The sequence below is a fragment of the Magnetospira thiophila genome (genome assembly GCF_054657015.1).
On record NZ_BAAHXF010000001.1, the window covers coordinates 510,770 to 620,963 of the forward strand.

Sequence of the window (110,194 nt, forward strand, 5' to 3'; positions counted from 1 at the left end):
ATCTGGAGGATCTGTATGCGACGGACGTGAAGTCCCTCTACGGGGCCATTCTCGACTTCATCAGCCGTGCCCAGACAAAGCTGCCGCAGGACAATGCGGCCTCGCTTTACGCCCTGCGCAACGCCTGTCATGCCATCGTCAAGGCGGTCAAGGATGTCAAGCATCTGAGTTCAAACCTGCAAACCTACATCGCCATCGACAACGTCCACATGCGGCGCCAATACGACACCCTGCGTCGGCTGATCGTCCAACTCTTGCGGGACCTGCATGACCTCCGCGAGCAGCCGGTGGAAGACCGGCACGTCCTGGCTCTCGATCACTACAAGCTGGCCATCGAGGAGGGCAGTGCCGTTGCCGACGGCACCCTCGACCGCCTGATTCGGGAACGCCGCATCACGCCCGCCATGGCCACCTCCTTGATGAATGACGTGAGCTATACCCGCAGCCTGATCTGGAACCTGATCGACATGGCCCAGGCGGTGTTCGGCTCCAAGGAAATGGATGTCCGCAAAGCCGAGGCCATGGTGCGGCTGACCGACGTGGAAATCGACGAAATCAAGGCGGCAGAGGGTCGGGCGAAAGAGCACCCATAAAAAACCGCCCGGATTTCTCCGAGCGGCTTGTCTTGAATGATATTCGGCGACAGGGTCAGCGCGAATAGAATTCGATCACCAGATTGGGTTCCATCTGCACCGGATAGGGCACGTCGGCCAGGGCGGGCACACGGACAAAGGTGCCTTTCATGGCCTTGAGGTCCACATCCATGTATTCGGGGATGTCGCGTTCCGTGCTGACCACGGCTTCCATGGCCATCGGGATCTCGCGGGACTTGGCCTTGACCTCGATCACGTCGCCTTCGCGCACTCGATAGGAAGGAATGGTCACCTTCTGGCCGTTGACCATGATATGGCCGTGGCCGACGAACTGCCGGGCCGAGAACACGGTGGGCACGAATTTCATGCGATAGACCACGGCATCCAGGCGCTGTTCAAGCAGGCCGATCAGGTTCTCGGAGGTATCACCCTTGCGGCGGGTGGCCTCCTGGTAATACTTGCGGAACTGCTTCTCGGTGATGTTGCCGTAGTAGCCCTTGAGCTTCTGCTTGGCCATCAACTGGGTGCCGAAGTCGGACGGCTTGCGGCGCCGCTGGCCGTGCTGACCGGGGGCGTATTCGCGCTTGTTGATCGGGCTTTTCGGGCGGCCCCAGAGATTTTCGCCGAGGCGGCGGTTGATCTTGTATTTGGCGGTAATGCGTTTGGTCATTGTTTAGATCTCTCTATCGTTTTTGTGTCCCGGTAGTCCTCGACTTTCGAGGCGGAGACGCACGACCAAGCGCGCACCCCACGTTCCCGGGAATGAGGGGCGGCAGTATAGGCAGAATCCCGGCGATGTCAAACGCCCGCTCCCGCCCCCGCTTCCTCCAGCGTGCGGGCGATCCAGGCGCGGGTGAGTTTCTCGGCGACTCCGTTCTGCATCAGCCGCTGGTGCAGGCATTCGAAGTCCACCCGATCCAGGTCCTGATCCTGATTGAAGCAGGAAAACACCACCGAACGTTGGCCGGTTTCCGGGTCCTGGTGGGCTTGCAGGCACTGGGCGCAGATCTCCTTCATCATGCATTGCATGGGCGAGTTGATGGAGCCGAAGGCCACATGGTCATCCTTGAGGAACGGCTTTAAGACCCCGTGCCGCGCTTGACCCACCGCGTTCATCATGCGGTCCGAGCCGATGGCGATGATGCGATCCACGCTGCTCAAGGGAATCGGAATGTCGCCTAAGGAGCCATCCCCATAAGCGACCATGGCCTGCACGATGTTGCCGACGAAGTTTTTGTCTTGCGGACGTCCGGGCTCGAATCCCGGCGCTTCGTCGCAGGTCCAGACAATCACATCGGCGGCTTTCTCGATGTTTTCGATGTGGTAGCGGTCATGGACCCCCTTGTATCCGGCGAAATAGAGCACCTTCGAACCCGCCGCCCGCATCGCCTGACCGACCGAGAACAGCACCGCATTGCCCAGGCCGCCACCGCACAGCAGCACCGTTTCGCCACCCGGGGTTTCGGTCGGCGATCCGGTCGGTCCCATCAGCACCACCGGTTCGCCGGGCTTGAGATGAATGCACAGATTGGACGAGCCGCCCATTTCCAGCACGATCACCGATACCAGTCCCTGGTCCACATCCACCCAGGCCCCGGTCAGGGCGACGCCCTCCATGGCCAGCCGGGTATCCGGGGTGGCGATGGCATGGGCCTCGTAGTTTTGCAGCCGGAAGAACTGCCCCGGCTTAAAGCGCCGCGCCGCGCCGGGAGCACGCAGAATCACCTCGATGATGTTGGGGGTCAGCCGCTTGACCTCATGCACCCGGGCCAATAGTTCGTCATTGAGCCGGTCAACCAGGGCCTCCCAGGGTTCCCGGGCGGTCGGGGCGCGGCGGGCCAGCACCCGGTCGATCACCGGATAGCCCTGTTTGGCACTGGCCATGGCCTTGACCACATTGCCGGCCCAGGTGGGATGCTGATCGCCGAAAAAGCTCACCGCCCGACCGTCGGCTTCGTTGCGCATCAGGACGGCTGGGTTTTCTGGTTTTGGTGTCCATTCCGGCGACACCGGCGCGCCGTCTTCGTCCAGGGCCTGATAATATTTGCCGTCCATGGTGGCAAAGCCCGGATGCTCGCGGGCCAGGGTGGTGTTGGGCTGGGTCCCGGCGGCGATGAGCACGGCACGGGCGGGCAGTGTGACTTCCTCCGTTGTCGCCTTGGGTCGTCCGTCGATCATTTCCATGCGGCTCAGGCGCAGACCCGAGCAATGGCCGAAATCGTCCACCTCCACCGCCAGCGGGCCGAGCAGTTCGGCGAAGCGAATGCCCTCTTCCAGTGCCTTGTTGATCTCTTCGTGATTGAGACGATAGGCCGGGGAATCGACCATGCGGCGGCGATAGGCGATGGTCGCGCCGCCCCAGGCATCGAGCAGCGGCGCAAAATCGGGAGTCCGGCCCTCGGCCTTGGCCTGCATCCGTTCCTGACGCAGGGCGCGGCCGTGAGTCAGAAATTCCTGGGCGATGTCGGCTTCCTCGCCTTGCCATAGGGCGGCGGTCTCGGCCTCCCCATGTTCGGCCAGCAACACCTCATAGCGATGCAGGAATTTTTCCACCTGCCGCACATAATAGGCCAGGGATTCGGTGGCCGTGTCGATGGCGGTCAGGCCGCCGCCGATGACCACCACCGGCAGCCGAAGTTGCAGGTTGGCCACCGTGTCCATTTTCGCCGCGCCGGTCAGTTGCAGGGCCATCAGGAAGTCGGAGGCCTGGCGCACCCCACGGGCCAGATTATTCGGAATATCGAGCACCGTCGGCTTGCCTGCCCCGGCGCACAGGGCGATATGATCGAACCCCAAAGCGAAAGCGTCGGCGTCGGTGATGGTCGAACCAAAACGCACCCCGCCATACATGGCAAAACGGTCGCGGCGCTCCAGAAGCAGCCGCAAGACCTTGAGGAAGTTCTTGTCCCAACGCACGGTGATACCGTATTCGGCTACCCCGCCAAACCCGGCCATGGCGCGGTTATCCAAGTCTTCCCACAGTTCGTGGTAATCCTCTACCGGATGGAAGGGCACCCGCTGTCCGGCGTCGTCATGGCCCGACAATTCCGGCGGCAGGGGTTCGATTTTCAATCCATCCACGGCGACCACCGAATGACCTTCGTTGATCAGGTGGTGAGCCAGACTGTAGCCCGCCGGACCCAGCCCGACCACCAGCACCTTGTATCCCTTGTCCGGCTTCGGCAGGGGACGGCGAACATTGAGCGGATTCCAGCGGCTGAGCAGGGAATAGATCTCGAACCCATAGGGCAGACTCAAAAGGTTCTTGAGGGCGCGGGTCTCCACCTGCGGGATGTTTACCGGCTCCTGTTTCTGGAAGATACAGGACTTCATGCAGTCATTGCAGATGCGGTGCCCGGTCCCGGCCATCAGCGGATTGTCGACCATCGCCGTGGCGACGGCGGCCAGCGGATGACCGCGATTCATCAACAGATGCATCTCGGAAATTTTCTCGTCCAGCGGACAGCCCCAGAGTTCCACGCCGAGCGGATTTTTCTCGATCTCGCCGGTCTTGCGGTCGCGCAGGCCATGGGAGCAGGCATCGCGGCCCCGCTCGTGGCAGATGACGCAGTAATGGGTCTGGTCGAGCACTTCCAGCAGGCTCGCCCCGGAATCGGTCAGATGAAAGCCGTCCCGATGGCGGCGCACCGAGGGATCGAGACACAGTGCCGGAGCCCCTTCGAGCGATAGTGTCTCCCCTTCGACCAGATGGTCGTGATCCACATGCACCACCTTGTGAAACAGCACATCGTCATGATGATGGGCCTGTCCGGCGGCGGTATGAATGGCCCAGGCGGCGTAACGCTTGGCGGCATCGAGACCCGCCACATGGGTTTCCGGATCGGCCTCCCAGGCATTCACCGCGCGGGCGAAGGAGGCCTGATTGAGCGGCCTGCCCGCATGGGCCACCACCTGCTGCCACAGGGCCGGACCATCGAAGGTTTCCGCCTCTTCCGGCTTGAAGGCCTTGGCGGCCAGCCGTTGGACGAAATTGCGCTTGGATTTGAAAAAGAACTCCAGCCCGGTTTGAACATCGATCAGCTCACCCAGAGCTTCGTCCATGTGGAACAGCACGGCGACGAAGTTTTCCAGATGCGGCGCGAGGTCCAGGATCAACTGGGACTCATCGGCCTTTTCCAACGCTTCAGGGGATTGGCGGGCGTTGACAAGACGACCGTGCAGGTCCTGATCAACCGCCTCCAGGTCCTGCAAAAAATGCGCGTCGATCTTGTTCAGACCGTTTAAGTCGTAAAGATCCTCGAAGCCCAGACCATGGGCCAGCGCCAGATTGGACATGACTTCCCCTTTTTTGTGCAGCGACTCGTGCTCTAGGGGATTGAGTTTAAACCCGATCCAGCGCCTGTTCCAAGTCTGACAAGATATCTTGTACGTCTTCCAGACCGACCGACAGACGCAGCAGGCCGCCGGTGATTCCCACCGCCTGCCGTTCCGCGTCACTGAGCCGCTGGTGGGTGGTGGTCGCCGGATGGGTGGCCAGACTCTTGGCGTCGCCCAGATTGTTGGAAATATCTATCAGGCTCAGATGATTGAGCAGTCGGAAGGCGGCGTCTTTTCCGCCCTTCAATTCAACCGCCAACATGCCGCCGCCGCTGCGCATCTGGGCCATGGCCAGGGCATGCTGCGGGTGACTGGGCAGCCCCGGATAGAGCACCCGCGCCACTTTCGGATGGCCTTCGAGGGCCTGCGCCAGGGCCAAGGCATTGTCGCTGTGGCGGGCCATGCGCAATTCCAAATGCTCCAACCCCTTCAACTGCACCCAGGCATTGAACGGACTGAGCGCCGGGCCGGTATTGCGCAGGAAGGGCAGAAGCTGGGTGGTAAAAAAATCCTCGTCGTTGGTCAGCACGCAGCCGCCCAAGGTCCGCCCCTGACCATCCATATATTTGGTCGAGGAATGAAAGACGATGTCGGCCCCCATCTCGAAGGGCCGTTGCAGGACCGGTGTGGCGAAGGCGTTATCGACCACCAATCGCCCCCCTGCGGCATGGGTCAAATCAGCCACGGCCTGGATATCGACGATCTGCACCCCCGGATTGGACGGCGATTCCACCAGCACCGCCTGAGTCGGTCGGGACAGTGCCTTTTGCCATTGTTCCAGATCGGTGCCATCGACGATCTCGGTCTCGATGCCGTAGCGGGGCAGCAGATCGGTCAACAGATAGAGGCAGGAGCCGAACAGCGCCCGCGCCCCGACCACCCGGTCCCCGGCCTTCACGCAAGGCAAAAGGGAAGCCGTCGCGGCGGCCATGCCGGTGGCGGTCGCTTTACAGATGCGGGCGTCTTCCAGCAGCGCCACCCGGTCCTCGAACATGGTCACTGTGGGGTTGCCGAACCGGGAATAGACCAGATGGGTGTTTTCACCCTTGAACGCCGCCTCGGCCTGTTCCGCCGAATCATAGACATAGCCCGAGGTCAGAAACAGGGATTCCGAGGTCTCGTCCATCTCGCTGCGCCGGGTGCCGCCACGCACCGCGCGGGTTGCCATGCGCCAGTTTCGGGGGTCGGTGTTTTTCATGCGGGCCTCCTGATCGAGCGACCATATGCCACGCGCAAAGGAGTCTGGCAAGATGATCAGGATCGGCTACACTCCCAAACCATCATGAACATCCGCAGCCAACTGATTGAACTGTATCACGGAGCCTCCCCCAAGGGACGCCGGTTCCGCTACGGCCTGCTGGCCTTCGATGTGCTGACGGTCACCTTTTTCATTCTGTCTTCCATGGTCTCTCACGAGCGCTGGGTGATTGTCGCCGACTATGCCATTGGCGCGGTCCTGCTCCTGGATTATGTGGCCCAAATGTGGATCGCCAACCGGCCCTGGAGGCACTTTTTCCGCCCCTTGATCCTCGCCGATCTGCTGGTCATATTCTCGTTGATGGCCCCGGTATTTCTGGAAAACATGGCCTTCCTGAGGGTGGTCCGCATGTTGCGCCTGCTGCGCAGCTATCATGTGCTGCGCGAGTTGCGCGACGCTTTCGGGTTCTTCAAACAGCATGAGGAGACCATCCAGAGCGCCTTGAACCTGTTCGTGTTCATTTTTTTCGTCACCGCCCTGGTCTATGTGTTGCAGGTCCACAGCAACCCGCAAATCAACAATTACATTGATGCCCTGTATTTCACCGTCACCACCCTGACCACCACCGGCTTCGGCGACATCACCCTGGAAGGCAGCAGCGGACGCCTGCTGGCGGTGCTGATCATGGTGGTTGGCGTCGGATTGTTCCTGCGATTGGTGCAGACCATCTTCCGACCGCAACGGGTGACCTATAAATGCCCCGATTGCGGTCTCACCCGCCACGACCCGGACGCGGTTCACTGCAAACATTGCGGTCGGGTGCTGAACATCGAAAACGACGGCAGTTGGGAATAAAGCCATGACCCGAAGACATGGATGGCGGACCTATGCCGTCGGGATTTTGGCCCTGGCGCTGGGGTCGGCGTTCCTGTCGGTGGGGCACCTGCTGGACCGCAATCAGCGCGAGGCCCTGCAAAGCGAACAAAAGGTCTCGACCCTGAAATCCGCCGCCATTCTCAGCGGCCGGATCAAGCAGGTCCTGGAAACCAACATCGCGTTGGTGCATGGAATGGCGGCCATCATCGCCTCCAATCCCGAACTCACCCAAACGGACTTTGCCCGTCTGGGACGTGAATTGATCGACCGTTCCAAAATTATCCGGAATCTGGGGGGAGCGCCGGATCTGGTGCTGCGTCTGATGTATCCGGTCGCGGGCAACGAGGCGGCCATCGGCCTGGACTACACCAAAAATGCCGCGCAAAAAGATGCCGCGCTGCGGGCCAAGGAAGCCAAAAACATGGTTCTGGCCGGTCCCCTGAATCTGCTCCAGGGCGGACGGGCGATCATCGGCCGGATGCCGGTGTTTCTCACCCTGCCCGACGGCAGCAAACATTTTTGGGGGCTGGTCTCGACGGTCATGTCCTACGAGGGGCTGTTGCAGGAAACCGGTCTGTCCCAGCCGCCCCGGGATATCCGGATTGCCCTGCGCGGGGCCGACTCGCTTGGTCCGCAAGGGGCGGTATTTTACGGCGATCCGGCGCTGTTCGAGCATCCCGATATCCTGCTCGACATTCCCCTGCCGGTGGGGTCCTGGCAATTGGCGGTGGCGGCAACCACGCCTGCGGGAGACGCTTTTCCGCTGTCCTGGCAATATCGTCTGATCGGCGGTCTGTTGACGGTTCTGACCGCTGCGTTGCTGTGGCTGTTTTCCCGCTGGCTGGCCGAGCGGGAACGGGCCTTGCAGGAGCAGTTGGAATCCGCCGCCTTGATGCGACAGGCCACTTCGCTCGGCGACATGGGCAGCTGGCGCTATGATATTCGAAAGCAGAATATGGTTTTTTCGCCGGAAACCCATCGCATACTCGGGTTCTCCGAACAGGAGCCCGCTGGTCCGAACCAGTTGCTCGCGCGTATTCTCGATGCCGACCGGGAACGGGCCGAACAGGCCATGGCGGCGGCCGTTCGCGGCGACGCCGAATACGACATTGAATATCGGGTGGTTCGGAAGCCGGGGACGATCCGCTGGCTGCGTTCCCGCGCCACCTTGATCCGTGACACCAACGGAAAGCCCGAAAGCCTGCTCGGTCTGGTTCAGGATATCACCAATTTCAAGACCATCGAAAGCGGCCTGATTTCGGCCCGCGACGAGGCGGAATCGGCCAATCGCAGCAAATCGGAATTCCTGGCCAACATGAGCCACGAATTGCGTACCCCGCTGAATGCCATTATCGGGCTGTCGGAAATGATGCGCATGGGGATCTATGGGGACCTGAAATCCGCCAAATATCGCGAATATGTCCATGATATTCAGGCCAGCGGCCAACATCTGTTGGAACTGATCAATCAGGTGCTCGACCTGTCGCGCATCGAGGCCCGGCGCACGGAACTGCAAGAAGAGGTGCTGGACCTTCGACAACAGGCCGAGGCGGCCCTGCATCTCATCGGACGACGGATGGAGGATCAGCACAAGACCTGGGAGCTTCTCATTGCGGAGGACTTTCCCCTGTTGCGGGCCGATCCCGGCGGCTTGCGCAGCATGTTGCTGAACCTGTTGTCCAACGCCATCAAATTCACCGGCGAGCGGGGCCATATCACCGTCGGTGCCCGGGCATGGGACAACGGAAGCCTGTCCCTGTGGGTGGCCGACAATGGCATTGGGATTCCACCGGAACATGTGGATCAGGTCACCCAACCCTTTCAACAGGTGGAACGGGCCTGGGTGCGCTCCCACGAAGGCACCGGCCTGGGGCTGGCGATTACCAAGTCGATGATCGAATTGCATGGCGGATGGCTCCATATAGACAGTCGCGAGGACGAGGGCACCCAGGTCACGCTGCATTTTCCTCCCGAGCGTCAGGTACTCCGAGGATGACAGCGCGCCTCGATATGCCTATATGACAAGCAGCCCAGGAGGTCCCATGAACGCGCTCGCCACCACCGACGACCTTTTCTTCACTCGCACCGGCATGGATCGGCGGCGGGTCGGCGATCTGGTCGCCCGCAGCCTGCATCAGGCCGATGACGGGGAACTGTTCCTCGAATACCGCCAATCGGAAAGTTTCTCCTATGACGACGGCCAACTGAAAGCGGCCACCTTCGACACCGCGCAGGGGTTCGGTCTGCGCGCCCTGTCCGGGGAGGCCACCGGATATGCCCATGCTTCGGATCTGAGCGAGGCGGCCATTCGTCGGGCCGGGGAAACCGTGGCCGCAGTACGCAACGGTCGGGGCGGGCTTCTCGCCGCGCCGCCCGCCGACACCAATCTCGGTCTCTACACCGATGAGAATCCGTTGGGCATGGTGCCGTTCGAGACCAAGATCAAGCTGTTGGCCGAGATCGACGCCTATGCGCGGGGCCGCGATCCCCGGGTGAAACAGGTTATGGCCTCGCTGGCCGGCAGTTGGCAGGCGGTGCAGATCCTGCGCGGCGACGGCTCCCGGGCCGCCGATATCCGCCCTTTGGTGCGGCTCAATGTGTCGGTGGTGGTGGAACAGGACGGGCGCATGGAAACCGGCTCCCATGGCACCGGCGGGCGCACCGGCTATGCCGCCTATATGACCCCGGAAAGCTGGCAGAGGGCCACCGACGAAGCCCTGCGCCAAGCCCTGGTGAGCCTGCAAAGCATCCCTGCCCCGTCGGGGGAAATGGATGTGGTGCTCGGTCCCGGCTGGCCCGGTATTTTGCTCCATGAGGCCATCGGGCACGGTCTGGAAGGGGATTTCAATCGCAAGAAAACTTCTGCCTTCGCCGGACTGCTCGGCCAGCGCATCGCCGCGCCGGGTGTGACGGTGGTCGATGACGGGACCATTGCAGACCGCCGGGGCTCGGTGACCATCGACGACGAGGGCACGCCGAGCCACAACACCGTGCTGATCGAGGACGGCATCCTCAAGGGCTTCATGCAGGATCGCCTGAATGCCCGCCTGATGGGGGTCGAGGCGACCGGCAACGGACGTCGCCAGTCTTATAGTCATGCCCCGCTGCCGCGTATGACCAATACCTACATGTTGGCCGGAAAGCACGATCCTCAGGAAATAATCCAATCGGTCAAGAATGGAATTTATGCGGTCAATTTTGGGGGCGGACAGGTGGACATCACGTCCGGCAAGTTCGTCTTTTCCTGCACCGAGGCCTACCGCATCGAAGATGGCAAGATCGGCGCGCCGGTCAAGGAGGCGACCCTGATCGGCAACGGGCCGGATGTGCTGACCCGGGTGGCGATGATCGGCAATGACATGTCCCTGGACCCGGGGGTGGGCACCTGCGGCAAGGAAGGCCAGGGGGTGCCGGTGGGGGTTGGCCAGCCGACCCTGCGCATCAACGGCCTGACCGTCGGCGGCACCGGCGGCTGATCTTGACGGCCTGACCGGAGAGTGACGAGATGACCCTTTCCCTCGCCCTCGTCTTGTTGACCTCGGCGGGGATTGGTCTGTGGTTACCATTGCGCGGCCTGGGGTCGAGGGCCTTTCTCGGTTGGGCGATATTCCCTTTTCTGCTGTTCGTGCTGGCGCGGATTGTCGGACTGCCACTGCACATTGCCGCCTGGGTATTATTGGGGCTGGCAATGGGCGGCCTCGTCATGGAAGGCTGGCGGCAACGGCACAAACATTTTTCGCCGGATCTGCTGCTGCATCCGCTGCTGAGTTTCGGCGCTCTGCTGCTGGTCTTTGTCGCCCTGTGGGGACCGCAGGGCTATATCCCTCTGGAATGGGATGAACTCAGCAACTGGCTGAGTCTGACCCGGCAAATGTTCATCGCCGATGAGGTCTGGCGCGCCGATATGGAATTGGCCAATCCCGGCTATACCCAGGGCTGGTATCTGGCGATGGTGTATCCCCAGCTTTTCCATGATGAATTTATCGAAGTGCGGTCCCTGGCCGCCGGGACGGCAGGGGTGCTTTGTTTCCTCGGTTTTGCCTGGGACCTGTTGCGGGGGCAAGGCGACTTCCAGCGGACCGTCATCGCCTGGGGAAGCGTCAGCGGTCTGCTGCTGCTCTGGCCGCTTGGCTGGCTGCCCGATAATCTGCTGATCGAGCCGCCGCAACTGTTGCTGATTTCATCATTGTTTTTGCTTTTGGCGCGGTTTTCCGCGTCCGATGATTCACATCGGGAAATACTTCTTTGCGCCGGGCTCCTGCTGGGAGCCGGTTATTTTCTCAAAATCGCCGGCATCGTCTCACTGTTGCTGCTGCCGTTTTTATGGTGGCGGAGCGGTCGGGCCAGGATTCTGCCTTTGGCCCTTTTGCTGCTGCTGCCCTTCGCCGTCGTCTACGTCACCTGGAAACTGTTCGGCAATCCCGCACCCGCCACCTTTTGCATTGCCGATCCCATTGCGGTGCTCACCGGCGGCCAGTGGGAGACCCTGACAACCGTATCCGACCCGTTCTTTCAGCGACTCATGTCACTCCTCACATTGCGGGCGCAATCGGCCTGGAGTCTTTTGGGGCTGGCCGGACTGGTGCTGGCGGCGCTGATTCGCCCCTATCGCCTGCTGGCTCTTGCTGCCGGAAGTTATCTGGTGGTTTATACAGGCCTCTTGCTCTGGACCTATGCCAGTTGCTTCCAAAGTTATGAACGGGAAACGCTGATCTCCCTCGAACGCTATATGGGGTTGGCGTTCGATGCGCTGTCTTTGGCGGGAGTACTGGTGTTGATCGAGGGGCTGTATACCCGCGTGGCTCCAAAGGTTACTGGGCGCGGTTTCGGGTTGGCGACCGCCCTGCTCGTGCTGGCGGCCTTGGGTGTCACACTCACGCAGGCCGATAAGCAAGCGGTTCGTCTGGCCGACCCCTTTGCGCCGGGTCATCCATACCCCGCCGCCTTTGTGGAAAAGCGACAGCCGGTCCGCCAGAGCATGGCCGATTTACGGCGTTTGGTGCAAGCGACCCACAGTGCCCATGACCTGCCGACGGTGACTCTGATCGCCCAAAACTCGGACGGATTTGAACGAATCTTACTGCGCTATCTGGCCCATGGCAGCCAGCGAGGCGGCCCGCTCAACGATTTCCAGGTGATGCCCAGTCATTCCTGGTCCGGCCAAGGAGCCACTTGGTCCGCCTCGGCGGCGCAGGCCAAACAGGATTTTGACCGATCAGATATTATCTGGCCCCGGCAGGTGGACCAGAAGCTGGGGCAGGTTCTCGGTCAATATGTGGATAGCCAGATCTGCGGCGACAACGTCCGCGCTTTTTTCCTGTGGCGCGCCGACCCGGGCGCACCCCACCGCTGCGTGCTCAACGAGGGGCTCGTCCGCTACTACGAACAACTTCAGCCGTAGAGCGCGATCAGCGCCGTTTGGCCAGGGCCATCTTGATTTCCGCAATGGCCTTGCCGGGGTTCAGTCCCTTGGGGCAGGTGGCGGTGCAGTTCATGATGGTGTGGCAGCGATAGAGCCGGAACGGATCTTCCAGATTGTCGAGCCTTTCGCCGGCGAATTCGTCCCGCGAGTCGGCGATCCAGCGGTAGGCCTGCAACAGCACCGCCGGCCCCAGATAGCGGTCAGAGTTCCACCAGTAGCTGGGGCAGGACGTCTGGCAGGAGAAGCAGAGCACGCATTCCCACAGGCCGTCGAGCATTTCCCGTTCCTCGATGCTCTGGGTCCGTTCGGCGTCGGTCGGCGGTGGCGTGATGACCTGCAACCAGGGCTCGATGGACGCATATTGGGCGTAGGGCACGGTGAGATCGGGCACCAGATCCTTGATCACCGGCATATGGGGCAACGGGTAAATGCTGATATCGCCCTTCAGGTCGGCGATCGGCTTGGTGCAGGCCAGGGTATTGGTGCCGTGCCAGGTATCGCCGATGTTCATGGCACAGGAACCGCAGACCCCTTCGCGGCAGGAGCGCCGGAAGGTCAGGGTCGGATCAATCTCGTTCTTGATTTTGTTCAAGGCGTCAAGAACCATCGGGCCGCAATTGTCCATGTCCACCTCGAAGGTGTCCACGCGCGGGTTCTGACCGCTGTCGGGATCGTAACGATAGATCTTGAACTTGCGGATGTTGGTGACCCCTGCCGGGGCCTTGTGTTCCTTACCCTTGCCGACTCTGGAGTTGGCGGGAAGCAAAAATTCGACCATCTGTCTGTCTCCTCCCGGCCCTAGTAAATCCGTTCCTTGGGCTCGATGTATTTCACGTCCTCGGACAGTGTCCAGGTATGCACCGGCCGGTAGGTGAGCTTGACGCCCCGGTCTTCGTCGACCCAGGCCAGGGTATGCTTCATCCAGTTCTCATCGTCGCGCTTGGGGTAATCCTCGTGGGCATGGGCCCCGCGGCTTTCATGGCGGGCTTCCGCCGACACCACCGTCGCCTGGGCGCAGGTGAGCAGGTTCTCCAGTTCCAGGGTTTCCACCAGATCGGAATTCCAGATCAGCGAATGGTCGGCAACCCGGACATCCTCGAAAGAGCGCGAGATGGTGCTCATTTTGGCCATACCCTCAGTCAGACTGTCGCTGGCCCGGAACACCGCCACATCCCGCTGCATGGTGTGCTGCATGGCGGCCCGGATTTCGGCGGTCGGGGTGCTGCCCGAGGCATGGCGCAGGCGGTCGAAACGGTCCAGGATCTTGTCGGTCGCCCGCTGGGGCATCGGCGCATGGGGCGTATCGGGCGCAATCAGCGTCTTGGCCCGATGGGCGGCGGCCCGGCCGAACACCACGATGTCGAGCAGCGAGTTGGTGCCCAAACGATTGGCCCCGTGCACCGAGGCGCAGGCGCATTCGCCGATGGCCATCAGTCCGGGTTGCACCCGGTCCGGCTCGTCCGCCGTCGGCATCAGGACCTCGCCCAGATGGTTGGTGGGAATGCCGCCCATGTTGTAATGCACGGTCGGCAGCACCGGGATGGGCTCGCGGGTGGCATCGACCCCGGCGAACACTTTCGAGGTTTCGGTGATGCCCGGCAACCGCTCCCACAATAGATCTGCGCCCAGATGTTCCAGGTGCAGCATGATATGATCACCGCCGGAACCAACCCCCCGGCCCTCGCGGATTTCCATGGTCATGGCCCGGCTGACCACATCGCGAGAGGCCAAATCCTTGGCCGACGGGGCGTAGCGTTCCATGAAGCGCTCACCGGCGGAATTGGTCAGGTAGCCGCCTTCGCCGCGCGCCCCTTCGGTGATCAACACCCCGGCCCCGTAAACACCGGTCGGGTGGAACTGCACGAACTCATGATCCTGCAACGGCAGACCGGCCCGCGCCGCCATGCCGTTGCCGTCGCCGGTACAGGTATGGGCCGAGGTGCAGGAGAACCAGGAACGCCCATATCCGCCGGTCGCCAGAACCGTCTGATGGGCATTGAACCGATGGAGGGTGCCATCGTCCAGGTTCCAGGCCAGGATGCCGCGGCAGGTGCCGTCCTCATCCATGATCAGGTCGAGGGCGATATATTCGACGAAGAATTCCGCATCGTGCTTCAGGCATTGCTGATACAGGGTGTGCAGAATGGCATGGCCGGTACGGTCGGCGGCGGCGCAGGCGCGCTGCACCGGCTTCTCGCCGAAGTTGGACATATGGCCGCCGAACGGACGCTGATAGATCTTGCCGTCCGGGGTGCGCGAAAAGGGCACGCCGAAATGCTCCAGTTCGAGCACCGCCGGCACCGCCTCGCGGCACATGAATTCGATGGCGTCCTGGTCACCGAGCCAGTCGGAGCCCTTGACCGTGTCGTACATGTGCCATTGCCAATTGTCTTCGGCCATGTTGCCGAGCGCCGCGCCGATACCCCCCTGCGCCGCCACCGTGTGGCTGCGGGTCGGAAAGACCTTGGTGACGCAGGCGGTGCGCAGACCCGAAGCGGTCATGCCCAGGGTGGCGCGCAGTCCGGCCCCTCCGGCACCCACCACCAGAACATCGTAGGTATGATCAATGATTTCATATGCGGACATGGCTGTCTTTACCCTCCGAAGGCGACGCCGACGACCGCCAGAATACAGGCGACACCCAGCAGATAGGAGCCCAGATAAGTGAGAATGATTCCGGCGTACTTGGCAGCGCCATTATGCACGTAATCCTCCAGGATCACCTGAATCCCGAGGGCCATGTGATACATGGCGGTAACGATGAACAACACCATCAGCAAAGCATTGCCGAAATGACCGAGCCACGCCTTGAATGTTGCATGGTCGGCCCCGTCCAGGGCGACGACGGAAGCCACCATCCACAGGCTCAACGGCACCAGGGCGACGGAGGTCAGGCGCTGGACCCACCAATGCCCCAACCCCTCATGAGCCGATCCCTGGCCGCGGGCGCGGGCAAGGGGAGCGCGAAAATCTCTCATGTCGGTTCTCCCCTCACAAAAACAGAATAATGGCCCAGGTCAGGACCGTGGCCCCGCCGGAGAACAGGACCACCAGCACACCGGTGGCAGTGAGGATCGGCATATCGAAAAACCAGCCGATGTCCCAGCCCAAATGGCGAACCCCGTTGGCCAGGTGGTAATACAGGCAGAAGGTGAAGCCGAACAGCACCAACTGTCCGAACCAGGACCCCATCAGCCATTGGGCGGTTTCGAAGGCCTCCGGCCCGTAGGCGGCGGCGACGATCCAATAGGTAAAAAGCAGTGACCCCACAGCGAGGACGAACCCGGTCCCCCGATGCGCAATGGACAGCATCGAGGTGATCTGCGGCCGATAGATCGTCAAATGTGGAGAAAGCGGGCGATCTCCCGTTTTCATGGGCTGGCTCCCCTTGAGATTCAGTCCGCCGCAACAAGAGGGCGGGACCTGTTCGGGTAGGTAAACTTCCACCCAAAGGTTTAGCCCCGATGCCCACCCTTTGTCAATGTTCGCGACTGCAAAACAACTGTTTTTCCGCGTGATTTATGAAGGGGTTGGAAAACCGCTTCCGCAACAACACCAAAAGCGCACGGGAAAAGCGACAGGCCGATGGGGTGGGTTGTGGAGAATGCCGGTCGGTCTCACGGCAGAATGGCGACCGGGGTGCCATCGGGCACCAGTTGCCAGATCTCCTGCATCTCGCGGGTGGTGACGGCGATGCTGCCGTTGGTCCAATCCTGTGGCACGTCCTCCCGCGCCGCCCAGATCATCGATTCGGGCTGACCATGGATCATGATTTCGCCGCCGGGGTCAACGGCCCGCGCCCGCGCCACGGCCCGATCAGCGGCCGACGGATAGGAGATGATCAGGGCCAATTGGTACTGGTCGTGCTGCATGCGACCGCTGATCGTGTAGTTGCCCTCCGGCGTCCGACCGTCCCCGGCGGCGCGTTTGGTGCCAATTGGATGGGAGCCCAGCGCGATGCGATAGGTACCGAGGGTGTTCTCGCCCCATTTCAGGATCATCATCCGCTGCGCCTTGTGAATCTCCACCAGCGTGGCCTGCATTTTCTGTTGGGCTGAAGCCACCACGGAAAGGGCCATCCACAGGGCCACTCCAAGTGCCAAAATACCGATCCGCCTGGACATGCCATTCCCCATTCTCATGATCCGCCCGCACAGATTATCACCGGGTCGGGCCAAACAACAGGGGGTGCCGAATTTGACGAAAAGACCACTCACGGCAAGCCTATTGACCTGCCCCCGTCCGCAACTACTCTTGTCGCCCGCCCTGCCCCGAGTCGGAGTTTTCGTTGAAAAAGTCCTATACCATCCCCTGCGCCTCCCCCTTTCGACAGGCGGCCCTGAAACTGGCCGAACGACGCGGCGTCAACGTGGCGGATCTGGTGCGGTCGGTGCTGCTGGCCCTGCCCCGGGAACAGGTGGAGGGCTATCCGGACCCCGGCGACCCGGCGGCCACCGACCGGGAGGTGGTGACCCTGAAATCCGGCCCGGCGGCGGGACGCCCCTGGCGACGCAAGCCGCGACTCCAGGTACGCATGACTCCCGGCTATACCGTGCCCATGCTGCGCAAAGCCCTGGCCATTGCCCTGGACCTGGACCGGGGTGCGGTGCAGGTGGAGTTGCGCGAGGCGGGAAAACAGGCCGCCCCCTCGGCGGCGCATGTGGAGGAATTGGAACGCTTGCGGGCCATGGTTGCGGCGCTGGCGTTCGATCCGCTGCCCCAGGGTGTGTCCGGGCGCGCCGAGGCACTGCATGTATTGGGGTTTCCGCCCTCGGCCCGACCGGACAAAACCGAATTACGGGCCCGATTCCGCATCCTGGCGACCATTCACCACCCGGACGGCGACTTCGGCAACCACGACCGCATGGCACAGCTCAACGAGGCCATGAACTATTTGCGGCGCTATGTGGTCTGAGGACTAATTCTCGAACGCCTTGAGGATGTCATCCTGCACGTCGCCGGGGATGCGCGGGTTGCGCTGTTCGCGCAGGAAGGTCGCCATGTCGCGGCGGGTCAGGGTGGTCTCCTTGGCCAGTTTTTTGGCCTGATCGACGCTCAGTCCACCCATGCCGCGCAGGTCGTCGAGGGTCAGCTTCAGCTTGCGTTTGGAGGGCGGCGTCGCGGCCTCGCGATCCTCTGGGGTGACTCTGAGGGTGACGACCTGCCTTTCGACCGCTTTCAGGCAGTTCATGGCCCAATTCAGTTCGACCTTTTCCTGTTCGATGGCCCGTTTGGAGCTGACCGCCATCTGCTCGTATTCGCGCATGTAGTCCTCGACAAACTTTTTCAGCGCCGCGCCTTTGTAGCCTTCCTTCTGCGCCGCCTCCATGGCGATGCCGCGATATTCGTTCTTGCGGGTTCGATTGTCATCCAACAGATTCTTGGAGTTGGCGATATTGGCCTCGCCCGCCTTGATGAAGGCGCGCAGCTCGAATTCGCGGGCCAGCCAGAATTTCTTTGGCGACAGCAGGGCGCTGAGTTTGTCGATGGGGTCCTGCGGTTTGCAGTTGGCATCCAGGTCGGAGCCGAAGGAATCGGTGGGCGGCCGGGGACCACAGGAGGCCATCGGCAAAACCAGCCCCAGGGCAACGATGGCTATGGTCAAGGGTCTTGTCATGGGCCTATTTGTAGCGCTGATCCGCGCGTAAGAAAAGAAAGGAGAGTCACCCTTGTCCGACCATCCCCCCGTCCTGCTGGTCACCCGCACCCTGCCCAAGCCCATCGAGGAGCAATTGCAGATGTGGTTCGAGCCGCGTCTCAACGGCGACGACGCGCCCTATGAGCCTGACGAGATCCCGGATTTTGCCGCCGACGCAGCGGGGATTGTGGTCACCCCCACCGACCGCATCAACGCCGAGGTCATTGCCGCACTCGATGACACGGTGCGCATTATCGCCACCTTCTCGGTCGGCTTCGAACATATTGATCTGGCCGCCGCGCAGGCCCGCGGCATCGTCGTCACCCATACCCCCGGAGTGCTGACCGAGGCTACCGCCGACATGACCCTGCTGCTGTTGCTCGGCGCAGCGCGGCGGGTCCGGGAGGGGGATCTGCTCTTGCGGTCCGGGGAATGGAAGGGCTGGTGCCCGACCCAGTTGCAGGGGTTGGGATTGCAAGGGCGACGCTTGGGCATTCTCGGCATGGGGCGGATCGGACAAGCGGTGGCCCGGCGGGCCCGGGCCTTTGGCATGACCCTCCATTATCACAACCGCCACCGGCTGCCCGCCGACGCGGAACAGGGGGCGACCTATCACGCCACCCCGGAGGACCTGCTGGCGGTAAGCGACGTGCTCTCTCTGCATTGTCCGCTGACTCCGGAAACCCGGGGCTTCCTCGACGCCCGGCGACTGGCCCTGTTGCCGCCCGGTGCCGTGGTGATCAATACGGCGCGTGGTCCGGTGGTCGATGACGACGCGCTGATTGCGGCCCTCGGCAGCGGTCGGCTGGCAGCGGCGGGACTGGACGTCTATGATGGGGAGCCGCACCTTCATCCGGGTTATCTGGACCTGCCCAATGCCTTCTTGATGCCGCACCTGGGCAGTGCCACGGTGGAGACGCGGCTGGCCATGGGACAAAAAGTCATCGACAATCTACGGGCCTTTTTTGCCGGAACTCCCCCGCCGGACCGAATCGCCTGAAGGAGCATGCCATGAAGGAACCTCCCGTCATCGAGATTACCGACGACCATCTGACGGCGGTGCGTCGGTTGCTGGCCGAAGGCACGGCGGGCAGTCTGGCCAGCCTCGACGCCGACGGTGCGCCCTATGTGTCGCTCGCCACCTATGCCCTGGACGACGGGGGCCGTCCGATTTTCCTGTTCTCCGATCTGGCCGACCATACCCGCAACATCGCCCGCGATCCCCGGGTCACGTTGCTGGTGGAACAGGCCAAGCATTTGAAAAATCCGCAGACCGGCCCCCGGGTCAGCGTCTGTGGCACGGTCCAAAAGACCGCCGACGCGGCGGCACGGGAGGCCTTCCTGGCCATCCACCCGACGGCGGCGGTCTATGCCGACTTCGCCGATTTCAATTTTTATGTCCTGTCCCCGACCAAACTGCACTTTGTCGGCGGCTTCGGCAGCGCCGTTTGGATCCCGGCAAAGCGTCTGTTCAGGTCATGAGTCCGGTTGCCCCGAGGCGATACTCGGGGTATCGTGCTGCAACGCGAAACCAAAAGAATTTCCGAATCAGGGCGCAGACCTAACGTCGTGCCCGCGCCGTCTACCGCTTGGGAGCGATACCGGCATTTCCGTCAACCGACAAGCTATTGAGGTCTTTTATGAGCAATTCAGGTACGGACCGGACGAAGAACGCCAAGCTTCTGGCTTGGGTCGATGACATGGCGGCGCTGTGCAAGCCCGATCAGGTCTATTGGGTGGATGGGTCGCAGGAGGAAAATGACCGCCTGTGCCAGGAACTGGTGGATGCCGGCGTCTACATCAGATTGAATCCGAAGAAGCGCCCCAACAGCTATCTGGCCCGCTCCCACCCGTCCGACGTGGCGCGGGTCGAGGACCGCACCTATATCTGTTCCGAAAAACAGGAGGATGCCGGTCCGAACAACAACTGGATGGACCCCAAGGAAATGCGCCCGCTGCTGAAGGGAAAGTTTGACGGCTGCATGAAGGGGCGGACCATGTATGTCATTCCCTTCTCCATGGGGCCGCTGGGCTCGCCCATTGCCCACATCGGCGTACAGATCACCGATTCCGCCTATGTGGTGACCAACCAGCGCATTATGACCCGCATGGGCCAGAAGGTGCTCGACGTGCTGGGCGACGGCGAATTCATCCCCTGCATGCATTCGGTTGGTGCGCCGCTGGAGCCGGGACAGCCGGACAGCGCCTGGCCCTGCGAGGGCGACCCCAAGAACAAGTATATCGTCCATTATCCCGAAACCCGCGAGATCTGGTCCTACGGCTCCGGCTACGGCGGCAATGCCCTGCTCGGCAAGAAATGTCTGGCCCTGCGCATCGCCTCGGCCATGGCCCGCGACGAAGGCTGGCTGGCCGAGCACATGCTGATCCTCGGTCTGGAAAATCCCCAGGGGGAGAAGACCTATGTCGCCGCCGCCTTCCCGTCGGCCTGTGGCAAGACCAATCTGGCCATGCTGATCCCGCCGGAAGGCTTCGAGGGCTGGAAGGCCTGGACCGTCGGCGACGATATCGCCTGGATCAAGCCCGGCCCGGACGGCACCCTGCGCGCCATCAATCCGGAATACGGCTATTTCGGCGTCGCCCCCGGCACGTCCTATCACACCAACCCGACCGCCATGGACAGCATCAAGCAAGGCTGCATCTTCACCAATGTCGCCCTGACCGACGACGGCGATGTGTGGTGGGAAGGCATCGACGGCGAGGTTCCGGCCCATCTGATTGACTGGAAGGGCAACGACTGGACTCCGGCCAGCGAGACCCCGGCGTCGCATCCCAATGCCCGCTTCACCGCGCCGTCGGCCAACTGCCCGTCCATCGACCCGTCCTGGGAAGATCCGGCCGGGGTGCCCATTTCGGCCTTCATCTTCGGCGGTCGCCTGTCCAAGACCTTCCCGCTGGTCTATCAGTCCCTGGACTGGAACCACGGCGTGTTCATGGCCGCGACCATGGGCTCCGAAGCCACCGCCGCCGCCATCGGTCAGGCCGCCATCCGCCGCGATCCCTTCGCCATGCTGCCGTTCTGCGGCTACAACATGGCCAAGTACTGGGGCCACTGGATCAAAATGGGTCAGCGGACCGATCTCAAGCTGCCGCAGATCTTCCGCGTCAACTGGTTCCGCAAGGATGCCAAGGGCAAGTTCATTTGGCCGGGCTTCGGGCAGAACATGCGGGTGCTGCAATGGATCGTTGACCGGGTCAACGGCAAGGCCGACGCAGTGGAAAGCCCGTTCGGCATGATGCCCAAATATCAGGCCATCAACTGGAAGGGTCTGGATTTCGACCAGTCGACCTTCGAGGGTCTGATGACCATCAACAAGGACGAGGGTCTGGCCGAGGTGGAAGAGATCAAGGGACAATTCGCCAAATTCGGCGATGCCCTGCCCGCCGAAATGGAAAAACAGCGTCAGGCCTTCGGTGCCCGACTGGCTGCGGGTCCCGACCAGTGGAACCTGCCGTCCTGAGATAACAGATGTCGGACCATGGCCCAATTCGGAACGGTGTATCGCCGTCCCGGTTGGGCCATGATCTTGTCAGTGGCTCACCACTCGATTGCGGCCTTGCTGCTTGGCCTGATAGAGAGCCGCATCGGCCCGTTCGAACAGGGACTCGGTGCTGTCTTTGGGTCCCATGGAGGCCACTCCGGCGCTGATGGTCAGGTGGGCGACCGGCGCGAAATTATGCCCCTCCACGGCCTTCAGGAGATTCCGGGCCGAACAGACGGCCCCGTCCAAATCCGTGTTCTGGCATAGAATGACGAATTCCTCGCCCCCGTAGCGCATCAACAGGTCGCCCCGGCGCGAGGTTTTGTGAATCAACGTCACCAGGGAGCGCAGCACCGTATCTCCCACCGCATGACCATGGGCATCGTTCACCGCCTTGAAGTGGTCGATATCGACAATGATCAACGATAATTGGAGACCGTTGTCCCGCGCCTCGCTGACCGCCAGATTGCAGACCTGATCGAATTTGCGCCGGTTATAGGCCCCGGTCAGCGCATCCTTTTCCGACAGACTGAGGACTTCCCCCATCTGCCGTTGCGCCTTGGCGGTGGCGAAGGTGCTGATCAGGCTGCTGAACAGCAACGTGAATTTGTAGATTTCCAGAAGGTTGCCAAACAGCGAGAGGGCTTCCGAGTAGCTCTTGCGTCCGAGAAAAAAGAAGACATTTCGCACATGGATCAGCACCCGGTCGTAGACGGCGACCAGGGACTCGCCCCTGCTGTTCCAGAACATCCGTTCCGTCTCCGGCAGACGCTCGGTGATGAAACGGCGGATCTCGTCCACCCCCCCTTCGAGCACCGGAATGCGCCCGTTGTCCTCGGTCCGAATGGCCTCGAACAGCTGCATCAGCCAATCGTAATGCTGCAACAAGAGGGTGCGGTGGTAGCCCGTCTCGGTCAGTTGCGTCGCCGCCGTGATCTGCTCCAGATCATCCATATTGGAGGCCACGAAGGCGTCCAGGTAGCCCTTGGCCAGGGCCTCCGTCGATTTCTCGAAGAACCCGTTGAGTGCCACGAAGACTTCGGTCGCATGGGGTTCAGCCAGCAGGGAGGTCAGAAAGCTCCGATTGAGCATCTTGGCTCCGGCCAGAAAGGCCTCGAACGGAATACTGCGTTCGTAATGCAGTACACCGAGACGGTAATAGCGCTTGAAAAACGCCTCTTCATCCTCTTCCAGGGACTCGAGAAAATTCTTTTTCTGCACTTCCAGCAGCCGGTCGATCTGCTCGCGCCCCGAAAAATGCAGGGCGAAAATCGGATCGGTCAGCAGGGTATCATAGAAGGTCGAGAAAACCCGCCCCACATGCGGCTGAAGGTGGTCCAACAATGATGGCGGCATCTCCCCCCCCCCGCGCGCGTTCAACCCCCGGTGAAATAACCCTTGCCGGGTCATCGTATCGCCCCGGCAAGATTATTTATACCACAAAAGTATTATGCGCAACCACTGCTGGACGGATTGCCGATCATTGCCAGGAATTCTTTGCGGGTACTGGGATTCTCGCGGAAAATGCCGAGCATGGTGCTGGTCACCATGGTCACGCCCGGTTTATGGACGCCGCGCGTGGTCATGCATTGGTGGGCCGCCTCGATGACCACGGCCACGCCCAAGGGCTGCAACACGTCGTTCAGGGTGTTGGCGATCTGGGCGGTCATCTTTTCCTGGATCTGCAAGCGCTTGGCATAGACCTCCAGGACCCGCGCCAGCTTGGAGATACCGACCACGCGTTTGTGCGGCATGTAGGCCACATGGGCGCGGCCGATGATCGGTACCATGTGATGCTCGCAATGGGACTCGAAGCGGATATCCTTGAGCAGGACCATCTCGTCGTAGCCGTCGGTCTCCTCGAAGGTGCGCTCCAGAATTTCCACCGGGTCCTGCTGATAACCGGCGAAGAACTCCTCATAAGCGCGAATCACCCGGCTCGGCGTGTCGAGCAACCCTTCCCGGGTCGGGTCATCGCCGGCCCAGCGCAACAGGGTCCGAACCGCCTGTTCGGCCTCGTCCCGGCTCGGCTTGGCCGCTGCGGAGGTTTCGGCTGGGGCCACGGGGGGTTTTGGGGTTGCTACGTTCACGGCACTCGTCCTTTTCATCTCATGATTCGCCTTTGTTATGTGGCGAGGGTTGACGGACTTTCAACCGGGCCGCTCAGTTAATGGTGACCACCTCGTGCGGACTGTCGAGGGAAAAGGCCGGAACGTTGGCCAGGAACAGCTCGCCGTTCTCGCATTCCATCTCGTAAGTGCCGACCATCAGGCCGGAGGCGGTCGCCAGGGGGGTGCCGCTGGTATATTCGAAGCTGTCGCCCGGTTCCAGCACCGGCTGCTCGCCGACCACGCCGGACCCGCGCACCTCCTGGCTGCGGCCCAGGGCATCGGTGATCTTCCAATGGCGGTTCAGCAACTGGACCGTCTGCGCGCCCTTGTTTTCGATGCGGATATGGTAGGCCCAGACATAGTGGTTCTCATCCGGCGAGGACTGGTCCTCCAGGTAATAGGATTCCACCTCGATCAAAATGTCGCGCGTGGTCTGGCTGTACATGCGCGGCGGCTCCGGCTTGTTGCTGTTGTGCAAGATATTAGAACCATGGGCGGGTTTGTCCAGTCACTCGCCCTAGCCGATGGAACAGGAGCCGCCACCGAGAACGCAGAATTTGGCGCAATGGGGATGGTTCAATGGCACATGGCGCGGCGCGTCGGCCAGCGTGGGGCCCATGTCGAAGCGCCGGTCATAGGGCAGCAGGGTACAGGGCACCACCACCGGGGTCGCCTCGCCCCGGCGCTTGACGACCATCCGCTGCTCGGCACACATCAGGGACTCCGGCTTGAGGCCGAGCACATCCCAGCAGCCGACGGTGATTTCCGGCACGTCTTGTTGTTCGTCCATTTCCGGAAACAGAATCAATTGCGCCGGGTCCTCGGCGTCGAGGACAAGTCCCAGGTGATCGAACAGGGCGGAAAATCCTCGGCGCAGCTCTTGCGGCGAATCTGACCAGCAGGTCCGCCCGGCGACGGTGAGGTGGAATCCCTCGGCAATCAGCCATTCCACTCCTTCGCGCATGCGCCGCCAGGAATGTTCGCCGCGCAGATGGTCGTGCTGCTCCGACTGGTGATGGTCGATGGAGATGCGCAGGGTCAGGGCCGCCCCGTGGCGGGCATGGAGCGCAAGGAGCGGCGCGCGGACCTTGAGCAGCGGCTTCATGGCGTTGGTCAGCACCAGACAGCGCAGGCCGCGCCCCAGGGCCTCTTCGAGCATGGCGCACAGATCGGGGTTCATGAACGGCTCGCCGCCGGTGAATCCGATTTCCTCCACCGGCAGGTTCTCGCGCGCGATTTCGTCCAGATAGGCCCGCACCTCGTCCAGGCTCAGATAGGCCAGCCGGTCATTCTTCGGGCTGGAGTCCACATAGCAGCCCGCACAGGACAGATTGCACAAGGACCCGGTATTGAACCACAAGGTCCGCAGGCGGGTCAGCGCCACCACGGCCCGCGGCTCGCCCTTGGCGGTCACCAGGGGATCGCAAAACTTGATTGGATCGAGATGACCTTTAACGGATGCCATGTGGAGACCTTGTTGCCCGGCTGCACGAGATATTAAAAGGCTTCAATAGCGGGCGTCAAAATCACAATTGCGTGGCTGCCCCGTGTCCGCGTCGCCCCCTTGCGCTCCCCCCGCGCATGGCTTATATCGGGGAGACATCGCGGGTGTAGTTCAATGGTAGAACATCAGCTTCCCAAGCTGAATACGAGGGTTCGATTCCCTTCACCCGCTCCAAATTCCCTATATTTTATCAGCATGTTACGAAAGTTTCTGGAATTTGTTGATTCCAGAAATCGAAATTGTGCCAGGGTTATTCGGGTTTTTTTTGGTTCAAGCCCGGCATGGTGTTGTCGTCGAAGTATTTCTTGAACGCGGCGGGGGTCAGAATCGGCACCTTGAAGTCGTCGGTCAGTTCCAGCAAATCCTTGTCGCCGGTAATCAAGGCGTCGGCCTCGGCGGCGATGGCCAGTGCCAGGAAGGGTCTGTCAGAAGGATCGCGGCAGTCAGGGACTTTCGTATTGGCTGATACGTTGACGGTTTCGCACCAGGGCAGATAGTCGCCGAGCAGCTCTTCCCTGTCCATATCCGTCAACTTGAACTTGGGGTAGGTCAGAACCCGAATCAGTTCCTCGGTGGTGTCTCGGCTAGCCAGGGGACGGACGGTATCCGACTGCCAGGCTTGGCGCAGCCACGCGACCGAGCCCTGATGGAACAACAGGGCCGAGAGCAGGACATTGGTATCGAAAACCAGACGCGGCGGAGTCATCCGAAATTACGAGCCCTTTGCCGTACGTATGGGCTGGCGGGACCAGTTGACGGCATCGGCCACGTCATCCTCGCTGATGCCCAGATCCGCCAGCTTGGAACGCACGGCGTCGGCCTTGTTCAACCGCACCGGGGTCAGCACGATGCGCCCGTTGTCTTCCGACACGTCGAAATATTCCGCCCCCTGACAATGGGTCAGCACAGATTTGGGCAGGGTCAGTTGGTTCTTGGACGTCAGCTTCGCAAGCATGGACGGTTTCCTATAGTAAGGATGTAAGGAAAAGATACTATTTCCGATGCTTCGTTTCAATGAATATCCCCTCCACGCTGACCCGTGCATTCAGTGCACGACCCGTTTGGCGGGTGGGGTCAGCGCGCCGTCGCCGACGGTGAGGGCCAGGTCCCATTCGGCCTTGACGGCGGTTTCCACGATCAGATGACACAGGGCGTGCAGCAGCCGCTCATCCAGATTGAGATTGAGCGACTTGCGGCCCAGGGTTTTCAGAGTCAGGGTCACCAGGCTCGCCCCCGTCGCCCGGACGCCCGCGCCGACCAACAAAGGCAGGCGCTTCGAGGTCTGCTTCGACGGCTGGCGCGGGGTGGTGAAATCGCTTTGCTGAAGGGCGTCATGGTGGCGCATGGACATCATGGCCTGACGGGCATCCTCGTTGACGACCCGCTTCAGGTCGGGAAAGATTTCCAGGCCCTTGAGCAGCACGCTCCACAGGCCCCGGACGAAGCGGCGGCTCATCCAGAACCGCATCTCCGTGCCGTCGGAGACCACGAGAATCAACTGCGCCCGATCCTCCAGCGGCACGTAGGACATGGAGATCTGATGCAACAGGCCTTGGGCCTCGGGGGGCGGTTTTTGTCCCACGCTGTCAGGTCCGGTTCAGCGCCCGCCACCCGATATCCCGGCGGCAGAACCCTTCCGGCCAATCAATCTTGTCCACGCAGGCATAGGCCCGTTGCTGGGCCTCGGCGACGTCCCGACCCAGGGCGGTGACGCCGAGCACCCGTCCGCCGTTGGCCAGCACACGGTCGCCGTCGGCCTTGGTCCCGGCATGGAAGATTTGCACATCATCCACTGCCCCGGCCTCTGCCAGCCCCTTGATTTCGGAGCCTTTCTGATAGGTGCCGGGATAGCCCTCGGTGGCCATCACCACAATCAGTGCCGCTTGGTCATGCCATTCCAACTGCAATTGGTCCAACCGGCCCTCGGCGCAGGCCAGCAGCATCTCCAGGGCATCGGATTTCAGCCGCATCATCATCGGCTGGCATTCAGGGTCGCCAAAACGCACATTGTATTCCAGCAGCTTCGGCACGCCGTCCTGGATCATCAGTCCGGCGAACAGCACCCCCTTGTAGGGCATCCCCTCGGCAGCCAGGCCAGCGACGGTGGGCTGGATGATGTCGCGCATGACCTGTTCCTGCAATTCCGGGGTCAGCACCGGGGCCGGGCTATAGGCTCCCATGCCGCCGGTATTGGGTCCCTCGTCGCCATCGAGAACCGCTTTGTGATCCTGGGCGGACACCAGGGGGAGCGCCGTCTTGCCATCGACCAGGGCGAAGAAGCTCACCTCCTCCCCGGTCAGAAATTCTTCGACCACCACCGAGTCTCCGGCCTTGCCGAACGAGCGTTCGGTCATGATGTGGTCGATCCCGGCAAAGGCCTCGTTGATATTGCGGCACAGAATGACCCCTTTGCCAGCGGCCAGGCCATCGGCCTTGATGACGATGGGCGCGCCATGGGCCCGAATGTATTCCTTGGCCGCGTCGCATTCATCGAAGCTGTCGTAATGGGCCGTGGGGATGTCGTATTTGGAACAGAGGTCTTTCATGAAAGCCTTGGAGCCCTCGATCCGCGCCGCCGCAGCGCTGGGACCGAAGGCCAGGATTCCGGCCTGCTCCAGTTTGTCGGCCAACCCGGCCACCAGGGGGGCCTCGGGGCCGATGACCACGAAGTCGACCTTGTTCTTGCGGGCAAAGCTCAACAGGCCGTTGACGTCCTCCGCGCCCACATCGATGCACTCGGCCACCTGCGCGATTCCGGCGTTGCCGGGGGCGCAGAACAGCCTGCCGCACTTCGGGGATTTGGCGATGGCCCAGCACAGGGCATGTTCGCGCCCGCCCGATCCGACGACCAACACCGTCAAGGCCTGATCCTTCATGGTGGATATTTCTCCTAGTTGTTGCCGTGCCCCATTCCTGCATGTTACGGAATTCCACATGAGGAACAATGAAGAAATAGGGGGCAACCTGCCCGTGCTCTCCGTCGCCGAGCTATCGGCGGCCCTGAAACGCACGGTGGAAGACACTTTTGCCCTGGTTCGGGTGCGTGGAGAAATTTCCGGATTCAAGCGTGCCGCCTCGGGTCATCTCTATATGGCGCTGAAGGATACAGAGGCGCTGATGGATGCGGTCTGCTGGCGTGGCACCGCTTCACGCCTCGCCCTGCGCCCAGAAGACGGCATGGAAGTCATCGCCACCGGTCGTCTGACCACCTATCCCGGACGCTCCAAATATCAGTTGGTCATCGAATCGCTGGAACTGGCTGGCGAGGGGGCGCTGCTCAAACTGCTGGAGGAACGCAAACGCAAACTGGCCGCCGAGGGTCTATTCGATGCCGCCACCAAGCAGCAGCCACCCTTCCTGCCCCGGGTCATCGGCGTGGTGACCTCCCCCACCGGCGCGGTCATCCGCGACATTCTGCACCGGCTGTCCGACCGCTTCCCCTGCCGGGTGGTGCTGTGGCCGGTACTGGTCCAAGGCGACGGGGCGGCGACGCAGATCGCCGAGGCCATCGCCGGGTTCAACAAACTGTCCGACGACGCGGAACCGCCGCGCCCGGACTTGATCATCGTCGCCCGGGGCGGTGGATCATTGGAAGACCTGATGGCATTTAACGAGGAAGCGGTGGTGCGCGCCGCCGCCGCCTCGGACATTCCGCTGATTTCCGCTGTGGGCCACGAGACCGACACGACGCTGATCGACTTCGCCGCCGATCTGCGCGCCCCGACGCCTACCGCCGCCGCCGAACTGGCGGTGCCGGTGCGCGGCGAGCTGTTGGCGCAGCTACTCGATGATGGCGGTCGTCTGGTGGCCGCTCTGACTCGATTTCTGGAGACCCGGGACACCCGTCTGGAGGGTTTGGCCCGGGGGCTGGTCGATCCGCGCCGCCGCATCGAGGAACTGGCCCAGCGGCTGGACGACAAGACCGAACGCCTGGACAACGGCCTGAAATCCTGGCTCGACCGCAAGGAGGCGGCGCTCTATCAATGGTCAGCCCGACTGCCCGACCCCCGGCCCCGGTTGGCCGAGGCCCAGGCCCGATTGGCTGGAGAGACGCGGGCCTTGCACGGTGCCGGTCGGGGCCTGTTGCGCGAGCCGGAAAGCTGGCTGGCCCATCTGGGCAAGCTGCTTGACAGCTACTCCTATCAAAAGGTTTTAGAACGGGGCTTCGCCCTGATCCGCGATGCCGAGGGCAAGGCCGTGACATCGGTCACTCAGGTCCAATCGGGACAGCCGCTGACCCTGACCCTGCGCGACGGCGACCTGGGCGCCGTGGCGACCGGCGGCACGCCGCCGAAGAAACCCAAGCGAGACATCCCTCCGAAGCGACAGCAGGGAGACCTGTTTTAATGCGTTATCTGCCTGCTCTCGTTTTTATCTGTTTGTTCCTGAATAACACAGCACGGGCCGAACCGAGCCTGGAAGGCCCTCTTACCCAAGGCGGCTTGGTGATCGGCCACACGGTGCCGGGGGCCAGGGTTGAGCAGGATGGACGCGCCGTGCGGGTGGCCCGGGACGGGCGGTTCCTCCTCGCCTTCGGACGCGATGCCGGACCGACCAGCCGCCTGGAGATCACCCTTCCCGATGGCCGCCAAACCCAACAAGTGCTTCAGGTATCGGCCCGCGACTGGGACATTCAACGGATTGACGGTCTTCCGCCGAGCAAGGTCACACCGCCGAAAATGGACTGGGACCGCATCAACGCCGAAGCGGGATTGATCAAACAGGTGCGCCAGAACGACCGCGATGAACCGCTATTTGAGTCGGGCTTTCAGTGGCCGGTACAGGGTCCCTTGAGCGGCATCTATGGCAGCCAGCGGATTTTGAACGGGAAGCCCAAAAACCCGCACAATGGAGTCGACATCGCCGCCCCGCGCGGCACCCCGGTGGCGGCCTGCGCCGATGGGGTGGTGGCCCTGGTCCATGACGACATGTTCTATACGGGCAAGACGGTGATGCTCGATCACGGCCACGGTCTGACCAGTGTCTATATCCATATGGACACGATCCAGGTGGTCGACGGCCAGCGTCTGGAAAAAGGGCAGATTCTGGGCACCGTTGGAGCCACCGGCCGGGCCACCGGCCCGCACCTGCATTGGGGGGTCAGCCTGTTCGCAACCCCGATAGACCCCAAATTGCTGGTCGGCGAGATGCCTTAACGCACCACCGAAATCAGAATACCGGCGAAGATGGCCGAGGTGATGACCCCGGAGATGCTGGCCCCCAGAGCATGGGGAAGCACCACCGAATCCGAGTTCACTTCAGCAACGATTTTCTGCGCGACCTTGGCGGTGGTCGGGACGCAGCTCACTCCGGCGATACCGATCACCGGATTGAACTTCTTGCCGGTGGCAAAATAGAGCACGTACCCCCCCAGAATGCCGCCGATCCCCGATACCGTCAGGGCGATGATCCCGAGCACCAGCAGAATCAGCACCTGAGGATTGAGGATGGTACTGGCTTCGCACAACACCCCCAGCAACAGTCCGAGGAAAAAGGTCGAGCCATAGAGAATGGGGCCGGAGAAGGTCTCGGCAAAGCGAGTCAGGCCGCTTTCGCGGACCACCACGCCGATGAACAGCGAAAAGAACAGCGGCGCCGCCACCGGAAACAGCAGGCACAGAATCACGCAGGTGACCACAGCGAAGATCAGCTTTTCCGTCGATTTGATGTCGCGAACCTTTTCCTCCGGCATCTTGAGCCCCCGGATATGGCGCGGCACCATCAATTTGATGAGCATCGGATAGCCGCCATAGGTCAGGCCCAGATACAGGTAGGCGACCACAGTAATGGGCACGAACAGATTGTCCGACAGCATCAGGGCGGTGAACAGAATCATCGGCCCGTCAGCCCCGCCAATCGTCGCCGTCGCCGCCGCATCGCCCAGCGGCAGCCCCCACCAGACGGCCAGCGGGAACACCACAACCGTGCCCAATTCCGCGCACAGCGCGAGGAACATGGAGGTGAACGGACGGGCCATTACAAACCCCACATCCAGCAACACACCGATGCCCATGAACACCAGACAGGCAATCAAACCGTTGGCGAAGGTGAAGGTATAGACCGGCTGCAACCAGTTGATTTGCAGAACGGTCATCAGTTTTTCCGTGTTATTGACCAATGGATCAAGAAACAAAGTGCCCTTCGTCCCATCGGCCAAAAACATCACCGAGGCATTGACCGTCGCCATGCCCAGGCCCATGGGAATCATCAACAGCGCCTCAAGGACCCCTTTGCGCCCCAGATAAATCAACAGCAGACCCAGGGCGATGAGAAAAATCCGCCCGAACAGGATGGCCGGCTCAGAGGCCGATAACGTGGCCAAGCCTTGAAAGACGGAGAGCAGGTCGATGTCCATGAGGGTTTGACCTAGGAAATGGTTACAAGGGGTTGGCCTGCGTCCACGGCATCGCCTGCAGCGACGGAAATTTCAGTAATTTTGCCTGACTTGTGCGCGGTCACTGCCGTTTTCATTTTCATCGCCTCGATGGTGCAGACGCGATCCCCCGCCGCGACCGTCTGACCGAGCGTGACCTCAATCGCCGAGACGACTCCGGCCAGCGGACTCAACTTGGCGTCGGGACCGGCATTGGCGGTCGGAGCGGCGGCCACTGGCGGCGGCGGTGCCGGCGGCGTGTCGAAGTTCGAGGAAATCATACCCGGGGACGGATACAGATTGCCCGGATCACTCAGGTCCTCGACCGTCACGTCATATTCGTGACCATCGACGGCAATTCGAAAATGCTTGACCATGGAATGCCTTACCCCTTCTAACGCCGAGTGGAATTGTTGCTGCTTGCGCGATGAATGTTATGCGATGTCTGATGCATGATCTTGCCCTCGGCGGACCAGGTTCCGCCACGCGGCGCATCACCGATATGCACGATGCGATGACTGCCCAGCATGGAATAGACCGCCGCCGCAATGGCCGCCACATGGGCCGCCGGGACGCCGTCTGCCACCCTCGGGGCCGGGGCCGCGGCCCGCACGACCGGGGCCCTTTTGGCGGTCCGCGACAACAAGACGACGATCCCCTTGACCAACACCGCCACGATCATCGAAATGATGATGGCCAGGCCGTACATCCACAGGGACTTATAGATGAGATCGCTCATGTCGTCTCCACTAGACCGGCATGTTGCCATGCTTCTTGGGCGGGCGCAGTTCCCGCTTGTTGAGAAGCTTGCGCAGGGACAGGGCCAGAACGCCCCGGGTCTCGGCCGGATTGATCACATCGGTGATGTAGCCTCGGGCCGCCGAAAGGTAGGGCGAGGCGAATTTTTCCCGATATTCCGTCGCCAGTTCGACCCGCTTGGCTTTCGGATCTTCGGCGTCTTTCAACTCGGTACGATACAGCACGTTCACCGCGCCCTCGGCCCCCATGACGGCGATTTCCGCCGACGGCCAGGCATAGACGAAATCCGCCCCCATTTCCTGTGAGCACATGGCCAGATACGACCCGCCATAGGCCTTGCGCAGGATGATGGTGATCTTGGGCATGGTCCCCGAGGCGTAGGCAAACAGCATCTTCGCGCCATGGCGGATGATGCCGCCGCGTTCCTGTTCGATGCCGGGCAGGAAACCGGGCACGTCGACCAGGGTCACCAGGGGAATATTGAAAATGTTGCAGGTGCGGATGAAGCGGCTTCCCTTGTCCGAGGCGTCGATGTCGAGCGCCCCGGCCTTTTCCATGGGGTTGTTGGCGACGATCCCGGTGACAATGCCGCTGATACGGGCAAAGCCGATGACCAGATTGCGCGCCCATCCGGCATGAATTTCCAGGAAACTGTCCTGATCCACCAGCCGCGCGATGATGGCGTAGATATCCGTCGGGTCCGAGGATTCCGCCGGGATCAAATCATTGATCAACGGGTCCTCGTCCAACGCCAGATCGCAGTAGGGTTGATGCGGCGGGTCCTCGGTATTGTTGGACGGCAGATAGCTGAGCAGCCGTTTGGCGATCTGCACCGCGTGGGCATCGTTCTCGGCCAGGAAATGCACATTGCCGCTGACCGTGGCGTGAACCATGGCGGCTCCCACGTCGGCCATGCTCACATCGCGCCCGGTCACCGCCTTGATGACCTGCGGCCCGGTGATGAACATATGGGCGTTTTCCCGGGTCATGATGATGAAATCCATCAGGGCCGGAGAATAGGACGCACCCCCGGCGCAGGGTCCGGCGATAATGGCGATCTGCGGCACGATGCCGGACAACAGGACGTTTTGATAGAACACATGCCCATAGCCGGACAGGGAATCCACGCCTTCCTGGATTCGCGCCCCGCCGGAATCCTTGAACGCCACCACGGGGATGCCGTTCTTGCGGGCATATTTCATGATCTCGACGATCTTCATGGCATGCGCCATACCCAGGGTCCCGGCCATGGCCATGAAATCCTGACTGACCCCGCAGACCTGACGCCCTTCCACATATCCGGTCCCGACGATGACGCCATCGGTCGGGATCTCCTTGTCGGCCATGCCGAAATTCACCGCCTGATGGCGGGCGTGCAGCCCCACTTCCTGGAACGTATGTTCGGCAAACAGCGCGGTCAGACGCTCTCGCGCCGTCATCAATCCCTTTTCATGCCGTTGCTGAACCTTTTCCGGTCCGCCGCTGTCGAGGGAAGCCTTCCGGTGGGCGTCCAACGCCTCCAGCAACTTTTTCGAAATCGCCATCTGCCACCTTCCCCTAGCCCAGACTCCAGGGAAGACCCTAATCCGAAAAATGCTGACTGTGAATGCCCATATAATTCTTTTCCAGCATGTAGTAATTAACCGATTAATATTCCATTTACTTTATATATTTCTAATATATAGAATATTCATTACAATATTTCAAAAGCCTAGCTTTTTTCCGCATTTTCCGTTCCCGCCGTTTTCCGGTGCCGAAAACCGCCCCTTCGTGTTCTGACAAACGGTTGCCAAGATCCCGCCGACAGGCTTTAATGGGGATCGTAATAATATTTCAAGAATGCAAGGGGAATGCCCGACCATGATCACCCACCACGACGCCCTGGTTTATTGCATGGTGTTGATGTCCGCCGCCGATAACGACATGACCGACAGCGAACTGCGCATTATCGGCGATATCGTCAACTCGCTTCCGGTGTTCGCCGATTATGACACCGAGCGTCTGACCGTCACCGCCTCCCAATGTGCCGACCTGTTGGTGGACGAGGATGGCCTGGACCGGGCGCTGGACATGGTCTATGCGGCGCTCCCGGAGCGGCTGCGCGAGACCGCCTACGCCCTGGCCCTCGACGTGGCAGCAGCGGACGGTGCCGTGCATCCGGAGGAAATGCGCATGCTCGAACTGATCCGTCACCGGCTGGAGATCGACCGGTTGATCGCCGCCGCCCTGGAGCGCGGCGCACGGGCTCATTTCGCCACCCTCTGAAACAATTCCCCGTTCAACGGAGTGCCTGTCATGGCGACCAGCCCCCGCAATCAGCGGGAAAACATTCGCGCCAAGGCGCTTGATCTGGGGTTCAACGCCTGCGGCTTCACCCGCGCCAGCAGCCGGACCGAGGATCGTGAGTCCCTGCGCGCCTATCTGGACCAGGGGCGGCATGAGGACATGACCTGGATGGCCGAAACCTTCGACCGCCGGGCCGATCCGCATGTGTTGTGGCCGGAAGCCAAAACCGTCATCGCCCTGGGCATGAATTACGGGCCGGGCCAAGACCCCCTGGCGCTGGCCGAACATCCCGACCGGGGCCGAATCAGCGTCTATGCCCAGGGCAAGGACTACCACGATATCATCAAGAAACGGCTCAAGGCCCTGGCCCGTTGGATGACCGTCACCTTTGGCGGCGAGGTCAAGGTATTCGTCGATACCGCCCCGGTGATGGAAAAACCGCTGGCCCGGCAAGCCGGGCTGGGCTGGACCGGCAAACATACCAATCTGGTGTCCCGGGAGTTCGGCTCCTGGCTGTTTCTGGGCGAGATCTTCACCAGCCTTGATCTGCCCATCGACCGTTTCATGCCCGACCATTGCGGCTCCTGCGATGCCTGTCGCAGCGCCTGCCCAACCGACGCCTTGCATACCCCCTACCAGATGGATACCGGACGCTGCCTGTCTTATTTGACCATCGAGACCAAAAACCCCATACCGGCGGAACTTCGGTCGCAAATGGGCAATCGGATCTATGGCTGCGACGATTGCCTGAGTGTCTGTCCGTGGAACAAGTTCGCCGCCCCGACATCGGAAGCGGGGTTCCAGCCCCGGGCCGAAATGAGCGCCCCCCGGCTGGCCGATCTGGCGCGGCTCGACGATGCGGGCTTCCGTGACGTCTTCGCCGGTTCACCGGTCAAGCGGGTGGGCCGTGACCGCTTTGTTCATAACGTCCTGATCGCCCTCGGCAACAGCGCCCAGCCCGAGTTGCGCCCCGTGGCTGAGACGCTGTTGCAAGATGATGCGGATTTGGTCCGTGATGCCGCCGCCTGGGCCTTGCAAAGGCTTTAACGCCGCCCGAACAGCTTTTCGATATCGGCCAATTTCAGTTCCACATAGGTGGGGCGTCCGTGGCTGCATTGGCCGGACAGGGGCGTCGCCTCCATCTGCCGCAACAGGGCATTCATTTCATCGCCATTCAAACGCCGCCCGGCGCGCACACTGCCATGGCACGCCAGGGTGGCGCAGACCGCGCCCAAACGGTCCCGCAGAGCGATGGCTTCGTCCAGTTCCATCAGGTCATCGGCCAGATCGCGCACCAGCCCTTTGACATCCGTATTGCCCAGGGCGGCAGGGATTTCACGCACCACCACCGCGCCGTCGCCGAAAGCCTCCAGCAACAGCCCCAACTCAGCCAGTTCGGCGCTTCGTTCCAGCAGTCGGGCGGCGGCGCTGTCGTCCAGTTCCACCACCTCCGGCAACAGCAATCCCTGGCGGGCCACACCCCCCGCCAGCAGGTCGCGGGTGATCCGCTCATGCATCAACCGTTCGTGCGCCGCGTGCTGATCGACCAGAACGATGCCGTCGGCGGTCTGGGCGACGATGTAGGTTTCATGCAGTTGCGCCCGCGCCACGCCGAGCGGATGATCCACCGGGTCCGACCCATCGGCCACCGGGGCGGGGGCCTGGGGTGGCCGGGACATATGGGGCAACGGCGCATGGAAGGTCTGCGCCTTGTCGTGCAGGCCCTGGGGAAGGCGCGGGGCCGGAGAATGACCGAATCCCATCGGCAATGAAGAACCGCCGCCCTGAGGTCGAGCCGCACCAAGCGCCGCCATGCCGACCGTCGAGGTGGCCCGGTGCCCGGCCCCGGCCAGAGCCATCTTGAGCGCCCCGACGATCAGGCCGCGCACCGTTCCCGCGTCGCGAAACCGCACTTCGGTCTTGGCCGGATGTACATTGACGTCCAACAGATCCGGCGGCATTTCCAGAAACAGCGCCAACAGGGGATGACGATCCCCGGCCAGCACGTCCCGATAGGCCCCGCGCACCGCCCCGAGCAGCAGCCGGTCGCGCACCGGACGTCCGTTGACGAACAGAAACTGCATCTGCGCATTGCCCCGGTTGAGGGTCGGCAAGCCGGTCAGGCCGCTGAGATGAAGGCCGTCCCGTTCGGCTTCCACTGGCACCGCGTTATCGGTGAATTCCCGGCCCATGACGGCGGCCAGCCGCTCGGCCCGGGCATCGAACAGATCCCCTGCTGCTGCGGCATAGCGCAGCACATCCCGCTGGCCGTCATGGAGCGAGAACGCCACCTGGGGATAGGCCATGGCGAGGCGCTTGAGCACGTCCACCGCATGACCACGTTCCGTCTGTGCCGCCTTGAGAAACTTCAGCCGGGCCGGGGTGGCGAAAAACAAATCGCGCACCTCGATCCGCGTCCCCGGCGGATGGGCGGCGGGGCGGGGTTCCCCGACCACCCCAGCGGACAGGGACAGTTCCCAGGCACTGTCGGCTCCGGCAGAGCGTGAAGTCAGAGTCAATCGCGACACCGCGCCGATGGAAGGCAACGCCTCGCCGCGAAAGCCGAGGCTGGCGATATGCACCAGATCATCGTCGGGCAATTTGGAGGTGGCGTGGCGCTGCACCGCCAGGACCAGTTCCTCGGGCGTCATGCCGCAACCATCGTCGGTGACCGACATGTAGGTCCGACCGCCGTCGCGCATCACCACGTCGATGCGCCGGGCACCGGCATCGAGGCTGTTTTCCACCAGTTCCTTGATCGCCGAGGCCGGACGTTCGACCACCTCACCGGCGGCAATCCGGTTGACTAGGGTATCGGGGAGCAGGCGCAGGGTCATGTCTCTTGGTCTTCTCCCCAGGGGGACGGTGGCAGGGGCAACCGGAATCAGGTTTTATCGTTACCGGATTTTTCAGAGCAGCGGAAAGTAAAACTTGAAGGTCGCGCCCTTGTTGGGGGCGCTCTCGACTTTGATCGCCCCGCCATGATGGGTCACGATCCCATGCACCATGGACAACCCCAGTCCGGTGCCCTCGCCAACGGGTTTGGTGGTAAAGAAGGGATCGAAGATTCGTTCCATGGTGGCCTCGTTCATGCCCTTGCCGCTGTCGGTCACGGTCAGCCGGGCATATGCGCCCGGTGCGAGATTGGGCAATCGAGCCAACTCTTTATCCCCTTTCGGAAGCGCCGACAGGCCGATGGACAGGCGTCCGACGCGCCCCTCCATGGCATCGACGGCATTGGACGCCACGTCGATCACGACCGTGCTGATCTGTGTGGAATCGGCCATGATGAACCCGGTGTTGGGGTCCAGCTTCGCCTGGATATCCACCGTCGAGGGGAGCGTGGCCCTCAACAGATTGAGGGATTGGCCGATCAACTCGTACAGGTCCACCCTCTCCACCTTCGGCTCCGTCTCGGAGCGGCGACTGAACGTAAGAATGGTCTTCACCAGGTGGCTGGCCCGTTTGGCGGCGTCCACCACGATTTCCAGCCGTTTGCGCTCGCGACTTCCTTCGGGAAGTTGTTTGCGGGTCAATTCGGACAGCGCCAGGATCGGCAACAGCATGTTGTTGAAGTCGTGGGCGATACCGCCCGCCAGATTGCCCAGGGACTCCATCTTCTGCGCCTGACGCAGATTTTTTTCCGCCTCGACGCGGTCGGTGATATCGGCGAAGACCACCACCGCGCCGATCAGGCGACCGTCACGGCGCATGGGATGGGCATCGTATTCCACCCGAAAGAAAGTCCCGTCGGCGCGCCAGAATAGTTCGTCCGAGCGGTGCACGGCATCATCCATCCGATAGGCCCGGCAGACCGCGCAATCCTTGGCCGGATAGGGTCGGCCATCGGCTTTGGTATGGTGGGTCAGGGCATGCATGTCCTGCCCGACCAGATCACCCGGGCTGTCAAAGCCGAGCAGACGGGCGGCAGCCGGATTGCACAAGGTGCAGATCCCCGCCCTGTCCAGGGTGTAGATTCCTTCCTGGGTGGAATTGAGCAACAAGCTCAGGCGTTCCTCGCTTTCCTGCAAGTGACGGTGGTCCCGGACCCGCTCGGTAATGTCCTGCACCACGCCCTGGAACCGCAGTGGGGTACCGTCCTCCGACATGACCGGTTCGCCACGCACGTCCACGTCGCGCTTGAGCCCATCGGGCGTGACGATGGTATACTCCAGGTGGATCGGCGCTCCCGCCGAGGCGGCATCGGCGAACGACTTGGTGACCCGCTTCTTGTCCTTACGGACAATTTGTTTCAGCAAACGAGTCAGGGCAAAGCTGTCTTCCTGCCCGTCCATTGCAAAAATGCGCAGGCACTCACCCGATCCTTCCACCGTCCGCGCCTTGATGTCCCAACGCCATGTACCCACCCTACCCGCCTGCTGCGAGGCCAACAGGTCGGCCTGGCTGCGCTCCAACTCCGCAGTGCGTAGGGCGATCCGGCTTTCCAGATCCCGGTTCAGATTGCGCAGTTCCACTTCTTGCCGCGCCAAGGTGATATAGGCTTCGGTCAATCGCCGCGTCTTATCCAGATTGATCTGCACCAGATACAGGGCCCACCCCAGGGCTGCGGCAAGAACAAGACCGAACCCAAGTGTCAGATGGTGGACAATGGCACTGGCGAGATCGTCCTCTCCCCGAATGGAGCTCTGGACCATCGCCTGCCACAGGGCAACCGTGATCGCCAGCACCCAGATCGCCAGCACCTGAGGGACCCAGTCTGGAAACCGTTGGCGCCGATCAGACGAGGATTCGGCCCAGGAAAGCCCCAGCATGCCCGCCCCGAGAAACAGGAACCCGATTGCGGTATGGATCGCCATGCGGGTCAGATGCCCCCAGCCATAGGCGGCTTCGACGCCGGTCACATAACCGAACAACGCCACGAATCCCAAAGCCGCCGTAAGCGCCGCCAAAATGGCGGCGGAGGTTTTCCCCCCCTGATCGGCTTTGGTTTCGGCCATCAATCCGAGTGCCAGCCCCATCAAGGTGAAACAAAGGGCGGTGTTGGGGGCCATCCGTCCCGGGTGGGAGGTTTGGACCTGTATGTAATGGTCCATGAATAATTCGTCGAGGCCGATATCGATCCCGGCCACATATTCCACCAGCGTCAACACCCCGAGCAGCCCGACCGTCAAACCGCAGATCATCGCCACACCGCGTCCCCCGAGGAGCAGGGCCGTCAGACCGAGCCCGGACAGCAAAAAGCCCAGCGCCGTGTTGAATTGCATGGGGACAAAGCCCGGTGCCACCTGAATCAGCGCCGGAAGCTGCGCCAACCAGCCGACAAGCACCAACCCGCCAAGCCCCATGGATAGGCCCCCTGTAATCCAAGCCACCCAGCGCGAACGTAGACCTGGCATCATGAGAGGTGTTCCCTTTCAGAATAGATTTTTAAGAATTTTCCAGGCATAAATCACAAATTGCGCGTCCTTGATATTCATGTGATGACCTAAACACTCCATGAAGTTAATATAATTTTTAATTTCGTTTCATCCTAATTTAATTACATGATACAATCATGTGATTAATTTTTTGTCTTGGTTTCGGTTAATTTGTGACTGGCGGGAAGGAACATTTCGCGATGGCACTCATACTGGTCATTGATGATGAGGAAGTTGCCAGATTCACGCTCCGGGAAATTCTCGAAAGTGAAGGGCATGAGATCCTGGAGGCCGCCAACGGAGAGGAAGGGCTAGATGTTTTCAATGCCCATAAGTTGGACTTGGTGATTACGGATATCATCATGCCCCACAAGGAAGGCATCGAGACCATCATGGAACTGCACAAGGCGGCACCGGACCTACCGGTCATCGCGATCTCCGGTGGCGGTCGCACGCGCAATCTGGATTTTCTAGAGTATTCAAAGGAATTTGGCGCTTCGAGCGTGCTGGTCAAACCTTTTACCGACGAACAACTCATGGCGGTCGTCAATCGTCACCTGGGACCGGCTGCTTCTTGAAATACCGCCTGTACGGCTCCCGAATATCATAAACTTCGATGTCACGAGCGGCGTCCGCCACATTGGCGATGGCGTAGCCGTCCACATAGTCGAACCCGGCACAGACCGCAGCCGTGCTCTGGCTGAGCGATGCGATTCCGTGGACATAGGTACGCAAGTCGTTCTCCGCAGCCACTGAAGCGAACGCATTGAATTCTTGTATGATGCCGTCTTCCGAATGGCCTCCGGTGGAGATGTCGATCCCCACCCCATGCAACCCGGCTTGCTTGTGAAATGGCAATTTGACCACGCCACGGCGCATGCGGCCCATGATGGCGCGCCCCAGAGGACGGAGTGCATGGGTCATATCCTGGAGGTGGGAAAATGGAATGCCCTCCGGGAGCCCGACCAACTCGAACACGACGCGGTTCCTTTTCGTTGCCAGATGTTGATGGCAGGTTCGAATGAACGCGACTTTTGATTGTGGGTTGAACAGGGTCTCGTAATGCACCGGCATGGACAGCAGGGGGTCCATGTTGTTTTGTGCCAACCGACGGAACTCAAGACCGAGGCGCCGCGCTGTCGCATTGTCCAGATAGGCGATTTGCTTGGGGTCGCTGGGCTTGGGTAATACATTGTAGCCACAGCGGAAACTGGAATTCTCGTCGCTCAGGGCCGGAACACAGAGGTAGGTGGTGATGACCTTGCGCTTCACATACCACATGGGCCTAAACATAAAGCCGATCTGACCAGAGTCCTCCGACACATGATCCAGGCTGCGAAAAAGCTTTGGAGAAGGGAGACTTCCGCCTTCCCGCGGCATGTCGTCGACGCCTGTGCCTTCTTGCATGTCGATGGCTTCGACCAAAATCTCTTCATTTTCACCAAGAGTCAGTGACTTGACCAGTCCGGCATTGGAGTCCCAGGACAGGCCAAGCACCCGTTGTCCCACCTCATGGGCAACCAGGGACAGTTTCAATTTGGATCTGGCCACGTCGGAACTGGCAAAGGCGACCAGATAATGGGTGGAATCCTGTTTCATGAACACATCGCTCTCGGTCAATCGCAGATCGAGAACACCGCTGACGATGCGGTCGATGTTGGCGGCAATCCTGTTCCATTTTTCGCCCATTTCCTTTTGAATGGACGTCAAATCGAGTTGAAAGATGCGACCTTCCATCACTGCGCGATGGGAGGCCAGGATCCCTTTGAGTTGTTTAAGGAACGCTTCCTCGGATTTTGACTGCGCCATATATCTCCACCACGATCCGTTGCCATTCTGAGGGGATTTGACAAGAGCGGACGGTCCCTCGGATTATACCCACGAAAAGCAAAAGAAATAGATGGTTTCAAGAATCGTATTTCGATGCCGGAACAATGCGCCATCAGACAATTGCAGATTAGGTCCATACCAGCTACATAGAAAGCATGTGTGAGAAAGACGATCATAAAAGCCCGCAGGACCTGTTCGAGGCCAATCGCCAATGGGCAGCGGCGAAACTCGGCCAGGACCCGGATTTCTTTCACCGCCTGCGCGACGTGCAATCGCCCAACTACCTGTGGATCGGCTGTTCGGACTCGCGGGTCCCGGCCAATGAGATCGTCGGGCTGCAACCGGGCGAGATGTTCGTGCATCGCAACATCGCCAATGTGGTTCCCCATTCGGACCTCAACTGCCTGTCGGTGGTGCAATATGCGGTCGAGGTGCTGGAGGTCGAGCACATCATCGTCACCGGCCATTACGGCTGTGGCGGCATCAAGGCGGCGATGGACAAGGAACCGCACGGCCAGTTGGACAACTGGCTGTCCCATATCAAGGACGTCTATCACGCCAATTTCGAGGAATTGCGGCTGATCAAGGACACCGAGCGGCGGCAGAATCGCCTGTGCGAGCTCAATGTCATGCATCAGGTGCGCAACGTGGCCCGACTGTCGGTGGTTCAGAGCGCCTGGAGCACCGGTCGTAAACTTTCCGTGCACGGCTGGATCTACAGCCTGGAAGACGGCATTCTCAAGGACCTGGGTGTCGGCCTGGAAAACCAGGACGATCTGCACAGCGTGTTCCGCCTGAGCGACATCCTGTAATCTGCGGACACACCTCTTTATATTCACGGAGAAGAAACAGGGTAGGCGTTTGGCACGCCCACCCTGCCTGATGGATGTTACCAGCTCAACGTCTTGACGCTTGGATTGGCCAGCAGATCCAGAATGGCCGCCTCATTGCCCATCTCGACGCCGTCGATGAAGCTGTCCGGCGTCAATCCCGCCGCCTTCGTGCAGGCCTGGCAGGCATAAACCGTTCCACCATCCTTGATGAAGGATTGCAGCATCTGATGGATATTTTCTTTCATCAGGCCGTGGGTGTGGGAGGGACGATTTTTGTCCGCCAGATAAATGCCGCGCACATTGAGCCAGATGGCGACCGGCTGGAAGCCGTTTTTAAGTGCTTTTTGATGGGCGAACATGATCGCCTTGGTGGCCGCCCAGGTGTCATCCGTGGTCAGGTTGACGAACAGACCGGCTTTGGCGTCGGCGGCCTGGGCGTTGGGGTTACCGAGGCCGACGAAGACCGCCAGCAGCAGGGAAAGAAGGACGAACGTGGTTTTCAACTGTTTCATGGAATTGACCTTTTTTTCACGTGCACGCACAAACCTCGCGAGGTCCGCCAGGGGCGGGACGTGCGGATTGATTTGGATAGGAATGAAAATCAGGTCACGGAGGGCGGTGCCCGAGGCCATTTCAGGGACTTGATCTGCCCCGGGAGAAGCGCGACCGTCGCTTCGTCATAGGCCATCCGGCAGATCGGCGGGAACTCACGGGTGACCTGGCCAAACATCGGGGCCGAGAGGCGCGCGCTATCCAGACTGATGCAGACCGCGCAAGCGGCCGGGTCGGTGGCGCGGGACCTGGAAGTGTCGGGGGCCTGCGCCGGATTGAGAACGCGCAAGCCGAACTGTGTGCAGATGATCAGCGGTCCGGCGTCATTCGGGGAGGGCAGCGCCTGGGCGAACGGAATCAGCGCCTGGACCAACAGCGTGAAGGCCACCGCCCAATTCGTTATCTGTCGGAAATGCCGCACCAATTCGCCCCGGGAATCCACTCCAAATTCAATGACACCCTATTTCATCGCCAGAGGTTCGACTATCCATTTTTTAAATACCGGATTCTTTCTTTTCCGCCTCTTCCTCGCTGGATTTCTCCCGTATGGAGGCCATCAGATTGAGGTTGAACGTTGTCCATAACGCCAGTCGCCTTTCCCTGAGCTCCAGCCGCTGCTCGAGAAGCTGAGTAAAGGCATCTCGGATGCTTTCGATGACTTCCCCGTCGCTGGTTCGGTCAATTCGATCAACCAACTTGTGGGCCAAAACCTCCTCCAACTGCAAACTGACTTGAATGTTTTCCAACAGTTCGTCCACCCCGTCCACGGTGCCGCCCAGGGCATCGAGCAACAGGGCTTCGAAGATGACGACTTCACTTTTGAAGTGGGATACCGCTCCCTCCGCCGCTCCGATAATCCGCTTGGCATCGGCAAAATGGCGCAGGGCGGCCTGATGATCATGCTGGGATTTCTCGGCCAATCCGAAAAGGAAGCTGACATAGGCCGCGTCGTTGATGACATTCATACCCCAGATCAACTGCTCCAGACCGGCGTCGGCGGCCAAATCATGTATCAGCAGATCATAGGCCGCCCGATTGAACGCTTTCCAGGCCTCTAGGGTGAAAACCCACTGCGCAATCTCGAATACTTTTACCTCGTCCTTCCCCGGTGTCAGGGTGTTGTTTTCGATCCCCTCCATCAATTCGTAGGCCTTGTAATAGGCCCCTCGCGTGGCTTTCCGCGCTTCAAAAAAGCCATCGATGAATGATGTGATGGGATCGGCAGGAACCCGCAGCAGGCGCGCCCTGTACTCCGCCGGCACGGCATAACTGTAAATATAATCAAGGAAGGCTTTGGCGTCCCAGGTATAGGTGACCCATCGCTCATCCAGGGTCTCCCTTGGAATTTTACCGGATAGATAAAAACTGATGCTTCCCAGGATTAAATCGGTTTGTCTCAGATAAAGATCCATCCCCTGAACGAGGCTCAGAAAATTTTCATCCAGGGCCTTTTTCAAATTGTTATTCCAGGCGACCTTGACGAGCGTCTCCAGTGAATCCTTCTGCTCCGCATCCTCTTTCGCCACGGTGCGGAGGGCGGGCGGGCGGAAAGTTTCGAGCCCGATTTTCTCCGGCATTTCGTAGCCTGCTTCGGCCAAACAATCCCGCAACGCATCATAAACCACGTCCATACTGAACAAGGGATAACTTTGCTTGCCCTGTGGAATGGCGACATGGAGCATCTTTGCCGAGGTCACATCCTCGATAAAATGCTCTGGCAACGGAGAGATATAAAGGGTGCCCTCGTTGTACACGGAACCCTCGAAGGCTATGGGGTCTCCATCATTAAAAGTCAGCGTCCCCTTCACCTGCTCCCCGTCGGTCAGGCCCCATTCCTTTTCATTGAACGCCAGTCTGGGTTTGCCCAGGGCGGGATATTCAATCAGCGCCAGCCCTTTCGTGCTCCTGTTGGAGGGCAGGATGTCACAGCTTTTCAGATGCCCGGTCTTGTCGTCCCGGTAGACCCGGCTGGCCCAAAAGTTCGTGTCCACCACATCGACAAAGACTTTTTCTTCCTTTGGCTCTTGCGCCGCCTTTTCCGGCTCGCCAGCCTCCCCCTGCTCCGGATTCAGAATGGCCAGCCATTCATTGTATTCTGCCCGGAACCGTTTGTGAGCGTTGATTCTGAGCGCCCAATAGGCCCCCCAAATATTATAGAAATGGCTCTTTTTGAAATCACCGATGGAACTGGCGTCCAACATGGTTTCGAGAACGTCCAGCAGATCCCGCTCCAAGGCGATCGAGGCATCCAGGCGACGCGCCTTTACCGTCAGATGACGAACCAGCGGATTACCCGCCGTGACCACCTCCCCGAGTTCCAGAAAGCTGAACTTGCGCTGCTCTTGTTCAATTGCGGCAAGGGACTTTCTCGCCGCAGCAAGCAGTGCCGCAGCATCGTCCAGCAGCGTGCCACAACTGTCGCCATCCCCGATATAGTTGCCATAGCATTGGAAAATATTTGAGAGGAGTAAATCCTGGCTGTAGAAGAGTCTCTCGGCGGTGGAGCCGTAGTCTTTCAATTGTTCATGGAAGAACGTCAGGCGAATATCCGTTTCCATCAATACAGTTTCCACCGCGGCCAGAAAGTAAATTTTCTCAAGATCTTGCCTCGGCACGGCTTCGCCGCTTTTGATCTTTTCATGGAACTGACCAAGCTGCTCAAAAAAAGAGTCCATCTTCCGTAAATAACGCCCGACGATCTTTGAAAATTTTGTCCGAGCCTCCGGGAAAGCGTAGTTGTTCACATCCTCGACGAAGGCCTGAATGACTTCGTTGGCGTATGTCCTGTCTTTGCTCCAGTACTTGGGAATCTCAACGAGGTCCCGGTTCCCCTGGGCCTTTTCCTCATCATCGTCAAGTTGAATGCGGATCAGGCTATTGGCATAGAGACGGACCCAATTCTCGATATCGTCCAAAGTGTTTGACGGTGACCGCTCCAGAATCTGGACCAACATCAGAAAATAGGTGGTGTCTTTGGCCGACTTCAGCCCGGGCAAGGCCAGCTTGATGCGGTCAGCTCTTTGTTGAAGGGGGATCAGAGCCGGCTGGAAGGTGACTTCCGGCTCGGCCTTGGTTTCCTGGCTCGGCTTCGATTCGCCGTTGGAGGTTTTTTCCTCCGGTGCGGCATCGGCGGGGCGCACGCTCCCCAGGCAAAGCAGAGCTGCCACAACGGCCAATAAAAAGAACCTCATGCCCCCTCCCATACGACCCGAGTGATCATAGAGGGATATTACATGTCATGCGGATCGCCATCCACAATAAATCTACCCAGGATGGTTATTTCCGCCAGTCTCGAATCTGCCGGATCAGGGCGCTGGTGGAGCCGTCATGGGGGCGCGGGGCCACGTCACCCTTCAGTTCCGGGTGAATGATACGAGCCAACTGCTTGCCCAGTTCGACGCCCCATTGATCGTAGGAGTTGATGCCCCAGATCACCCCCTGGACAAAAATCTTGTGTTCGTACATGGCCACCAGCTTACCCAGCGATGTGGGATCAATCTTGCGCACCAAAATGGCGTTGGTCGGATGATTGCCGGGGAAGACCTTGTGCCGCACCAGTTTCTCGATGTCTTTGGCGTTGCGCCCCTGGGCCGTTAACTCTTCGCGCACCTGGGTTTCAGTCTTACCCATCATTAGCGCTTCTTGCTGGGCCAGGAAATTGGACAACAAAATGGAATGGTGATGCGGCACCGGGTTGTGGGTCTCGGCGCTGGCGATGAAATCACAGGGAATCAGATGGGTGCCCTGATGGATCAATTGATAGAAGGAATGCTGGCCGTTGGTCCCCGGTTCGCCGAACAGGATCGGCCCGGTGGCATAGGGAACCGGATGGCCGTCGCGGGTCACCCGCTTGCCATTGCTTTCCATATCGGCCTGTTGCAGATAGGCCGGCAGACGGTGCAGGTACTGATCATAGGGCAGCACCGCATGGGTGCTCGCTCCCATGAAATTGCCGTACCACACCCCGAGCAATCCCAGAATGACCGGAATATTGTGCGCTAGCGGGGCGGTGCGGAAATGTTCGTCCATTTCATAGGCCCCCTGCAACAGCGCCTCGAAATGATCCATGCCGACGGCGATGGCGATGGGCAGTCCGATGGCCGACCACAGGGAATAACGCCCGCCCACCCAATCCCAGAACTCGAACATGTTGGCGGTGTTGATGCCAAACGCGGCCACCGCCTCGGTGTTGGTGGACAGGGCGGCGAAATGCCGTCCCACTGCTGCCTCGCCCAGACGATCGGTCAGCCATTTGCGTGCCGACTGGGCATTGGTCATGGTTTCCTGGGTAGTAAAGGTTTTAGAGGCGACTAGAAACAGGGTGGTTTCCGGGTCCAGGCCCTTGAGAGTCTCGGCGATATGGGTGCCGTCCACATTGGAGACGAAATGCACCTTCAGGCGCGGATGGTGATAGGGCTTCAGGGCCTCGCAGACCATCACCGGCCCCAGATCCGAACCACCGATGCCGATATTGACCACATCGGTGATGGATTTACCCGTATGGCCGGTCCAATAGCCCTCGCGCACGGAATCGGAAAACCGCCGCATATGATCCAGTTCCCGCCGCACGCCGAGCATCACGTCGCTTCCGTCGACGAAAATGGGACGGTCCGAACGGTTGCGCAGCGCCACATGCAAGACCGCCCGGTTTTCGGTGTTGTTGATCGCGTCACCGGCGAACATGCGGCTGCGCCAGATCTCCAGTTCCGCCGCATCGGCCAGAGCCAGCAGCTTGTCCAGGGTCTCTCCAGTGATCCGATTCTTGGAATAATCGACCAGCATGTCGCCCAATCGCAGAGAAAAGGCATCGAAACGATCAGGGTCCTGTTTGAACAAATCGCGCATATGGCGCGTGGACATGTCCTGGGCATGGACGTCCAGGTCACGCCAGGCGGGCGTCTGGGAAAGATCGGTCATGGATTTAACCCCCGGTTTTGGGTCGACTCGCGCTAGGGGATATAGAGTACCAGAGAACCGAACAGTAGCCAGCCCCAGTATTCCGCCTGAAGCACAGCACCGCAGACCCGCCTGACAGCGGCCAGCCCGGCCCCTCATCGGTCAGGCGTTGAGATCGAGGCTTTCCTGATCAATATGGACCCTCCAACTGGCGTGATCCTGACCGGCAATGGCGAAGGTGTTGGAATCCACCTGTTGGTTGAGCAGTGTTTCATTTGCTCATGGCCCGTCACGGCACAGATCACCCGGCCAGAATGGTCTGATCCGTGATTTGAATATGGGTGAGCAGCCAATCGCTCAGGAAGGCATGTAGCTGGGACAGGTTCACCGAGGCGGGTTCGGATTGGTAGGCCTCGGTCAACGATTTGATTTTCGCGGTGAACCGCTGATGCTGTCCTTTGTGGGACTCGATCATGGAATAGCCGGTTTCCTCCATGATCCGTTCCTCGCGAGCGAAATGCTCGCTCACGTACTTGTTGAGACCGACCAGAACCTCTTCCAGCGCCCCCGAAGACGCGCCTACTTCGATCTGGCTTTCGACCCGGTTCAGCATGTCGACCAGCACGCGGTGGTCATGGTCAATCTGCGGATGGCCAAGGGCCAAATCGGCAGTCCATTGAATGGGCATGGTCGGTCTCTCCCTGTCACCCCCGGTCAGAGGGCCTCTTCCAGCATGGCAATGCGGTCCTGTCCCCAGAACATCTGTCCGTCGACGATGAAGGTCGGCGACCCGAACACTCCGTCGGCAATGGCCTGGGCGGTGGAATCGTCGAACCGTTCGGCCATGCCGTCGGCCTGCGAGGCCGTGACCAGGGCGGCGCCATCCAGCCCGCAATCAGTGGCGATGTCGGCCAAAGTGGCGGCGTCGGTGATGTTGCGTTCCTCGGCCCAAACCGCCTTCAAAATGGCCATCGCCAACGGCCCCGGGTCCGCCCCCGCGTCCACGGCGGCGAGTAGCAGACAGCTCGCCGGTTGCGTCGGCACCGGAAAATGGGCCGGCTTCAGATTCAGCGGCATGCCTAACTTGGCGCTCCAACGCTGCAATTCTGCGGCCCGGTATTTCTGGTGCGACGGATGCCGCTTCACCGGAGGAAGGGCACCCACTTCGTTGAACACCTTCATGATGTCGAAGGGCTTATAGACGATGTTCACATCATCCCGTTTGCTCAACGCCAACACCCGCGGCTGCCCCAGATAGGTGAACGGCGAGATCAGAGTGAAATAGTAGGCAATGGTCTTGCTCATCGGAATGGGTCCTCCCCTCTTGAAACGCAATCAGCCCGGCAATCGCACGGCCAAACCCGACAGATCATCGGTCATCATGATCTGGCAACAAAGACGCGAAGTCTCCTCCAGATTAAACACGGTGTCGAGGATGTCTTCCTCCTCTTCCTTCAAGGCATCGAGCTTATCGAACCAATCCGGATTGACGATCACATGGCAGGTGGCACAGGCCAACGAGCCATTGCATTCGCCAACCACCGGATATCCGGCTTCGCGCAAAATTTCCATGACGGACTGGCCAGTCCCGGTTTCCAATTCCTTGGTGACGCCGTTGGCATCGGTCACGGTGAGGGTGGGCATGGGCGTTTTCCTTGTTGTTGAAGTCGAAGCGGATGGGCCGTCGGAACACGGCCCATCCCACTCGATCAGTACCGCTTATAGGGCAGGAACTTGCCGTTGAGCACGACAACCACACGGTCGCCCGCCGGGTTCGGCTCCTTGGAGATATCCATGGAGAAGTCGATGGCCGACATGATGCCGTCGCCGAACTTTTCCTCGATCAGCGCCTTCATGGCCGGGCCATAGACCTGGATCAGCTCGTAGAAACGGTACAACAGCGCATCGGTGGGTACCGACTGGCCCAGGCCACCCCGGTACGGCGGAACGGTCAGCCATTTGGCTTCCTCGGGGGTGAGATCGAAGATTTTGGCCGCCTTGGCCGCTTCATCCTCGTTCATGGCCATCTGGCCCAAAAGGGCACAGGTGCACCATTCCTTGGCCGGGCCGATTTCCTTGGCAACGCCCTCCCAGGTCAGGCCCTTGGCCAGCTTGGTCGCAACAATCTTTTCAGTAACTTCAACACGGGACATGATACTTTTCTCCTTTGTTTGTCATCAAACGCCTAAATCGGCGATGGCCTTGCGCAGGTGCTTGGTGGCTGGGGTGACGATGGCGACGAAAATGGATTCTCGGAACCGCCGATCCACGGTGGAGCCCTGGATATAGCCCTTGGCCCCCTCGTGCAGCAGCGCCGCATTGGCCGCCCGCATGGTCAGATCGCCCGCATAGAGTCGGGTTTCGAACACCTTCTTCAGATATTCCGGTGAGCTGTCGAGCGGCGTTTTGAGCAACGCGATGACCCCGGGCAGGGCTGCCGCCAGCTCCGCCTCGAACGTCTCGGCCCGGTCCGGCAGGTACTGATTGACGTGATACAGCGACTTGTCGCTTTCCTTCATGATGTTGATGAAAGCGTGGATCTGGCCCAGGGCGATTCCGGCCTGCATCAAAAAGAACGCGGGCTTGATGCGCTTGACGTAGGCGGGCATGTCCTCGGCCAGGATGCGGCTATCGGGGATGAAAGCCTTCTTGACCAGCACCGAATAAGTACCGGAGCCTTCCAGGGCGATGAAATGGGTGTTCTGGCGGATCTGCACGTCGTCGCCGTTGATGTGGAAAACGGCCATCTTCTTGACCTTGGGATCGTCGGCCATTTCAAAGGCCGACCCCATGTAATGGTTGTCGCCCAGGTTGGAGACATAAGGCAGCACCCCGGAGACCACATAGCCGCCGTCAACCCGCTGCCCCTTGAGCTTGAACGACTCGATGCCGTCCATGGACTTGACAGGGTTGGACATGCCCGATGTGCCCATGATCTGTCCGGTGACGGTCTTTTCCAGCAGTTCATCGCGCAGAGCGGTATTTTCCGATTGTAAAAGGTACCAGGCAAAGGCGTTTTGCAGCCACATCAAGAAGCTGGTATTGCCGCATTCGCGACCGGCGACGGTCATCGCCTCGATGGTGTCGAGCAGGTCGGTCTGACCGGGATGATAGCCGAAACCGGTCACATGCTGGGCAAAAGCCCCCGCCTGGGCCAACTTGACCATGTTGGCACCGGGATAGATCCCCTCCACATCGACCGGCACCGCCATGCTGCGGATATCGGTCTCGGCCACGGCCTGGACAGCGGCCAGCATGTCTTCCTTGGTGGCGGGCAGAGCGGGGTAAGGGCCCGGAGTTTGCAGTGCGACAGCCATCGTCGTGGCCTCCTTTTCAGTGTCAGGGCGAAGACGCGGCACCCCCTCTCAGGGGTGCCGAGCCGCTTACATGAGGCCCAATTCCAGATTGACCGGACGGGTGTAGGTATTGGCCACCGGCGACCATTGCTTCACATGAGCGAGCAGCGCCGCCTTGTCTTCCTCGGAGGCGTCACAATCCAGGTCGACCTTGACCCGCACGTCGGTGAAGCCGACCGGCTTTTCGGAGACGTCGCCACAGCCCCAAACGGCGGTGATGTTCAGATCGCCTTCCAGTTCCAGTTCCAGTTTGCGGATGGTGATGCCCCGGTGCACGGCGTTGGCGTGAATGCCGACGGCAATGCAGGAGCCCAGCGCGGCCAGCGCGGCCTCGGAGGGATTGGGGGCCGTGTCGTCGCCCAGCAGCACCGGCGGCTCATCGACGATGTAGGGCTCCAGATCGCGGATCATGTTCAGATGACGGAACTTGCCCTCGGCGATGGTCTTGCACTTCAGGGTCTTGATTGCCTGCGGGTTTTCCTTGCTCTTTTCAATGAGTCCATTGAGGCCGTTTTTGTCGATCGGCAGCAGGCAGGCGGTCATTGCGGTATTGGCAGTCATGGTGAAGTCTCCTTTGTAGATTCGATTGAGAGTGTTTTTTGATAAAGAACAGCGTGGTTTGTCAGGTCTCCCGAACCCAGGAAGTGCGTTTGATCAACCACAGCAAAAAGCCGTCCAGCGCGAACCCGATGAGTCCGATGATCAACACGATGGCCGCCAGTCGGTCATATTCGAGGGTATCGCGGGCGTCGTTGATGGAATAACCCAGACCGGAGGTCACTCCGAGATATTCGGCCGGGACCAACACGATCCAGGCCACGCCGAGCGCCAGGCGAATGCCGGTCAGCACATCCATGGCAATGGCGGGCAATATCACGTAGCGCAACATCTGAAACCCGTTGGCCCCGAGATTGCGGGCCACCTTGAACCAACTGGGATCGACTTTGCGCAACCCGTTGGCGGTGGCGAAGGTCACCGGCCAGACCGCCGCCATGGCAATCAGAAACACGATGGCCCCGTCCCAGCTTTCGTAAACCAGCACGGCAACCGGCATCCAACTGAGCGGCGAGATCATGCGCAGAAATTGGAAGGGCACATGGGTGACGGCCCGCAACATGGGTTTCCGTCCGATCAGGATGCCGGTCGGCACGCCCAGGACAACCGCCCAGAACAGGCCGCCGCCGATACGCTCCAGACTGGGGACCGACATGCTCCAGAACTCGCCCTCGGTGAGGATGCGCCAAAAAGCATCCAATGCCGGAGCCGGTCCGAAATCAGCGAACGAGGCGGTATCCGGATTGGCCGCAATCAGATAGCCGCCAAGCCACCACAGGGCGAACAGGCCACCGATCCCCGCCGCGGGCGGCGTGATTTTCTTGAGCAGGGGGGCGCTGGCGAGGGTCGCCGTCGATAAAGACGACCCCCGGGTCCCCTGTTTAGCTGTGATGGCTTGGCTGGTCATCTCTGATTACACCGCGACGATTTCTTCACGGGCGTAAGGATCGGACGGATTGACCGACGGGTCCTTTTTCCAGTCCGGGAACTTCTCCAACGCCGCCTTGACGAAGTCGTAGTCCACCAGATCGCCGACCGCGAATTCGGGATCGAGCTTGGACAGGAAGGTCGTATCGCCGCCGACCACCGTGTTGTTCATCGCCTCGATGATCATCTTGGTTGCCGAAGGGTAGGGCCAGGGCTGGAAATCCACCCGCCCGTTGCCCCATTCCGGATGCTGAATGGCATCGGGAGAGGCATAGGCCGCATCGTCGTAGAAGGTCATGGCCCGTTCAACCACGTCCGCCGGCATGGGCAGATATTTCTTGCCGTCGCGCGACAGCATGTGGGCCACCTCCTTCTTGTTCTGGGAGGCATAGATCTGCGCCTTGACGATGGCGTTCATGACCTTCTGGGTCCACTCCTTCTTTTCCTTGGTGTCCTCCTCCTGCATGCAGATGACGCAGCAGGGATGGTTCTTCCAGATATCGCCGGTGAAGCGCAGCATCTTGGCCCCGGCCTTCAACTCGCCCATGGCGTTGAACGGCTCGGCGACGATGTAGGCGTCGATTTTCTTGGCGGCGAGAGCGGGCGGCATGTCCGGCGGCGGCATGACCTGAAGATTGCACTCGTCATTGGCCAGGGGTTCGCCTTGGCCCTTGATGACGGCCTTGACCCCGGCGCTGCGCAAGGCGATTTGCAGCACGATGTTATGCATGGAGTACCAATAGGGTACCGCCACCTGCTTGCCGCCGAGTTGCGAAAAGTCGGTGATGCCGGTGTCCTTGCCGACCACCAGACCGGAGCCATTGGTATGCGCCCAGGCCATGATCTTGACCGGGTAGTTGTTGTTGTAGCGCATCCAGACCGGGATCGGCTTGAGGAAGTGCACCAGATTGAACTTCTTGGCCGCAAAGCCCTCGATCAACGGCGACCAGCCACGGATCAGGGTCGGTTGTTCGGCCTCCAGGCCTTCATCCTTGAAGAAATCCATGCCGTGCGCCACCAGCAAGGCGGTGGCATCGGTGATTGGCAGGTAACCGATACGCACCACGCCGTCGTCGGGGACCGCCGCCCGGGCGGCTCCGGGCAGCAGGCTCGATCCCAGGAGGGCCGCCATGCCACCGGCAGCCATCCGCTCCAGGGTCTCGCGGCGGGTCCAATCGTCGGACGTCCAATCTTCGTTCAGGGCCAACAGGTCTTTGTCACTCATGCTCTATCTCCTTTTGCGGTCGAGCGGTGTCTGTGAATACTCAAGCGGCACCGAGTCTGGCCGGGACGGGACCTTCTCCGTCTTCGTCCTCCAAGTCCTCGGCGTTGGATGGATCGGCACCGACGGCCTGACCGACGGTGTCCTCGAAAATGGAAAGCAGGCGGTTCTTCTCGGCCTTGACGGCGGCGCTGTTGCGGTCGCGGACTTCCGGCAGGTCCATGATGACATCGGCCCGCACACGGCCCGGATTGGCGCTCATGATCAGCGCTCGGTCGGCCATGATGGCGGCCTCGTCGATGTCGTGGGTCACAAAGATCAGAGTTAATTTCAGCTTCTTGGCGATGGCCCGGACTTCACGCTGCAAGGTGGCGCGGGTGAAGGCATCAAGAGCGGAAAAGGGCTCATCGAGCAGCAACGCCTCCGGCTCCGTGGCCAGGGAGCGGGCCAGGGCGACCCGCTGCTGCTGGCCGCCGGACAGGTCCTGCACGTTGGTTTCGGCAAAGTCTTCCAGGTGCACCAGTTCGAGCAGTTCCCGCGCCTTGTCGTCGAGTCCCTGCGTGCGGCCGGAAAAGCGTAAGCCGAGGGTGACGTTATCCTTCACCGTCATCCAGGGAAACAGGCTCGGAGCCTGAAACATCATGATCCACTTGGGCGAGGGATCGGTTACATGCAGCCCGTCGATCCAGATCTTGCCCTCGAAGGGTTTCATCAATCCGGCCACCAAATGCAAAAGGGTGGACTTGCCACAACCGGACCGGCCAATGATCGCCAAGGCCTGGCCGGGTTCGATTTCCACATTGATGTCGTCCAGCACCACATCGCCCTTCGCCTTGTAGCGGTGGGTCAGACCCTCGATCAGGATGTGGGCGCCAGTGGACATGTTGCGCTTCCCTTCCGGTTGCGGTTTGCCTGGACCAGCCCTCAATTAGCAAGACCGGTCTATCCACTCCCTCGCACATGCCGTGCCAACCTGAGAGAAAAAAAGAAAAGGGCGGAATTCCGCCCCTCGTGCTCATTCTCAGAAGCAGACAAGGACGTGCCACCCGCTCAAAATGCATAATTTTAAGGCATAATTGATCATCGATTAAACATTGTGCAACTGCTATTTATATCATTTAAAAACAACATATTATGCCCACATTACAATGCCTGACACTGCGGATTCATGCCACCGCCAACATTTCAGCGCAGGAATCTCCTCACAAAAACAAGGTCATAGATAGAACGATCAGTATATGATGAAAGTTTGAGCGCCTGGGCACCGATCTTGTTCCTGGCAAGAGGTGCGTAGCTGTTGCGGAAAAGCGCTTCATTGGGCATATAATGAAGGTCAGGGGCCAAGGGAGGCAAAACCGGCAGACTTTTTGCTTGATGCGGTCAATGCGGTTTTGATGAATGGGGAACAGCAATGCCCGAGACCAAGAAAAGCACCTGTGGCGCGGGAGCCGTGTCGGGGGCCAAGGACCGGATCCTAGACACCGCGATCCGCCTGTTCTGTGAAGAAGGAATCCATGCCACCGGGATCGACCGGATCATTGAGGAATCCGGTGTCGCACGCATGACCCTTTACAACCGGTTCGGGTCCAAGCGGGGCCTGATCCGCGCTGCCCTGGAGCGCGAGGGAGAAACCTGGCGCGCCTGGTACGAAGAGGAACTCCAGCGGACCGGCACCACGCCCAAGGACCGGCTGCTCGGTGTCTTCAATGTGTTGGAGAAATGGTTTGCCCGCGAAGACTTCTTCGGCTGCGCCTTTCTCAACGCGATGGCCGAACACAACAAAACGGACGCCTTGATCCGCGAACTGACCTTGTCACACAAGAAAAAGGTCCTGGCCCCCATCGCAGACCTTGCCCAACAGGCGGGGTATGCGGACCCCCAAGGCGTCGCCCACCAACTGGGAATCTTGATGGATGGCGCCATCATCACCGCCATGGTGACTGAAAACCCGGCCATCGCCCGAGACACCCGCGTCATGGCCGAAGCCCTGCTTGCGGCGCTGCCCCGGGACAAGAAGGCGACCGCGGCCTGACCCCCAACGGCACGCCGTCTATTCTTTCGACTATTTCTTGAGCCGGTTCCAGTTGACCGAATAGAGATCAAACCGGCGATCCTTGAGGTTCTGCACCGTCCCGGAATTGCGCGACGCGGTCAGGTCGTCGATCCGCAGATCGGCGAAGGCCACCATTTCCACGTTCGGGGTGGTGTCGGCGGCAACCCCATCGCGGGCGAACGGAAAGTCGCAGGGGGTGAGAATGCAGCTCTGGGAATACTGGATATCCATGTTCTCCACATTGGGCAGGTTGCCCACATTGCCCGCCATGACCACGTAGCATTGATTTTCCACCGCCCGGGCCTGGGCACAGTAGCGGACCCGCATGTAGCTCTGCCGCTCGTCGGTACAGAAAGGAATGAACAGAATCTGCGCCCCCTGGTCGGTCAGGTGGCGGGCCAGTTCCGGGAATTCCGAGTCGTAGCAGATCATCACCCCGATGGGGCCGCAGTCGGTCATGATCGCCTGCAGGTCGTTCCCGCCCTCAATGTTCCACCAGTAACGCTCGTTGGGTGTCGGATGGATCTTCGCCTGCTGGTGGATGGAGCCGTCGCGCAGGCAGACGTAGCAGATATTGAGCACCGCGCCGTGCTCGTCGTGGGTCGGATGGGAACCGCCGATGATGTTGATGTTGTAGCTGACGGCCAGTTCCGAAAGCAGCTTCTTCAACGGCTCGGTATAATTGGTCAGCGCCTCAATGGCCTCCGAGGCGGACACATGCTTGTTCTCGATGGACAGCAATTGCAGGGTGAACAACTCGGGAAAGACCACGAAATCGGCCTTGTAGTCGGCCACCACATCGACAAAGTATTCCACCTGATGGCCGAACTCCTCGAACGAGCCGACTCGCCGCTGCTGGTACTGGACCAAAGCCACCCGCACCGTATCGGGAATGCGGCCACGCTGACGGGCCCGCCGACCGGATTCCGGGGCCTGATATTTCAGATTGTGCCAGGCCAGATGGGCCGCGCAGCCCATGGATTCCCGGTCGATATCCAGATAGTCGTGCAGGACGCCAACGACCTCAAACCCGTTGCGCATCTGAAAGCCGAGGACATTGTCACGGAGCTTTTTCTCTTTCACCATCTCCACATAGGTCTCGGCCGAGCCGACTTTTTTCCAGCGCTTCGACAGACCTGGCAGCCGTCCTCCGAACACGATACCCTTGAGCCCCAGCCGGACACAGAGACCCTTGCGCTCATTATACAGGCGCTGGCCGATACGATAGCCGCGCATGGACTGATCGACGAAGACCTCCATGCCGTACAGCCACTCCCCTTCCGGATCGTGGCGCGACGCATAGCCGCCGCCGGTGATTTCCATCCAGTTGTGGGGCGCAAAAGCGATGGCCTCGGAAATCCGGAAAGTCGCGCAATAGCCGACCACGTTCCCCTCATAGACGCAGACGAACTGTCCGAGGGAAAAATTCTGAATATGTCCCCGGATCTGTGCCGAAGTGTAGGGCGGGAAATTGGGGTAGACCTTGCTGTACAGCGCGCAGATTTCAGGAATGTCCTTGATCAGGGCATTGCGGACCACCAGCTTGGGCTTGCTTTCATGGCGTGGGGCATTCATCGGAAAACGGAACCTCTCGTGGGAAAATGCTGGAGTTTGAAACCCCGGACGACACGCGGCCCAGGATCAAGACGGCAGCCCGAAGCATCCCTGCCCGAGGGCGTTGGTGAACTGGGCCAAACGGCGTTGCAGGTTGTCGATATAGGCATGGAAATCCGCAGCAAGCACCTCCGGCAGGTCGGTGGCCAGGAAATGCGCCCGAAGATCGTCGAGAATGACCAGCGCCTGACGCCCGCTCTCAACGCCGAAGCGATCTTCCAGACGACGCAATTGGTATCGGGTCGCCTCAGTACAGGCCATGGGAGAGCGCGGGAAATCGCTATCCAGCAATAAGAACTGGATGACCTCTTGGGGCCGCAGGTGAATGCGATGGGTACGGCGGAAGGCCTGATATCCAGAGGCCGAGCGCAGCAGTCCATTCCAGTGGGATTCCAGCTCCTGGGCCGCGATATCCTTGCCCGACAGCAGAGCCTGCCGATAGCCGATGTCAATCAGTCGGGAGGCCTGATCAAGCCGCTCCACCGACTTGCCCATCCAATAGAAGCACCAGCCTTGATCCTGATACAGGGTGCCCTCGGTGATGCCCGTATGGGTCTGACAGGCTTCCTTGATATGGCCGCACACCCCGACCAGCTTCTTGGCCATGATGTCGCGCCGTTGCAGGCCGCCAAGCCATGCCTGGAACATGTTGATCTGCGACCACATTTCGGTGCTGATCAAATGACGCAACGAACGGGCGTTCTCACGGGCGCTGGTCACCGATGACAGGATGGAGGTGGGATTGTCGCGACTGAGAACATAGAAATAGATCACGTTGCGGTCGGTGATGTCGCCATGCAATTTCTTGAAACGATCCAGATCGGCGTTCATTTCAAGAATCGCCTGCCAATTCTGATTGCCCTCCGCATCGCGGGCATGGGTCTCGGTCACGTCGATGATGCGCGCCAGATTCTCGGCCCGCTCCATGTATCGGGCGAGCCAGAAGATATTCTCGGCAAAACGTGCAAGCAGACTATTTTTCAAGGACCCAGGTATCCTTCGAGCCACCCCCTTGCGAGGAATTGACGACCAGCGAGCCCTTGGTCAGGGCGACGCGCGTGAGCCCCCCGGGCAGAACCCAGGTGCCGCGGCCGGTGACGGCGAACGGCCTGAGATCCACATGACGGGGTTCGATGCCGCCCGAGGTCAGGGTCGGACAAACGGACAGTCCGACCACCGGCTGGGCGATGTAATTGGCAGCGTTGTTTTGCAGTTCGACGCGGCGCTTGGCCAGGTCGGCCGCCGAGGCCCGGGGACCAATCAGCACGCCATAGCCGCCCGCCTCCCCGACCGGTTTGACCACAAGTTCGGCCAGATGCTCCATCGTATAGGCCAGCCCTTCCGGCTCGCGGCAGATGTGGGTCGGCACATTATCGAGAATCGGCGCTTCGCTCAGATAATAGTCGATGATGCGCGGCATATAGGCATAGACCGCCTTGTCATCGGCAACCCCGGTGCCGACCGCATTGGCCAGCGTTACATTGCCTTTCACGTAGGCCTTGAACAGGTTCGGCACGCCCAACAGGCTGTCCGGGCGGAAGGCCTTGGGGTCGAGGAAGGCATCGTCGATGCGACGATAGATCACATGCACCCGTTCGAGGCCGGCGGTGGTTTTCATGTAAACCGTGTCATCCTCGACCGCCAGATCGGAGCTCTCGACCAGCGGCACGCCCATTTCACGGGCCAGGAACACATGCTCGAAATAGGCCGAGTTGTAGACCCCTGGCGACAGCAGCACGACGCTGGCGTCGCTTTCGTCCATCCCCTCGGGGGCCACCTGGGCCAGCGCCTGATGCAGCCGCAACCCATAATCGGACACCCGGCGCAGGCCCACCTTGTCGATCAGATCGGGGAAAGTACGCTGCATGAGATGCCGGTTCTCGATGACATAGGAGACGCCGGACGGGGTGCGGGCATTGTCTTCCAACACCTTGAAACGGCCATCCAGGTCGCGCACGATATCGGTGCCACAGATATGCACATAGGTGCCGCCGGGCACGTCGACGCCGACCATCTTTTTGCAATAATTGCTGTTGCCGAGCACAAGGTCCTTGGGCACCACGCCATCCTTGAGGATTTTCCGGTCATGGTAGATGTCGTGCAGGAACAGGTTGATCGCCGCAATGCGCTGGCGAACACCGCTCTCGATGGTGCTCCAGTCCTTGGCCGACAACACCCGGGGAATGACGTCGAACGGCAGGATACGGTCGATGGACTGGGCGTCGGAATAAACGGTGAAAGTGATGCCGAGATTATAAAGCTCCGCCTCCGCCGCACGGGTGCGGTGACGCAGGGTCTTGATGTTGAGCTTGTCCAGCCGCCGCGCGATCTTGGCCAACGAGGCAGGCGGTTGACGACCCTCGGGGTTCGCCACTCCCAGCAATTCACAAAAATAGTCGCCGGGATCGTAATCCTTGAGCAGGCTTTTCCAGACAGGCATTCAGACATTCCCTTGTGAGGCTCGGATTATGACAAGTTCCTCCGAGTCTTGTCATTAGTGATTTTACAATAAGGACGACAGAAGCGTGGCGATGCCCAGAAAACTGAAAAATCCGGCGATATCGGTCACCGTGGTCAGGATGATCGACGAGGCGGTGGCCGGGTCCTGCCCCAGACGGGTCAGCACGATAGGCACCAACGCCCCGGCCAGACCGGCGGAAATCATCGCCAGGACCATTGATGTGGTAATGACCAGCACCAAGCCCAGAGAGCCACTCCAGATAAACACGCCGATGCCGCAGGTCGTGGCAATTCCTAAGCCGTTCAACAGGCCGACCCGCGCCTCCTTGGAGGTGACGCGCCACCAGTGACGCAGGGTGATTTCCCGCAAGGCCAAGCCGCGCATGGTCACCGCCAGGGCCTGCGCCCCGGCATTACCCGACTGCCCGGCGACCACCGGCAACAGCACGGCCAGGGCGGTGTATTTGGCAATGGTGCCCTCGAACAGACCGACCACCGCCGCCGCCAGAAATGCGGTCAACAGGTTGATCTGCAACCAGCCCATGCGCTTGCGCACGGCAAACAAAGGCGAAGACAAGGCCCGTTCGTCACGGCTCACACCGACCATGGCCTGCAAGTCGGAGGTGCTGTCGCTTTTGATCACCGCCGCCATCTTGCGTTGCTCGAAATGACCGACCAGCCGACCGCCGACGTCGATCACCGGCAGGTCTTCGATGTTGAGGGTTTCGAACAGGGTGACCACTTCCTCCAGCGGATCGACCGCATTGACCACCACCTCCGCCGGGACAGCCAGGGCCTCCAAAGCCGTCTCCGACCCGGACAGGGCCACCGCTTCAAGACTGACCCGGCCCAGCAGGTGCATGTCGTCGTCGATGGTATAGATGACCCGGGTATTCTTGTGCTGGCGCAACCGCACCAGGGCATCGCCGACCAGATCGGTGGCGCGCATGGCGAGGATGCGGGAGTCCATCTTGCGTCCGGCGGAATCTTCCGGATAGACCAGCACCGCATCAATTTCCCGCCGCACCCCGGCGCTGACCTGTTCGAGGTAGGGAGTCTTGTCCTCTTCATCCATGTCGGACAACAGGTTGACCAATGCGGTAGGGGTCAACTGGTTGAGCAGGGTATTGGTGATCGGCTTGGGGAGATGGGGCAGGATTTCCCGCGCCACGTTGGGCGACAACCGCTCCCAAACCTCGATCAGCACCTTGTCGGGCAGGCCTTGCAGGATGCTGACCACCTCGTCCGGCGCAAACTCCTCGACCCGACGGGCGAACAGACCCGGCTGGGTCGCCGCGAAATGTTCATTGATGGCCGTCGCCGCCGTCCCCACCTCGCTCATGAGGGTTTCTCCTTGCGCTCCACCGGGCGTCTGACACGTCCGGGATCGGCGCTGGTGAACATGGTGCTGAAGCCCGCCGCGCAGACCAGTGCTCCCTCCATCAAATGGCCGAGCACGCCGCCCATTTCGCCCGCCATTTCCTCCTCGGGCGTTTCGGAAACCAGGGCGTCGTGCAGGCGCTCCCGGTGCAGAATTCCCAGCAGCGCGCCATTGCGACCGACCACCGGCAGAGACAGATAGCGGTGCCAGGCTTCACTTCCATTGATCTCGAAAATCAGCGATTCCGGCATCAGCGCCTTGGTCTTGGTGTCCAGATATCGCTTCACCGGCTGCCGCTCGGCGGCCCCGAGCAGCACGCTGCCGTTGACCAGTCCCGCATAGACCTTGTTGGTGTCAATCAGCACCAGGGTCGCATCGGGACGACGGCGGCGCTTGCGCAGGATGGAGAGGATTTCACCGACCGTCATGTTGACATCGAACACCGTCGTCGCGGTCACCATCCAGGCCCCGACACTGTCCAGCGCATAGGTCAGGTCGCGGCGGATCTGTCGGGCATCGCGGCGCGACAGGCGTTCCAGCAACTGGCGCAGCAGGGAGGTCGGCAGGGCGCGCGCCACCTGGGTCTTGAACGGATATTCCATATCCGCCAGGACCCGCGCCGCCGCTTCCAGCTCCAGCGACCCGAGCAGGGCACGGGCCAGGGTCTCCGGCACATGGCCGACCACTTGCGGCAACACCTCCTCGGGCAGTTCCGCCATGAAGGCGGTTGCCGTGGCACTGGGCAGGGTGGCCAGCAAATCGGCCGCCGCTTCCGGGTCATCCTCGACCAGAATGGCCGCCAGACGCAGGGAATCAGTCATCGGCATCCCCTTCGTCATCCAGGATGAGCACCGGCTCGCGCTGGAACATGGCCCCGGGAATGACGGCGCTGCCGCCTTCGATGGCGATGGTGATGTTGGTCGGCGAAGTATGGATCACGCTGCCTTGCAGTTCGCCGACCCGCACCTGTTGGCCGACGCTCACCGAGGCACGCAGGTGATGGCTGCCCAACAGATTGGCCACCAGATCTCTGGCCCCGAAGCCAAAGGCCAGCGCCATGCCGCCGAACAGACCGGCCATCAAAATGGTCACCATGGAGACCAGCAAGGTGGTGTCGATTCCGGCCTGTCCGAGACCGACCACCAGGGCGGCAACCACGACCATGGTCTGTGACAGGCTGGCCAGCGCCTGGGCCCGCGCTCCCATGACCGGGCGCAGGGCGGCCATCACCACCTCGCGGACGAACTGGCTGATGACGAAACCGACGAACACCACGATGGCGGCACCAAGGACGGCCGGGATATGGGCCAGAATGCGGGCCAGCCAATCGGAGAATACTTCCAGACCGAGAATCCGCGAGGTCCCAATGAGCACCAACAACAACAACGTCCAATAGGCGATGGTGCCGCTGATGCCGATCACCGTTTCCGACAATCGGATATCGGCCCCCAGCCCGGAGCGCCATTTCTGATCCAGCAAGCGGTTGACGGCACCCAGCAGGCGACGGGTCAGACGGCTGATCATGCGCGATCCGAACCAGCCGACGATGAGGAACAGCACCGCCCCGACCATGCGCGGCGCATAGGCCAGGAAAATGCCGGAGTTGGCTTCCAACCAGGTAATCAGTTCCTTGAGCTGGCTTATCAGATCATTCATGTGTTCGGTCCTTTCCGCCTGGCTCGTCGCGGTCTTTCACCGACACATTGGAACAGATTCGAGCCGCCCCAAAGGGAATTCCGCCAGGATATCCCCTTATTTTTACCCAGCCCATCCGGATGAATGCATTTCAGCTTTTCGTCATGTATGGTAGGGGGATAGCGAATACGGAACGGGCCGGATATTCCGCCGCCCGGGCAGCACCTCCGGGGATGGGCTTTCAAACATGGCCATGATCTACGCCATCGACGACGTCATTCCGGTGGTCCATCCGGAGGCCTTCGTGCATCCGATGGCGGTGCTGATCGGCGACGTTCATGTGGGTCCCGGCTGCTATATCGCGCCGGGGGTCTCCCTGCGCGGCGATATCGGGCGCATCGAAGTTCATGCCGGGGCCAACATTCAAGACAACTGCACCCTTCATTGCTTTCCGCAAGCCTCTTGCATCGTCGGCGTCGATGGTCACATCGGCCATGGCACGGTGCTGCACGGAGCGCGGATCGGCCCCCGGGTACTCGTCGGCATGAACAGCGTGATCATGGACGATGCGGACATCGGCGACGCCGCCATCATTGCCGCCATGTCCTTTGTCAAGGCCGGGGCTCAGATTCCGCCGCGTACCTTATGGGCTGGCATTCCGGCCAAGCTGGTGCGTTCTCTGAGCGAGACGGAAATCGCCTGGAAGGCGCGCGGCACGGCGGAATATCAGCGGATTGCCCGCCGCTCGCTGGCCAGTCTGCGGGCCGTTGAGCCGCTGACGGAAGCGGAGACCGACCGCCCCGCCCTGCCGGTCGAGGCGCACCTGCCGTTGCATCGTCTCAAAGAGACCTGAAGTCCGCCCCTCTTCGACGGGAGACGCCGACCTTGCCGACCTATGTCCCTCCCCTGCGCGACATGCTGTTCGTCTATTGGGATCTGTTCGATCCGGACGACCAGCCGGACGCGGATTTGGTGGCGGCCATTCTTGAACAGGCGGGGAAACTCTGCACGCAGGTACTCGCCCCCCTCAACCGGCAGGGCGACGAACAAGGATGCCGCTTCGATAACGGATCGGTAAGCACCCCGGACGGCTTTCGCGCGGCCTACCGGACCTACGTTGACGGCGGATGGAATGGCCTATCCTGTCCCCCGGAACAGGGTGGACAGGGGTTGCCGAAGGCGCTGCATCTGCTGGTCGAAGAGATGCTCTGCGCCGCCAATCTGTCGTTCAGCCTGTATCCCGTGCTCACCCTCGGGGCCTATCGGGCGCTGGCGGCCCATGGCGATGCGCATATCAGGGAAATTTATCTGAAACCGCTGGTTTCCGGCCAATGGACCGGGACCATGTGCCTGACCGAACCGCAGGCCGGGTCCGACCTGGGCCTGTTGCGCAGCAAGGCGGTTCTCCGGCCCGACGGCAGTTACGCGATCTCCGGGAGCAAGATTTTCATCACCTCCGGGGCCCATGATCTGACCGAGAACATCGTTCATCTGGTGCTGGCCCGCCTGCCCGATGCGCCACCGGGCACCAAGGGAATCAGCCTGTTCTGCGTGCCGCAAAGGAGGGTCGACGGGGCGGGCCGACTGGGTCCGACCAACGGCGTCTACTGCGCCGCCATCGAAAAAAAGATGGGTCTGCACGGCTCCGCCACCTGCGAAATGATCTTCGAGGAGGCACGGGGCCATCTGGTCGGCGAACCGCACAAGGGACTCTCTGCCATGTTCACCATGATGAATGTGGAACGCCTGAGCGTCGGCCTGCAAGGCCTGGGCATTATGGAAGCATCATATCAAAATGCGGCGGCCTATGCCAAACAGCGATTGCAAGGTCGGGCCTTCGGCAATGCCCGACATCCAGACAAACCGGCCGATCCGATCATTGTCCATGCGGACGTGCGACGGATGTTATTGACCATGCGTTCCTATACTGAGGGCTGCCGCATGATCGCCGGTTGGGTCGGACGGCAGTTGGATATCGCCACTGGTCACCCGGACCCGGCCCGGCGGGCCATCGCTGATGAAACAGTGGCGTTGCTCACCCCGATGGTCAAGGCGCTGTTCACCGATCTGGGCTCGGAGGTCGCCAGCCTGGGGGTGCAGGTTTACGGCGGGCATGGCTATATCCGCGACCACGGCATGGAGCAGTTCGAGCGCGACGCCCGCATTGCGCGTCTCTACGAAGGCACCAACGGCATCCAGGCTCTCGATCTGGTCCTGCGCAAGCTGCCGCGCGACAACGGCGCGGCGATGGAGCGCTTTATCCACGAGGTGCGCGGGTTCCTCGACCGTCACCAGAGCACACCTCACTTGAGCGACGTGATCCCGCCGTTGTCCGAATCCCTCGGCCTGCTCGCCGACAGCGTGGCCTGGATGGAGGCCCGCCGCACCGCCGCACCGGACGACGTGGCCGCCGGGGCGGTGGCGTTTCTGCGTTTATTCGGTTTGGTGGCGATGGCCTATCAATGGGCGCGGGCGATGGATGTGGCGGCATCGAGAGCCGCGACCTCGGACTTTCACCAGACCAAGCAGACGGTGGGTCGATTCTTTTTCGCGCGCCTGTTGCCGCAGACTCTCGGGCTGGCCCGCGCCATACGGGCCGGTGCCGCTACGATCATGGCGCTGCCCGACGACGACGTCTGACTAACCGGCCACCAATTCCCCGATGGCCTGGAAATACGCGCGCAGCCCCACCGAAATAATGTCGTTATGCCCGGCCCCGGGGATCTCAACGATTCTTTTGGCCTCGGCCCCCGAGCGCCGGTACAACTCTCGGCCATCGTCGATGGGGATGATCCAGTCTTCCTGGCCGTGCAGGATGAGGGTCGGGACCTTCACGGTTTCGATTTTGCCGCCGTTGTTAAAGCCCTCGCTGGCCTCGTTTGCGGATTCCATTGTGACGCCGCCAATCCGTTCGATGAGACCGAAGGTATCGCTGAAACCGCTTTCGATGATCAGGCCCCGAATCCGCTCCCCGGCGTGGGCCGCGAGGTGAATCGCCGAAACGCTGCCCATCGAACGCCCCATGACGAACAGGTTCTCACCCTTGAGCCCCGCTTGCTTGAGAAGTCCCTCGGCCTGTTCGAAGACGGCCACGGCATCGGAGACCAGCGTCGTCGCCGTGGGCGTGCCGTCGCTGCGTCCATAGCCGCGAAAATCGACGACGAACAGGGACAGGCCCAGTCTTTCGTAAAGCGGGGCGATGTCGTCATAGTCCGAAGCGATTTCCCCGTTGCCATGAAAATACAACAGCACCGGCGCATAGGGTCCGGCGGGATAGATCTTGCCGCCGACATGACATTGGGCCTCCACCGGGATCGCCACATGGAGGCCGCTGCCGTCGGCGGGCGTATCCCGGCGGGGATGGAACAGCACGCTGAGGATTTCGGGCTGGTCAAGAAGATCGTAAGTCCGGCTCATGTTAGGGAAACCCTTCTACAACAAGGATTTGACAGGCTTACCCAAAGCGATCTTGCCGTCGACCGTATAGGCTTCGTGATTTTTTTCGATGGCATCGAGGGCATAGAGGTAATTGACCATCATGCAAAAGGACTGTTCCTGGCCCTTGGGCGAGCAGTCGCCCTGCCAGTTGATCCGTTCGAGCCTAGCCCCATTGCCGAGATGGAAGCGGGCCACCGGGTCAACCGGCAGGCCCTTGTTCTTGGCGTGAACCAAATATCGGGCACAAACCGCCATCAACAACGGCCTGATTCCGTCCCCCGCCTCTTCGACCGTGCGGGGCGTCTGGGACTGGAACTGACGATACCCCTCCGCCATGTCCTCGGGCAGTCCGAGGGCGGCAAGGGCGTCGTCCACCGGCGTCCGGCGCATCCAGTTGACCAACTCGGGGATTGGCGACAGGGTCGAAAAGGTGGTGATCTGAGGTAATTCCTCCTTGAGCTCCAGCACCACCTGCTTGATCAGGAAATTGCCGAACGAAATGCCGACCAAACCGGCCTGGCAATTGCTGATCGAATAGAAGGTGGCGGTATCGGCATCGCGGGCATCGGCGCCCGGCTCCGAATGCAGCAGATCCTGCACCGAAGAGGCCAGGTTTCGGGTCAGCGCCACTTCGATGAAAATCAGCGGCTCGCCGGGCAGGGCCGGATGAAAGAAGGCGAAGCAGCGGCGGTCGGCATCCAGACGCCGTCGCAGATCGCTCCAGCCATGGATCTCATGCACCGCCTCGTACTTGATGAGCTGTTCAAGAATGACCGCCGGTGTGGACCAGGAAATGCGTTCGATACTCAAAAAGCCCCGGTTGAACCAGGCCTCGAACAAGTGGCGGAAATCCGCATCGACGACCTTGAGCGCGGGATTGAGCTTGGTGAAACGGAGCAAATCCGAGCGCATGCCCAGCAACGCCGCCGTGCCGCCCGGAGCCATGTTGATGGCCTTGATGAGACTCTGGCGCGGTGCCTTGACGACCTTTTCGAGAACCATGCGGTTTTCCGCTGAAGGGTCGCTTTGAAAAGCCGCGATGGCCTCGGAAAGGCGTTTCGGGTCGGGCTCGAAATCCTGACGCAGGGTCTCGAAAAAATGCAGACGTCCCGCCTCGTCAAGCGCCGTATAGGAGTCGATGACCTCGCGGCCCAAGGCGGTGCCCAGGGCCTCGCCCTTGTGCGAGATCAATTCGCGGCACAGTTTTTCAAGGCTGGGCGAGGCATCGCCGCCGAACAGCGGGGCGATCATCTCCCGACCGGCATCGGCGATGGTCGTCATGGCCTGGATGAATTTGGATTTCACCATGGGCACCCCCTTGCGCTTGTCCACCCATTGTAGCAGAGAACAAGGGGGCGGTCTCTCGCGGTTCCATGGTCGAATGGGTGACATAATCAATTGTGAATGGGCACCGCTTCGAGCTATCAATAACCTCCGTCGATAGGAACCCGCGCAGGACTGCGGTGTTCAACAAGCCAAGAGAGAGAACCACATGGTCGCGGCCCCGCGAATCTATAACCTGTTTCCCCGCATCGCAGGCCCCATGGAGACCTGGAAAGAGCGCCTTCCCCATATCGCGGGCATGGGATTCGATTGGATCTTCATCAATCCCATTCAGGTGCCGGGCGGCTCGGGCAGTCTGTACGCCATAAGGGACTATTACCGATACAATGAAGATTTCGTGTCGGCACAGGCTGACGGCGACGCCCTGCTGCGGGACTTCGCCCAGGCCTGCGCAGCGGCGGGCGTCGGGGTCATGATGGATTTGGTGATCAACCATACGGCCAACGATTCGGTTCTGGTCGGCCAGCATCCGGAATGGTATCTCCGCCACGACAACGGGGCCTTGGTCGCCCCCAGTTGCAAATTGGATGACGGCAGCGTCGTGACCTGGGGAGATCTGGCGGAAATCGCCTATGCTTCCGAGGACAATCGCAACACCCTGGTGGCCTACTGGAAAGATGTGATTTCCCACTACCTGGGCCTGGGGGTGCGCGGATTCCGCTGTGACGCCGCCTATCAGGTTCCGGCCAGCATCTGGCATCCCCTCATCCAGGCAGCCAGAGCGCAACAGGCCGATGTGGTGTTCGCCGGCGAGACCCTCGGCTGCTCGCCAGACGAGGTGAGAGCCCTCGCCCCGGCCGGATTCGATCTGCTGTTCAATTCCTCAAAATGGTGGGATTTCCAGGAGCCCTGGCTGCTCGATCAGTACGAGCAGTATCGGCATATCGCGCCGACCATTGGCTTTCCCGAAAGCCACGATACGGAACGCATGATCACCGAACTCGGCTGGCAGGGCATTTCCGGCTTGCCGGACGTGGAGCGGCACTATAAGCAGCGCTACATGTTCTCCGCCCTCTTCTCCTCCGGCGTGATGATGCCGGTTGGCTATGAGTACGGTTTTCGCAAACGCCTGCATGTGGTGGAGACCCGCCCCGAGGACTGGGAACAGCCGCAGTTCGATCTCTCCGACTTCATTGCCCGGGTGCATCGCATGAAGACCTCCGCCCCGGCCCTCAACGAGGAAGGTCCGCAATATCGGATCGACTTCAATGGCGACCAACGCTTCGCCGGATTGGTCCGCCGGACCAACGACAACCGCCATTGGGCGGTGGCGGTGATCAACCGCGACATGTGGACAAGGCACGAAGCCTGGTTGCCCGACATGGGCATCGACCTGCGCCAGGGCATTGAGATTTCGCCCGACCGCGCCAAAGAGCCGGTTCCGCACGGCCAGCCGACCGTCCTGGAGCCCGCCGAAATCCGCGTCTTCGCCGGGCCAGTGACGTGATCGCCCTGGGGCAAAGCTGTAACCCGACACTTAGGATTGGTAAAACCTGGAACTACCCAGGACTACCCCGGACAAGGCTGGTCTATCCCGGACGGCGTTGATCCACTTAGACTTTTCGGCGTGGGTTGCTTGTTGACCTCAAAACCATCTGTCGTCGGCTTCCGCCGCACAGGACGCGGATTTGCCCGTCGAACTGTCGCCGACGCCCCCATCACGTAAGACCCGCAAACGGCAGAAACCTTAGGCGTTGCGCCGGATTTTCCATCACCTGGAACCTGGAACAAACTCCAACCGCGACAGAGGCAGTTTGAAGTTAGGTCAGAGTTTTCCTAACCGCTTGGGATCACTTACCTTTCGTCCGTCTGTGACACTTTTAAACCCTGACCGAACTTCAAACCGAACATGGAACCGATTTTGTCTATGCGTAGACAAGTCGGCAGTCATATCACTGTATGCTGAAACCTTCCCGATTCCGCTCGTCGTGTGCCTGTAACTGACGGGCGAACATGGACTCCGGGATGCCCGCGAAATCGGCCATCCAGAGGACGGCGCGAACCTCAAGGAACACCTGCTCGGCTTCCAGGGGTGTGACGACGCCGACGAGCTGCTCGGCGAGGAGGTGCTGACCCGCGACGATCCCCGCCACCGCTTCAATCTGGCGGGCGGGCCAAGAGGCGAGGAGGGCCGGAGGCCCGACAGGGACATGCCAAGAGGCGGCGTGACCGTGGTCGTCCAGCCCACCGTCACCAACACCGTGCCCAATACCCAGGCCCGCACCGAGACCCGGCGTGGCCCCGCCGGCGAGGTGATGATCGACGTCTTCGTCGAGCAGATGGAGATGCTGATGAGCCGCAAGATCGGACGCGGCGAAGGCCTGGCGCCCACCCTGGAACGCCGCTACGGGCTCAACCCGGCTGCGGGGGCGTATCGGTGAATGACGAAATTGCCGATCAATCCAACTTAGGCATTTGAGGCAACGAAGGATCGCAAGGGATTTCCTTCTCCACAGCGTCCACGAACGTCTCGATCTTGGCCGTATTTCGGGAGAGCGGAGCGCCGGTGTTCAACACGTTTCCGCCCCATGACTCATAGGTAACCTTGCCGCCATCAATAGCGACAACTCTTCGATGTTGATTGGTTGTCGTTGCGTAGCACTTCCCGACGGCAACGTCGCTTTCAGTGATCGACATCTGCCTCTCCTCTTTGACTGGTTGCATTGAGGGGACTGTATCGCACCTCGCTAAGGCTGTAAAAGCGGAAACATTTATCAAATGCCGATCACATGGCCCACGACCCTACCACTGCCCACAGTGCAGGGCTACGGCATCCGTCCGGGCAAGGCGATCCTGCGCACCGAGATGGAGGCCGGTCCGGCCCGGCAGCGCAAGCGCTTCACCCAGGTGCCGTCGCGCATCTCGGTGCGCTGGCTGATGAGTGCTAAGCAGTTCGCCCTGTTCGAGGCCTGGTACCGCTGGCACGCCAAGGAAGGCGGCGAGTGGTTCGAGATCGACCTGTTGGGTGGCATCGGCCTCACCACCCACGAGGCTCGCTTCCCCCGGCAGTTCGAGGCCAAGCTGGTCGGCGGGGTGCTGTGGGAGATCGCTTCCGAACTGGAGATCCTCGAACGGCCGACCCTGTCCGAGGACGCTCTGGCTATCGCCCTGGAGTCCGACCTAGCGGCCCTATTCGGCACTATCAACCGTCTTCACGGGCTGGTTCAGGCGAGCTTGTCATTGCTACATCCGTAGAAGGGGGTGAATACCCAGCCGCTTCGTCATAGGCTGTGACCCTGATTCTTAATAGAATATAGACCAATGGGTAATTTACGGAAATCAAACAGCATTAAGCGTCTGGAAGGGGCGGCAGCAGTTGTGAGCCGCTGTTTGCGCCCCCAATCTGTCACCATCAAAATGGCACGAATTGATGATAGCAGGCCACTGCGGCTGGATTGAAATCTATAGCACTTGGTGTTATATTAACCGTGTAATGGCTGGAGCGTGGGAGGCTTGATGCGCGTTTATAAAACTAAACCATTTGCGCGCTTTGCTGACCATGAAGGAATTCATGATGATGCATTATGCGAAGCCGTTCAACGGGCGGAAACAGGGCTGGTGGACGCCGATCTTGGCGGCGGTGTGATCAAGCAGAGGATCGCTCGAAAGGGCCAGGGTAAATCCGGTGGGTTTCGGAGCATCGTGTTGTTTCGCCAGGGCGAGCGCTCATTCTTCGTCTACGGATTTGCGAAGAGCGACCGGGATAACATTCGGAAAGATGAGTTGAAGGCTTTCCGTGCGTTGGCGGCAGAGATGCTTCAGTTGAACCAAGCCGCCCTGAAGGCGGCGATGGCGAACGGAACGATTATGGAGGTGAATTGCAATGCCTAAGCAGTACAAGAGCGATGCGCTGGCGGCCGTGCACGAAACAGCCATGGGGCTGACGGATGCCGGGGTCATGGCTAAACAGACATTGAAAGCCTTCGATGAAATGTGCCTGACGCCGGTTGAGGACCTGACCGCAGAGCAAATTCGCGATATCCGCCTGCGTGAGAAAGCCAGCCAGGCGGTCTTTGCACGTTATCTGAATGTCACGACTGGGCTCGTTAGTCAGTGGGAGCGGGGTGAAAAGCATCCACGCGGCGCGTCGCTTAAGCTTCTGACGCTTGTCGCGAAGAAGGGACTTCAAGCAGTAGCCTGACAGACATCCCTGTAACTGGGGCAAAAGTCCGGGCGGTCAGGCGCCGCAGCGGGCAGCGACCAATTCCGGGAGGAGCGGCACCGGCGTAGCGACGGCCGCGCCGAGGCGGGTTTCGAGGAAGTCCCAGAACGAAATACCGAGTTTGCGGCAGGTCTTGGCGAGGCCGAGGAAGGCGTCGCGGCAGTCACGTCCGGGGTCGCTGCGGGTGGTGCCGCTGACCTTGCGGCGGATGACTTGGCAGCGGATGTCGTTTTCCGATCCGTTGGTGTGGAGCGGGATTTCCGGCCGGTCGAGGACGCGCAGCAGTTCGGTCTTGTTGGCGTGAAGGCGAGCGAGCAGGCGGTCCAGCGTGGCGAAGCCGGTGCGCCGTCGGAAGAGGCGGTCGAAACGGGTCTTCAGTTCGGCCTTGCGGCGCGGGGCCGGGGCGGCGCGGTAGGCTTTGAGGTCGGCGTAGAACCACCAGATCAGGCCACGAACCTTCTCCTTGGCGGCGCGGGCCGCCTCGGTGAAGGTGTCGAGCTTGTGGACCAGCCGCTCGGCGTGGACCCAGCATAGGGCGTGCTCGCCGACATTGAACTGGCCGGCATCGTCGGAGACGATCACAGTGCCGTCGAGGAAGCCGTGGGCAGTGACGGCGCCCCACAAGGCACCCTCGGTGGCGATCGTCACCGGGGCGGGATGGACCTTGAGGGCAGCGATGCCCAGCGCACCGAGGTGGGCCTGCCACGCGGCGTGGTCGGCGAAGCGGCGCACCGGGTGCCCCGCCAGGGTGGCGATGACCGAACCGGCAAGGCAACGATGGCGCATGTAGGCGAAAGCCTGGTCGTTGAGGACATAGTCGCCGTGGCCGGCACGCAGCAGGCCGAGGAAGTTGGCCCGGCTCTTCGATCCGGTGGTGGCGAAGAAGGTGAAGGCGTCGTTGCCGATCTGGGTGCAGACGCCGTTCTTGCCCTGGTGACGGGCGCCGGTGTCGTCCACCGAGATCCAGCCGCCGTGCGTGAGCCCCGCCCGCAGTACGTCGCGGGCCTCGGCGACGAAGGCGTCGTTGGCATCGGTCAGGATGCGCACCACCTGCCGCTTGGAGATGTCCACACCGAGCATCCGCAACAACTCGACCAGGCGCGGCACCGTGGTCTGACCCTGGTGGTATTGGGCGAGGATGAAGCGCTTGATCTCGGGGCCGAAGTGGTCGCCGATCCCGGCCGGCAGCGGCGCCAGCACCGTGCGCCCGTCCGGCGTCAGCCAGCGCTCGCGGCGATAGCGCACGACCCGCGGCTCGATCTTCAGGTCCTGGATGGTGAAGTCTTCGTAGCCCTTGAACCGCGACCCCGGCGGAATGGCGGTGGCGACGACGATCCGCTCCTCGACCGGCGCCGACGGCGCCTTCGGCCCGCGCCGCCGCTTCTCTCGCCGCGACCGCTTGTCCGTCGCCTTGTCCATCCCGGACGGCGTCGATGGTGGCTTGATGTCCGGCTTGCCCTTCAGTCCTTTCAAGCGCGCGATCTCCTCGCGCAACGCCGCATTCTCCGACGACAGCCGGGCATTCTCTTCCAGCAGCCCCAGAGCCAGCGGCTTGAGCACCAACGGTGAAAACGCATCAATATCTGGGCGTGGCTTGACCATGCCCCACAGAATCATGAAACAGTGGCCGATTCAACCAATTGTGAGTCCGTCGGCCGCCGCCGCCCGGACTTTTGCCCCAGTTACGGGCGGTTCGTATAACGTATTATTATCACATCATAAAACGGATCATGCGCAATTCCTGGTGACGGATGCGGGTTGAATATCTCTGTCAATTTGCTGATCTGGATTAGTATGTAAATATCCAAGAAGTAATATTATCGGACTAATCTAATCGATATGTATAACTGCACTGTTAGAATATGGAGTGGCGTATAATTAAAAAGTTTAATAATTTTTGTAGCAATAAACCCTAGAATTGGAGATCGAAATGGAATTTGGATATGTAATTCTTTTTATAAGTATTTTTTTGATAGTTGCATTTTTTCTCAGCAACTTTCTTGATAAAATTTCTTCTCAAAAAGTTTCTCCAAACGAAAAATTATTATGGGTTGTATTTATATTATTTGTTCCAATTGTAGGTCTTTTGACTTGGATAAATTATGGACCTCATAAAATTAAATTCGCTTAGTGATATTAATCAAGTCAGAAACTAAATCAGAAACAATTGGAAAAAAAGATGCCTTTAATTACTCTTGTCATAACACTTATGGTCGTCGGTGTCCTGCTATGGGCCATCAACACTTACATTCCCATGGATAACAAGATCAAATCCATTCTCAACGTCGTGGTTGTGATTGCCGTTATCCTTTGGCTTCTGGACGCCTTCGGTTTGCTCGATACATTGCAAAATTTCCGCGTAGGAAACTGAAGGTCTCTTTATACGACAAAGGAATTTCCGTCATGAATAAGAATATCATCAATGGTTCGGTGAAAACGTTTGCCCAACACATCAAGCAAAAATCTGGCCGTATGGTCGGCGACACTGAACTTGAGGCAGAAGAAATCGTCGAGGCAATCGAAGATGATGTTCAAACTGCCGTCGAAAAACTCGATGATGAAATGGACGACAGCTTGAATAAATATTGAACCGTACCTGCTACCGGTATCCGATAAAAGTCGATGCCAGAACCGGCGGCGGAATGACTGACAGGACCGTTCCGTATATCACGGGGACAATTTTGGAGTTATTTGTCATGAACAACATCCGTTTAATACGTACTGTTGCCGTTGCTTCCATGCTGGCGTTCGTTAGTCTGAGCGTCGGCGCATGCACCTCCACGGAGACCAGCGAGAGCTCCGGCGAATACCTCGACGATTCGGTCGTCAGCACCAAGGTGCGCAGCGCTATTGTCGGCGACAAAAATCTTAGCATCTTCAAGATCGACGTCGAAACCTACAAGGGCATCGTGCAGTTGAGCGGCTTCGTCGACACGGAGAGGGCCAGGAGTCACGCCAGCACCGTCGCAGCGGGCGTGACCGGGGTCAAACAGGTGCGTAACGATCTGATCGTCAAATAACCGAGGTCAGCTCATAACGTAAGCGCGATGGCGTGGACCTGCGTTGCGTGGACTGATGGCTGAGGCTCTGCGATAACGGCACGGAAAGTGCGCTTTCGCCCATGTCGAGCCATGGGCCATTTTTTGGCGTGCAGTGCCGTTTTGGTCACCAACAACGGCTCCGAACAGGCGCTGCGACCCTGCGTTGTCTACCGCAAGGTCTCCAACGTATTCCGCTCCGTCACCGGCAAATTCTCTCCAGCTTGACGCCTCAAAGGCCAACCTCGTGAGCAATTACATTATGTGAAGTCAGAATTGTCGATTTTTAAATATTGTAAGGCCCAGTTATTCGAATTCCCGGCCTTCCTTGCGGGTCGGCCGGGTCCGATGGGTCCCGCTATTTGACGACCAGGTCGTTGCGCACTTGGTCAACGCCGTCCACGGTGGCGGCGACGGCGGCGGCGTGGTCTCTTACCTCCGCCGTATCGACGAAGCCGCTCAACTGCACGATGCCCTTGTAGGTTTTGACGTCGATCTTGAAAATGCTCAGATCCTTGTCGGCGACAATGGCGCCGCGCACCTTGTTGCTGACTACCACGTCGTCGATATATTCCCCGACGCTCTCGCTGGGCGGCGGCGCGGACTCAGGTGCGGCCATGGCTCCAGTGCTCAGCCCGGTGAGCGTAACCACGGAAGCGAGGGCGAGGGCATGGAAAAAACGGATGTTGGTCATGATTTAATTTCTCCTGATAGGGCGGTTGTGATCCGCGGGATTTTTTCTGCATTTGTTCAAAGAACCAGCGGCATGGATATCTCCTGCAAATGGGGCAAATGAAGGGGGAGAGGCCGGTTCTTGCGCGTTTAAGAACCTTGGGATCGGATTATTCAAAGCCCCCGATGCGGCGTGGACGGCGTGTGCGGCGCGGGCCGAAGGCCAACCAGCCGATCAGTCCGAAAACGGGGAAGATGAGGATAGGAATGATCCATACAAGCTTTCCTCCGACCGACAGATCAAGATCAACAATTTTGTTGATCGCCCATAAGTCAGCGAAAACAATACAAGCTATTAATAACTCTATTTTATATTCCATTTTTGCCTATCCTTTATTTTTTTGATGACTTAAATATAGGGATAAATACAGAATTACATTCGGTAGATGAGTCGTATTTTATAATTACCTGAAACCACTGCCTATCGGCCGTCACCTTCGCTGCTTATTCTCGTCAAGAAATCGCGGTTGCGCTCGGCTTCACGGAGACCGGTGGATCATATCCACCAAGCTTGACCAACTGTATGCCTTCCCGAGCAATGGTGTCCTAATTCAGATCAGTACTGAGGATTTGTCGGAAAGGGGAATCGGCGCTCGAAATGTCGTTTCGCTGATTTCTTTCGTCGCGCGAGGTGGCTCATGAAATCCTCCGGCAGGGGAAAGCCGATAGGATCAGGGGCACGCAAATTTACTCTCGCCAATCCGTCGCGGGGCACGACATTTGCGCATGGGCTAACTCACATTAGCATGCGCCGACACAGGAAATCGTAACATACGCTGATCAGTCTTCTTGAGCGCAGCGCAGCGCGGCAATGTGGCTCGTGTGAAAGCATTGAAGTCATGTCCTGAAACTTGCCGGAACACACGCCTGTCGTCGGCTCATCGGTCGACTGACGTCCATTTAAAGGAGTATTCACCATGAGTCGAAGCATTCTCGTCCTAACCCTTCTCCTGCCCCTTGCCGCCGTCTCGGGTTGCGGCTCATCGACCGGCGACCGCGCGCTCAGCGGCGGCGGCATCGGTGCCGGCGTGGGTGCCCTTGGCGGATTGATGGTCGGCGCCCCCCTCGAAGGCGCGCTGATCGGTGGCGCCGTCGGCGCCGGTGCCGGTGCCCTGACCGACCAAAACAAAATCAATCTAGGCCATCCCATCTGGCGCTAAGGCGTGATCGGTTTACGAAACATTCAACGATACAAACAATGGAGATTAGGCATGTTGAAATCATCGAAACTGCTGGGTGCATTTTCGGCGGCGGTCTTTTTGGCCGGCACCGCGGGTTGTGCCCAGCAAGGGACCACGCAAAGCACCTATGACCGACCGGCTGCTGCCCAGACCGCCGCGGCACCGATTTCCGCCGATCCGGAATTGGCCGGAGCCTGGTACCAGATCTTCTTCGACACCAGCGAGATCAACATCGACGCCCGCGGCCAAATGGTGGTGAAGAACGTCGCTTTTGTCGCGATGAACAATGAGATGACCCGGGTGACAGTGATCGGCAAGACCGACCGGGTCGGCGATGCGCCGTCCAACATGGCCTTGTCGAAGCAGCGGGCCGATCAGGTCCGCGACGCCCTGATCGTTGCCGGGGTCCCGGCCGATCATATCGACACCCGTTGGACCGGCGAAACCCGACAGATTGTCTCGACCTCCGATGACAAGGACGAACAACGCAATCGGGTCGTCGACATCACGGTGATCAAGATGATGCCGCGCAGAATGTAACCACAACCCATCGCAAGCTTGTCGAACGCCATTGATCCGGCATTCGGCCGTCGACCAGGACTATCAGCACCCCCCTGATATCCTGGTCGATTTGCGTTGTTGGCTTATTTCCTCTTGAAGGGACTCCTGCCCGCCACGCGCCAATCCGGCGAGGCCGTTTTTTCAGGTCGATCATACGCCAGGGGGGGGCGGCACGCTGGTCCACGCCACAGGCTGCCATACCAGTTTCAGCAAAACGGCGCGACTGCTCCAGGATGGGCTAACCGCCAGCCATTCTCAACCTGCCGTGCTGAAGATCGGCAACGACCTGATCGTCCTCGCCGTGGTGCCGGGGGCGGGGAACAGACGCCGTGTGCTGGGGTCGTTGTCAGATGCGCCCAAGCAGCATCAACACGACGATGATAATCAGCACGAAGCCCAATGCGCCGACACCTGTGTGCCCGAAGCCATAGCCATAACCACCAAATCTGCCGCTGAATCCGCCAAGTAAAAATACGACAAGAATAACGATTAGAATAGTACCTAACATCACTTTTACTCCATTGGCGGAGCACCATGCGTCCGGCGATGGGCTCGGATATTCAGTCCTGGGGCACGGTGTCGCTGCACGGCATCGGGTGCCTGTGCCGCCCCCGTTCGTTTACTTTCCGTCGATGGTAACGCCGTGTTTATCGATCTTGATGTCGAGGCCGTCTTGCTGTTCATCATAGTATAGATAGCCCAGCCCAGCCGTGCTGATGACGAGCAACCCTATGACGACAATAAAAAAGGTCCGAGTAAACATTGCATCCCTCATTGACTTCTGAAATTTGGTGAAGCTGCCTAGTCCGGCGTTCTTAATGCGCGCGGACCATGTAGCCTAATTGTTGCCAGTCATTTCCTTCAAGCTGCCAACGGCGTTCTGGATCGCGCCCTCGACCTTTTCGGCCTCGCCCTCCGACTCAAGTTTCACATCGCCGATCGCCTTTGCGACCGCCACCTTGACCTTGCCTTCCACGACCTTCGCGGAACCAACAAACCGATCCTTATTCATGGGAATTTCCTTTCTGAGCAATGGGCCAAAACATTCATTCCCTGCAAAGCAGGGGAACGGCTCAGATGATCGCACCGCCGCCCGGAGCCCGCACTAATGCAGGTTAATGTGATAGACGGGCTCGTTCACCGGGCGGTCGTCACCGGTTCTTATGGATTTCATCCTCCAGGGCCGGGGTATATGCCCGATAGGTGCCGCGCCCTTCTTCCTTGGCCAGATAGAGAGCCAGGTCGGCACGGCGATTCAGTTCGGCAGCGTCGTCGGCATCGTCCGGAAAATGCGCGATCCCTACGCTGACGCCGATGCTGATGCTTTGGCCGTCAATATCAAACGGGACACACAGTTTCTCCACGTATTGTTGAGCCAAGTGTTCCGCATCCCGCCGATGGCTGATTCCTTCCAGGATTACGCCGAACTCATCACCGCCGAGACGCGCCACGGTATCCACTGCCCGCAGACCGTCGGACAGCAGGGACGCCACCACACACAAGAGTTCGTCCCCGACCGGGTGGCCGTAGGTATCATTGACCATCTTGAACTTATCTAGATCCAGGAGCAACAAAGCGGCCTGGAACTTGAAGCGGCGACCGAATTTAATCGCGTCGTCAAGCGCGGTTTCGAAGCGGTTGCGATTGGCCAAACCGGTAAGCGGATCGGTAAGCGCGAGCCGTTGGATTTCTTCGTCCAGCGTCTTTCTAGCGGTGATATCCTCAATCCCAAGCAGGATCGCCGGGCTCTGCTTGCTGGACAATCGGACCTGCCGCGCATTGAACAGCAGGGTTTTTAGCTTACCCGGTGGGAATTCATGTTGGACCTCAAGGGCGTCGATGGTGGCACGATGGGGAATTACCCGGAGCAGCGATTTCATTAGTTCGGGGTCGCTCAATTGACCGTTGCCCAACGCGCCCAGTTCTAATCCCAGGGCTTCCTTCGGTGACATTTGGATAAAGCGATAAAAGTTCCGGCTGGCCCGGATCACTCGCAGTTCGTCATCGAGAATCACCAGTGGCTCACGTACGGTTTCCAGGATGGCCTTGGTGAATTCTGTCGCCTCGCGCGTCTCGTCCTCGACGCGGCTGCGTTCGGTGATATTTTCGATGGTTAACAGGGTCATCGCGTGCGGCGCATCGGAGCCGCGGAATTTGCGACCACTGATAAGGAATGTCTGAACACCAAGAGATGGAATATCGCGCTCCACCTCCAATGTTAGTGGCGGATCGTTTGGTAAACCCACCTGCTCGGTCAGCTGTTGCAAGCCGGGGAAATCCCATAAGCCGTTTCCCAACGCGGACAGGCGCCGTCCTTCGGTGCCTTCAGGCGTCTCCTGGAAGGAGCGATAGAATTTCTGATTTGCCCTAATAACACACATATCATTACTCAGAACGACCAATGGATGCCGTGCCGCTTCCAGGAGAGCCTCGATGAATTCCAGGCTTACCGTTGGAGCTGTTTCGTCTACCAGCGACTTCATAGAGATTCCTCGTTAGTTCATGCGGTGACACGCGCGACCGTGGACACGACCGCAGGCGGAAAGCTGTCGTTTCGTAGCCAGCTTGCAGTGCCGCAGGGGTGCCGGCGAACCAGCACCCCCAGGGAAAACGGTGATATTCTTGGTGACGCGCTTGATATGATTAGTTGTTCACCGCCAGAGGCATTGGCGACGTGGGGTAAGGATGCCGGCGTGAGCCGCAACCGAACTCATCCTTCATCGGGGCGATTTCGGGACGTGCGGACGTCGGAGCGTTACGATCAGTATGGAAAGCTACCATCACCACCCGGTTCTGTGGCTCGCGAACATTGTTCCCTGTCGATACGATCAAATCGGTAGAGCCCATAGGAACGATCCGGGTTTCAATGCTCTCGTGGAGCCCAAGGGTTCGTAACGCTGCCACCACGGACCGCGCCCGACATTCTGAGAGGCCGTAGTTATAGGCATCCGGTCCAGACGAGTCAGCACGCCCCATGACATCGATTCGCGCTGGTTTGATCGACTCCACTTGGCGCATGATTTGATCCAACTCGGCCTTTTGTTCCATCACGCTTTGATCGCCAACATCGTTCTGCCCGGATTTGAGCAGGTCATAGCGGTCAAACCCAAAATTGATGACACTGACTTTACACAAGGTACCGTACTGATTGTAGCCCTCTGGATTCTGTGCACACGGCATGCTCGTAGACGCCAACTGCGGCATCGGTGTTTCTAGCGCCGCCACCTTCATGACCGGCTGGCACATCTTTGCGTGTTCATACTGCTGCTCAGCCATCTCCTCGATCCAGCAATCGAATTTTACTTGCTGGGTCGCCGCCGCTTTCGGATCACTAAGCTTCGTCGTCTCAATCCAAGGCACCAAGCGCGCGCGCATATCAACTACCTGCTGCAAGTCAGAGCCATTCAGCCCCTTTGTGCGGTCACCGGTCGATGTGGTCCAGAAGGCAGGGTTTTCCATTTTGACAGTTTTACCTGTCGCCGTGTCCGACGCCTTCTGGTAGAACCGGTCTGCAGAGCGGTAGTTGCCCTCCAGATAGTCTTCGTTGCCTTGTTGCTTGTAGCCTTCAACTAGGGCTTGCTGGAATGGATCGGCGACCGGACGGAGGGCGTTCGCCGTATTCTGGTCGCCACCGACCACAAAACCGGATGTCATGTCGGCGCAGGCGCCAAGCAGAGTGACGAGGGCGACGGATGAAAGAATTTTACGCGTACACATAATTTGATCCTTTTGTTTAGCAACGGGTTGATCCGTTGACGATATCGGTCCCTATAGTGGTCGCGGACCGATTTCGGTGCACTAACCTACGGCAGTGTTGGTGCAGGCGGGACCGAGGGCTGCGAGCCCGTCGAGGCACGGATGGCCGTATTTGCGGATTTCCGATATCTTGGCACCGATTTAAAAGACCTTCTGCGTCGCGCGTCGCTCAGGTCAAGGTGACCACAAGCTCTTGCACACCCCTGGACAGCCGCAGCCGAAGTTGCCCGTTGTCGATGGGTTGAGGTGCGCCGTTCAGAAGAGCGGATGTGACTCCCCGCCCGGTCCTTCCGGGATTGTTGACGGTGATTGCGAGACGGATACCCCCCAGCCGGACGAACCGGTATACTAGGTCCAGCCGCCACGACCTTCGTGCGGAGCGGTGGAATAGACGTCCGCAGCGACGACATAGGGTTCGACCTTGTAGCGTGCGGCTGCCTCTGCGGTCATGCCTCATCACGAGCGATTGGTGTCGGGTCCTCCGCAAGCGTCCTTTCCGGATATTTGACCAAGATCCCCGCGCTGTCGGCCAGAGATCCGGGGGCGGCATCGCAGGGTATTGTCAAAGGCAAAGCCTGCCGCATGCGTCGTGTCATGGCGACCCAATTGTATTCGATCTGATCCCAATTCGTGGCTGGTCCTTTCGAGACTCGGTGGATGTCTTGTCGCAGAGATACCTCGGCAAGCAACGCTGCACATCCGAAGATTGCAGAGGCTAGGCTTGCAGTATTCTAACGGCCCGGTGCTACAGGCGCGCGATCACAGATCAGTACCGGGTGACAGACGCGAGAATCGCGCCGCCCTTATCGACGACGAACGGAATTTCCGCCCGCAAGAATGCCATGGATCAGGGCGGCGACGGCAGCGTGAAGCTCGGCATGGCCGTCCGTGCCCGGGTCATTCGAGTGCGCCGCGGCGGCATCGTGTAGGATGCCGACGATTTCATGTTCCGGCAGAACTTTGTGATCATTCAGCGCAAGCAGAAGCGATTCGCAGATGGCGAGGGCCGCCGATCCTGGCACGTCGGGTATAGGGGACAATGAGTTGGCCTTCCATGATTGAGTGTTACGTGCTGAACTCCATTTGATTGAAAGCGTGCTACAAGTTTCGCACATTTGTGGTAACGTGGGCTGAGGCAGATTAGTCCGACCAATTGTATTGACACCCCGGTGTCGTTTGCATGCATGTGGTCGCCTTTGCCTTCGTCCTTTCCAGGACGTCATTTTTCACAGGAGCCCTGGCATTGAATGTCCTTCACAGCCCATTTGCGCGTAAACTCGGAGCATTCGTTGCCCTGTCCGAGAAAGAGGAATCGGCGCTTCACAAGTTGCATGGCCGGCGAAAGACCTTTTCCGCCGGAGTAGACATGGTGTATGAGGGGCAGGCCAACCATGTGGCCTACATCCTGGCATCGGGTTGGGTCTGTTCGTACAAGCTCCTTGAGGACGGCACGCGACAGATTGTCGATTTTCAGGTTCCCGGCGATTTTCTGGGCCTGCGTTCGGTGCTGTTACGCACCTCGGATCACAACATCGAACCCGTCACCAAGGTCGAGGCGTCCGAAGTGCTATCCCAAGATCTGTTGGAGGCCTTCAGCGAGACACCACGGCTTGCCACCGCTGTTCTCTGGGCCGCGTCGCGCGATGAGGCCATGGTGGTCGAGCATCTTGTAAGCATCGGACGGCGGGATGCGAAGGAACGGACTGTGCATTTCCTGCTGGAACTGGGCGCGAGGCTGAATCTGGTGGGTCTGGGTACGCCTGCGGGATATGCCTGCCCACTGTCGCAATATGTGATAGCAGACACATTGGGGTTGAGCGCCATTCACTTGAATCGCGTACTTCGCGAATTGCGCGAGGACGGACTTTTGACGTTCCGGCAGGGTCGGGTCGAGTTTCACGATCTCGACGGACTGGTGGAGCTTTCGGGTTTCGACAAGACCTATCTTGATCACGACGGCCCATTGCTCAAGTGATCACCGGGGACACTGTTCGGTCCCGGCGTTCGGGCCGGACATCCGCACCATGCAGAACATCCAGCAGGTCGCCACGCACTCCATCGACACCGACCACAGCTACAAGGACAAGAACACCGGCGAGTGGATCAAGCGCACGGAATGGCACCGGGTGGTGACCTTCCAGCAGGGCCTGGTGTCGGTTCTCGAAAAGCACGCCCGCAAGGGCCGCCTGACGGCGGTGCAGGGCATCGTCGATGGTGAATTGCCAGTCTGCCATAGCGTTGTGGGTGTTTCGCTGCCTGATCCAGGCGTTGATTTCGGTGGCGAGGATGGCCGTGCCGGATCGTGGGGACGGGTGTAGACGGCCAGCACGTCTTCCATCGCCGCCACGAAGGCGGCGTTGGCCTCGGGCGGGATGACCCATTGCTCCTTCAGGTGAGGCTTAAGTTCGTTTTTTTCAGTGTCCGCGACACCGTGCTGGCGCTGACGGCGTCCACCACCTCCAGCATCACCAGGCGCTCGGCGAGCAGGCGAAGCGTCCAACGGCAACGGCCTTCCGGCGGCCGCGAACAGGCAAGGGCGATCAGCCTGGCTTCCTTCTCGCCGTCGAAAACCGGCGGGACCGGCGGGGTCGCCCGCTTCTTACGGGACAGCGTCGCCTCGAAACCTTCTTCCACAAGCTGCTGACGCGCGCGATAGACCATGGAGGCGCTGGTGTCCAGGGCTTCCATGATCCGGGCGTCGCTCCAGCCCTCGCCGCCCTCCGCCTGATCGGCCTTTAGCAGGATCCGCGCCTTCAGCAGCCGACGCGCCGGGCTGGTCCCCTTGCGCAAAAGTTCCCGAAGATGATCCCGTTCCCCTTCCGTCAACCGGACGATATACTTCTTCTCCGACATGAGCCCCTCCGTTGCCATGGCTTCGAAACAGAGGGAATCAGCAAAACCTTTCAGATGAGTTGACGCAGGCCACTAGCTATTACCGTGATGAAGTCAAATAAGCTCTGCGGCATTCGGCGAAATTCCATGCTCAGCCTGATGGCCAAAAATTGGAATACCTCCACAGAGACCTTATTATAGCCTTATTAGAAAAGAAACCGCCCTAGCCGGAACCGGCTAAGGCATTGAAAAAATTGGCGCGCCCGAGAGGGTTCGAACCCCTAACCTCCTGATCCGTAGTCAGGTGCTCTATCCAGTTGAGCTACGGGCGCCGCGCCGGGGATCGGATGTCCCCGGCCAAAGAGGACGGGACCTTACTCAAAGCGCCCCATCGGGTCAAGGGGGACGCTTCGGAAAAAAGAACTTTCGTTCCCATGAAATCGTTGCTTGTCGCGCCACCAGGGTTTGTTTAATATCCAGAAAATCTTCGGGGGGAAGGGCTTAGGCACCTCGTTATCGCCGGTCGTTAACCAATCATCCACCAATCCCCGGTCATAGTGTTAGTCCTTGGGGGCATCAGACAGACTCGCACAATGCAAAAAACCATCAAAACATTGCTGTTGAGCTCCGTGCTCTTGCTACCGGCCTGTTCCTTCACCGAGGAAGCCCTGTGGCCCTCCTTGACTGGAGAGGACCCGGCAGGTGAGGAGAGTGCGACGACCGAAACCGCTCAGGCTAACGCGCCGGCCGACTTGCAGTCCGCGGCCCCGGCCCCGGTGGCCCCGATGCCGCAACTGGGTTCGGGAGATTTCCAGCCGACCGCCATCTCCCCTGGCGTGCCGACCGGCACTTATGTCGGCAAGAAAGTCATCGAGATGCGCGACGAGCTCGGTCGCCTGCATGGCTCGATCACCCAACATAACGAGCAATTGCAGCAGGTGCGGGCCGGAACGGTGCAGCACGCACAGCGCTTCCATGGCACCCTGGCCGCCATCTATGCCCGTCTTCAGGTGGGCACCACGCCGGGCAACCCGATTCTGGTCCAGCAGTACAACAGCGCGCTGGAAGACCTTGACCGCATGGGTGCCAACATCGCCGAGATGAACAAGCTCTCCCAATCGGTCACCGCCGATTCCACCATGGCCGGGTATCTGACCGAGGCCGTGACCTCCTCGTTCCGGCTTTCCGGGGCGGTGGACGAAGACCATGAACAACTGGCCGTGCTCGAAGACGAAACCAAGCGCACCACCGTGCTGATTGAACGCCTGTTGGGCGAGTTGTCCGACGACATGCGCCGTTCCACCGATTACGTGCGCGGGGCGCGGGCCGATCTCAACACCTTGGGCGTCGGGGTCAAGTCCGGCGAGATGATGGGCCAGAGCCTGAGCAATCAAGTGGCCGGACAGGGCCTGCAAGTCGGCTCCGTGCCCATGGATACCACCGGCCGCCGTCCGGTGGTGCTGATCCGTTTCGACCGTGAAAACGTGCCCTATCAGCAGGCGCTGTACGGTGCGGTCAGCCAGATTCTCAAGACCCGACCGGATGCCACGTTCGATCTGGTCGCCGTGGCCCCGGCTGCGGGGGGCAATGCCCGGGTGGCACTCAATACCAGCCGGGCCAAGCGCAGTGCCGAGGGCGTGTTGCGGGAATTGGTGGATATGGGACTGCCGCCGAACCGCATCATTGTTTCGGCGCGGACCAGCGTGACGGCCATTTCCAACGAAGTGCACCTTTATCTGCGTTAATTCGTGGTTGTTCTCATGACTCGCTTTCAGAGGATGGCGGCGCGGGCCACGCGGGTGGGCGTCGCGCTGCTGCTTTGTTCGACCCTGGCATATGCCGAGGATGATCCGGATCTTTCCGGCATCCGGCTGCCCAGCGGTTTTTCCATCTCCCTGTGGGCCAAGGTGCCCGGCGCCCGCTCCCTGGCGGTGGCCCCGGAACGGGGCATGGTCTTTGTCGGCACGCGCGGCGACCGGGTCTTTGCGGTCGTCGACTCCGACAAGGACGGGGTGGCCGAAGACGCCTTTCAGATTGCCTCCGACCTCAATATGCCCAACGGCATCGCCTGGCGGGCCCCCGACCTCTATATCGCCGAGCGCCACCGGCTGCTCAAGCTGCCCATCGGGGCGTTGTCGCCGACCCAATCCCTGAAGGCCGAGGTGCTGTTTGAGGGATTGCCCGATCTGCGCTGGCACGGCTGGCGTTATATTCGGTTTGGCCCCGATGGCGGGCTGTATGTGGCGGTGGGTGCGGCCTGCAACGTCTGCGCCCTGAAGGGCTTTGAGGGCAGTATTCTGCGCTTCGATCCGAAAAGCTGGACACCGGCCCTTTATGCGACCGGGATTCGCAATTCGGTCGGGCTGGATTTCCACCCCAAGACCGGCGACCTGTTTTTCACCGACAACGGGGCCGATTGGATGGGCGACGAGCTGCCCCACGACGAACTCAATCAGGCCACCCAACCGGGACAGAATTTCGGCTTTCCCTACTTTGGCGGCGGCAGCGCCCGAACCGATGACTTCAAACGCCAGGAGCCGCCCGCCGAGGCGCGGTTCCCGGTGATCGAATTCAATGCCCATGTGGCCCCTTTGGGCATCCAATTTTATACCGGCGACCAATTTCCCGCCGCGTACCGCAATGACGCCTTTGTTGCCCAGCACGGGTCCTGGAACCGGGCCGAGCTGGACGGGTACCGGGTCATGCGCATTCGTTTCGACGAGCAGGGCCAGCCCCTCGGCAAGGAGATTTTCGCCGACGGCTGGCTGAAGGACGGCGATGTGATCGGTCGCCCGGTGGATGTGGCGGTCCTGTGGGACGGCTCTTTGCTGGTTTCCGACGATTCCGCCGGGGCCATCTACCGGATCAGCTATCAGCCTTAAACGGCAATATTGTCGATCAGGCGCGCCCGTCCCAGATGGGCGGCGGCGAGAATACGGCATTCTCGGCCATCGCTGAATGCTTCGACTGGACTCAGGTCCCCGGCATCGCGGATCGCCACATAATCAATGCTGCGGAATCCGGCATCAAGCAGGCTGCCGATGGCCCATTTGGACAGCGCCTCGGCGGTTTCGCCGCTCCGGAAACGCCGGGCGGTCTCCAGGAGGACCTGATACAGGGCCGTCGCCTGGATACGTTCCTCCTCGCTCAGATAGGTGTTGCGCGACGACATGGCCAGTCCGTCGGATTCACGGACGGTCGGCAGACCCTCGACTCGGGTCGGCAGGGTCAAATCCCGCGCCATGCGCCGGATGACCAGCAATTGCTGATAGTCCTTTTCGCCGAACAGGGCCAGGTCGGGCTGCACCTGAATCAGCAGCTTGGCCACCACCGTCGCCACGCCGACGAAAAATCCCGGACGGAAGGCGCCTTCCAGAGTGTCGCCCAGTTCCGGCACGTTGACCCGGGTCAACTCACCGACCGGGTACATTTCCTGCATTCGCGGCACATACATCAAGGCCACCCCGGCTGATCCCAGCTTTTTCCGGTCTCCGGCCTCGTCGCGCGGATAGCGGTGCAGGTCCTCCTTGGGGCCGAACTGGGTCGGATTGACGAACACCGAGGCGACCACCTGATCGGTCCGTTCGGCCGCTGCCCGGGCCAGACTCAAGTGACCCTCGTGCAGGGCCCCCATGGTGGGCACGAAACCCACGGTTTTCCCAGCCGAGCGCCACTCGGCAAGACGGTCACGAAGCTCGGCGATGGAGCGCAGGATTTCCGGCTGCATGGAACGTCAACTCACTCGCCGACCACGCGCACAGGGCGCACGGCACCGAAGCAATGTTCGGCTGCGGGGAATTGGCGACCGCGCACCTCCTCGGCATAGGATTCAACGGCCTTGTGGATGTCCTCGGCCAGATTGGCATAGCGCTTGACGAATTTGGGCTGGAATTCGGTGAACAGGCCGAGCATGTCGTCGACCACCAGAATCTGCCCGTCACAGGCCGGAGACGCCCCGATTCCGATGGTCGGAATGGTCAGCATCTCGGTGATTTCCCGCGCCAGCGGCTCCACCGTGCCCTCAATGACCAGGGAGAACGCCCCGGCCTCGGCGATGGCCAGCGCATCCTGACGAATGCGTTCGCCCTCCTTGTAGTCCCGACCATGGGAACGGAATCCGCCAGCCACGTTGACCGATTGCGGCATCAGCCCCACATGACCCATCACCGGAATGCCCCGGCGGCTGAGAAAGGCCACCGTTTCGGCCATTTCCGTCCCGCCTTCCAGCTTCACCCCGTCGGCCCCGGTCTCGGCCATCACCCGCGCCGCCGCCCGAAAGGCCTGCTCCGGCGACGCCTGATAGGAACCAAACGGCATATCGACGATGACACAGGCCTTTTCAACGCCCCGGCGCACTGCCGCGCCGTGCGCGATCATCATGTCCAGGGTGACCCCCAAGGTGCTGTCCAAGCCATAAATCACCATGCCCAGGGAATCGCCGACCAACAACAAATCCACCGATTCGTCCAAAATGCGGGCCATGGGCGTGCTGTAGGCCGTCAGACAGACGATCGGTTGGCCGCCTTTGCGGGCCTGAATCTGCGGAGCGGTCATGCGGCGGGATTTCTTTTGTGCACTCATTTGGGGTCTCGCTGTCCTACGGGGCCATTTTCCTGATTAATAGTGTAACACACTATTTTTGCACCTGCGAACAAACATATAGGCAGCGCACCAAAAAAGGTCAATTCACTTTTTATCACGAGGCGGTCGGATCATGTCTTCATCATCGAACAGGATGCGGTTAGAGGCTCCGTCCAGGTCTTCGAACTGGCCACTTTTCATGGCCCAAAGGAAGGCTGCCAGTCCCAGAAGGCCCAGTCCGAGGGCGATGGGAATGAGATAAATGATAATATCCATTGGACCTTATGTTCTCCGTTTGCGGCCCAGCCGCAGGGCGTTGGCGATGACCACCAGGGAGGAGGAGGACATGGCCACGGCGGCAATCAACGGCGTCACATGCCCCGCCACGGCCAGGGGAATGGTACAGGCATTATAGAGGAAGGCCAGCAGGAAATTCTGTTTGACCAGCCGGTCCGCCTGTCGCGCCACCTGCAAAACCTCCAACAGCGGGGCCAGCCGATCTCCCTGAAAAATCACGTCGGCGGCAGTCTGGCTGACATCCACCGCCGTCGAAGGTGACACCGAAACATGGGCCGCTGCCAGGGCCGGAGCATCGTTCAGTCCGTCCCCGACCATCATCGGAAAATGCCCCTCGGCGATCAGCGTCCGCAAGCGGTCGGTCTTGTCGGTCGGCGAACATCCGGCGCGCCAGGTCTCTACCCCCACGGCCTCGGCCACGGCAGCCACTACCGGCTCCCGATCCCCGGATAGAATCTCCCGGGGCACATCCAGCCGCGCCAGGACGTCAGCGGCATCCGAGCGCAGTTGGTCGGTAAAGGCAAAGCGGACAGGTGTCCGACCGGGTTGCTCCAGCCACAGCTCGGGACCCTGCCCAGGAGGAGCGAGCGGATCGCCACACCAATCCCGGGCCCCCAGTCGGATCTCGCCCCAGGCCAGCCCCCGCCCGGCCACCTCCGTCACCCCCTTGGCCAGCGGCACCCGGGGCAGGGCGCGGCTCAGGGCGCGGGCCAGCGGATGCTTGCTGGAGGCGGCCAGGGCAGCAGCCAACCGGCGGTCCGCATCGGATATTTCGTCCAGATTCCGCAATTCCGGGCGACCGATGGTCAACGTCCCGGTCTTGTCGAACAGAATGCGATCCACCTGCACCAGACGCTCCAGGGCGGTCGGTTCCTTGAGCAGGATGCCCTGCCGCATCAGCCGCCCCGAGGCGATGACCTGCACCACCGGCACGGCCAGGGCGAGGGCGCAGGGGCAGGTGATGATCAGCACCGAAACGGCGATCATCAGCGCCGGTTGCCATTCCAGCCCGCCCAATCCCCACCAGCCGAGAAAGGTGAGCAGGGCCAGACTATGCACCCCCGGCGCATACCAGCGCGACACCCGGTCGGCCACCGCCACGAATTTGGCCCGCCCCTGCTCCGCCGATTCCATCAGCCGCACGATTTCGGCCAACAGGGTGTCTTCGCCGGTGGCCGTCACCCGCAGGGTCAGCGGACCCGACAGATTGCTGGTTCCGGCGAACACCTTGGAGCCCTCCGACACCGCTTCGGGCAGGCTTTCACCGCTGATCATGGAGCTGTCCACATCGCTGTGACCGCTCAAAACCAGGCCATCGACGGCGATCCGATCTCCCGCCGCCGCCAGCACGGTCATGCCCGCGACGACCTCTTCCGGTCGCACGAATCGGCGTGTGCCATCGTCTTCGATTACCGTCACCGCCGTCGCCGTCAGCCCGAGCAGCCTTTCGGCGGAGGAGCGGGCGCGGCCCCGGGCCCGACTGTCCAGGTAACGCCCGACCAGCAGAAAGAACAGCAACATGATCGCCGAATCGAAATAGACATGCGGGCCGCCGCGCATGGTTTCGAACAGGCTCATGCCCGCCGTCAGGATCACCGCCAGGGATATGGGCACATCCATGTTGGTATGGCCGCTGCGCAGAATGGTGAGGGCGGAACGAAAAAACGGGCGTCCGCAATAGACCAGCGCCGGGAGCACCACCAGCGCCGACAGCCAATGCATCAGCGCCCGAGTCGAGGGCATCATACCGCTCACATTCCCGGCCCACACGGAAATGGACAGCAGCATGACGTTGCCCGCAGCGAACCCGGCCACCGCCATGGCCCGCAGCAATTCCTTTTCGCGCTTCTGGCTTTCCATCCCCAGCCGTTGCGGGTCGAACGGTATCAGCCGATAGCCCAGGGTGAGCACCGGGGCCAGGATCTCCGCCGCCTGTTCCGCCGTCCCCTGCCATCCCAGGGACAGCCGATGGGTGGTCATGTTGACCCGAGCCCGGGTCACCCCTGGCTGGTGGGACAGCACCGCCTCGATCAACCACACGCAGGCGGCACAATGCAGCCCCTCGACCATCAGGGCCAATTGGCACTGACCCTCGCCGTCCGGCCGCACATGGCGGCTGTAATCAATCCGCGCGTCGTCCTCGTCCGGGCGCAGCACGCGGGCCTCTGGATCAATGCAGCGGCGTTGATAATAGGCCTCCAGCCCGAGCCCCTGAACCAGTCCGTAAGCCGCCTCGCAGCCGTGACAACAAAAGGACTGGCCACCCGAACTGTCAGCCGGCACCGGACTACCGCAATGGAGACATTCAGCCATGGACGGAAGAATACTCTGAGAGAGGAAACCGCGTCACCAAAAGCCTATTTGGCCATGATCCGCTGGACCTTTTGGAACGGCACGGCACCGCCCTCGGCAACGATATGGACGTCCCACTGTCCCTTGAGGGGGAGCGACACCGGGGCGGCGTAGGAGCCGCCGCTGAACGGCAGCAGATCCACATGCTGATCGAAACCATCCTGGGTCGGGCGGATGAAATAGGCCACGATGCGCAAACCCGGCATCTCGTTGCCGTCGCGATCCATGACCCTGACCAACACCGTTCCATTGGCCGTCTCGCTGCCGCCGCCGGTTTGGGTGAAGCCGATCTCCGCCGTCCAACCCATGGCCTCTTGTTCCTTGGCCAGGGCGAGGGTCTTGTTGTAGGCGATGCCTTTTTCGTAATGCCCCTCGGTCTCCAGGCCGCCGAAAGTGGTCGTCGCCAGATAGATCAACGTCCCGTTGACCACCACCACGATCAACATGCCGAAGACGAAAATCCACGGATACCACCATCCGTCAGGGCGTTGCCGGGTCATCACGGGGGTCACCTCCTGGGGGCGCGGAAAACGCTGCTGTTGGATACCGAAAGTCCGGTCTCCTTGTCGGTCAACACGAAGTCGAGGTCGGTGGATTCACCATCGAGTCCGGCCCGGCCCGCCGTGACGAACACCTTGAAACTGCCCACCGTATCGGCTTTCACCGGCAATTCCGCGCTCTCTGCCGGTTCCGGTTGATAGCCGATCACCGAGAGCTTGGCCCCCTCGATCCCGCGCAGGGTCAATACATAGGTTTTGGACTGCGAGACCATATTGAGGATCTTGTAGGTATAGCCGTTGCGGAAATCGCCGTTGGACAGGCGCACGAACAGCGGCGCCCGGTCACGCAGAATATTGATTTCAATGGTCGAGCGGGTGGCAAACATGCCGACCATCACCGCCATAACCGCCAGCAGCAACACCGTGTAGCCCACCGTGCGCGGACGAATCCAGCGCTTGCTGGTCGGTTTGCCCTGGGCCCGCAGCACCTGATTGCGCTCCGAATCGTAGGTAATCAGCCCATGCGGCAGCTTAAAGCGGTCCATCACCGTGTTGCAGGCATCGACGCACAAGGCACAGCCAATGCAGGCCAACTGATTGCCCTTGCGAATATCCACCCCGGTCGGACAGACCTGCACGCACATGTCGCAATCGACGCAATGGCCGCGCCCTTCGAAGCCTTGCTTGGGATTGAACTTGGCCCGTGGCTCACCGCGCCATTCCTCATAGGTGACGAGAAGGGTATCCTCATCGAACATGGCGGCCTGGAAGCGCGGATAAGGGCACATGTAGATGCAGATCTGCTCACGTGCCCATCCGGCGGCCATGTAGGTGGTGAAGGTCAACGTGCCGACCACCGAATAGGTCCAATTCCCGGCCGAGCCGTCGAGCATTTCCCGCAACGCCTGAGGCGCATCGACAAAATAAAAAACGAAGTATCCGGCAGTGACCAGGGCGATCAGCATCCACACGGTATGTTTGGCGGTTTTCTTGGCGATTTTGCCCAGACTGAGCGGCTTGCGGTCGGCGGCAATGCGCTTGTTGCGATCCCCCTCGATCCAACGCTCCACCAGCATGAACAAATCGGTCCAGACGGTCTGAAAACAGGCGAACCCGCACCACACGCGGCCCAACAGCGCCGAGGAGAAAAACAGACCGATGGCGGCGAGAATCAAAACGCCGGTGAGGTAATAGACTTCCTGCGGCCAGATCTCGATGGGGCCGATATACCCCCGGCGGCCTGCCATATCGAGCAGCAACAGCTGATCGGTGACTCCGGGACCCCGCTCCCAGCGCAACCACGGAATTACGTAATAAATGCCGAGTAAGACGACGAGAGCCACCCATTTGACGGTTCGGAACGTCCCCTTGACGTCACGCGGATAGATCGCCTGAACGGCGGCGAACAAGGGGGCGTCCTTGGCGGACGTGGTTGCAGGTTGCGATTTATTAGCCATGATCTGTCACCATCTGTCTTGCCCGTCGAGCCCCCGAGTCGGCGGCGGCCCATTGTGATAACATGCGACAAGGGGCACCGCGAGAACCATGGACCCACGGCACCTCGCCGCCAGTCCCCTCCTCGTGTCGCCCCATCGTCGTGTGTCAGCGATTATATTACAAAGATATAATATAACAAGTCTGATGTGGATCTAAAGAGAAAAAACGGCGGGACTTTTTTTCAGTCCCGCCGTCGGTCTTTTGGGTCGTTACTGACCACCCGCCAGGGTGGACACATAAACCGCCAATTGCTTGATGGCCACGTTGCTCAGGCGGCCTTCCCAGGCCGGCATGACACCGTGTTTCGGCTTGTTGAGCTGCGCCAGGATACCTTCCTTGCCAGCCTTGAACAGCCAGATGCCATCGGTCAGGTTGGGGCCGCCCAGATCGGTCAGGCCCTTGCCGTCTTCACCGTGACAGGCCGCGCATTGCTCGACAAAGATGTCCTTGCCCGCGCCTTCGGCTCCCATCCCGGAGGACAGGCTGACCACATAGTCGGCCACCTGATCCATCTGTTCGGCAGTCAGCATTTCGTCTGCTCCGAAAGCCGGCATAATGTTGGTCCGGGCCTCGTCATGGCCGGACCGGATGCCGTAGCGGATGGTGGTTTCAATGGCTTCGAGGCTTCCGCCCCACAGCCAATCGTCGTCGGCCAACACCGGGAAGTCCTGGTTGCCCTGTCCATTGGCCCCATGACAGGGGGCACAGTTTTCATTGAACAGGAACGTCCCACCGGCCATGGCATAGCGCCGCAGTTCGTCGTCCGCATAGATCTCAGAGACCGAAACCGACTCGAACTTGTCGGTCCAGACGGACTGGGCGTCCTTGACGGCCATCATCTGCTTGTCCAACTGGGCGCGGGACGAATAGTTCCACATGCCCTTGGCATAATCGTCCAGCGTCGGCCAGGACGGATAGACAACATAGTAGCCGATCGCCCAGACGATCGTGGTCAGCCAAACATAAACCCACCAGCTGGGAAGCGGCGTATTCAATTCCCGGATTCCGTCCCACACATGTCCTGTGGTCTCGGTGCCGGTCAGGGCGTCTCTTTCAGGTTGCGCCATGACATTCCCCTCCTAAAATCAGTCATCGTTCAACGGGATCGAGCCATGGTCTTCCAGGCCCTTGTTCTTGGGGCGAAAAGCCCACCAGATGATCCCTATGAACAAAATCATCAACCAGACCACCCAGAAGGAACGAGCATGGGTATAAAGCTCTTGTAACGTATCCATCGCTCGCGCCTCCTGGTTGCCTGATTATCCTGTCGGTTCGCCTTACCGGTAACCCATCTCAGGCTTGTAGGCGGTGAAGTCCACCAGCGTGCCAAGCATCTGAAGATAAGCGACCAGAGCGTCCATTTCCGTGACCTTGGCGGGGTTACCGTCGAAGTCACCGATTTTCGCCTTCGGATACCGCGCCATCAGGCCATCGGTGTCGGCGTTGTCGCCTTCCCCGTTGGCTTGGCTTTGGAAGTCCAAGGTGGCGTTGTCGATCTGGTCTTGGGTATACGGAACACCGACAGCCTGAAGCGCCTTCATATGGGCCTGCACGGTCGGGAAGGAAATTTCCTTCTCGGCCATGAAGCCATAGGGAGGCATGACCGATTCGGGGACAACAGCCCGCGGGTCGATCAGGTGGGCGGTGTGCCAGGCGTTGGAATACTTGCCGCCCACGCGCGCCAGATCCGGGCCCGTACGCTTGGAGCCCCACTGGAACGGATGGTCGTACATGCTTTCCGCCGCCAGGCTGTAATGGCCGTAACGTTCGGCTTCATCGCGGAACGGACGGATCATCTGCGAGTGGCACAGATAGCAGCCCTCACGGATGTAGATATCCCGTCCCTTCAGTTCGAGGGGCGAATAGGGACGCATCCCCTCCACCTTCTCGATGGTCGAGTCCATGGTGTAGAGCGGAACGATCTGCACCAGGCCACCCACGGAAACAGTCACCAGAATGGCAACCACCAGCAGGATGACGTTCTTCTCGAATATTTCGTGTTTCATGTCATCCTCCCCTTACTCGGCTGCGCCGGCGGACGCGGTGTGGGGAGCTTCAACGAAGGCCTCCTCGCGCCGGATTTCGCCACGGGCGGTCTTGATGAAGTTATACACCATGATCAAGGACCCGAGCAGGAACAGCACCCCGCCGAGCATTCGGATCACGTAGTAGGGATGCATGGCTTCGACGGTCTCGATGAACGAGTACTGGAGGAAGCCCAGCTCGTCATAAGCCCGCCACATCAGGCCCTGCATGATGCCCGAGATCCACATGGAGGTGATGTACAGCACGATGCCAATGGTGGCGATCCAGAAGTGATAGGACACCAGCCGCAGGCTGTACAGACGCTCCCGATGCCACAGCTTCGGATACAGGTAGTACAAGGCCCCGAAGCTGACGAAGGCGACCCAGCCCAGCGCACCGGAATGCACGTGACCAATGGTCCAGTCGGTGTAGTGGGACAGCGAGTTCACCGCCTTGATCGACATGGCCGGACCTTCGAAGGTCGACATGCCGTAGAAGGCGATGGAGGTCACCAGGAAGCGCAACACCGGATCGGTCCGCAACTTCTCCCAGGCCCCCGACAGGGTCATGATGCCGTTGATCATGCCGCCCCAGGAGGGCATCCACAACATGATCGAGAAGGTCATGCCCAGGGTCTGCGTCCAATCGGGCAGCGCCGTATAGTGCAGGTGGTGCGGACCGGCCCAGATGTAAAGGAAGATCAGCGCCCAGAAGTGCACGATCGACAGACGGTAGGAATAGACCGGACGATTGGCCTGCTTGGGCACGAAGTAGTACATCAGCCCCAGGAAGCCCGCAGTCAGGAAGAACCCGACGGCGTTATGACCATACCACCACTGGGTCATGGCGTCACGGACACCGGCCCAGGCGATGTAGGAGCGGGTGAACTCGCCACCGAACAGCGCCACCGGAACGGTCACGTTGTTGCCCAGGTGCAGAACCGCCACAGTCAAAATGAACGCCAGATAGAACCAGTTGGCCACATAAATGTGGGATTCACGCCGGGTGAACAGGGTTCCTGCGAAGGCCACCAGATAGGCCACCCAGACCACCGTCAACAGCAGATCCACATACCATTCCGGTTCCGCGTATTCCTTGCCCTGGGTGATGCCCAGAACATATCCGGCGGCGGCCAGCACGATCACCAGCTGATAGCCCCAGAAAATAAAATTGGCCAGCCCCTTGCCGCCGAACAACACCTGACGGCATGTCCGTTGCACCACATAAAACGAAGTGCCGAGCATAATGTTGCCGCCGAAAGCAAAAATCACCGCCGATGTGTGAACCGGGCGCAGGCGACCGAAGGTCGTCCACTCCAAGCCAAGGTTCAATACCGGAAAGGCGAGCTCCGCCGCGATGTAGACACCGGCGAGAAAGCCGATGACACCCCAGAACGTGGCCGCTACAACGAACTTGCGGACCACGTCCTCGTTGTAGGCGACCGGCTCTGCTGCTGTCGCTAGGTTCATCCCGAACTCCTGTTCCCCTCTGTTTACAAAAACGCCCCTCTTCCTCTGACGATGCCCGTCCTCAACCCCCCGAAGGCGGGAAAGGACATCGCGCTTTGCAGATGAAGCCGGAGCGCCCCTATCCCGTGATCACCGACCACGGAAATCTCTCGATATAGAATGTGATCTTATAAAGGGGACAGATCAAAAGTCAAACCGGATTTGGCCCCTCAATCCCCGGAACGCCTTGATCGGGGACAAAAAACACCAAAAGCCCCACTAAAAGTATTACTATTCGAAAAGTTGATTTTAAAAATTTCCCACATCATTTGCTCTGTGGTTACCAGAGTCCCTTATATTACACTTCAATTACAGTTGTTTATGGGGACCTCCCCTGACGCAGGTATGGCATGACCGCGCCAATCTTGTTATAATATGATGTCGGGCAGGGCGGGCCGGGTGTCTCTGAAGAAGGAGCCGGGCCATGTTTCATATCCTTCCGCGCAGCAAAGGACGCATCGTCGGCGTGCAGGCCCTGGGCCGCTTGTGCCACGAAGATTACGTCTTTCTGCTCCCCAGACTGGAGTCCCTGATTGCCCAACATGGGCGCTTGCGCGTGCTGTTCCATTTGGGCGGTTTCGAGTGGGTCGATCCCCATGCGGCCTGGGACGACCTCATGTTCGGGCTGCGTCACTGGAACGACCTGGAGCGGATGGCGATTGTCGGAGAAGCCGGCTGGGAAAGCCTGCTGGCCCGGGTCATGGCGGAGATCGCCCCCGTTGAAACGCGCTATTTCGACGTTTCCAGGGTGGAAGAGGCCTGGGCCTGGCTGGAATCTACGGCACAGGACGATCCCTGATCACCCGTGGCGGAGCTTGAAGAACAAGATGGTCCCGGCCAGCAGCAGGGTGATACCGTTGCCCACCATCAAGGGCCAGTCCTCGGTCAACATCCCGTAGATCAGCCACAGCACAATGCCGCCGCACAGCACCAGGAACATGGTCAGAGAGATATCCTCCGTCGAGCGGGTGCGCCAGGTCTTGAGGACCTGCGGCAGAAAGGCCAGGGTGGTGCAGGTGGCGGCGGCAAAGCCCAACAGGGTCACGTTTTCCATCATGTGTCTTCCTCACCAGACGGCAAGAACATCTCGAAGCAGGTGCCATCGTCGCCGCTCCGTTCCAGGTGCAGATCGCCCCCATGCGCCCGCAGCACATCCCGGGCAATGACCAGCCCCAGCCCCGTGCCGTCCGGGCGCGCCGATCCGGCAAACGGCTGAAACAGGTTGTCGCGTGCCTTGGGGGGCAAGCCCGGACCGTCGTCGAAGACCCGAATACGCACGGTGCCCGCCGAATCCATCTGCTCGGCCTCAATGCGGATTTGCGCCGCCCCCGCCTCGACCGCATTGCGGCCCAGGTTGCTCAAGGCCCGGTGCATCTGGCCTTCGTCGGCCACCACTTCGAGCATCGGCGGCACCTCCAAATGGACCTCGGCTGCGGAATCGCCGTCGATGACCAGTCCCGCCCGCACGTCCTGTAGCAGGTCCGCCAGATAGAAGCGTTCGCGATACAGCGGCACCTGCCGTTCTCCCGCATAGTCCAGGGTATGGCTGCACAGGACCACCGCCCGATCAATGGAACGGATCAGCCGCGGCGTGATTTCACGCACATCCGGATCGGCACTGGCCGCCAGCCGGTCCGACACCAGCATCGCCGTGGCCAGGGAATTGCGCAGGTCGTGGTTGATCTTGGTCACCGCGCCGCCCAGCGCCGCCAGCCGGGCGCGCTGCCGCAGGGCCGAGCGGACGTCGGCCTGCATATGGGCCAGCGTCCGCTGGGTGAAACCGATTTCGTCGCGGCGCGGGGTCTCGGGCAGGCGGTACGCCTCGCCCTCCGGATCGGCGCGAAAGGCCGCCATGCTGTCGGTAATGCGCCGCAGGGGACGCACCATCAGCCAATGCAGCCCCAAATAGACAAACGCCGCCGTGAGTCCGGAGATGACCAGCGACAGCAGCAAAATCCTTCGCGAATAGGCCTCCATGGCGCGCCGAAGCGGGACTTCATCCAACACCACTTCGACTCTCACCTGCATCGCCTTGGGAGACTTGCCGACCACCCGCATGACATAATCCTCATCGCGCCCCAATGTCGCGAATGCGCCGCCGATCCAATAGAGCCAGTCCTGCCGATCCAAGTCGACCGTCTCGTCGACCATTGGCGGCATGTCGCTGGACAGGGCCAGGAAGCGTGCCCCATCACGCTGAATGGCCACCGCATGGGCTCCGGCGTGAAACAGCAGTTGATCGCGCAGTTTCGCATCGACCATCTGGTCCGGTGCCGCATCCAGCGCCAGCGACGCCAGATGCCCGGCGGCCAGATGCTCCTCCAACCAGGCGCGGCGGTAGCGGGAAATGGACGGTACGTAAATCAGCGCCTCGCTGAGCAGAATCAGGATCACCGTCAGCAGCAGCAGTTTCGCCGACAGGCCGGTGAGCAGGGACGGAGCGGAGGCGGACGAATCGTTCATGGCAGGGATCATGCGACCACCGCCCGACCGAGGCAAGCTCAGCCGAAGCGGGACAGAAAACGGACGATCTTGCGGGTTCGCGGGGAAAACAGGGAGGGGGTATAAAAAGTCCCCGCCGCCCGTTTGCTGATCTCCCCGAGGGTCGGATAGGGAACGACCATCTGGGCCATCGCGCCGATCTTCAGCTTTTGGGCTATGGCCAAGGCCCAGACCTGGATCAACTCCCCGGCTCCGGCCCCGACAATGGTCGCCCCGAGAATGCGGCCCTTGTCGGTGACCAGCACCTTGATCTGGCCATCGGTCGAGGCTTCCGCCCGCGCCCGGTCGTTGTCGCCCAGGGACCAGCGCAGCACCCGCAGCTTGGGGCCGTATTTGGCCTGCGCCTGGGTTTCACTCAGGCCGACCCCGGCCAGTTCGGGGGCGCAATAGGTGACCCAGGGCACCGCCCGCATGTCGGACTTGGCGGGCAGACGGAACAAAATATTCTTGATCACCACCCCGGCGTGATACCCGGCCACATGGGTGAACTGCAAGCCGCCGGTCACATCGCCGATGGCATAGACTTTCTTGTTGCTGGTGCGCAGTTTGCCATCGACGGTGATGCCCTTGCGGTCCGCCGCGATGCCCGCCTTTTCCAGATCCAGCCCTTCCACATTGGGGCGCCGCCCCACGGCCAGCAGCAGATGCGACCCGGCAATCTCGCCGATTCCGTCCACCGTCACCACCGGCCCCGGCGCAATGCCGGTCACCGCCGCGCCTTCGAGCAAGGTCACCCCCTCGCGGCGCAATCGCTGGCGCAGCACATCGACCATTTCCGGATCGTCGCGCGGCAACAGGGAAGCCGCCTCGATCAGCGTCACCTCGGCCCCCAACTGCCGGTGGGCCTGGGCCATCTCCACCCCGATGGGGCCGCCGCCGATGATCAACAGATGCTTAGGAATTTCGGTCAGATCGAAGATTGTCTCGTTGGTCAGGTATTCGGTGCTCTCCAAACCGGGCAGTGGCGGAATCAGCGCCCTGGAGCCGGTGGCGATGACGAAGCGCCGGGCGGTCACCCGGTCCGCGCCGACCGCCACGGTGGTCCCGTCGACGAAACGCGCCGCGCCGCGCAACACCGTCACTCCCAGACCTTCGAAGCGTTCCTGGGAATCCAGGGGGGCAATGGCGGCGATGGTCTCTTTCACATGCGCGTAGACTTTATCCGCGGCGATTTCCGGCACCCCGCAAGTAACGCCAAATCGCTCCCCCCGGCGCGCCGCCGCTGCGGCATGACCGGCGGCGAGCAGGGCCTTCGAGGGCACACAGCCGAAATTCAGGCAGTCGCCGCCCATCAGCCCCTTTTCAATGAGGATGGTGCTGGCCCCCATTTGCGAGGCTCCGGCAGCCACCGACAGCCCTCCGGCCCCGGCGCCGATGACGCAGATCTCGGCGGATAGATCGGCCATTATCAGATCTCCTTGTCGGCACGACGGCGTTGGACTTCTTTATAGGCGACCGGAATCAGCGCCAATAACGCCAACCCGAGAATCGGCGCGAAGACTTCCGGTTTGAAAATAATACCCATGTCGGGCACCTCTCCGGCATCGAAAATCGCCCCCAGGCCATTGCCGACGCTGGCATAGACGAAGGCCCCGGGAATGATCCCGACGAAGGTGCCGATCAGGTAGGCCCGAAACGGCACCCCCAGCAGTCCCGGCACCAGATTGACCAGGAAAAACGGAAACAGCGGCACCAGACGCAAAACCAGCATGTAACTCAGCGCATGGTCGCGGAATCCCTGTTCCATGCGATGCAGAGCCTTGCCCGCACGGGCATGGAAAAAATCGGCCAGCGCATAGCGGGCGGCGAAAAACACCGCGACCGCCCCGATGGTCGCGCCGATCATGGAACAGACCGCGCCTTCCACCACCCCGAACAAAAACCCCGCCACCGGCGTGAACAGGGCGGCCACCGGCAACGACAGCGCCACCACCAGCGCATAAATCGCAATCAGCAGCAGGGTCGCGAACAGCAGGTTCTCTTCCTTCCAGTGCATCAGCGCCATCCGGTTCTCCGACAGGGTCTGCCAGGTCAGATAATCGTTGAGGCCAAACAGAAAGAACCCGGCGAACCCCAGGAGAATCACCAGCAGAGGCCACAGCCTGCGTATACTCAGGCGGCCCCGTTCGGGGATCTCTACCGGGTGATCGTTCATGGTGCGGGCCTTCCCAATGCAAGAACAGGCTGTTGGATACAATATGACCGTGATATCCACCACTCACCAGTCACAAGGTTCCGCTGGTTCCTCACGCTTTCGTGACGCGGTATGCTGGGATATGGATCAAGGCGTTGACTTGCGTCGGACGACCCCTTATACAGCGGGGCTCGATTTTGCGCGCACCGGCGCGCCTTCAGAATTCGGAGAAGACCCGTGAAACGCACTTTTCAGCCCAGCCGCCTGGTCCGCAAGCGCCGGCACGGATTCCGCAGCCGCATGTCCTCCGTCGGGGGAATCCGGGTGCTGACCAACCGCCGTCGCAAGGGCCGCAAGAAACTGTCCGCTTAAATACCCTCTCCTTCGGAGACCGGTCATGCGCGCAGGATTGCCCCATCTCAAAAGGCGGGTCGAGTTCCTGCGGGCCGCCCGGTCGGCCCTCAAGTCGGTGACCCCCGGCTTGATTCTCCAGGTCCGAAAGCATCACGGCGGGGAACGGCCTCCTTTGGACGATTGCACGGCCCGGGTCGGTTTTACCGTCAGCAAGAAAGTCGGCAACGCGGTGGTCCGCAACCGCGCCCGGCGCCGTCTGCGCGCGGTGGCGGATCAGATCCTGACCCTGCATGCCCGGGTTGGGTACGACTACGTTCTGATTGGTCGCGCCGCCACGCCCGAGCGTCCTTTTGAAAAATTACGCAACGACCTGGAATCGTCCCTGAAACGGCTGAAACTCTACCGTGAAGCCTCCGATGATGAGGGGAAATTGCCATGAGTCCGCTGGCCTGGGTGTTACGCACCCTTGTGCGGGGCTATCAGCTTCTGCTATCCCCCGTCCTGCCGTCGTCCTGCCGGTACCAGCCGACCTGCTCCCAGTATGCCCTGGAGGCCCTGGCCCGGCATGGGGCCTTGCGGGGCGGTTGGCTGGCGGCCAAACGTATCGGGCGCTGCCATCCCTGGGGCGGCATGGGATATGATCCCGTTCCCGGAAGCGGGGAAGGCGACGACCACCACTGCAACTCCGACTCCTCAGCGGGTGACCGGAAAACGAGGCGATAAGAAGATGGGCGAACAACGCAATATGCTCCTGGCCATCGTGCTGTCGATTGCCATCCTGTTCGGGTGGCAGTTCCTGTTCCCGCCCACAGAGGTGCCTCCGCCGCCCGCCGAGCAGGCCGATGCCTTAACCAGCATGGCCCCGCCCCCCGGTGCCGCCGTTCCGCCAGGATCGGTCAGCGCCCCGCTGGTCGGCGGCGATGTGGAGCAGATGCGCCACGCCACCCTGGCCAAGGCCCCCCGCCTGCACATCGAATCGGAACATCTGCGCGGCTCCATTTCGCTCAAGGGCAGCCGCATCGACGACTTGATTCTGACCACCTATCGGGAAACCCTGGACAAGGACAGCGACCAGATCACGTTGTTTTCGCCCTCCGGGGCACCGCATCCCTATTTCGCCGAATTTGGCTGGATTCCGGCGCCCGGGGGCAGCCCTCGTTTGCCGACCGCCGAGGATGTCTGGACCGCCGACCGCGAGGTGCTGACCCCGGCCCAGCCGGTCACTCTGAGTTGGGACAACGGCGAAGGGGTGATCTTCAAGCGCGTGATCAGCCTTGATCAGAATTATATGTTCCACGTGGCCCAGTCGGTGATCAACAACACCGACAAGCCGGTGACCCTGGCCCCCTATGGCCTGGTGTCGCGCCACGAGACGCCAAAGACCACCAACTTCTACATCCTGCACGAAGGCCTCTTGGGTGTTTTCGAGGGCACCTTGGAAGAGGCCAAATACAGCACCATGCAAGAAGAGCCCAACAAATCCTGGACCACCACCGCCGGGGGTTGGCTGGGATTCACCGATAAATATTGGCTGGCCGCAGTCATCCCCGATCAGACACAGCCGATCAACGGGCGTTTCCATTATCAAAAAGCCAATACCGGCGACCGCTATCAGGCCGATTTCACCGGGGCGTTGCTCACCGTTCCGCCGGGAGCCGAGGGCATCTCCACCAGCCACCTGTTCGCCGGAGCCAAGGAAGTGGACCTACTCGACGGCTACGCCAAGGATTTGGGCATCGTCAATTTCGATCTGGCCATTGACTTCGGCTGGTTCTACTTCCTGACCAAACCGATCTTCCTGGCCCTGCTGTTCCTCAACAAATTCGTCGGTAATCTCGGCATTGCCATTTTGCTGCTGACAGTGGCCATCAAGGGGGCCTTTTTCCCGCTGGCCAACGTTTCCTATCGGGCCATGAGCAAGATGAAGAAGTTGCAGCCGGAACTGAAAAAGCTGCAAGAGCGTTTCGCCGACGACAAGGGCCGCCTGAATCAGGAAATGATGGCCCTGTACAAACGGGAAAAGGCCAATCCGGCCGCCGGGTGCCTACCCATGCTGGTGCAGATTCCGGTGTTCTTTTCCCTCTACAAGGTGCTGTTCGTGACCATTGAAATGCGTCAGGCCCCGTTCTTTGGCTGGATTCAGGATCTGTCGGCGCAGGACCCGACCTCCCTGTTCAACCTCTTCGGGCTGATCCCCTGGGACCCGCCGTCCATGCTGACCATCGGCGTCTGGCCGTTGCTCATGGGTCTGACCATGTATCTGCAACAGAAGCTCAATCCGGCTCCGACCGATCCGGTGCAGGCCAAGATCTTCATGTTCCTGCCGTTCGTCTTCACCATCATGCTGGCCAGCTTCCCGGCCGGTCTGGTGATCTACTGGGTGTGGAACAACATTCTGTCCATTACTCAGCAATGGGTGATCATGAAGCGCATGGGCGTCGCACCCTGAGCGCGCCGCCCTTCAGCCCCGAGGAATTGGAGGCCGGGCGGTTGTTGTTCGCCCGGGAATGCCGCTTCGTGACCGGCGTGGTGGGTCTGGACGGCCTGCCGCCCCAGGACCTGCCGGAAGTCGCCTTCGCCGGTCGTTCCAATGTGGGAAAATCCAGCCTGATCAATGCCCTGACCCGGCGCAAGGAACTGGCCCGCACCTCCAACACCCCCGGGCGCACCCAGGAACTGAATTTCTTCAGCCTCGATGAGCGCCTGATGGTGGTCGATCTGCCCGGCTATGGCTACGCCAGCGCGCCCAAGGCCAAGGTCACCAACTGGACCTGGCTGATTCTCGATTACCTGCGCGGCCGCCCCAACCTGCGCCGTGTCCTGCTCCTGATCGACAGCCGCCACGGCATCAAGGACAATGACCACGAGGTGATGACGCTGCTCGACAAGTCCGCCGTCCCGTTTCAGGTGGTGCTGACCAAGCAGGACAAGATTCGCCAAGACGAGCGCCAGGAGTTGCTCGCCCGTACCCAACAAGATCTCACTCGCCATGTGGCCTCTTATCCGCATATTCTCGCCACATCGTCGCGCAAGGGCGGCGGCATCGAAGAGATGCGGGCGGCGCTGGCCATGCTGGCCGCACCCGCGCCAAAGGGCTGATTACAAGGAACCGAAGCGATGACCGAACAAGCACGGGAAAAGACCCACGAGGAATGGCTGGCCCAGGCGGCCACCCTGTCTGAGGCGCTGCCCTTCATGCGCAAATACAACGGCGCCTCCTTCGTCATCAAATACGGTGGCCATGCCATGGGAGACGGCACCCTGGCCGAACAGTTCGCCCGTGACATCGTATTGCTGCGTCAGGTCGGAATCAGTCCGGTGGTGGTGCATGGCGGCGGGCCGCAAATCGGCCAGATGCTCGACAAGCTGAAAATCGCCAGCCAGTTCATCGACGGCCTGCGGGTCACCGATCAGGCCACGGTGGATGTGGTGGAAATGGTGCTCGCCGGCTCGATCAATAAACAGATTGTCTCAGCGATCAACAAGGCGGGCGGTTTTGCCGTCGGCCTGTCGGGCAAGGACGGCCACCTGATTCAGGCGACCAAGCTGGAACGCACCCGGCGCGATCCGGAATCCAACATCGAGAGCGTGCTTGACATGGGTTTCGTCGGCGAACCCTCTGAAATTACCACCCATATTCTGGATTTCTTCGAGGAAACCGACATTATCCCGGTGATCGCCCCCATCGGTCACGGCGCCAACGGCGAAACCTTCAACATCAACGCCGATACCGCAGCCGGTGCCATTGCCGGGGCGCTGCATGCCCGCCGCCTGTTGATGCTGACCGACGTGGCCGGGGTGCTGGACAAGTCCGGCAATCTGTTGACCGATATCTCGGTCTCCCAGGCCCGGGATATGATTGCCGACGGCACCATCCGTGGCGGCATGATCCCCAAGGTGGAAACCTGCCTCGACGCCCTGAAGAACGGCGTCAGCGCGGCGGTCATCCTGGATGGCCGGGTCCCCCACGCCCTGCTGCTGGAAACCTTCACCGAACACGGTGTCGGCACCTTGATCCATCACGACACGTGAGTCGGGTCGGCCATGAGGGCCTGTTTCCGTGATCGGGAACGGGGTCTTGACGTTTCATTTTTCGTCATTCGAAACCCATTGCCCCCTTCCCTCCCCAGGCCAAAAAAACGGGGGCACAACCGCCCCCGCTTGACCTTAATTTGTCGCAGCGCTTAGACGAACTGCGCGCCGTCTTCGCGGCTGATGGCGACAATGGCCGAACGCGGCACGGAGTCACCGCCGCCCGGCCAATGGCTCTCGCCCTTTGCCTTCTCGCCCGGGTGCTGGATGCCGACGAACAGGGTCCGACGGTCCGGCGTCCAGGTAATGCCGGTCACCTCGCATTCCCGCGGGCCGACCAGGAAGCGCTTGATTTCGCCTGTATCGGGATCGCCGACCAGCATCTGGTTGTTGCCCTGTCCGGCGAAGTCGTCCTTGTTGGAGTAGTTGCCGTCGGTCAGGATCCACATCAGGCCGTTGGTATCGTGGGCCAGACCGTCGGGCGAGTTGAACATGTTGTCGGCGGTGACGTTGACCGAGCCCTTGCGGTCGTCGCTGTGGACCGTCGGATTTCCGGCCATGACAAACAGGTCCCAATTGAAGTCGCGGGACGTGTGATCGTTGTTGTCCGGGCGCCAGCGGACGATCTGGCCATACTTGTTGCCCTTGCGCGGGTTGGGGCCATTGAGCGGGGTCTCGTCGCCGCCGGCGTTCGGCTTCACGGCCCGGTTCTTGTTGTTGGTCAGGCAGCAGGCGACCTCACCACGCTTCGGATTGAACGATACCCATTCCGGTCGGTCCATGGTGGTGGCACCCACAGCCGAGGCCGCGATGCGCGTATGGATGCAGATGTCGGCCTGACTCTTCATGCCGGTGGTCGCCGGGGAGAGTTCCAACCATTCGCCACGCCCACCATCGTGGAACTTCGCCACATACAGGGTGCCGTTCTCCAAAAGGTCGGCGTTGTCGCCGACGGTGACCATCTTGTTGGCCGAGACAAACTTGTAGAGGAACTCGCCGCGCTCGTCGTCGCCCATGTAGGCGACCACATGGCCATCATCGTTGACTACGATCTCGGCATTCTCGTGCTTGAAGCGGCCCATGGCGGTGCGCTTCTTCGGCGTCGACTTCGGGTCCAGCGGATCAATTTCGACGATGTATCCAGCGCGGTTCGGCTCGTTGGGATTCTTGGACACGTCGAAACGCTCATCGACCGTGGCCCAACCGTAGCCCCAGTCGTCATGCTTGACGCCGTAACGCTTCAATTCGGCCGAGAGGACGAAATCCTTGTCAGAGGCCGAGAAATAGCCGTTGAAGTTCTCTTCGCAGGTCAGGTAGGTGCCCCAGGGGGTACGACCGTTGCCGCAGTTGTTCCAGGTCCCCAGCGACTTGGTACCGCTCGGATCGGCCTTGGTCTTGAGCAGGTCATGGCCGGCGGCCGGACCGGTCAGCATCATTTCCGTGTTCGGGGTGATGCGGCGGTTGACGGCGGCGTCCTTGACGATCGACCACTTGCCGTCCTTTTGCGCAATCTCGAACACCGACACGCCGTGAGCGTTCATGCCCTTCTTGACGTCGTCGTCGTTGGCGAACTTGCCGCCTTCCCGGTTGCCCCAGGTGATTTCGAGATTGGTGTATTCGTTGTTCTGCGCCATCACCATGCGGCCATCGGGGGCGGCGAACACCGCCATGCCGTCGGTGTTGTCACCCATGGCCATCATCTGGCTTTCGGCGGTGCCGCGGGTGGCGTGATCGAATTCAGTGCCCTTCGACCACAGGGGGTCGCCCCAGGCGCCAACCACGTGCCAGCTGTAGCCTTTTGGCACAGTCACAGTGTCCATGGAATTGGCGGCAACGGCATCGAAGGCCAGGCGGCTGGACATCGCGGCCCTGACCACCGAGGTCAGTGCCGTGCTGCCGAGCACGAAAGCCGTCATGCCGGTGGCGACACCGGCGAGAAAGCCGCGGCGCGACAGGGCCTTTTCGGCCAGGGCGTCGAATTCGGTCTGTTCCGGGCGCGGGAAATTGACTTCATCAAATTGGTCGAGCGGATAATCCTTCGTTTTGAAACGACGATCGGGCATTCCATCCTCCATCAAGAATTTAAGGTGAGATCAGGTGTCCGGATACGGGGCACATCATATCGCCTCAGGATTATTATGATTGATTATTGCGCCACCATTACACTCGGATGAACCTTTTGCCGCTTCAATGCCGAGGCCGTGATATCGCCTTGGCGTCAAATGGCTAAGACGTATAATTGTCTGATCGTCGTATTTCATTGCGGATCTCGGGCATGAACGTTTCATTCAGCCGCCGTGATTTTCTTACCGTTTTCCAGCAACGGCGCGGGCACTCATTCCGCCGCCGATGTGATGAAGAAGGCGCCTCCCTCTCCCGGCGCGCTTTCAATCCAGAACCGACTCGTATTTTAGAATATTATAATAATTGTCATTCGGTCCTGGATCGTTGACAATCCCCCCCGGCCCTGACAGGACGGGCCAAGCTTAAAATGATCCCATGGATTTTGGAGACGATACAAATGCCCCATAACGTCGGTTTTCTCGATGGCTTCCTTCGCATTCTGGTTGGCGGTCTGTTGCTCACCTTCGCCGCCGTGGCGGAAGGCTTCACCTATCGCTGGGTCGGCCTGATCGGTCTGGTTCCAGTGCTGACCACCATGCTCGGCTGGTGCCCGGCTTACAGCATTCTCGGCATTCGGACCTGCCCGGCCAGCGAACGCAAATAATCCGCCGGCTCATGTGGGCCGATGTTTGGCAGCTTCCCTTCGGGAGCTGCCACATTTTCATAACCTCAAAACCCTGTCGGGGGTGGGGTTGCCGCGACCGGTCAGATGATGTAATCTCCGCCGGACAATTGGCTGCCGCCCCATATTTGCCCTAACGGGTTGGCAGGACTTGATTTTTTCCACTTCGGGCAGGCACGACAGAGGCAGCATGACACAGGACTGGACTCCCGACCGCATCAAACTCCTCACGGATTTATGGAGCGAGGGCTTGGCCACGGGCGAGATTGGCCGTCGTTTGGGGTTCACCAAAAACGCCGTGATCGGCAAGGCCCATCGCCTGGGACTGCCCAAGCGGCAGTCGCCCATTCAACGGGCCGCCGCCGCCAAGAAGCCCCCCCGCGAAGCGACCTCGGCCCGCAAGGCCCCGGCGGAAAAGCCCGTCACCGAGACCCCGGTGGCCGCCGCACCGAAGCCGGAGCCCAAGCCCAAACCCGCCCCCAAGGCCCCGCCGCAAGTGGCGGTCACGCCCCCGTCGCCCCATGAGACCGTGACCCTCGACCGTTTGAGTCACGGCATGTGCTGCTGGCCGACCGGCGAGCCGGGCACGCCCGATTTCCATTTTTGCGGCAACCCCACGGTGCCTGGCAAGCCCTATTGCCTGCCCCATTGCCAGGTGGCTTATGTCAAGAGCAGCAAGGGGGATCGGTCGAACCGCAACAAGGCGGCGCAGAAGACCACAGCGGCGGCCTAGACTATCCCGCAGGCTTCTTGAGTTGCAGCCGCCCCTCTTTTTTCAGAACGGCGATGGATCGGGTCAACCGGGCCAGGGCGGTGGAAAGCTGGGCCTGCGGCACGCCGTTCTTGAACTTGAAAGCCATGTCCTCCTCGCAGACCTGCCGCGCCCGGTTGCTCATGTTGTTGAACAGGCGGGCGCGCAGGGCCGCGTCGGCTTCACCCACTTTGAGCAGAATCAGCACATCGTCGGACTCCGCCCCTTGTAGGAGGGCCTGCAAACCCAGATCATCGGCGGCCTTGATCAGGGCCAGGAGCTGTGCCTGCATCTTTTCCGGCGGGGCCTCGGTGCCGCCGACCAGCTTCTTGAGCTGGGCCAGCAAAAGTTTCACCTCCGCGTCGTTCAATGGGACACGGGTGTCATCGAACGTCAGCAGATAGTCGTTCTTGGCGGATTTTGTGGCGGTGATTTTCATGGCAGGGGCTCCAAAAGCGTGTCCAGGGTGACACAGGGCGACAATCAAAAGCAAGGCGGCCTCTTGATTTCGAGTCCGTCGCGGGGTAAGCATCGCTTCGTTATGACATACGGAATTGACCCAGGTTTGAGCGCCGCGCGGC

Annotated in this window: 115 protein-coding genes and 2 tRNA genes (1 of these 117 only partly in view); 45 read left to right on the forward strand and 72 right to left on the reverse strand. The window is 60.5% G+C overall.

The window, feature by feature from the left end; genetic code table 11:
- Nucleotides 1–593: the 3' portion of a Na/Pi cotransporter family protein gene (locus tag ACYQ1P_RS02380; protein WP_460018777.1), read on the forward strand. It extends 1,228 nt beyond the left edge of the window; 593 of the gene's 1,821 nt are visible here — the last part of the coding sequence; its start codon lies off the left edge, out of view; the stop codon is at nt 591–593.
- Nucleotides 594–648: 55 nt separating this feature from the next.
- On the opposite strand, the gene rpsD is transcribed toward ACYQ1P_RS02380, so the two are convergent.
- The 3 genes from rpsD to metZ all read right to left on the reverse strand — a co-directional run bounded on the left by rpsD (nt 649) and on the right by metZ (nt 6,129).
- Nucleotides 649–1,263: a 30S ribosomal protein S4 gene (gene rpsD / locus ACYQ1P_RS02385; protein ID WP_460018778.1), complete on the reverse strand. Its 615-nt coding sequence runs from the start codon at nt 1,261–1,263 to the stop codon at nt 649–651.
- 128 nt (nt 1,264–1,391) lie between these two features.
- The gene (locus ACYQ1P_RS02390) at nt 1,392–4,889 is read right to left on the reverse strand and encodes an FAD-dependent oxidoreductase (RefSeq protein ID WP_460018779.1); all 3,498 of its coding nucleotides are present in this window, start codon (nt 4,887–4,889) and stop codon (nt 1,392–1,394) included.
- A gap of 46 nt (nt 4,890–4,935) precedes the next feature.
- Nucleotides 4,936–6,129 carry an O-succinylhomoserine sulfhydrylase gene (gene metZ / locus ACYQ1P_RS02395; RefSeq protein ID WP_460018780.1) on the reverse strand — a complete coding sequence of 398 codons (1,194 nt, stop codon included), beginning with the start codon at nt 6,127–6,129 and terminating at the stop codon, nt 4,936–4,938.
- 84 nt (nt 6,130–6,213) lie between these two features.
- On the opposite strand from metZ, the gene ACYQ1P_RS02400 reads away from it, so the two are divergent.
- Genes ACYQ1P_RS02400 through ACYQ1P_RS02415 form a run of 4 tightly spaced genes read left to right on the forward strand, consistent with a single transcriptional unit; the run spans nt 6,214 to nt 12,406 of the window.
- Complete coding sequence (locus tag ACYQ1P_RS02400) at nt 6,214–6,984, forward strand: ion channel (protein WP_460018781.1); 771 nt, start codon at nt 6,214–6,216, stop codon at nt 6,982–6,984.
- Nucleotides 6,985–6,988: 4 nt separating this feature from the next.
- Nucleotides 6,989–9,001, forward strand: a complete 2,013-nt coding sequence (locus ACYQ1P_RS02405; RefSeq protein WP_460018782.1) for a sensor histidine kinase — start codon at nt 6,989–6,991, stop codon at nt 8,999–9,001.
- 46 nt (nt 9,002–9,047) lie between these two features.
- Complete coding sequence (gene tldD, locus ACYQ1P_RS02410) at nt 9,048–10,481, forward strand: metalloprotease TldD (RefSeq protein ID WP_460018783.1); 1,434 nt, start codon at nt 9,048–9,050, stop codon at nt 10,479–10,481.
- 29 nt (nt 10,482–10,510) lie between these two features.
- A complete protein-coding gene (locus ACYQ1P_RS02415; protein ID WP_460018784.1) occupies nt 10,511–12,406 on the forward strand; it encodes a hypothetical protein in 1,896 nt (631 codons plus the stop codon).
- A gap of 7 nt (nt 12,407–12,413) precedes the next feature.
- Here the strand turns inward: ACYQ1P_RS02415 and ACYQ1P_RS02420 are convergent, their stop codons facing one another.
- The 5 genes from ACYQ1P_RS02420 to ACYQ1P_RS02440 form a co-directional block, all read right to left on the reverse strand.
- The gene (locus ACYQ1P_RS02420; RefSeq protein ID WP_460018785.1) at nt 12,414–13,205 is read right to left on the reverse strand and encodes a succinate dehydrogenase iron-sulfur subunit; all 792 of its coding nucleotides are present in this window, start codon (nt 13,203–13,205) and stop codon (nt 12,414–12,416) included.
- A gap of 20 nt (nt 13,206–13,225) precedes the next feature.
- A complete protein-coding gene (gene sdhA, locus ACYQ1P_RS02425) occupies nt 13,226–15,013 on the reverse strand; it encodes a succinate dehydrogenase flavoprotein subunit (RefSeq protein WP_460018786.1) in 1,788 nt (595 codons plus the stop codon).
- An 8-nt stretch (nt 15,014–15,021) separates the two neighbouring features.
- Nucleotides 15,022–15,405 (reverse strand): succinate dehydrogenase, hydrophobic membrane anchor protein, encoded by a 384-nt coding sequence (gene sdhD, locus ACYQ1P_RS02430; RefSeq protein ID WP_460018787.1) that lies wholly within the window; start codon nt 15,403–15,405, stop codon nt 15,022–15,024.
- Nucleotides 15,406–15,418: 13 nt separating this feature from the next.
- Entirely contained in the window at nt 15,419–15,802 is a 384-nt protein-coding gene (gene sdhC, locus ACYQ1P_RS02435) for a succinate dehydrogenase, cytochrome b556 subunit (protein ID WP_460018788.1), read from the reverse strand.
- 242 nt (nt 15,803–16,044) lie between these two features.
- Nucleotides 16,045–16,551 carry a L,D-transpeptidase family protein gene (locus ACYQ1P_RS02440; protein ID WP_460018789.1) on the reverse strand — a complete coding sequence of 169 codons (507 nt, stop codon included), beginning with the start codon at nt 16,549–16,551 and terminating at the stop codon, nt 16,045–16,047.
- 164 nt (nt 16,552–16,715) lie between these two features.
- On the opposite strand from ACYQ1P_RS02440, the gene ACYQ1P_RS02445 reads away from it, so the two are divergent.
- Nucleotides 16,716–17,342, forward strand: a complete 627-nt coding sequence (locus tag ACYQ1P_RS02445) for a J domain-containing protein (RefSeq protein WP_460018790.1) — start codon at nt 16,716–16,718, stop codon at nt 17,340–17,342.
- Nucleotides 17,343–17,345: 3 nt separating this feature from the next.
- On the opposite strand, the gene ACYQ1P_RS02450 is transcribed toward ACYQ1P_RS02445, so the two are convergent.
- Nucleotides 17,346–18,032: a hypothetical protein gene (locus ACYQ1P_RS02450; RefSeq protein WP_460018791.1), complete on the reverse strand. Its 687-nt coding sequence runs from the start codon at nt 18,030–18,032 to the stop codon at nt 17,346–17,348.
- Nucleotides 18,033–18,096: 64 nt separating this feature from the next.
- On the opposite strand from ACYQ1P_RS02450, the gene ACYQ1P_RS02455 reads away from it, so the two are divergent.
- From ACYQ1P_RS02455 to ACYQ1P_RS02465, 3 genes are all read left to right on the forward strand, one after another.
- The gene (locus ACYQ1P_RS02455) at nt 18,097–19,065 is read left to right on the forward strand and encodes a 2-hydroxyacid dehydrogenase (protein WP_460018792.1); all 969 of its coding nucleotides are present in this window, start codon (nt 18,097–18,099) and stop codon (nt 19,063–19,065) included.
- 11 nt (nt 19,066–19,076) lie between these two features.
- Nucleotides 19,077–19,547: a HugZ family pyridoxamine 5'-phosphate oxidase gene (locus ACYQ1P_RS02460; protein WP_460018793.1), complete on the forward strand. Its 471-nt coding sequence runs from the start codon at nt 19,077–19,079 to the stop codon at nt 19,545–19,547.
- 158 nt (nt 19,548–19,705) lie between these two features.
- Nucleotides 19,706–21,544, forward strand: coding sequence for a phosphoenolpyruvate carboxykinase (GTP) (locus tag ACYQ1P_RS02465; protein ID WP_460018794.1), 1,839 nt, complete (start codon nt 19,706–19,708; stop codon nt 21,542–21,544).
- Between the two features lie 69 nt (nt 21,545–21,613).
- On the opposite strand, the gene ACYQ1P_RS02470 is transcribed toward ACYQ1P_RS02465, so the two are convergent.
- The 4 genes from ACYQ1P_RS02470 to ACYQ1P_RS02485 all read right to left on the reverse strand — a co-directional run bounded on the left by ACYQ1P_RS02470 (nt 21,614) and on the right by ACYQ1P_RS02485 (nt 25,141).
- Entirely contained in the window at nt 21,614–22,921 is a 1,308-nt protein-coding gene (locus ACYQ1P_RS02470; protein ID WP_460018795.1) for a GGDEF domain-containing protein, read from the reverse strand.
- Nucleotides 22,922–23,013: 92 nt separating this feature from the next.
- The gene (folE, locus tag ACYQ1P_RS02475) at nt 23,014–23,655 is read right to left on the reverse strand and encodes a GTP cyclohydrolase I FolE (RefSeq protein ID WP_460018796.1); all 642 of its coding nucleotides are present in this window, start codon (nt 23,653–23,655) and stop codon (nt 23,014–23,016) included.
- 73 nt (nt 23,656–23,728) lie between these two features.
- The gene (gene apaG / locus ACYQ1P_RS02480) at nt 23,729–24,121 is read right to left on the reverse strand and encodes a Co2+/Mg2+ efflux protein ApaG (RefSeq protein WP_460020123.1); all 393 of its coding nucleotides are present in this window, start codon (nt 24,119–24,121) and stop codon (nt 23,729–23,731) included.
- A gap of 72 nt (nt 24,122–24,193) precedes the next feature.
- Nucleotides 24,194–25,141 carry a radical SAM protein gene (locus ACYQ1P_RS02485; RefSeq protein WP_460018797.1) on the reverse strand — a complete coding sequence of 316 codons (948 nt, stop codon included), beginning with the start codon at nt 25,139–25,141 and terminating at the stop codon, nt 24,194–24,196.
- Between the two features lie 139 nt (nt 25,142–25,280).
- On the opposite strand from ACYQ1P_RS02485, the gene ACYQ1P_RS02490 reads away from it, so the two are divergent.
- Nucleotides 25,281–25,354 (forward strand) — tRNA-Gly (locus ACYQ1P_RS02490).
- A 76-nt stretch (nt 25,355–25,430) separates the two neighbouring features.
- Here ACYQ1P_RS02490 and ACYQ1P_RS02495 read toward each other — a convergent pair.
- The 4 genes from ACYQ1P_RS02495 to purD form a co-directional block, all read right to left on the reverse strand.
- Nucleotides 25,431–25,886: a putative toxin-antitoxin system toxin component, PIN family gene (locus ACYQ1P_RS02495; protein WP_460018798.1), complete on the reverse strand. Its 456-nt coding sequence runs from the start codon at nt 25,884–25,886 to the stop codon at nt 25,431–25,433.
- A gap of 6 nt (nt 25,887–25,892) precedes the next feature.
- The gene (locus tag ACYQ1P_RS02500) at nt 25,893–26,135 is read right to left on the reverse strand and encodes an AbrB/MazE/SpoVT family DNA-binding domain-containing protein (RefSeq protein ID WP_460018799.1); all 243 of its coding nucleotides are present in this window, start codon (nt 26,133–26,135) and stop codon (nt 25,893–25,895) included.
- Nucleotides 26,136–26,225: 90 nt separating this feature from the next.
- Nucleotides 26,226–26,762 (reverse strand): hypothetical protein, encoded by a 537-nt coding sequence (locus ACYQ1P_RS02505; protein ID WP_460018800.1) that lies wholly within the window; start codon nt 26,760–26,762, stop codon nt 26,226–26,228.
- A 4-nt stretch (nt 26,763–26,766) separates the two neighbouring features.
- Nucleotides 26,767–28,041: a phosphoribosylamine--glycine ligase gene (purD, locus tag ACYQ1P_RS02510; RefSeq protein WP_460020124.1), complete on the reverse strand. Its 1,275-nt coding sequence runs from the start codon at nt 28,039–28,041 to the stop codon at nt 26,767–26,769.
- A 73-nt stretch (nt 28,042–28,114) separates the two neighbouring features.
- On the opposite strand from purD, the gene xseA reads away from it, so the two are divergent.
- Both xseA and ACYQ1P_RS02520 read left to right on the forward strand, forming a co-directional pair.
- Nucleotides 28,115–29,527, forward strand: coding sequence for an exodeoxyribonuclease VII large subunit (xseA, locus tag ACYQ1P_RS02515; RefSeq protein WP_460018801.1), 1,413 nt, complete (start codon nt 28,115–28,117; stop codon nt 29,525–29,527).
- Nucleotides 29,527–30,336: a M23 family metallopeptidase gene (locus ACYQ1P_RS02520; protein ID WP_460018802.1), complete on the forward strand. Its 810-nt coding sequence runs from the start codon at nt 29,527–29,529 to the stop codon at nt 30,334–30,336. The genes xseA and ACYQ1P_RS02520 overlap by 1 nt, the downstream gene beginning before the upstream one ends.
- Here ACYQ1P_RS02520 and ACYQ1P_RS02525 read toward each other — a convergent pair.
- The 4 genes from ACYQ1P_RS02525 to ACYQ1P_RS02540 are packed head-to-tail and all read right to left on the reverse strand — an operon-like array spanning nt 30,333 to nt 33,856.
- The gene (locus tag ACYQ1P_RS02525) at nt 30,333–31,535 is read right to left on the reverse strand and encodes a sodium ion-translocating decarboxylase subunit beta (RefSeq protein ID WP_460018803.1); all 1,203 of its coding nucleotides are present in this window, start codon (nt 31,533–31,535) and stop codon (nt 30,333–30,335) included. The two genes, ACYQ1P_RS02520 and ACYQ1P_RS02525, sit on opposite strands and share 4 nt — an antisense overlap.
- A gap of 11 nt (nt 31,536–31,546) precedes the next feature.
- Nucleotides 31,547–31,930, reverse strand: a complete 384-nt coding sequence (locus ACYQ1P_RS02530; protein ID WP_460018804.1) for an acyl-CoA carboxylase biotin carboxyl carrier protein subunit — start codon at nt 31,928–31,930, stop codon at nt 31,547–31,549.
- A gap of 17 nt (nt 31,931–31,947) precedes the next feature.
- Complete coding sequence (locus ACYQ1P_RS02535; protein WP_460018805.1) at nt 31,948–32,292, reverse strand: hypothetical protein; 345 nt, start codon at nt 32,290–32,292, stop codon at nt 31,948–31,950.
- Nucleotides 32,293–32,302: 10 nt separating this feature from the next.
- Nucleotides 32,303–33,856 (reverse strand): acyl-CoA carboxylase subunit beta, encoded by a 1,554-nt coding sequence (locus ACYQ1P_RS02540; RefSeq protein ID WP_460018806.1) that lies wholly within the window; start codon nt 33,854–33,856, stop codon nt 32,303–32,305.
- Between the two features lie 316 nt (nt 33,857–34,172).
- Here ACYQ1P_RS02540 and ACYQ1P_RS02545 point away from each other — a divergent pair, with 316 nt between their 5' ends.
- Both ACYQ1P_RS02545 and queG read left to right on the forward strand, forming a co-directional pair.
- Complete coding sequence (locus tag ACYQ1P_RS02545) at nt 34,173–34,577, forward strand: tellurite resistance TerB family protein (RefSeq protein ID WP_460018807.1); 405 nt, start codon at nt 34,173–34,175, stop codon at nt 34,575–34,577.
- A 30-nt stretch (nt 34,578–34,607) separates the two neighbouring features.
- On the forward strand, nt 34,608–35,645 hold the full coding sequence (queG, locus tag ACYQ1P_RS02550) for a tRNA epoxyqueuosine(34) reductase QueG (protein ID WP_460018808.1): 1,038 nt from the start codon (nt 34,608–34,610) through the stop codon (nt 35,643–35,645).
- On the opposite strand, the gene mutL is transcribed toward queG, so the two are convergent.
- Both mutL and ACYQ1P_RS02560 read right to left on the reverse strand, forming a co-directional pair.
- The gene (gene mutL, locus ACYQ1P_RS02555; protein WP_460018809.1) at nt 35,642–37,435 is read right to left on the reverse strand and encodes a DNA mismatch repair endonuclease MutL; all 1,794 of its coding nucleotides are present in this window, start codon (nt 37,433–37,435) and stop codon (nt 35,642–35,644) included. The two genes, queG and mutL, sit on opposite strands and share 4 nt — an antisense overlap.
- Before the next feature lie 72 nt (nt 37,436–37,507).
- Nucleotides 37,508–39,958, reverse strand: coding sequence for a PAS domain S-box protein (locus ACYQ1P_RS02560; RefSeq protein ID WP_460018810.1), 2,451 nt, complete (start codon nt 39,956–39,958; stop codon nt 37,508–37,510).
- Nucleotides 39,959–40,176: 218 nt separating this feature from the next.
- Here ACYQ1P_RS02560 and ACYQ1P_RS02565 point away from each other — a divergent pair, with 218 nt between their 5' ends.
- A complete protein-coding gene (locus tag ACYQ1P_RS02565) occupies nt 40,177–40,554 on the forward strand; it encodes a response regulator (RefSeq protein WP_460018811.1) in 378 nt (125 codons plus the stop codon).
- Here the strand turns inward: ACYQ1P_RS02565 and ACYQ1P_RS02570 are convergent.
- On the reverse strand, nt 40,523–41,785 hold the full coding sequence (locus tag ACYQ1P_RS02570; RefSeq protein ID WP_460018812.1) for a hypothetical protein: 1,263 nt from the start codon (nt 41,783–41,785) through the stop codon (nt 40,523–40,525). The two genes, ACYQ1P_RS02565 and ACYQ1P_RS02570, sit on opposite strands and share 32 nt — an antisense overlap.
- A 176-nt stretch (nt 41,786–41,961) precedes the next feature.
- Here ACYQ1P_RS02570 and can point away from each other — a divergent pair, with 176 nt between their 5' ends.
- The gene (gene can, locus ACYQ1P_RS02575) at nt 41,962–42,618 is read left to right on the forward strand and encodes a carbonate dehydratase (protein WP_460018813.1); all 657 of its coding nucleotides are present in this window, start codon (nt 41,962–41,964) and stop codon (nt 42,616–42,618) included.
- 77 nt (nt 42,619–42,695) lie between these two features.
- Here can and ACYQ1P_RS02580 read toward each other — a convergent pair whose 3' ends face one another.
- The 13 genes from ACYQ1P_RS02580 to ACYQ1P_RS02640 all read right to left on the reverse strand — a co-directional run bounded on the left by ACYQ1P_RS02580 (nt 42,696) and on the right by ACYQ1P_RS02640 (nt 55,030).
- The gene (locus ACYQ1P_RS02580) at nt 42,696–43,271 is read right to left on the reverse strand and encodes a DsrE family protein (protein WP_460018814.1); all 576 of its coding nucleotides are present in this window, start codon (nt 43,269–43,271) and stop codon (nt 42,696–42,698) included.
- Nucleotides 43,241–43,633, reverse strand: coding sequence for a hypothetical protein (locus tag ACYQ1P_RS02585; RefSeq protein WP_460018815.1), 393 nt, complete (start codon nt 43,631–43,633; stop codon nt 43,241–43,243). Before ACYQ1P_RS02585 ends, ACYQ1P_RS02580 begins: the two co-directional genes overlap by 31 nt.
- A gap of 52 nt (nt 43,634–43,685) precedes the next feature.
- A complete protein-coding gene (locus ACYQ1P_RS02590; RefSeq protein WP_460018816.1) occupies nt 43,686–46,382 on the reverse strand; it encodes a hypothetical protein in 2,697 nt (898 codons plus the stop codon).
- Nucleotides 46,383–46,467: 85 nt separating this feature from the next.
- On the reverse strand, nt 46,468–48,108 hold the full coding sequence (gene pgi / locus ACYQ1P_RS02595) for a glucose-6-phosphate isomerase (protein ID WP_460018817.1): 1,641 nt from the start codon (nt 48,106–48,108) through the stop codon (nt 46,468–46,470).
- Between the two features lie 280 nt (nt 48,109–48,388).
- Nucleotides 48,389–48,775: a bacteriohemerythrin gene (locus ACYQ1P_RS02600; RefSeq protein WP_460018818.1), complete on the reverse strand. Its 387-nt coding sequence runs from the start codon at nt 48,773–48,775 to the stop codon at nt 48,389–48,391.
- Nucleotides 48,776–48,801: 26 nt separating this feature from the next.
- Nucleotides 48,802–49,392 carry a 2-hydroxychromene-2-carboxylate isomerase gene (locus tag ACYQ1P_RS02605; RefSeq protein ID WP_460018819.1) on the reverse strand — a complete coding sequence of 197 codons (591 nt, stop codon included), beginning with the start codon at nt 49,390–49,392 and terminating at the stop codon, nt 48,802–48,804.
- A gap of 30 nt (nt 49,393–49,422) precedes the next feature.
- Nucleotides 49,423–49,731: a 2Fe-2S iron-sulfur cluster-binding protein gene (locus ACYQ1P_RS02610; RefSeq protein ID WP_460018820.1), complete on the reverse strand. Its 309-nt coding sequence runs from the start codon at nt 49,729–49,731 to the stop codon at nt 49,423–49,425.
- A 65-nt stretch (nt 49,732–49,796) separates the two neighbouring features.
- Nucleotides 49,797–50,240 carry a cyanase gene (gene cynS, locus ACYQ1P_RS02615; RefSeq protein ID WP_460018821.1) on the reverse strand — a complete coding sequence of 148 codons (444 nt, stop codon included), beginning with the start codon at nt 50,238–50,240 and terminating at the stop codon, nt 49,797–49,799.
- Between the two features lie 24 nt (nt 50,241–50,264).
- Complete coding sequence (locus ACYQ1P_RS02620; protein WP_460018822.1) at nt 50,265–51,404, reverse strand: hypothetical protein; 1,140 nt, start codon at nt 51,402–51,404, stop codon at nt 50,265–50,267.
- Nucleotides 51,405–51,470: 66 nt separating this feature from the next.
- Nucleotides 51,471–52,004 (reverse strand): OsmC family protein, encoded by a 534-nt coding sequence (locus tag ACYQ1P_RS02625; RefSeq protein ID WP_460018823.1) that lies wholly within the window; start codon nt 52,002–52,004, stop codon nt 51,471–51,473.
- Nucleotides 52,005–52,065: 61 nt separating this feature from the next.
- Complete coding sequence (locus ACYQ1P_RS02630; protein WP_460018824.1) at nt 52,066–52,905, reverse strand: ABC transporter permease; 840 nt, start codon at nt 52,903–52,905, stop codon at nt 52,066–52,068.
- 6 nt (nt 52,906–52,911) lie between these two features.
- On the reverse strand, nt 52,912–54,150 hold the full coding sequence (locus ACYQ1P_RS02635; protein ID WP_460018825.1) for an ABC transporter substrate-binding protein: 1,239 nt from the start codon (nt 54,148–54,150) through the stop codon (nt 52,912–52,914).
- 40 nt (nt 54,151–54,190) lie between these two features.
- Complete coding sequence (locus tag ACYQ1P_RS02640) at nt 54,191–55,030, reverse strand: ABC transporter ATP-binding protein (protein WP_460018826.1); 840 nt, start codon at nt 55,028–55,030, stop codon at nt 54,191–54,193.
- A gap of 528 nt (nt 55,031–55,558) precedes the next feature.
- Here ACYQ1P_RS02640 and ACYQ1P_RS02645 point away from each other — a divergent pair.
- Complete coding sequence (locus tag ACYQ1P_RS02645; RefSeq protein WP_460018827.1) at nt 55,559–56,179, forward strand: TetR/AcrR family transcriptional regulator; 621 nt, start codon at nt 55,559–55,561, stop codon at nt 56,177–56,179.
- Between the two features lie 30 nt (nt 56,180–56,209).
- Here the strand turns inward: ACYQ1P_RS02645 and ACYQ1P_RS02650 are convergent, their stop codons facing one another.
- The 6 genes from ACYQ1P_RS02650 to ACYQ1P_RS02675 form a co-directional block, all read right to left on the reverse strand.
- Entirely contained in the window at nt 56,210–57,775 is a 1,566-nt protein-coding gene (locus ACYQ1P_RS02650; RefSeq protein ID WP_460018828.1) for a carbon-nitrogen hydrolase family protein, read from the reverse strand.
- Nucleotides 57,776–57,841: 66 nt separating this feature from the next.
- The gene (locus tag ACYQ1P_RS02655; protein ID WP_460018829.1) at nt 57,842–58,798 is read right to left on the reverse strand and encodes an alpha-E domain-containing protein; all 957 of its coding nucleotides are present in this window, start codon (nt 58,796–58,798) and stop codon (nt 57,842–57,844) included.
- Entirely contained in the window at nt 58,788–60,254 is a 1,467-nt protein-coding gene (locus ACYQ1P_RS02660; protein ID WP_460018830.1) for a circularly permuted type 2 ATP-grasp protein, read from the reverse strand. Before ACYQ1P_RS02660 ends, ACYQ1P_RS02655 begins: the two co-directional genes overlap by 11 nt.
- Nucleotides 60,255–60,317: 63 nt before the next feature.
- The gene (gene mgtE, locus ACYQ1P_RS02665) at nt 60,318–61,616 is read right to left on the reverse strand and encodes a magnesium transporter (protein WP_460018831.1); all 1,299 of its coding nucleotides are present in this window, start codon (nt 61,614–61,616) and stop codon (nt 60,318–60,320) included.
- Complete coding sequence (locus tag ACYQ1P_RS02670; RefSeq protein ID WP_460018832.1) at nt 61,613–62,476, reverse strand: magnesium transporter MgtE N-terminal domain-containing protein; 864 nt, start codon at nt 62,474–62,476, stop codon at nt 61,613–61,615. Before ACYQ1P_RS02670 ends, mgtE begins: the two co-directional genes overlap by 4 nt.
- Nucleotides 62,469–63,311: a mechanosensitive ion channel family protein gene (locus ACYQ1P_RS02675; protein ID WP_460018833.1), complete on the reverse strand. Its 843-nt coding sequence runs from the start codon at nt 63,309–63,311 to the stop codon at nt 62,469–62,471. The genes ACYQ1P_RS02670 and ACYQ1P_RS02675 overlap by 8 nt, the downstream gene beginning before the upstream one ends.
- Before the next feature lie 226 nt (nt 63,312–63,537).
- Here ACYQ1P_RS02675 and ACYQ1P_RS02680 point away from each other — a divergent pair, with 226 nt between their 5' ends.
- The gene (locus ACYQ1P_RS02680) at nt 63,538–64,143 is read left to right on the forward strand and encodes an acyltransferase (RefSeq protein ID WP_460018834.1); all 606 of its coding nucleotides are present in this window, start codon (nt 63,538–63,540) and stop codon (nt 64,141–64,143) included.
- 32 nt (nt 64,144–64,175) lie between these two features.
- Nucleotides 64,176–65,930 (forward strand): acyl-CoA dehydrogenase C-terminal domain-containing protein, encoded by a 1,755-nt coding sequence (locus ACYQ1P_RS02685; protein WP_460018835.1) that lies wholly within the window; start codon nt 64,176–64,178, stop codon nt 65,928–65,930.
- Here the strand turns inward: ACYQ1P_RS02685 and ACYQ1P_RS02690 are convergent, their stop codons facing one another.
- Both ACYQ1P_RS02690 and ACYQ1P_RS02695 read right to left on the reverse strand, forming a co-directional pair.
- Nucleotides 65,931–66,707, reverse strand: coding sequence for an alpha/beta hydrolase (locus ACYQ1P_RS02690; protein ID WP_460018836.1), 777 nt, complete (start codon nt 66,705–66,707; stop codon nt 65,931–65,933).
- Between the two features lie 15 nt (nt 66,708–66,722).
- Nucleotides 66,723–68,036, reverse strand: a complete 1,314-nt coding sequence (locus ACYQ1P_RS02695; RefSeq protein ID WP_460018837.1) for a malonyl-CoA decarboxylase — start codon at nt 68,034–68,036, stop codon at nt 66,723–66,725.
- Between the two features lie 184 nt (nt 68,037–68,220).
- On the opposite strand from ACYQ1P_RS02695, the gene ACYQ1P_RS02700 reads away from it, so the two are divergent.
- A complete protein-coding gene (locus ACYQ1P_RS02700; protein WP_460018838.1) occupies nt 68,221–69,519 on the forward strand; it encodes an alpha-amylase family glycosyl hydrolase in 1,299 nt (432 codons plus the stop codon).
- Nucleotides 69,520–69,964: 445 nt separating this feature from the next.
- Here ACYQ1P_RS02700 and ACYQ1P_RS02705 read toward each other — a convergent pair whose 3' ends face one another.
- A complete protein-coding gene (locus tag ACYQ1P_RS02705) occupies nt 69,965–70,165 on the reverse strand; it encodes a hypothetical protein (RefSeq protein WP_460018839.1) in 201 nt (66 codons plus the stop codon).
- Nucleotides 70,166–70,222: 57 nt separating this feature from the next.
- Between ACYQ1P_RS02705 and ACYQ1P_RS02710 the strand changes: the two genes are divergently transcribed.
- A complete protein-coding gene (locus ACYQ1P_RS02710; RefSeq protein WP_460018840.1) occupies nt 70,223–70,453 on the forward strand; it encodes a hypothetical protein in 231 nt (76 codons plus the stop codon).
- Nucleotides 70,454–70,469: 16 nt separating this feature from the next.
- Here the strand turns inward: ACYQ1P_RS02710 and ACYQ1P_RS02715 are convergent, their stop codons facing one another.
- On the reverse strand, nt 70,470–70,709 hold the full coding sequence (locus tag ACYQ1P_RS02715) for an eL34 family ribosomal protein (protein WP_460018841.1): 240 nt from the start codon (nt 70,707–70,709) through the stop codon (nt 70,470–70,472).
- A gap of 81 nt (nt 70,710–70,790) precedes the next feature.
- Here ACYQ1P_RS02715 and ACYQ1P_RS02720 point away from each other — a divergent pair, with 81 nt between their 5' ends.
- The 3 genes from ACYQ1P_RS02720 to ACYQ1P_RS02730 all read left to right on the forward strand — a co-directional run bounded on the left by ACYQ1P_RS02720 (nt 70,791) and on the right by ACYQ1P_RS02730 (nt 72,213).
- Nucleotides 70,791–71,267, forward strand: a complete 477-nt coding sequence (locus ACYQ1P_RS02720) for a hypothetical protein (RefSeq protein WP_460018842.1) — start codon at nt 70,791–70,793, stop codon at nt 71,265–71,267.
- 261 nt (nt 71,268–71,528) lie between these two features.
- The gene (locus tag ACYQ1P_RS02725) at nt 71,529–71,903 is read left to right on the forward strand and encodes a type II toxin-antitoxin system RelE/ParE family toxin (RefSeq protein ID WP_460018843.1); all 375 of its coding nucleotides are present in this window, start codon (nt 71,529–71,531) and stop codon (nt 71,901–71,903) included.
- A complete protein-coding gene (locus ACYQ1P_RS02730) occupies nt 71,896–72,213 on the forward strand; it encodes a helix-turn-helix domain-containing protein (protein WP_460018844.1) in 318 nt (105 codons plus the stop codon). Before ACYQ1P_RS02725 ends, ACYQ1P_RS02730 begins: the two co-directional genes overlap by 8 nt.
- Nucleotides 72,214–72,249: 36 nt before the next feature.
- Here the strand turns inward: ACYQ1P_RS02730 and ACYQ1P_RS02735 are convergent, their stop codons facing one another.
- Nucleotides 72,250–73,851, reverse strand: coding sequence for an IS66 family transposase (locus ACYQ1P_RS02735; protein ID WP_460018845.1), 1,602 nt, complete (start codon nt 73,849–73,851; stop codon nt 72,250–72,252).
- Between the two features lie 313 nt (nt 73,852–74,164).
- On the opposite strand from ACYQ1P_RS02735, the gene ACYQ1P_RS17640 reads away from it, so the two are divergent.
- From ACYQ1P_RS17640 to ACYQ1P_RS17645, 5 genes are all read left to right on the forward strand, one after another.
- Nucleotides 74,165–74,365, forward strand: a complete 201-nt coding sequence (locus ACYQ1P_RS17640; protein WP_487247338.1) for a PLDc N-terminal domain-containing protein — start codon at nt 74,165–74,167, stop codon at nt 74,363–74,365.
- Between the two features lie 48 nt (nt 74,366–74,413).
- Nucleotides 74,414–74,605: a Thivi_2564 family membrane protein gene (locus ACYQ1P_RS02740; RefSeq protein WP_460018846.1), complete on the forward strand. Its 192-nt coding sequence runs from the start codon at nt 74,414–74,416 to the stop codon at nt 74,603–74,605.
- Between the two features lie 32 nt (nt 74,606–74,637).
- Nucleotides 74,638–74,823, forward strand: a complete 186-nt coding sequence (locus ACYQ1P_RS02745; RefSeq protein ID WP_460018847.1) for a hypothetical protein — start codon at nt 74,638–74,640, stop codon at nt 74,821–74,823.
- A gap of 107 nt (nt 74,824–74,930) precedes the next feature.
- The gene (locus ACYQ1P_RS02750; protein ID WP_460018848.1) at nt 74,931–75,254 is read left to right on the forward strand and encodes a BON domain-containing protein; all 324 of its coding nucleotides are present in this window, start codon (nt 74,931–74,933) and stop codon (nt 75,252–75,254) included.
- 111 nt (nt 75,255–75,365) lie between these two features.
- On the forward strand, nt 75,366–75,500 hold the full coding sequence (locus tag ACYQ1P_RS17645) for an IS66 family transposase (protein WP_487247339.1): 135 nt from the start codon (nt 75,366–75,368) through the stop codon (nt 75,498–75,500).
- A gap of 130 nt (nt 75,501–75,630) precedes the next feature.
- Here the strand turns inward: ACYQ1P_RS17645 and ACYQ1P_RS02755 are convergent, their stop codons facing one another.
- Entirely contained in the window at nt 75,631–75,966 is a 336-nt protein-coding gene (locus ACYQ1P_RS02755; RefSeq protein ID WP_460018849.1) for a BON domain-containing protein, read from the reverse strand.
- 148 nt (nt 75,967–76,114) lie between these two features.
- Nucleotides 76,115–76,324, reverse strand: coding sequence for a PLDc N-terminal domain-containing protein (locus ACYQ1P_RS02760; protein WP_460018850.1), 210 nt, complete (start codon nt 76,322–76,324; stop codon nt 76,115–76,117).
- 597 nt (nt 76,325–76,921) lie between these two features.
- Between ACYQ1P_RS02760 and ACYQ1P_RS02765 the strand changes: the two genes are divergently transcribed.
- Together ACYQ1P_RS02765 and ACYQ1P_RS02770 are read left to right on the forward strand one after the other, a co-directional pair.
- Nucleotides 76,922–77,164, forward strand: a complete 243-nt coding sequence (locus ACYQ1P_RS02765; RefSeq protein WP_460018851.1) for a YMGG-like glycine zipper-containing protein — start codon at nt 76,922–76,924, stop codon at nt 77,162–77,164.
- Between the two features lie 51 nt (nt 77,165–77,215).
- Nucleotides 77,216–77,725, forward strand: coding sequence for an OmpA family protein (locus ACYQ1P_RS02770; RefSeq protein ID WP_460018852.1), 510 nt, complete (start codon nt 77,216–77,218; stop codon nt 77,723–77,725).
- 367 nt (nt 77,726–78,092) lie between these two features.
- On the opposite strand, the gene ACYQ1P_RS02775 is transcribed toward ACYQ1P_RS02770, so the two are convergent.
- The 4 genes from ACYQ1P_RS02775 to ACYQ1P_RS02790 all read right to left on the reverse strand — a co-directional run bounded on the left by ACYQ1P_RS02775 (nt 78,093) and on the right by ACYQ1P_RS02790 (nt 81,463).
- Nucleotides 78,093–78,254, reverse strand: coding sequence for a DUF3309 family protein (locus ACYQ1P_RS02775; RefSeq protein WP_460018853.1), 162 nt, complete (start codon nt 78,252–78,254; stop codon nt 78,093–78,095).
- A 330-nt stretch (nt 78,255–78,584) separates the two neighbouring features.
- Nucleotides 78,585–78,758, reverse strand: a complete 174-nt coding sequence (locus ACYQ1P_RS02780) for a CsbD family protein (protein WP_460018854.1) — start codon at nt 78,756–78,758, stop codon at nt 78,585–78,587.
- A 139-nt stretch (nt 78,759–78,897) separates the two neighbouring features.
- The gene (locus ACYQ1P_RS02785; protein ID WP_460018855.1) at nt 78,898–80,229 is read right to left on the reverse strand and encodes a diguanylate cyclase domain-containing protein; all 1,332 of its coding nucleotides are present in this window, start codon (nt 80,227–80,229) and stop codon (nt 78,898–78,900) included.
- A gap of 160 nt (nt 80,230–80,389) precedes the next feature.
- On the reverse strand, nt 80,390–81,463 hold the full coding sequence (locus ACYQ1P_RS02790) for an OmpA family protein (RefSeq protein WP_460018856.1): 1,074 nt from the start codon (nt 81,461–81,463) through the stop codon (nt 80,390–80,392).
- Nucleotides 81,464–82,278: 815 nt separating this feature from the next.
- Between ACYQ1P_RS02790 and ACYQ1P_RS02795 the strand changes: the two genes are divergently transcribed.
- The 3 genes from ACYQ1P_RS02795 (at nt 82,279) to ACYQ1P_RS02805 (ending at nt 83,820) form a co-directional block, all read left to right on the forward strand.
- Nucleotides 82,279–82,431: a hypothetical protein gene (locus ACYQ1P_RS02795; protein WP_460018857.1), complete on the forward strand. Its 153-nt coding sequence runs from the start codon at nt 82,279–82,281 to the stop codon at nt 82,429–82,431.
- A 251-nt stretch (nt 82,432–82,682) separates the two neighbouring features.
- On the forward strand, nt 82,683–83,477 hold the full coding sequence (locus ACYQ1P_RS02800) for a Crp/Fnr family transcriptional regulator (RefSeq protein WP_460018858.1): 795 nt from the start codon (nt 82,683–82,685) through the stop codon (nt 83,475–83,477).
- On the forward strand, nt 83,449–83,820 hold the full coding sequence (locus ACYQ1P_RS02805) for a single-stranded DNA-binding protein (protein ID WP_460018859.1): 372 nt from the start codon (nt 83,449–83,451) through the stop codon (nt 83,818–83,820). The genes ACYQ1P_RS02800 and ACYQ1P_RS02805 overlap by 29 nt, the downstream gene beginning before the upstream one ends.
- A gap of 70 nt (nt 83,821–83,890) precedes the next feature.
- Here the strand turns inward: ACYQ1P_RS02805 and ACYQ1P_RS02810 are convergent, their stop codons facing one another.
- Both ACYQ1P_RS02810 and ACYQ1P_RS02815 read right to left on the reverse strand, forming a co-directional pair.
- Nucleotides 83,891–84,355, reverse strand: coding sequence for a helix-turn-helix domain-containing protein (locus tag ACYQ1P_RS02810; protein ID WP_460018860.1), 465 nt, complete (start codon nt 84,353–84,355; stop codon nt 83,891–83,893).
- Nucleotides 84,356–84,589: 234 nt separating this feature from the next.
- Nucleotides 84,590–84,666: transfer RNA gene (locus ACYQ1P_RS02815), tRNA-Arg, on the reverse strand.
- 261 nt (nt 84,667–84,927) lie between these two features.
- Between ACYQ1P_RS02815 and ACYQ1P_RS02820 the strand changes: the two genes are divergently transcribed.
- Both ACYQ1P_RS02820 and ACYQ1P_RS02825 read left to right on the forward strand, forming a co-directional pair.
- Entirely contained in the window at nt 84,928–86,079 is a 1,152-nt protein-coding gene (locus ACYQ1P_RS02820) for a hypothetical protein (RefSeq protein ID WP_460018861.1), read from the forward strand.
- A 15-nt stretch (nt 86,080–86,094) separates the two neighbouring features.
- Complete coding sequence (locus ACYQ1P_RS02825; RefSeq protein ID WP_460018862.1) at nt 86,095–87,216, forward strand: PQQ-dependent sugar dehydrogenase; 1,122 nt, start codon at nt 86,095–86,097, stop codon at nt 87,214–87,216.
- Here ACYQ1P_RS02825 and panC read toward each other — a convergent pair.
- The 10 genes from panC to ccoN all read right to left on the reverse strand — a co-directional run bounded on the left by panC (nt 87,213) and on the right by ccoN (nt 97,055).
- Nucleotides 87,213–88,061, reverse strand: a complete 849-nt coding sequence (gene panC / locus ACYQ1P_RS02830) for a pantoate--beta-alanine ligase (RefSeq protein ID WP_460018863.1) — start codon at nt 88,059–88,061, stop codon at nt 87,213–87,215. The two genes, ACYQ1P_RS02825 and panC, sit on opposite strands and share 4 nt — an antisense overlap.
- Before the next feature lie 11 nt (nt 88,062–88,072).
- The gene (gene panB / locus ACYQ1P_RS02835; RefSeq protein ID WP_460018864.1) at nt 88,073–88,915 is read right to left on the reverse strand and encodes a 3-methyl-2-oxobutanoate hydroxymethyltransferase; all 843 of its coding nucleotides are present in this window, start codon (nt 88,913–88,915) and stop codon (nt 88,073–88,075) included.
- 105 nt (nt 88,916–89,020) lie between these two features.
- Nucleotides 89,021–89,191: a cbb3-type cytochrome oxidase assembly protein CcoS gene (gene ccoS, locus ACYQ1P_RS02840; protein ID WP_460018865.1), complete on the reverse strand. Its 171-nt coding sequence runs from the start codon at nt 89,189–89,191 to the stop codon at nt 89,021–89,023.
- A 6-nt stretch (nt 89,192–89,197) separates the two neighbouring features.
- The gene (locus ACYQ1P_RS02845) at nt 89,198–91,525 is read right to left on the reverse strand and encodes a heavy metal translocating P-type ATPase (protein ID WP_460018866.1); all 2,328 of its coding nucleotides are present in this window, start codon (nt 91,523–91,525) and stop codon (nt 89,198–89,200) included.
- A gap of 44 nt (nt 91,526–91,569) precedes the next feature.
- On the reverse strand, nt 91,570–92,064 hold the full coding sequence (locus ACYQ1P_RS02850) for a FixH family protein (protein ID WP_460018867.1): 495 nt from the start codon (nt 92,062–92,064) through the stop codon (nt 91,570–91,572).
- Nucleotides 92,065–92,072: 8 nt separating this feature from the next.
- Nucleotides 92,073–93,521: a cytochrome c oxidase accessory protein CcoG gene (gene ccoG, locus ACYQ1P_RS02855; RefSeq protein WP_460018868.1), complete on the reverse strand. Its 1,449-nt coding sequence runs from the start codon at nt 93,519–93,521 to the stop codon at nt 92,073–92,075.
- A 249-nt stretch (nt 93,522–93,770) separates the two neighbouring features.
- A complete protein-coding gene (gene ccoP, locus ACYQ1P_RS02860) occupies nt 93,771–94,628 on the reverse strand; it encodes a cytochrome-c oxidase, cbb3-type subunit III (protein WP_460018869.1) in 858 nt (285 codons plus the stop codon).
- A gap of 18 nt (nt 94,629–94,646) precedes the next feature.
- A complete protein-coding gene (locus ACYQ1P_RS02865; protein ID WP_460018870.1) occupies nt 94,647–94,796 on the reverse strand; it encodes a cbb3-type cytochrome oxidase subunit 3 in 150 nt (49 codons plus the stop codon).
- A 42-nt stretch (nt 94,797–94,838) separates the two neighbouring features.
- Nucleotides 94,839–95,567: a cytochrome-c oxidase, cbb3-type subunit II gene (gene ccoO, locus ACYQ1P_RS02870; protein WP_460018871.1), complete on the reverse strand. Its 729-nt coding sequence runs from the start codon at nt 95,565–95,567 to the stop codon at nt 94,839–94,841.
- 12 nt (nt 95,568–95,579) lie between these two features.
- Nucleotides 95,580–97,055, reverse strand: a complete 1,476-nt coding sequence (ccoN, locus tag ACYQ1P_RS02875) for a cytochrome-c oxidase, cbb3-type subunit I (protein ID WP_460018872.1) — start codon at nt 97,053–97,055, stop codon at nt 95,580–95,582.
- 463 nt (nt 97,056–97,518) lie between these two features.
- Here ccoN and ACYQ1P_RS02880 point away from each other — a divergent pair, with 463 nt between their 5' ends.
- The gene (locus tag ACYQ1P_RS02880; RefSeq protein ID WP_460018873.1) at nt 97,519–97,893 is read left to right on the forward strand and encodes a SpoIIAA family protein; all 375 of its coding nucleotides are present in this window, start codon (nt 97,519–97,521) and stop codon (nt 97,891–97,893) included.
- On the opposite strand, the gene ACYQ1P_RS02885 is transcribed toward ACYQ1P_RS02880, so the two are convergent.
- Genes ACYQ1P_RS02885 through ACYQ1P_RS02900 form a run of 4 tightly spaced genes read right to left on the reverse strand, consistent with a single transcriptional unit; the run spans nt 97,894 to nt 101,751 of the window.
- Nucleotides 97,894–98,151 (reverse strand): SemiSWEET transporter, encoded by a 258-nt coding sequence (locus ACYQ1P_RS02885; protein ID WP_460018874.1) that lies wholly within the window; start codon nt 98,149–98,151, stop codon nt 97,894–97,896.
- On the reverse strand, nt 98,148–99,557 hold the full coding sequence (locus tag ACYQ1P_RS02890) for an ATP-binding protein (protein WP_460018875.1): 1,410 nt from the start codon (nt 99,555–99,557) through the stop codon (nt 98,148–98,150). The genes ACYQ1P_RS02885 and ACYQ1P_RS02890 overlap by 4 nt, the downstream gene beginning before the upstream one ends.
- 38 nt (nt 99,558–99,595) lie before the next feature.
- Complete coding sequence (locus ACYQ1P_RS02895; RefSeq protein WP_460018876.1) at nt 99,596–101,002, reverse strand: dihydrolipoyl dehydrogenase family protein; 1,407 nt, start codon at nt 101,000–101,002, stop codon at nt 99,596–99,598.
- A 2-nt stretch (nt 101,003–101,004) separates the two neighbouring features.
- Nucleotides 101,005–101,751 (reverse strand): TVP38/TMEM64 family protein, encoded by a 747-nt coding sequence (locus tag ACYQ1P_RS02900; protein WP_460018877.1) that lies wholly within the window; start codon nt 101,749–101,751, stop codon nt 101,005–101,007.
- 216 nt (nt 101,752–101,967) lie between these two features.
- Here ACYQ1P_RS02900 and rpmH point away from each other — a divergent pair, with 216 nt between their 5' ends.
- From rpmH to argB, 6 genes are read left to right on the forward strand one after another with little or no spacing between them, the layout of a single operon-like run.
- The gene (gene rpmH, locus ACYQ1P_RS02905) at nt 101,968–102,102 is read left to right on the forward strand and encodes a 50S ribosomal protein L34 (RefSeq protein WP_460018878.1); all 135 of its coding nucleotides are present in this window, start codon (nt 101,968–101,970) and stop codon (nt 102,100–102,102) included.
- A 25-nt stretch (nt 102,103–102,127) separates the two neighbouring features.
- Complete coding sequence (gene rnpA / locus ACYQ1P_RS02910) at nt 102,128–102,523, forward strand: ribonuclease P protein component (protein ID WP_460018879.1); 396 nt, start codon at nt 102,128–102,130, stop codon at nt 102,521–102,523.
- Nucleotides 102,520–102,807 (forward strand): membrane protein insertion efficiency factor YidD, encoded by a 288-nt coding sequence (gene yidD, locus ACYQ1P_RS02915; RefSeq protein ID WP_460018880.1) that lies wholly within the window; start codon nt 102,520–102,522, stop codon nt 102,805–102,807. Before rnpA ends, yidD begins: the two co-directional genes overlap by 4 nt.
- A gap of 4 nt (nt 102,808–102,811) precedes the next feature.
- Entirely contained in the window at nt 102,812–104,533 is a 1,722-nt protein-coding gene (gene yidC, locus ACYQ1P_RS02920; protein ID WP_460018881.1) for a membrane protein insertase YidC, read from the forward strand.
- Nucleotides 104,497–105,183 carry a ribosome biogenesis GTP-binding protein YihA/YsxC gene (yihA, locus tag ACYQ1P_RS02925; protein WP_460018882.1) on the forward strand — a complete coding sequence of 229 codons (687 nt, stop codon included), beginning with the start codon at nt 104,497–104,499 and terminating at the stop codon, nt 105,181–105,183. The genes yidC and yihA overlap by 37 nt, the downstream gene beginning before the upstream one ends.
- Before the next feature lie 18 nt (nt 105,184–105,201).
- Nucleotides 105,202–106,116: an acetylglutamate kinase gene (gene argB, locus ACYQ1P_RS02930; protein ID WP_460018883.1), complete on the forward strand. Its 915-nt coding sequence runs from the start codon at nt 105,202–105,204 to the stop codon at nt 106,114–106,116.
- Nucleotides 106,117–106,268: 152 nt separating this feature from the next.
- On the opposite strand, the gene ACYQ1P_RS02935 is transcribed toward argB, so the two are convergent.
- Nucleotides 106,269–108,179, reverse strand: a complete 1,911-nt coding sequence (locus ACYQ1P_RS02935; RefSeq protein ID WP_460018884.1) for a PhoX family protein — start codon at nt 108,177–108,179, stop codon at nt 106,269–106,271.
- A gap of 458 nt (nt 108,180–108,637) precedes the next feature.
- On the opposite strand from ACYQ1P_RS02935, the gene ACYQ1P_RS02940 reads away from it, so the two are divergent.
- Both ACYQ1P_RS02940 and ACYQ1P_RS02945 read left to right on the forward strand, forming a co-directional pair.
- The gene (locus tag ACYQ1P_RS02940) at nt 108,638–108,844 is read left to right on the forward strand and encodes a YgaP family membrane protein (RefSeq protein WP_460018885.1); all 207 of its coding nucleotides are present in this window, start codon (nt 108,638–108,640) and stop codon (nt 108,842–108,844) included.
- 208 nt (nt 108,845–109,052) lie between these two features.
- The gene (locus ACYQ1P_RS02945) at nt 109,053–109,595 is read left to right on the forward strand and encodes a GcrA family cell cycle regulator (protein ID WP_460018886.1); all 543 of its coding nucleotides are present in this window, start codon (nt 109,053–109,055) and stop codon (nt 109,593–109,595) included.
- A 1-nt stretch (nt 109,596) separates the two neighbouring features.
- Here ACYQ1P_RS02945 and ACYQ1P_RS02950 read toward each other — a convergent pair whose 3' ends face one another.
- Complete coding sequence (locus tag ACYQ1P_RS02950; protein ID WP_460018887.1) at nt 109,597–110,052, reverse strand: FliG C-terminal domain-containing protein; 456 nt, start codon at nt 110,050–110,052, stop codon at nt 109,597–109,599.
- Nucleotides 110,053–110,194 lie beyond the last annotated feature (142 nt).

What these genes read in the sequence shown, in the direction of transcription:
- ACYQ1P_RS02715 (WP_460018841.1), bottom strand. Translation starts at nt 70,709, where the DNA reads ATGTCGATCACTGAAAGCGACGTTGCCGTCGGGAAGTGCTACGCAACG.
- ACYQ1P_RS02675 (WP_460018833.1), bottom strand. Translation starts at nt 63,311, where the DNA reads ATGAATGATCTGATAAGCCAGCTCAAGGAACTGATTACCTGGTTGGAA.
- ACYQ1P_RS02770 (WP_460018852.1), top strand. Translation starts at nt 77,216, where the DNA reads ATGTTGAAATCATCGAAACTGCTGGGTGCATTTTCGGCGGCGGTCTTT.
- ACYQ1P_RS02640 (WP_460018826.1), bottom strand. Translation starts at nt 55,030, where the DNA reads ATGTCCACTGGCGCCCACATCCTGATCGAGGGTCTGACCCACCGCTAC.
- ACYQ1P_RS02440 (WP_460018789.1), bottom strand. Translation starts at nt 16,551, where the DNA reads ATGTCCAGGCGGATCGGTATTTTGGCACTTGGAGTGGCCCTGTGGATG.
- ACYQ1P_RS02570 (WP_460018812.1), bottom strand. Translation starts at nt 41,785, where the DNA reads ATGGCGCAGTCAAAATCCGAGGAAGCGTTCCTTAAACAACTCAAAGGG.
- ACYQ1P_RS02495 (WP_460018798.1), bottom strand. Translation starts at nt 25,886, where the DNA reads ATGACTCCGCCGCGTCTGGTTTTCGATACCAATGTCCTGCTCTCGGCC.
- ACYQ1P_RS02620 (WP_460018822.1), bottom strand. Translation starts at nt 51,404, where the DNA reads ATGGCTGTCGCACTGCAAACTCCGGGCCCTTACCCCGCTCTGCCCGCC.
- ACYQ1P_RS02470 (WP_460018795.1), bottom strand. Translation starts at nt 22,921, where the DNA reads ATGCCGCCATCATTGTTGGACCACCTTCAGCCGCATGTGGGGCGGGTT.
- ACYQ1P_RS02405 (WP_460018782.1), top strand. Translation starts at nt 6,989, where the DNA reads ATGACCCGAAGACATGGATGGCGGACCTATGCCGTCGGGATTTTGGCC.
- ACYQ1P_RS02730 (WP_460018844.1), top strand. Translation starts at nt 71,896, where the DNA reads ATGCCTAAGCAGTACAAGAGCGATGCGCTGGCGGCCGTGCACGAAACA.
- ACYQ1P_RS17645 (WP_487247339.1), top strand. Translation starts at nt 75,366, where the DNA reads ATGGGCCATTTTTTGGCGTGCAGTGCCGTTTTGGTCACCAACAACGGC.
- ACYQ1P_RS02885 (WP_460018874.1), bottom strand. Translation starts at nt 98,151, where the DNA reads ATGATGGAAAACGTGACCCTGTTGGGCTTTGCCGCCGCCACCTGCACC.
- ACYQ1P_RS02950 (WP_460018887.1), bottom strand. Translation starts at nt 110,052, where the DNA reads ATGAAAATCACCGCCACAAAATCCGCCAAGAACGACTATCTGCTGACG.
- ACYQ1P_RS02560 (WP_460018810.1), bottom strand. Translation starts at nt 39,958, where the DNA reads ATGATGCCAGGTCTACGTTCGCGCTGGGTGGCTTGGATTACAGGGGGC.
- ACYQ1P_RS02460 (WP_460018793.1), top strand. Translation starts at nt 19,077, where the DNA reads ATGAAGGAACCTCCCGTCATCGAGATTACCGACGACCATCTGACGGCG.
- ACYQ1P_RS02745 (WP_460018847.1), top strand. Translation starts at nt 74,638, where the DNA reads ATGAATAAGAATATCATCAATGGTTCGGTGAAAACGTTTGCCCAACAC.
- ACYQ1P_RS02415 (WP_460018784.1), top strand. Translation starts at nt 10,511, where the DNA reads ATGACCCTTTCCCTCGCCCTCGTCTTGTTGACCTCGGCGGGGATTGGT.
- ACYQ1P_RS02845 (WP_460018866.1), bottom strand. Translation starts at nt 91,525, where the DNA reads ATGGCTGAATGTCTCCATTGCGGTAGTCCGGTGCCGGCTGACAGTTCG.
- ACYQ1P_RS02635 (WP_460018825.1), bottom strand. Translation starts at nt 54,150, where the DNA reads ATGAGTGACAAAGACCTGTTGGCCCTGAACGAAGATTGGACGTCCGAC.
- ACYQ1P_RS02940 (WP_460018885.1), top strand. Translation starts at nt 108,638, where the DNA reads ATGCCCCATAACGTCGGTTTTCTCGATGGCTTCCTTCGCATTCTGGTT.
- cynS (WP_460018821.1), bottom strand. Translation starts at nt 50,240, where the DNA reads ATGTCCCGTGTTGAAGTTACTGAAAAGATTGTTGCGACCAAGCTGGCC.
- ACYQ1P_RS02740 (WP_460018846.1), top strand. Translation starts at nt 74,414, where the DNA reads ATGCCTTTAATTACTCTTGTCATAACACTTATGGTCGTCGGTGTCCTG.
- ACYQ1P_RS02725 (WP_460018843.1), top strand. Translation starts at nt 71,529, where the DNA reads ATGCGCGTTTATAAAACTAAACCATTTGCGCGCTTTGCTGACCATGAA.
- ACYQ1P_RS02625 (WP_460018823.1), bottom strand. Translation starts at nt 52,004, where the DNA reads ATGACTGCCAATACCGCAATGACCGCCTGCCTGCTGCCGATCGACAAA.
- ACYQ1P_RS02465 (WP_460018794.1), top strand. Translation starts at nt 19,706, where the DNA reads ATGAGCAATTCAGGTACGGACCGGACGAAGAACGCCAAGCTTCTGGCT.
- mutL (WP_460018809.1), bottom strand. Translation starts at nt 37,435, where the DNA reads ATGACCCTGCGCCTGCTCCCCGATACCCTAGTCAACCGGATTGCCGCC.
- yidC (WP_460018881.1), top strand. Translation starts at nt 102,812, where the DNA reads ATGGGCGAACAACGCAATATGCTCCTGGCCATCGTGCTGTCGATTGCC.
- ACYQ1P_RS02800 (WP_460018858.1), top strand. Translation starts at nt 82,683, where the DNA reads ATGCATGTGGTCGCCTTTGCCTTCGTCCTTTCCAGGACGTCATTTTTC.
- ACYQ1P_RS02700 (WP_460018838.1), top strand. Translation starts at nt 68,221, where the DNA reads ATGGTCGCGGCCCCGCGAATCTATAACCTGTTTCCCCGCATCGCAGGC.
- yidD (WP_460018880.1), top strand. Translation starts at nt 102,520, where the DNA reads ATGAGTCCGCTGGCCTGGGTGTTACGCACCCTTGTGCGGGGCTATCAG.
- ACYQ1P_RS02900 (WP_460018877.1), bottom strand. Translation starts at nt 101,751, where the DNA reads ATGAACGATCACCCGGTAGAGATCCCCGAACGGGGCCGCCTGAGTATA.
- ACYQ1P_RS02760 (WP_460018850.1), bottom strand. Translation starts at nt 76,324, where the DNA reads ATGGAATATAAAATAGAGTTATTAATAGCTTGTATTGTTTTCGCTGAC.
- ccoG (WP_460018868.1), bottom strand. Translation starts at nt 93,521, where the DNA reads ATGGCTAATAAATCGCAACCTGCAACCACGTCCGCCAAGGACGCCCCC.
- ACYQ1P_RS02780 (WP_460018854.1), bottom strand. Translation starts at nt 78,758, where the DNA reads ATGAATAAGGATCGGTTTGTTGGTTCCGCGAAGGTCGTGGAAGGCAAG.
- ccoO (WP_460018871.1), bottom strand. Translation starts at nt 95,567, where the DNA reads ATGAAACACGAAATATTCGAGAAGAACGTCATCCTGCTGGTGGTTGCC.
- ACYQ1P_RS02880 (WP_460018873.1), top strand. Translation starts at nt 97,519, where the DNA reads ATGTTTCATATCCTTCCGCGCAGCAAAGGACGCATCGTCGGCGTGCAG.
- ACYQ1P_RS02820 (WP_460018861.1), top strand. Translation starts at nt 84,928, where the DNA reads ATGCAAAAAACCATCAAAACATTGCTGTTGAGCTCCGTGCTCTTGCTA.
- argB (WP_460018883.1), top strand. Translation starts at nt 105,202, where the DNA reads ATGACCGAACAAGCACGGGAAAAGACCCACGAGGAATGGCTGGCCCAG.
- ACYQ1P_RS02755 (WP_460018849.1), bottom strand. Translation starts at nt 75,966, where the DNA reads ATGACCAACATCCGTTTTTTCCATGCCCTCGCCCTCGCTTCCGTGGTT.
- ACYQ1P_RS02420 (WP_460018785.1), bottom strand. Translation starts at nt 13,205, where the DNA reads ATGGTCGAATTTTTGCTTCCCGCCAACTCCAGAGTCGGCAAGGGTAAG.
- ACYQ1P_RS02485 (WP_460018797.1), bottom strand. Translation starts at nt 25,141, where the DNA reads ATGGCATCCGTTAAAGGTCATCTCGATCCAATCAAGTTTTGCGATCCC.
- ACYQ1P_RS02945 (WP_460018886.1), top strand. Translation starts at nt 109,053, where the DNA reads ATGACACAGGACTGGACTCCCGACCGCATCAAACTCCTCACGGATTTA.
- ACYQ1P_RS02500 (WP_460018799.1), bottom strand. Translation starts at nt 26,135, where the DNA reads ATGCTTGCGAAGCTGACGTCCAAGAACCAACTGACCCTGCCCAAATCT.
- ACYQ1P_RS02790 (WP_460018856.1), bottom strand. Translation starts at nt 81,463, where the DNA reads ATGTGTACGCGTAAAATTCTTTCATCCGTCGCCCTCGTCACTCTGCTT.
- ACYQ1P_RS02890 (WP_460018875.1), bottom strand. Translation starts at nt 99,557, where the DNA reads ATGAACGATTCGTCCGCCTCCGCTCCGTCCCTGCTCACCGGCCTGTCG.
- ACYQ1P_RS02935 (WP_460018884.1), bottom strand. Translation starts at nt 108,179, where the DNA reads ATGCCCGATCGTCGTTTCAAAACGAAGGATTATCCGCTCGACCAATTT.
- ACYQ1P_RS02535 (WP_460018805.1), bottom strand. Translation starts at nt 32,292, where the DNA reads ATGAGCGATCTCATCTATAAGTCCCTGTGGATGTACGGCCTGGCCATC.
- ACYQ1P_RS02520 (WP_460018802.1), top strand. Translation starts at nt 29,527, where the DNA reads ATGCGTTATCTGCCTGCTCTCGTTTTTATCTGTTTGTTCCTGAATAAC.
- queG (WP_460018808.1), top strand. Translation starts at nt 34,608, where the DNA reads ATGGCGACCAGCCCCCGCAATCAGCGGGAAAACATTCGCGCCAAGGCG.
- ACYQ1P_RS02605 (WP_460018819.1), bottom strand. Translation starts at nt 49,392, where the DNA reads ATGAGCAAGACCATTGCCTACTATTTCACTCTGATCTCGCCGTTCACC.
- ACYQ1P_RS02400 (WP_460018781.1), top strand. Translation starts at nt 6,214, where the DNA reads ATGAACATCCGCAGCCAACTGATTGAACTGTATCACGGAGCCTCCCCC.
- panB (WP_460018864.1), bottom strand. Translation starts at nt 88,915, where the DNA reads ATGAGTGCACAAAAGAAATCCCGCCGCATGACCGCTCCGCAGATTCAG.
- apaG (WP_460020123.1), bottom strand. Translation starts at nt 24,121, where the DNA reads ATGTACAGCCAGACCACGCGCGACATTTTGATCGAGGTGGAATCCTAT.
- ACYQ1P_RS02865 (WP_460018870.1), bottom strand. Translation starts at nt 94,796, where the DNA reads ATGGATACGTTACAAGAGCTTTATACCCATGCTCGTTCCTTCTGGGTG.
- ACYQ1P_RS02545 (WP_460018807.1), top strand. Translation starts at nt 34,173, where the DNA reads ATGATCACCCACCACGACGCCCTGGTTTATTGCATGGTGTTGATGTCC.
- rpsD (WP_460018778.1), bottom strand. Translation starts at nt 1,263, where the DNA reads ATGACCAAACGCATTACCGCCAAATACAAGATCAACCGCCGCCTCGGC.
- ccoP (WP_460018869.1), bottom strand. Translation starts at nt 94,628, where the DNA reads ATGGCGCAACCTGAAAGAGACGCCCTGACCGGCACCGAGACCACAGGA.
- ACYQ1P_RS02650 (WP_460018828.1), bottom strand. Translation starts at nt 57,775, where the DNA reads ATGAATGCCCCACGCCATGAAAGCAAGCCCAAGCTGGTGGTCCGCAAT.
- pgi (WP_460018817.1), bottom strand. Translation starts at nt 48,108, where the DNA reads ATGACCGATCTTTCCCAGACGCCCGCCTGGCGTGACCTGGACGTCCAT.
- metZ (WP_460018780.1), bottom strand. Translation starts at nt 6,129, where the DNA reads ATGAAAAACACCGACCCCCGAAACTGGCGCATGGCAACCCGCGCGGTG.
- can (WP_460018813.1), top strand. Translation starts at nt 41,962, where the DNA reads ATGTGTGAGAAAGACGATCATAAAAGCCCGCAGGACCTGTTCGAGGCC.
- ACYQ1P_RS02610 (WP_460018820.1), bottom strand. Translation starts at nt 49,731, where the DNA reads ATGCCCACCCTCACCGTGACCGATGCCAACGGCGTCACCAAGGAATTG.
- ACYQ1P_RS02775 (WP_460018853.1), bottom strand. Translation starts at nt 78,254, where the DNA reads ATGTTAGGTACTATTCTAATCGTTATTCTTGTCGTATTTTTACTTGGC.
- sdhC (WP_460018788.1), bottom strand. Translation starts at nt 15,802, where the DNA reads ATGAAAACGGGAGATCGCCCGCTTTCTCCACATTTGACGATCTATCGG.
- ACYQ1P_RS02695 (WP_460018837.1), bottom strand. Translation starts at nt 68,036, where the DNA reads ATGGTGAAATCCAAATTCATCCAGGCCATGACGACCATCGCCGATGCC.
- yihA (WP_460018882.1), top strand. Translation starts at nt 104,497, where the DNA reads ATGGGTGATCATGAAGCGCATGGGCGTCGCACCCTGAGCGCGCCGCCC.
- rnpA (WP_460018879.1), top strand. Translation starts at nt 102,128, where the DNA reads ATGCGCGCAGGATTGCCCCATCTCAAAAGGCGGGTCGAGTTCCTGCGG.
- ACYQ1P_RS02565 (WP_460018811.1), top strand. Translation starts at nt 40,177, where the DNA reads ATGGCACTCATACTGGTCATTGATGATGAGGAAGTTGCCAGATTCACG.
- tldD (WP_460018783.1), top strand. Translation starts at nt 9,048, where the DNA reads ATGAACGCGCTCGCCACCACCGACGACCTTTTCTTCACTCGCACCGGC.
- ACYQ1P_RS02735 (WP_460018845.1), bottom strand. Translation starts at nt 73,851, where the DNA reads ATGATTCTGTGGGGCATGGTCAAGCCACGCCCAGATATTGATGCGTTT.
- ACYQ1P_RS02670 (WP_460018832.1), bottom strand. Translation starts at nt 62,476, where the DNA reads ATGACTGATTCCCTGCGTCTGGCGGCCATTCTGGTCGAGGATGACCCG.
- ccoN (WP_460018872.1), bottom strand. Translation starts at nt 97,055, where the DNA reads ATGAACCTAGCGACAGCAGCAGAGCCGGTCGCCTACAACGAGGACGTG.
- ACYQ1P_RS02590 (WP_460018816.1), bottom strand. Translation starts at nt 46,382, where the DNA reads ATGAGGTTCTTTTTATTGGCCGTTGTGGCAGCTCTGCTTTGCCTGGGG.
- ACYQ1P_RS02600 (WP_460018818.1), bottom strand. Translation starts at nt 48,775, where the DNA reads ATGCCCATTCAATGGACTGCCGATTTGGCCCTTGGCCATCCGCAGATT.
- ACYQ1P_RS02680 (WP_460018834.1), top strand. Translation starts at nt 63,538, where the DNA reads ATGGCCATGATCTACGCCATCGACGACGTCATTCCGGTGGTCCATCCG.
- ACYQ1P_RS02825 (WP_460018862.1), top strand. Translation starts at nt 86,095, where the DNA reads ATGACTCGCTTTCAGAGGATGGCGGCGCGGGCCACGCGGGTGGGCGTC.
- ccoS (WP_460018865.1), bottom strand. Translation starts at nt 89,191, where the DNA reads ATGGATATTATCATTTATCTCATTCCCATCGCCCTCGGACTGGGCCTT.
- ACYQ1P_RS17640 (WP_487247338.1), top strand. Translation starts at nt 74,165, where the DNA reads ATGGAATTTGGATATGTAATTCTTTTTATAAGTATTTTTTTGATAGTT.
- xseA (WP_460018801.1), top strand. Translation starts at nt 28,115, where the DNA reads ATGAGGAACAATGAAGAAATAGGGGGCAACCTGCCCGTGCTCTCCGTC.
- ACYQ1P_RS02720 (WP_460018842.1), top strand. Translation starts at nt 70,791, where the DNA reads ATGCCGATCACATGGCCCACGACCCTACCACTGCCCACAGTGCAGGGC.
- sdhA (WP_460018786.1), bottom strand. Translation starts at nt 15,013, where the DNA reads ATGTCCGCATATGAAATCATTGATCATACCTACGATGTTCTGGTGGTG.
- ACYQ1P_RS02660 (WP_460018830.1), bottom strand. Translation starts at nt 60,254, where the DNA reads ATGCCTGTCTGGAAAAGCCTGCTCAAGGATTACGATCCCGGCGACTAT.
- ACYQ1P_RS02540 (WP_460018806.1), bottom strand. Translation starts at nt 33,856, where the DNA reads ATGGCGATTTCGAAAAAGTTGCTGGAGGCGTTGGACGCCCACCGGAAG.
- ACYQ1P_RS02750 (WP_460018848.1), top strand. Translation starts at nt 74,931, where the DNA reads ATGAACAACATCCGTTTAATACGTACTGTTGCCGTTGCTTCCATGCTG.
- ACYQ1P_RS02390 (WP_460018779.1), bottom strand. Translation starts at nt 4,889, where the DNA reads ATGTCCAATCTGGCGCTGGCCCATGGTCTGGGCTTCGAGGATCTTTAC.
- ACYQ1P_RS02710 (WP_460018840.1), top strand. Translation starts at nt 70,223, where the DNA reads ATGCCAAGAGGCGGCGTGACCGTGGTCGTCCAGCCCACCGTCACCAAC.
- ACYQ1P_RS02895 (WP_460018876.1), bottom strand. Translation starts at nt 101,002, where the DNA reads ATGGCCGATCTATCCGCCGAGATCTGCGTCATCGGCGCCGGGGCCGGA.
- panC (WP_460018863.1), bottom strand. Translation starts at nt 88,061, where the DNA reads ATGCAGCCGGAAATCCTGCGCTCCATCGCCGAGCTTCGTGACCGTCTT.
- sdhD (WP_460018787.1), bottom strand. Translation starts at nt 15,405, where the DNA reads ATGAGAGATTTTCGCGCTCCCCTTGCCCGCGCCCGCGGCCAGGGATCG.
- ACYQ1P_RS02850 (WP_460018867.1), bottom strand. Translation starts at nt 92,064, where the DNA reads ATGACCCGGCAACGCCCTGACGGATGGTGGTATCCGTGGATTTTCGTC.
- mgtE (WP_460018831.1), bottom strand. Translation starts at nt 61,616, where the DNA reads ATGAGCGAGGTGGGGACGGCGGCGACGGCCATCAATGAACATTTCGCG.
- ACYQ1P_RS02690 (WP_460018836.1), bottom strand. Translation starts at nt 66,707, where the DNA reads ATGAGCCGGACTTACGATCTTCTTGACCAGCCCGAAATCCTCAGCGTG.
- ACYQ1P_RS02630 (WP_460018824.1), bottom strand. Translation starts at nt 52,905, where the DNA reads ATGACCAGCCAAGCCATCACAGCTAAACAGGGGACCCGGGGGTCGTCT.
- ACYQ1P_RS02785 (WP_460018855.1), bottom strand. Translation starts at nt 80,229, where the DNA reads ATGAAGTCGCTGGTAGACGAAACAGCTCCAACGGTAAGCCTGGAATTC.
- ACYQ1P_RS02525 (WP_460018803.1), bottom strand. Translation starts at nt 31,535, where the DNA reads ATGGACATCGACCTGCTCTCCGTCTTTCAAGGCTTGGCCACGTTATCG.
- ACYQ1P_RS02580 (WP_460018814.1), bottom strand. Translation starts at nt 43,271, where the DNA reads ATGGCCTCGGGCACCGCCCTCCGTGACCTGATTTTCATTCCTATCCAA.
- ACYQ1P_RS02810 (WP_460018860.1), bottom strand. Translation starts at nt 84,355, where the DNA reads ATGTCGGAGAAGAAGTATATCGTCCGGTTGACGGAAGGGGAACGGGAT.
- ACYQ1P_RS02765 (WP_460018851.1), top strand. Translation starts at nt 76,922, where the DNA reads ATGAGTCGAAGCATTCTCGTCCTAACCCTTCTCCTGCCCCTTGCCGCC.
- ACYQ1P_RS02530 (WP_460018804.1), bottom strand. Translation starts at nt 31,930, where the DNA reads ATGGTCAAGCATTTTCGAATTGCCGTCGATGGTCACGAATATGACGTG.
- ACYQ1P_RS02645 (WP_460018827.1), top strand. Translation starts at nt 55,559, where the DNA reads ATGCCCGAGACCAAGAAAAGCACCTGTGGCGCGGGAGCCGTGTCGGGG.